The organism is Sinomonas sp. ASV486 (assembly GCF_030908215.1).
GTDB lineage: Bacteria > Actinomycetota > Actinomycetes > Actinomycetales > Micrococcaceae > Sinomonas > Sinomonas puerhi.
In genome coordinates this window covers 169276-280770 of record NZ_JAVFJK010000002.1, presented here as the reverse complement: position 1 = coordinate 280770, position 111495 = coordinate 169276, and the positions used below count along the sequence as shown (strand labels likewise).

At 68.8% G+C, this 111495-nt stretch carries 107 protein-coding genes, 1 tRNA gene and 1 pseudogene (2 of these 109 cut by a window edge); 49 read left to right on the top strand and 60 right to left on the bottom strand.

The features are described 5' to 3' along the window. Positions 1-630, bottom strand: partial view of a response regulator transcription factor gene (locus RBS60_RS04040; protein ID WP_307956237.1) — the 5' portion only. 75 nt of this gene lie to the left of the window's left edge; 630 of the gene's 705 nt are visible here — the first part of the coding sequence; the start codon lies at positions 628-630; its stop codon lies off the left edge, out of view. 279 nt (positions 631-909) lie between these two features. Further along, positions 910-1656 (bottom strand): sigma-70 family RNA polymerase sigma factor, encoded by a 747-nt coding sequence (locus RBS60_RS04035; protein ID WP_307956236.1) that lies wholly within the window; start codon positions 1654-1656, stop codon positions 910-912. A gap of 172 nt (positions 1657-1828) precedes the next feature. Between RBS60_RS04035 and RBS60_RS04030 the strand changes: the two genes are divergently transcribed. Beyond that, on the top strand, positions 1829-2467 hold the full coding sequence (locus tag RBS60_RS04030; protein ID WP_307956235.1) for a TetR/AcrR family transcriptional regulator: 639 nt from the start codon (positions 1829-1831) through the stop codon (positions 2465-2467). 139 nt (positions 2468-2606) lie between these two features. On the opposite strand, the gene RBS60_RS04025 is transcribed toward RBS60_RS04030, so the two are convergent. From RBS60_RS04025 to RBS60_RS03995, 7 genes and pseudogenes are all read right to left on the bottom strand, one after another. Continuing rightward, on the bottom strand, positions 2607-3047 hold the full coding sequence (locus RBS60_RS04025; RefSeq protein WP_307956234.1) for a VOC family protein: 441 nt from the start codon (positions 3045-3047) through the stop codon (positions 2607-2609). A 2-nt stretch (positions 3048-3049) separates the two neighbouring features. Further along, on the bottom strand, positions 3050-3460 hold the full coding sequence (locus RBS60_RS04020; protein WP_307956233.1) for a VOC family protein: 411 nt from the start codon (positions 3458-3460) through the stop codon (positions 3050-3052). A 136-nt stretch (positions 3461-3596) separates the two neighbouring features. Further along, positions 3597-4772, bottom strand: a complete 1176-nt coding sequence (locus RBS60_RS04015) for a Gfo/Idh/MocA family oxidoreductase (RefSeq protein WP_307956232.1) — start codon at positions 4770-4772, stop codon at positions 3597-3599. Between the two features lie 20 nt (positions 4773-4792). Further along, positions 4793-4969: pseudogene (locus RBS60_RS04010) on the bottom strand (sugar phosphate isomerase/epimerase); the annotation flags it as partial. Between the two features lie 42 nt (positions 4970-5011). Continuing rightward, complete coding sequence (locus tag RBS60_RS04005) at positions 5012-5947, bottom strand: carbohydrate ABC transporter permease (RefSeq protein ID WP_307956231.1); 936 nt, start codon at positions 5945-5947, stop codon at positions 5012-5014. Further along, positions 5944-6921, bottom strand: a complete 978-nt coding sequence (locus tag RBS60_RS04000; RefSeq protein WP_374049211.1) for a carbohydrate ABC transporter permease — start codon at positions 6919-6921, stop codon at positions 5944-5946. Before RBS60_RS04000 ends, RBS60_RS04005 begins: the two co-directional genes overlap by 4 nt. Before the next feature lie 216 nt (positions 6922-7137). Beyond that, positions 7138-8247 (bottom strand): extracellular solute-binding protein, encoded by a 1110-nt coding sequence (locus RBS60_RS03995; RefSeq protein WP_307956230.1) that lies wholly within the window; start codon positions 8245-8247, stop codon positions 7138-7140. A gap of 202 nt (positions 8248-8449) precedes the next feature. Between RBS60_RS03995 and RBS60_RS03990 the strand changes: the two genes are divergently transcribed. Continuing rightward, positions 8450-9478 carry a LacI family DNA-binding transcriptional regulator gene (locus tag RBS60_RS03990; protein WP_307956229.1) on the top strand — a complete coding sequence of 343 codons (1029 nt, stop codon included), beginning with the start codon at positions 8450-8452 and terminating at the stop codon, positions 9476-9478. A 69-nt stretch (positions 9479-9547) separates the two neighbouring features. Here RBS60_RS03990 and RBS60_RS03985 read toward each other — a convergent pair whose 3' ends face one another. The 9 genes from RBS60_RS03985 to RBS60_RS03945 form a co-directional block, all read right to left on the bottom strand. After that, entirely contained in the window at positions 9548-11179 is a 1632-nt protein-coding gene (locus tag RBS60_RS03985) for an aldehyde dehydrogenase family protein (RefSeq protein WP_307956228.1), read from the bottom strand. After that, on the bottom strand, positions 11176-12003 hold the full coding sequence (locus RBS60_RS03980) for an HD domain-containing protein (protein ID WP_307956227.1): 828 nt from the start codon (positions 12001-12003) through the stop codon (positions 11176-11178). Before RBS60_RS03980 ends, RBS60_RS03985 begins: the two co-directional genes overlap by 4 nt. 28 nt (positions 12004-12031) lie before the next feature. Next, positions 12032-13360: an FAD-dependent oxidoreductase gene (locus RBS60_RS03975; protein WP_307956226.1), complete on the bottom strand. Its 1329-nt coding sequence runs from the start codon at positions 13358-13360 to the stop codon at positions 12032-12034. 1 nt (position 13361) lies between these two features. Beyond that, positions 13362-13685 carry a 2Fe-2S iron-sulfur cluster-binding protein gene (locus tag RBS60_RS03970; protein ID WP_307956225.1) on the bottom strand — a complete coding sequence of 108 codons (324 nt, stop codon included), beginning with the start codon at positions 13683-13685 and terminating at the stop codon, positions 13362-13364. Positions 13686-13755: 70 nt separating this feature from the next. Beyond that, entirely contained in the window at positions 13756-14526 is a 771-nt protein-coding gene (locus RBS60_RS03965; protein WP_307956224.1) for an SDR family NAD(P)-dependent oxidoreductase, read from the bottom strand. Further along, the gene (locus RBS60_RS03960; RefSeq protein ID WP_307956223.1) at positions 14519-16402 is read right to left on the bottom strand and encodes a PEP-utilizing enzyme; all 1884 of its coding nucleotides are present in this window, start codon (positions 16400-16402) and stop codon (positions 14519-14521) included. The genes RBS60_RS03965 and RBS60_RS03960 overlap by 8 nt, the downstream gene beginning before the upstream one ends. 53 nt (positions 16403-16455) lie before the next feature. Continuing rightward, the gene (locus tag RBS60_RS03955) at positions 16456-17547 is read right to left on the bottom strand and encodes a PEP/pyruvate-binding domain-containing protein (RefSeq protein ID WP_307956222.1); all 1092 of its coding nucleotides are present in this window, start codon (positions 17545-17547) and stop codon (positions 16456-16458) included. Positions 17548-17552: 5 nt separating this feature from the next. After that, positions 17553-18884 carry a cytochrome P450 gene (locus RBS60_RS03950; RefSeq protein WP_307956221.1) on the bottom strand — a complete coding sequence of 444 codons (1332 nt, stop codon included), beginning with the start codon at positions 18882-18884 and terminating at the stop codon, positions 17553-17555. A 917-nt stretch (positions 18885-19801) separates the two neighbouring features. Next, positions 19802-20143, bottom strand: coding sequence for a hypothetical protein (locus RBS60_RS03945; protein WP_307956220.1), 342 nt, complete (start codon positions 20141-20143; stop codon positions 19802-19804). Positions 20144-20523: 380 nt separating this feature from the next. Here RBS60_RS03945 and RBS60_RS03940 point away from each other — a divergent pair, with 380 nt between their 5' ends. From RBS60_RS03940 to RBS60_RS03930, 3 genes are read left to right on the top strand one after another with little or no spacing between them, the layout of a single operon-like run. Beyond that, positions 20524-21381, top strand: a complete 858-nt coding sequence (locus RBS60_RS03940; protein WP_307956219.1) for a TIGR04255 family protein — start codon at positions 20524-20526, stop codon at positions 21379-21381. After that, positions 21378-22064 (top strand): hypothetical protein, encoded by a 687-nt coding sequence (locus RBS60_RS03935; protein WP_307956218.1) that lies wholly within the window; start codon positions 21378-21380, stop codon positions 22062-22064. Before RBS60_RS03940 ends, RBS60_RS03935 begins: the two co-directional genes overlap by 4 nt. Further along, positions 22057-23046: a hypothetical protein gene (locus RBS60_RS03930; protein ID WP_307956217.1), complete on the top strand. Its 990-nt coding sequence runs from the start codon at positions 22057-22059 to the stop codon at positions 23044-23046. Before RBS60_RS03935 ends, RBS60_RS03930 begins: the two co-directional genes overlap by 8 nt. Before the next feature lie 166 nt (positions 23047-23212). Here RBS60_RS03930 and RBS60_RS19610 read toward each other — a convergent pair whose 3' ends face one another. The 3 genes from RBS60_RS19610 to pip are packed head-to-tail and all read right to left on the bottom strand — an operon-like array spanning position 23213 to position 24660. Further along, positions 23213-23383, bottom strand: a complete 171-nt coding sequence (locus RBS60_RS19610; RefSeq protein ID WP_374049209.1) for a helix-turn-helix domain-containing protein — start codon at positions 23381-23383, stop codon at positions 23213-23215. Beyond that, positions 23344-23676, bottom strand: coding sequence for a PAS domain-containing protein (locus tag RBS60_RS03925; protein WP_307956216.1), 333 nt, complete (start codon positions 23674-23676; stop codon positions 23344-23346). Before RBS60_RS03925 ends, RBS60_RS19610 begins: the two co-directional genes overlap by 40 nt. A 33-nt stretch (positions 23677-23709) precedes the next feature. Then, positions 23710-24660, bottom strand: coding sequence for a prolyl aminopeptidase (pip, locus tag RBS60_RS03920; RefSeq protein WP_307956215.1), 951 nt, complete (start codon positions 24658-24660; stop codon positions 23710-23712). A 118-nt stretch (positions 24661-24778) separates the two neighbouring features. On the opposite strand from pip, the gene RBS60_RS03915 reads away from it, so the two are divergent. Both RBS60_RS03915 and RBS60_RS03910 read left to right on the top strand, forming a co-directional pair. Next, positions 24779-25219, top strand: a complete 441-nt coding sequence (locus tag RBS60_RS03915) for an SRPBCC domain-containing protein (protein ID WP_307956214.1) — start codon at positions 24779-24781, stop codon at positions 25217-25219. A gap of 170 nt (positions 25220-25389) precedes the next feature. Then, entirely contained in the window at positions 25390-26001 is a 612-nt protein-coding gene (locus RBS60_RS03910; RefSeq protein WP_307956213.1) for a heme-binding protein, read from the top strand. Between the two features lie 121 nt (positions 26002-26122). Here RBS60_RS03910 and RBS60_RS03905 read toward each other — a convergent pair whose 3' ends face one another. The 12 genes from RBS60_RS03905 to RBS60_RS03850 form a co-directional block, all read right to left on the bottom strand. After that, a complete protein-coding gene (locus RBS60_RS03905; protein WP_307956212.1) occupies positions 26123-29020 on the bottom strand; it encodes an alkaline phosphatase family protein in 2898 nt (965 codons plus the stop codon). A gap of 288 nt (positions 29021-29308) precedes the next feature. After that, positions 29309-29716, bottom strand: coding sequence for a DUF1801 domain-containing protein (locus RBS60_RS03900; RefSeq protein WP_307956211.1), 408 nt, complete (start codon positions 29714-29716; stop codon positions 29309-29311). A gap of 363 nt (positions 29717-30079) precedes the next feature. Beyond that, positions 30080-32578, bottom strand: a complete 2499-nt coding sequence (locus RBS60_RS03895) for a glycosyl hydrolase 2 galactose-binding domain-containing protein (RefSeq protein ID WP_307956210.1) — start codon at positions 32576-32578, stop codon at positions 30080-30082. Positions 32579-32668: 90 nt separating this feature from the next. Further along, positions 32669-33730 (bottom strand): glycosidase, encoded by a 1062-nt coding sequence (locus tag RBS60_RS03890; RefSeq protein WP_307956209.1) that lies wholly within the window; start codon positions 33728-33730, stop codon positions 32669-32671. 45 nt (positions 33731-33775) lie between these two features. After that, positions 33776-34822 (bottom strand): hypothetical protein, encoded by a 1047-nt coding sequence (locus tag RBS60_RS03885; RefSeq protein ID WP_307956208.1) that lies wholly within the window; start codon positions 34820-34822, stop codon positions 33776-33778. Between the two features lie 13 nt (positions 34823-34835). After that, on the bottom strand, positions 34836-35705 hold the full coding sequence (locus tag RBS60_RS03880) for a carbohydrate ABC transporter permease (RefSeq protein WP_374049208.1): 870 nt from the start codon (positions 35703-35705) through the stop codon (positions 34836-34838). 1 nt (position 35706) lies between these two features. After that, positions 35707-36672, bottom strand: coding sequence for a sugar ABC transporter permease (locus RBS60_RS03875; protein WP_307956207.1), 966 nt, complete (start codon positions 36670-36672; stop codon positions 35707-35709). A 4-nt stretch (positions 36673-36676) separates the two neighbouring features. After that, positions 36677-37978: an extracellular solute-binding protein gene (locus RBS60_RS03870; protein WP_307956206.1), complete on the bottom strand. Its 1302-nt coding sequence runs from the start codon at positions 37976-37978 to the stop codon at positions 36677-36679. Between the two features lie 79 nt (positions 37979-38057). Continuing rightward, positions 38058-39074 carry a LacI family DNA-binding transcriptional regulator gene (locus RBS60_RS03865; RefSeq protein ID WP_307956205.1) on the bottom strand — a complete coding sequence of 339 codons (1017 nt, stop codon included), beginning with the start codon at positions 39072-39074 and terminating at the stop codon, positions 38058-38060. 477 nt (positions 39075-39551) lie between these two features. Then, on the bottom strand, positions 39552-40121 hold the full coding sequence (locus RBS60_RS03860) for a dihydrofolate reductase family protein (RefSeq protein ID WP_307956204.1): 570 nt from the start codon (positions 40119-40121) through the stop codon (positions 39552-39554). A 48-nt stretch (positions 40122-40169) separates the two neighbouring features. Then, positions 40170-40949, bottom strand: a complete 780-nt coding sequence (locus RBS60_RS03855; RefSeq protein ID WP_307956203.1) for an SDR family NAD(P)-dependent oxidoreductase — start codon at positions 40947-40949, stop codon at positions 40170-40172. Between the two features lie 126 nt (positions 40950-41075). Beyond that, complete coding sequence (locus tag RBS60_RS03850; RefSeq protein WP_307956202.1) at positions 41076-41873, bottom strand: alpha/beta hydrolase; 798 nt, start codon at positions 41871-41873, stop codon at positions 41076-41078. A 51-nt stretch (positions 41874-41924) separates the two neighbouring features. On the opposite strand from RBS60_RS03850, the gene RBS60_RS03845 reads away from it, so the two are divergent. The 3 genes from RBS60_RS03845 to RBS60_RS03835 all read left to right on the top strand — a co-directional run bounded on the left by RBS60_RS03845 (position 41925) and on the right by RBS60_RS03835 (position 44656). Next, complete coding sequence (locus RBS60_RS03845) at positions 41925-43247, top strand: peptide synthetase (RefSeq protein WP_307956201.1); 1323 nt, start codon at positions 41925-41927, stop codon at positions 43245-43247. Between the two features lie 148 nt (positions 43248-43395). Beyond that, positions 43396-43998: a DUF1214 domain-containing protein gene (locus RBS60_RS03840; RefSeq protein WP_307956200.1), complete on the top strand. Its 603-nt coding sequence runs from the start codon at positions 43396-43398 to the stop codon at positions 43996-43998. Between the two features lies 1 nt (position 43999). Further along, complete coding sequence (locus tag RBS60_RS03835; RefSeq protein WP_307956199.1) at positions 44000-44656, top strand: DUF1254 domain-containing protein; 657 nt, start codon at positions 44000-44002, stop codon at positions 44654-44656. A 93-nt stretch (positions 44657-44749) separates the two neighbouring features. Here RBS60_RS03835 and RBS60_RS03830 read toward each other — a convergent pair whose 3' ends face one another. From RBS60_RS03830 to RBS60_RS03820, 3 genes are read right to left on the bottom strand one after another with little or no spacing between them, the layout of a single operon-like run. Continuing rightward, positions 44750-45721 (bottom strand): 2-dehydropantoate 2-reductase, encoded by a 972-nt coding sequence (locus tag RBS60_RS03830; protein WP_307956198.1) that lies wholly within the window; start codon positions 45719-45721, stop codon positions 44750-44752. Between the two features lie 42 nt (positions 45722-45763). Continuing rightward, a complete protein-coding gene (locus RBS60_RS03825; protein WP_307956197.1) occupies positions 45764-46051 on the bottom strand; it encodes a muconolactone Delta-isomerase family protein in 288 nt (95 codons plus the stop codon). A 14-nt stretch (positions 46052-46065) separates the two neighbouring features. Next, positions 46066-46788 carry an alpha/beta hydrolase family protein gene (locus tag RBS60_RS03820; protein WP_307956196.1) on the bottom strand — a complete coding sequence of 241 codons (723 nt, stop codon included), beginning with the start codon at positions 46786-46788 and terminating at the stop codon, positions 46066-46068. A 199-nt stretch (positions 46789-46987) separates the two neighbouring features. Here RBS60_RS03820 and RBS60_RS03815 point away from each other — a divergent pair, with 199 nt between their 5' ends. Then, the gene (locus RBS60_RS03815; protein WP_307956195.1) at positions 46988-47641 is read left to right on the top strand and encodes a hypothetical protein; all 654 of its coding nucleotides are present in this window, start codon (positions 46988-46990) and stop codon (positions 47639-47641) included. A gap of 40 nt (positions 47642-47681) precedes the next feature. Here RBS60_RS03815 and RBS60_RS03810 read toward each other — a convergent pair whose 3' ends face one another. After that, the gene (locus RBS60_RS03810; protein WP_307956194.1) at positions 47682-48572 is read right to left on the bottom strand and encodes a LysR family transcriptional regulator; all 891 of its coding nucleotides are present in this window, start codon (positions 48570-48572) and stop codon (positions 47682-47684) included. Between the two features lie 108 nt (positions 48573-48680). Between RBS60_RS03810 and RBS60_RS03805 the strand changes: the two genes are divergently transcribed. From RBS60_RS03805 to RBS60_RS03770, 8 genes are all read left to right on the top strand, one after another. Further along, positions 48681-49709, top strand: coding sequence for an amidohydrolase family protein (locus RBS60_RS03805; protein WP_307956193.1), 1029 nt, complete (start codon positions 48681-48683; stop codon positions 49707-49709). Between the two features lie 15 nt (positions 49710-49724). Next, positions 49725-50417, top strand: coding sequence for a 4-carboxy-4-hydroxy-2-oxoadipate aldolase/oxaloacetate decarboxylase (gene ligK / locus RBS60_RS03800; RefSeq protein ID WP_307956192.1), 693 nt, complete (start codon positions 49725-49727; stop codon positions 50415-50417). Between the two features lie 2 nt (positions 50418-50419). Further along, positions 50420-51355: an amidohydrolase family protein gene (locus RBS60_RS03795; protein ID WP_307956191.1), complete on the top strand. Its 936-nt coding sequence runs from the start codon at positions 50420-50422 to the stop codon at positions 51353-51355. Position 51356: 1 nt separating this feature from the next. Next, on the top strand, positions 51357-52754 hold the full coding sequence (locus RBS60_RS03790) for a protocatechuate 4,5-dioxygenase subunit alpha/beta (RefSeq protein WP_307956190.1): 1398 nt from the start codon (positions 51357-51359) through the stop codon (positions 52752-52754). Between the two features lie 35 nt (positions 52755-52789). After that, positions 52790-53743, top strand: coding sequence for a Gfo/Idh/MocA family oxidoreductase (locus tag RBS60_RS03785; protein ID WP_307956189.1), 954 nt, complete (start codon positions 52790-52792; stop codon positions 53741-53743). Beyond that, positions 53740-54714 (top strand): aldo/keto reductase, encoded by a 975-nt coding sequence (locus RBS60_RS03780; RefSeq protein WP_307956188.1) that lies wholly within the window; start codon positions 53740-53742, stop codon positions 54712-54714. The genes RBS60_RS03785 and RBS60_RS03780 overlap by 4 nt, the downstream gene beginning before the upstream one ends. Further along, positions 54711-55415, top strand: a complete 705-nt coding sequence (locus tag RBS60_RS03775) for a substrate-binding domain-containing protein (protein WP_307956187.1) — start codon at positions 54711-54713, stop codon at positions 55413-55415. The genes RBS60_RS03780 and RBS60_RS03775 overlap by 4 nt, the downstream gene beginning before the upstream one ends. A 120-nt stretch (positions 55416-55535) precedes the next feature. Continuing rightward, positions 55536-55913, top strand: a complete 378-nt coding sequence (locus tag RBS60_RS03770; protein ID WP_307956186.1) for a VOC family protein — start codon at positions 55536-55538, stop codon at positions 55911-55913. An 88-nt stretch (positions 55914-56001) separates the two neighbouring features. On the opposite strand, the gene RBS60_RS03765 is transcribed toward RBS60_RS03770, so the two are convergent. From RBS60_RS03765 to RBS60_RS03745, 5 genes are all read right to left on the bottom strand, one after another. Next, positions 56002-56199 (bottom strand): HAD hydrolase-like protein, encoded by a 198-nt coding sequence (locus tag RBS60_RS03765; RefSeq protein ID WP_307956185.1) that lies wholly within the window; start codon positions 56197-56199, stop codon positions 56002-56004. Between the two features lie 104 nt (positions 56200-56303). After that, positions 56304-57542 (bottom strand): MFS transporter, encoded by a 1239-nt coding sequence (locus tag RBS60_RS03760; protein WP_307956184.1) that lies wholly within the window; start codon positions 57540-57542, stop codon positions 56304-56306. A gap of 2 nt (positions 57543-57544) precedes the next feature. Further along, positions 57545-58354, bottom strand: a complete 810-nt coding sequence (locus tag RBS60_RS03755) for an IclR family transcriptional regulator (protein WP_307956183.1) — start codon at positions 58352-58354, stop codon at positions 57545-57547. A 46-nt stretch (positions 58355-58400) separates the two neighbouring features. Then, positions 58401-59216: an HD domain-containing protein gene (locus tag RBS60_RS03750; RefSeq protein ID WP_307956182.1), complete on the bottom strand. Its 816-nt coding sequence runs from the start codon at positions 59214-59216 to the stop codon at positions 58401-58403. Positions 59217-59443: 227 nt separating this feature from the next. After that, a complete protein-coding gene (locus RBS60_RS03745; protein ID WP_307956181.1) occupies positions 59444-60064 on the bottom strand; it encodes a HutD family protein in 621 nt (206 codons plus the stop codon). Between the two features lie 132 nt (positions 60065-60196). Here RBS60_RS03745 and RBS60_RS03740 point away from each other — a divergent pair, with 132 nt between their 5' ends. Together RBS60_RS03740 and RBS60_RS03735 are read left to right on the top strand one after the other, a co-directional pair. Further along, positions 60197-61213 carry a zinc-binding dehydrogenase gene (locus RBS60_RS03740; protein WP_307956180.1) on the top strand — a complete coding sequence of 339 codons (1017 nt, stop codon included), beginning with the start codon at positions 60197-60199 and terminating at the stop codon, positions 61211-61213. A 76-nt stretch (positions 61214-61289) separates the two neighbouring features. Next, positions 61290-62372 carry a tellurite resistance/C4-dicarboxylate transporter family protein gene (locus RBS60_RS03735; RefSeq protein ID WP_307956179.1) on the top strand — a complete coding sequence of 361 codons (1083 nt, stop codon included), beginning with the start codon at positions 61290-61292 and terminating at the stop codon, positions 62370-62372. A gap of 81 nt (positions 62373-62453) precedes the next feature. Here RBS60_RS03735 and RBS60_RS03730 read toward each other — a convergent pair whose 3' ends face one another. Then, positions 62454-63716 (bottom strand): aromatic acid/H+ symport family MFS transporter, encoded by a 1263-nt coding sequence (locus RBS60_RS03730; protein WP_307956394.1) that lies wholly within the window; start codon positions 63714-63716, stop codon positions 62454-62456. A 221-nt stretch (positions 63717-63937) separates the two neighbouring features. Here RBS60_RS03730 and RBS60_RS03725 point away from each other — a divergent pair, with 221 nt between their 5' ends. The 7 genes from RBS60_RS03725 (at position 63938) to RBS60_RS03695 (ending at position 72667) form a co-directional block, all read left to right on the top strand. Next, positions 63938-64687 (top strand): IclR family transcriptional regulator, encoded by a 750-nt coding sequence (locus tag RBS60_RS03725; RefSeq protein ID WP_307956178.1) that lies wholly within the window; start codon positions 63938-63940, stop codon positions 64685-64687. 166 nt (positions 64688-64853) lie between these two features. Continuing rightward, positions 64854-66044, top strand: a complete 1191-nt coding sequence (locus tag RBS60_RS03720; RefSeq protein WP_307956177.1) for a 4-hydroxybenzoate 3-monooxygenase — start codon at positions 64854-64856, stop codon at positions 66042-66044. 194 nt (positions 66045-66238) lie between these two features. Next, a complete protein-coding gene (locus RBS60_RS03715; protein ID WP_307956176.1) occupies positions 66239-66718 on the top strand; it encodes a carboxymuconolactone decarboxylase family protein in 480 nt (159 codons plus the stop codon). A gap of 563 nt (positions 66719-67281) precedes the next feature. Next, positions 67282-67941 (top strand): PadR family transcriptional regulator, encoded by a 660-nt coding sequence (locus RBS60_RS03710; protein ID WP_307956175.1) that lies wholly within the window; start codon positions 67282-67284, stop codon positions 67939-67941. A gap of 139 nt (positions 67942-68080) precedes the next feature. After that, positions 68081-69997 (top strand): ABC transporter ATP-binding protein, encoded by a 1917-nt coding sequence (locus tag RBS60_RS03705; RefSeq protein WP_307956174.1) that lies wholly within the window; start codon positions 68081-68083, stop codon positions 69995-69997. Positions 69998-70185: 188 nt separating this feature from the next. After that, positions 70186-71385 (top strand): 23S rRNA (adenine(2503)-C(2))-methyltransferase RlmN, encoded by a 1200-nt coding sequence (rlmN, locus tag RBS60_RS03700; protein ID WP_307956173.1) that lies wholly within the window; start codon positions 70186-70188, stop codon positions 71383-71385. A gap of 130 nt (positions 71386-71515) precedes the next feature. Continuing rightward, positions 71516-72667, top strand: a complete 1152-nt coding sequence (locus tag RBS60_RS03695; protein WP_307956393.1) for an FUSC family protein — start codon at positions 71516-71518, stop codon at positions 72665-72667. Here the strand turns inward: RBS60_RS03695 and RBS60_RS03690 are convergent. Next, positions 72630-73133 (bottom strand): GNAT family N-acetyltransferase, encoded by a 504-nt coding sequence (locus RBS60_RS03690; protein ID WP_307956172.1) that lies wholly within the window; start codon positions 73131-73133, stop codon positions 72630-72632. The genes RBS60_RS03695 and RBS60_RS03690 overlap by 38 nt on opposite strands. 129 nt (positions 73134-73262) lie before the next feature. Here RBS60_RS03690 and RBS60_RS03685 point away from each other — a divergent pair, with 129 nt between their 5' ends. Then, positions 73263-74279 carry an aldo/keto reductase family protein gene (locus RBS60_RS03685; RefSeq protein WP_307956171.1) on the top strand — a complete coding sequence of 339 codons (1017 nt, stop codon included), beginning with the start codon at positions 73263-73265 and terminating at the stop codon, positions 74277-74279. Between the two features lie 148 nt (positions 74280-74427). Here RBS60_RS03685 and RBS60_RS03680 read toward each other — a convergent pair whose 3' ends face one another. Then, positions 74428-75948, bottom strand: coding sequence for an FAD-dependent oxidoreductase (locus tag RBS60_RS03680; protein ID WP_307956170.1), 1521 nt, complete (start codon positions 75946-75948; stop codon positions 74428-74430). 79 nt (positions 75949-76027) lie between these two features. Between RBS60_RS03680 and ribA the strand changes: the two genes are divergently transcribed. Next, positions 76028-76675: a GTP cyclohydrolase II gene (ribA, locus tag RBS60_RS03675; RefSeq protein WP_307956169.1), complete on the top strand. Its 648-nt coding sequence runs from the start codon at positions 76028-76030 to the stop codon at positions 76673-76675. 85 nt (positions 76676-76760) lie between these two features. On the opposite strand, the gene RBS60_RS03670 is transcribed toward ribA, so the two are convergent. The 5 genes from RBS60_RS03670 to RBS60_RS03650 form a co-directional block, all read right to left on the bottom strand. Next, a complete protein-coding gene (locus RBS60_RS03670; protein WP_307956168.1) occupies positions 76761-77291 on the bottom strand; it encodes a GNAT family N-acetyltransferase in 531 nt (176 codons plus the stop codon). A 4-nt stretch (positions 77292-77295) separates the two neighbouring features. Further along, positions 77296-78396, bottom strand: a complete 1101-nt coding sequence (locus RBS60_RS03665) for an alanine--glyoxylate aminotransferase family protein (RefSeq protein ID WP_307956167.1) — start codon at positions 78394-78396, stop codon at positions 77296-77298. Between the two features lie 113 nt (positions 78397-78509). Next, positions 78510-79889 (bottom strand): APC family permease, encoded by a 1380-nt coding sequence (locus RBS60_RS03660; RefSeq protein WP_307956166.1) that lies wholly within the window; start codon positions 79887-79889, stop codon positions 78510-78512. Positions 79890-80006: 117 nt separating this feature from the next. Further along, a complete protein-coding gene (locus RBS60_RS03655) occupies positions 80007-81062 on the bottom strand; it encodes an agmatine deiminase family protein (protein ID WP_307956165.1) in 1056 nt (351 codons plus the stop codon). Continuing rightward, complete coding sequence (locus RBS60_RS03650; RefSeq protein ID WP_307956164.1) at positions 81059-82180, bottom strand: nitrilase-related carbon-nitrogen hydrolase; 1122 nt, start codon at positions 82178-82180, stop codon at positions 81059-81061. Before RBS60_RS03650 ends, RBS60_RS03655 begins: the two co-directional genes overlap by 4 nt. Before the next feature lie 219 nt (positions 82181-82399). Between RBS60_RS03650 and RBS60_RS03645 the strand changes: the two genes are divergently transcribed. Further along, positions 82400-83092 (top strand): TetR/AcrR family transcriptional regulator, encoded by a 693-nt coding sequence (locus tag RBS60_RS03645; protein WP_307956163.1) that lies wholly within the window; start codon positions 82400-82402, stop codon positions 83090-83092. Between the two features lie 132 nt (positions 83093-83224). Beyond that, complete coding sequence (locus tag RBS60_RS03640; protein ID WP_307956162.1) at positions 83225-84634, top strand: FAD-dependent oxidoreductase; 1410 nt, start codon at positions 83225-83227, stop codon at positions 84632-84634. Between the two features lie 214 nt (positions 84635-84848). Here RBS60_RS03640 and RBS60_RS03635 read toward each other — a convergent pair whose 3' ends face one another. Both RBS60_RS03635 and RBS60_RS03630 read right to left on the bottom strand, forming a co-directional pair. Then, complete coding sequence (locus tag RBS60_RS03635; RefSeq protein WP_307956161.1) at positions 84849-85181, bottom strand: DUF2853 family protein; 333 nt, start codon at positions 85179-85181, stop codon at positions 84849-84851. 132 nt (positions 85182-85313) lie between these two features. After that, a complete protein-coding gene (locus RBS60_RS03630; RefSeq protein ID WP_307956160.1) occupies positions 85314-86015 on the bottom strand; it encodes an SAM-dependent methyltransferase in 702 nt (233 codons plus the stop codon). Positions 86016-86172: 157 nt separating this feature from the next. Between RBS60_RS03630 and RBS60_RS03625 the strand changes: the two genes are divergently transcribed. Continuing rightward, the gene (locus RBS60_RS03625) at positions 86173-87819 is read left to right on the top strand and encodes an FAD-binding dehydrogenase (protein ID WP_307956392.1); all 1647 of its coding nucleotides are present in this window, start codon (positions 86173-86175) and stop codon (positions 87817-87819) included. A gap of 10 nt (positions 87820-87829) precedes the next feature. On the opposite strand, the gene RBS60_RS03620 is transcribed toward RBS60_RS03625, so the two are convergent. Beyond that, the gene (locus RBS60_RS03620) at positions 87830-88420 is read right to left on the bottom strand and encodes a hypothetical protein (RefSeq protein WP_307956159.1); all 591 of its coding nucleotides are present in this window, start codon (positions 88418-88420) and stop codon (positions 87830-87832) included. Positions 88421-88684: 264 nt separating this feature from the next. Continuing rightward, complete coding sequence (locus RBS60_RS03615) at positions 88685-89680, bottom strand: AraC family transcriptional regulator (RefSeq protein ID WP_307956158.1); 996 nt, start codon at positions 89678-89680, stop codon at positions 88685-88687. Positions 89681-89784: 104 nt separating this feature from the next. Between RBS60_RS03615 and RBS60_RS03610 the strand changes: the two genes are divergently transcribed. Further along, entirely contained in the window at positions 89785-90765 is a 981-nt protein-coding gene (locus RBS60_RS03610) for a nitronate monooxygenase family protein (protein WP_307956157.1), read from the top strand. Positions 90766-90847: 82 nt separating this feature from the next. On the opposite strand, the gene RBS60_RS03605 is transcribed toward RBS60_RS03610, so the two are convergent. Further along, positions 90848-90921, bottom strand: a tRNA-Met gene (locus RBS60_RS03605). Positions 90922-91037: 116 nt separating this feature from the next. On the opposite strand from RBS60_RS03605, the gene RBS60_RS03600 reads away from it, so the two are divergent. Then, complete coding sequence (locus tag RBS60_RS03600) at positions 91038-92105, top strand: YihY/virulence factor BrkB family protein (protein ID WP_374049219.1); 1068 nt, start codon at positions 91038-91040, stop codon at positions 92103-92105. 78 nt (positions 92106-92183) lie between these two features. On the opposite strand, the gene purB is transcribed toward RBS60_RS03600, so the two are convergent. Beyond that, on the bottom strand, positions 92184-93635 hold the full coding sequence (gene purB / locus RBS60_RS03595) for an adenylosuccinate lyase (protein WP_374049205.1): 1452 nt from the start codon (positions 93633-93635) through the stop codon (positions 92184-92186). Between the two features lie 186 nt (positions 93636-93821). Here purB and RBS60_RS03590 point away from each other — a divergent pair, with 186 nt between their 5' ends. Both RBS60_RS03590 and RBS60_RS03585 read left to right on the top strand, forming a co-directional pair. Further along, positions 93822-94286: a hypothetical protein gene (locus RBS60_RS03590; RefSeq protein WP_307956154.1), complete on the top strand. Its 465-nt coding sequence runs from the start codon at positions 93822-93824 to the stop codon at positions 94284-94286. Beyond that, positions 94283-95701 carry a hypothetical protein gene (locus tag RBS60_RS03585; RefSeq protein ID WP_307956153.1) on the top strand — a complete coding sequence of 473 codons (1419 nt, stop codon included), beginning with the start codon at positions 94283-94285 and terminating at the stop codon, positions 95699-95701. The genes RBS60_RS03590 and RBS60_RS03585 overlap by 4 nt, the downstream gene beginning before the upstream one ends. Here the strand turns inward: RBS60_RS03585 and RBS60_RS03580 are convergent. Then, on the bottom strand, positions 95646-96068 hold the full coding sequence (locus tag RBS60_RS03580) for a phage holin family protein (protein ID WP_307956152.1): 423 nt from the start codon (positions 96066-96068) through the stop codon (positions 95646-95648). The two genes, RBS60_RS03585 and RBS60_RS03580, sit on opposite strands and share 56 nt — an antisense overlap. Positions 96069-96248: 180 nt before the next feature. Between RBS60_RS03580 and RBS60_RS03575 the strand changes: the two genes are divergently transcribed. The 5 genes from RBS60_RS03575 (at position 96249) to RBS60_RS03555 (ending at position 102878) form a co-directional block, all read left to right on the top strand. Further along, complete coding sequence (locus RBS60_RS03575) at positions 96249-97319, top strand: histidinol-phosphate transaminase (protein ID WP_307956391.1); 1071 nt, start codon at positions 96249-96251, stop codon at positions 97317-97319. 161 nt (positions 97320-97480) lie between these two features. Next, complete coding sequence (locus tag RBS60_RS03570; protein WP_307956151.1) at positions 97481-98767, top strand: thiamine pyrophosphate-dependent dehydrogenase E1 component subunit alpha; 1287 nt, start codon at positions 97481-97483, stop codon at positions 98765-98767. Then, positions 98767-99747, top strand: coding sequence for an alpha-ketoacid dehydrogenase subunit beta (locus tag RBS60_RS03565; RefSeq protein ID WP_307956150.1), 981 nt, complete (start codon positions 98767-98769; stop codon positions 99745-99747). Before RBS60_RS03570 ends, RBS60_RS03565 begins: the two co-directional genes overlap by 1 nt. Positions 99748-99756: 9 nt before the next feature. Further along, a complete protein-coding gene (locus tag RBS60_RS03560) occupies positions 99757-101265 on the top strand; it encodes a dihydrolipoamide acetyltransferase family protein (protein WP_307956149.1) in 1509 nt (502 codons plus the stop codon). A gap of 158 nt (positions 101266-101423) precedes the next feature. Then, the gene (locus RBS60_RS03555; protein ID WP_307956148.1) at positions 101424-102878 is read left to right on the top strand and encodes an MFS transporter; all 1455 of its coding nucleotides are present in this window, start codon (positions 101424-101426) and stop codon (positions 102876-102878) included. Positions 102879-102960: 82 nt separating this feature from the next. Here the strand turns inward: RBS60_RS03555 and RBS60_RS03550 are convergent, their stop codons facing one another. Next, a complete protein-coding gene (locus RBS60_RS03550) occupies positions 102961-103566 on the bottom strand; it encodes an ester cyclase (protein WP_307956147.1) in 606 nt (201 codons plus the stop codon). A gap of 150 nt (positions 103567-103716) precedes the next feature. Between RBS60_RS03550 and RBS60_RS03545 the strand changes: the two genes are divergently transcribed. The 4 genes from RBS60_RS03545 to catC all read left to right on the top strand — a co-directional run bounded on the left by RBS60_RS03545 (position 103717) and on the right by catC (position 106874). Further along, positions 103717-104340, top strand: coding sequence for a phosphatase PAP2 family protein (locus RBS60_RS03545; protein ID WP_307956146.1), 624 nt, complete (start codon positions 103717-103719; stop codon positions 104338-104340). A 72-nt stretch (positions 104341-104412) separates the two neighbouring features. Beyond that, complete coding sequence (locus RBS60_RS03540; protein WP_307956145.1) at positions 104413-105456, top strand: LysR substrate-binding domain-containing protein; 1044 nt, start codon at positions 104413-104415, stop codon at positions 105454-105456. Next, complete coding sequence (locus RBS60_RS03535) at positions 105446-106549, top strand: enolase C-terminal domain-like protein (protein ID WP_307956144.1); 1104 nt, start codon at positions 105446-105448, stop codon at positions 106547-106549. Before RBS60_RS03540 ends, RBS60_RS03535 begins: the two co-directional genes overlap by 11 nt. A 46-nt stretch (positions 106550-106595) precedes the next feature. Then, a complete protein-coding gene (catC, locus tag RBS60_RS03530; RefSeq protein ID WP_307956143.1) occupies positions 106596-106874 on the top strand; it encodes a muconolactone Delta-isomerase in 279 nt (92 codons plus the stop codon). Here the strand turns inward: catC and lgt are convergent. Both lgt and RBS60_RS03520 read right to left on the bottom strand, forming a co-directional pair. Continuing rightward, positions 106837-107727, bottom strand: coding sequence for a prolipoprotein diacylglyceryl transferase (gene lgt, locus RBS60_RS03525; protein ID WP_307956142.1), 891 nt, complete (start codon positions 107725-107727; stop codon positions 106837-106839). The two genes, catC and lgt, sit on opposite strands and share 38 nt — an antisense overlap. Further along, complete coding sequence (locus RBS60_RS03520; RefSeq protein WP_307956141.1) at positions 107724-109079, bottom strand: NAD(P)/FAD-dependent oxidoreductase; 1356 nt, start codon at positions 109077-109079, stop codon at positions 107724-107726. Before RBS60_RS03520 ends, lgt begins: the two co-directional genes overlap by 4 nt. A 159-nt stretch (positions 109080-109238) precedes the next feature. Here RBS60_RS03520 and RBS60_RS03515 point away from each other — a divergent pair, with 159 nt between their 5' ends. The 3 genes from RBS60_RS03515 to RBS60_RS03505 all read left to right on the top strand — a co-directional run. Further along, positions 109239-109694, top strand: coding sequence for a hypothetical protein (locus RBS60_RS03515; RefSeq protein WP_307956140.1), 456 nt, complete (start codon positions 109239-109241; stop codon positions 109692-109694). Next, on the top strand, positions 109691-110482 hold the full coding sequence (locus tag RBS60_RS03510) for a Crp/Fnr family transcriptional regulator (RefSeq protein ID WP_307956139.1): 792 nt from the start codon (positions 109691-109693) through the stop codon (positions 110480-110482). The genes RBS60_RS03515 and RBS60_RS03510 overlap by 4 nt, the downstream gene beginning before the upstream one ends. Positions 110483-110690: 208 nt before the next feature. Beyond that, a protein-coding gene (locus RBS60_RS03505; RefSeq protein WP_307956138.1) for an ABC transporter substrate-binding protein crosses the window boundary here: on the top strand, positions 110691-111495 show its 5' portion. Its footprint extends 134 nt past the window's final position; only the first 805 of its 939 coding nucleotides appear in the window; it begins with the start codon at positions 110691-110693; the stop codon falls past the right edge of the window.

The following is a 111495-nucleotide window of genomic DNA, read 5'->3' as shown; positions in this document are numbered from 1 at the left end:
TGCCTGAGTACGGTGCTTCATGCCGAGCTTGGTCAGGATGGACGAGACATAGTTCTTCGCGGTCTTCTCGGCCAGACCGAGCTCAAGGGCGATCTGCCGGTTGGTCAGCCCCGTCCCCACCAGCTCCAGGACCCGGCGCTCCTGCGGCGTGAGGGTGTCCATGAGTGGATCGTCCGAGTGCTGTGAAGTGAAGCGCGATCTGGTCCGGGCTTCGGCGTCGGGGTCGAAGATGGCCTCGCCGGCAGCGGCGCGGCGCACCACGTCGATGAGCCGGTCAACGGAGATGTCCTTGGCGAAGTACCCCGCGGCTCCGGCCATCACGGCCTCGAAGAGCGCCTGCTCGTCGTGGGCGTGGTTGAGGATGATGCACTGGATCCGCGGGTCTGCCGACCGCACGGCCCGGCAGACCTCGATGCCGTTCCCGTCTGTGAGCTTCTCGCCGAGCACCGCGACGTCCGGGGCAAGGTGGGGGATGAGCACCTCGGCCTCGCGCGCCGAGCCCGACTCTCCGACCACGGTCATCCCGGCCCGCTCGAGCAGGCTCCTCATCCCGTAGCGGGCCACCTCATGGGGGTCCAGAACGAAGACGTGTATAGACCGATCCAGACCCACCGAGTCGTTGTGCGTCATGCTGAGCTCTTCCCCCGTTGCCCGGGGCCTAACCAGAAAACTCAGTTTCCGGTGCCATCCCCCCGATTGCTGGGGTCGACGCTACGCCCCCGCCGCGCTAGGGGAGAAGGTCCCGCGCACCCGGTTCAGGCGTCAAGCCGCGCACGACGGCGATTGGTCGCCTCGGGTGCGTGGCCGAGGAGTCGCCCGATGTCTGCGGGTCCGTCCTCCTCCGCCCCCGGTATCGGCTGCCCTGCTCACTAGGGACCAGCCTTTCGGGACGGAGCGCTAGGACTCGGACTAGGCGGCGAGGCGCCGCCGCATGCGGTCGAGAAGGCGCCGCAGGAGCCGTGAGACCTGCATCTGGCTCACGCCCAGCTCCGCGGCGATCTCGCTCTGGCTCAGCTCGTCGACGAACCGCAGCTTCACAAGCCGGCGCTCGTAGGCGCTCAGCCCCTCAAGGGCCGTGGACACGAGCTCGTGCTGCTCAACGCGCTCGAACCCCTCCTCGATGTTAGAGAGGACGAAGGTGCGGCCCTCGTCGTCGGGCGTGTCCAGCGGGTCGATGGCGACGGCGGACATGGCGGCTCCCACGCTGCGGGCCTCGGCCACCTTCTCGGCGGAGGCGCCCGTCGCCTCGCAGAGCTCCTCGACATTCGGCTCCCGCCCCAGGTCCTGCGCGAGGCGTCCGCCCGCGGCCCTCACCCCGAGGCGCAGTTCCTGTACCGAGCGGGGTGGGCGCACCACCCACGACTGGTCCCTCAGGTAGTGCTTGATCGTTCCCGCGATGGTGGGCGCGGCGTACTGCGCGAATCCATGGCCGCTGCCCTCCCGGTACTGGCGGGCCGCCTTGACGAGGCCGAGCCTCGCGACCTGACGGATGTCGTCGAAGTCGTGCCCCGGAACGCGATGGCGGTTGGCCAGGGCGTCCGCCAGCCCCAAGTACTCGAGCACAAGCTCGCCCGCCTCGTCTGCACGTCTCCTCTTCGTGTGGGCGGCTTCCCGTCCTCCGTCAAGAACCTTCAGATCTACCTTTGACTCACTCACAGCGACCTCCTTTGTGTGGCCGCTGACGCGGCGCCGGTGTCGTGGCCTTCGTTGGGGCGAAGCTGCCCCTCGTGATTGCTTTACTCTGCGGTAACGAGACAGACCTGTCTGTCCCGCCTTTAAGGTTATACAAGTAGACAGACCTGTCTGTCTAGAGTGCTATGCTTGACGGATGAACGGCCGAATGGACGACTGGGCGCCGGGGGGGACGCGCCCTTCAGCGCGGGAACGGATCCTGAAGACCTCGTATGAGCTCTTCGCGAGACGGGGCGTGCGCGACGTGGGGATCGATGAGATCATCGCGCGGTCAGGTGTCGCCAAGGCCACGTTCTACCGGCATTTCCCCTCGAAGGAAGCGCTCGTCCTCGCCTACATGGACCGCTGGTACATCACGCGCCATGAGGCGATCGAAGATGCGATCGAGCACAGCCACTCGCCGGACGACGCCCTCCTGGCCGCCTTCACCGTGCTCGACGAGTGGTTCCGGCGCGGCGCCGCAGAGGTGAATACCTTCCTCCACGTGATGATCGAGTTCGGCCCGGACCACCCGCTCGGGCGCGCAGCCATGGCGCACCTCGCCTCGATCCGCGAGAGGCTCGCGGCCCTCGCCGAGGCAGCGGGACTCGACGATCCCGAAGGCTTCGCCTGGTCATTCCACATCCTCACCAAGGGCGCGATGGTCGCCTCGATCGAAGGGGATCTGAGGGCCGCGGCGCGTGCGCGCAACCTCGCCCGCGTGCTCATCGACCTCCATCGGCCGGACCGCCCTGAATCCCCGCTCCCTCGGACCGGGCTGCCCGCGATGCAGTGAACCCGCCACATGAGCCGCGAGCCCGTACCGGCTCGTCGCCGTATATGAGGACGGTGTTGCAGCGGGAGCCAGAGTGGCCGAAGTGGGCGCCACCCGTCCTGCTGGGCTGAGACGGTCGGCGCGAGGCCAGCCTCGCCCCTCAGCCGATTCGCTCGGCGAGGGCCACAGTGATCCCGTCGGGCCCGCGAACGTAGGCCATGCGCCACACGCCCTCGTACTCGCCGATCCCGCCGATGAGCCCATACCCGTCCGCGGCGAGGCGCTCGACGACGGCGCGCACGGAGTCGACCTCGAACGCAACGCTGCGCAGGCCCAGCTCGTTGGCCATGGCCGCCGGGTTTCCCGGGTGATGGTCCGGGTGGGTGAAGCTCGAGAGCTCGAGGCGCGTGCCGTCGTCGGGCGGGCGGAGCATCACGATTTCGGTCCGGGAGCCGGGGATGCCTGTGACAGTGTCGATGAACTCGCCCTCGACGGGCGTACGACCCTCGACCTCGAGCCCGAGCCCCACGAAGAACGCGGTGGCCTCGTCGAGGTCGGAGACGGTGATGCCGATGTGGTCGAAGCGCTTGAGGGCGGCCACGGTCAGCTCGCCTCGTGCGGGAAGCCGCCCTCGGCCCACTGCTGGAGGAGCCAGGAGTTGCCGTCCGGGTCCTCGAAGCGGCAGTAGAGGACCCCGCCGAGGTCCTGCACCTCGCCGAGCTCGACGCCGCGGCTCGCCAGATCCTTGGTGGCCTCCTCCATGTTGGCGACGACGAGGTGCAGACCCTTCTGGACACCGACGGGCATGTCGCTGATCTCGGGGATGTTGCGGCCCATGAGGATCGCGCAGCCGGAGCCGGGCGGGCAGACCTGCACGATGCGCATGTCGCCCATCTGGACGTGGTCCGTGATCAGCTCCCAGCCGCACTTCTCGACGTAGAAGTCGCGGGCGCGGTCCACGTCGCTGACGGGGAGGTGGATGAGTTCGAGCCTCATCTGGACGGTGGTGGTCATGGGTGTCGGTGTCCTTCTTCTAGGCGACCGAAGAAAAGTACCCCGGGTGCGCGCCGGGCGGGAACCCCTCAGCGGGGACGTCCCTGGGAGGGCACCAGCCGATGCCCTCCCAGGTGTGCTGTCCCTCGGCGTTGCCTCAGGGGGTGTGGACTGCGGTTTCGTCGTAGCGTCCGTCGAGCACGCCAGCCAAGGACACAGCCTTCCCGAGGGCGGCGGAGACGTAGACCGCGCGGACGGCACCCAGGGCGGCGGTCGCCTCCTCGATGCCGACGAGCGGGGCGGTGCTGGTGCGGATCGCCCGGACGACGTCTGCGTACTGCTTCTGGTGTGCGGTCTGCAGGTCGTCGGCTCCCCGGGCATTGGCCGAGGACTCGAGCTCCCCCACCTCGAGGTGCGCCTGGTTCCCTGCCCCGGCCATCCCATAGGAGGACCCGCCGTCGCCCTCTGCGGAGTCGGCCGCGTGGAAGTAGACGAGCCGATCGTTGTCGATCACCGCCGAGCCTCGGTCACCGTGGATCTGGAGGCGGGCAGTCAGGCCGGGGTACGCGGCGGTCGTGAAGTGGACGGCCGCCAGGGCGCCTGACTCGAACCGGACGGTCGCGACGGCGGTGTCCTCGACTTCGACGCGCTCGTGGGCGAGTAGGCCGGTGTGGGCGTGGATCTCAGCGGGGCGGCCCAGGAACCACAGGAGCAGATCAACGGTGTGCACGCCCTGGTTCATCACGGCGCCCCCACCGTCCAGCTCCCAGGTGCCCCGCCAGGCTCCGGAGTCGTAGTAGGCCTGGGACCGCCACCATGCGACCGACGCCACGGCCGAAGTGATGCGCCCGAGGCGCCCTGCGCGGATCGCACGGGCGACCGCGGCGCTGGCGGCGTCGAAGCGGTGCTGGCTGATCACGGAGATGACCTGTCCGCGCGCTTGGGCAGCCTTGGCCGCCGCAGCGACTCGCCGGGCGCTGGGGAGGTCCACGTCGAGGGGCTTCTCGACGACCACGTGCTTGCCTGCATCGAGCGCCTCCACCGCGAGGTCGGCATGCGTGCCCGAGGGTGTGCACACCGAGACGAGGTCGAGCTTCGCCGCATGCTGGTCGAGTGCTTCGGTCAGTGAGGCAAAGACGGCAGGGCGCGTCTGCCCGGGTTCGGCCGCGACGGCGTCCGCGAGGGCGGCGGCCGCTACGGGGTCGACGTCGGCGAGGCAGACGAGTTCCACTCCCTCGGTGGCGGCGATGACCTGGGCATGCTGACGGCCGATGACCCCGCAGCCGACGACTGCGGCGCGCAGGGGGGCGTCTGTTGTCCCGGGGCCGCCCATCACAGCGCCACCCCGGCGTCCTCGGCGAGACGGGCAAGATCGTCTTCGGCCATCTCGACGATGTTGGTACCCCAAGCGCTGCGGACCTCGATGTGGCTGGCACCCAAGGCCTGGAGCACGGTTGACTGCACCAGTGGGTCGGGGCTGATCTCGTCGCCGAATCCGGACAGGGTCCATTCTGGTTGTGTGACGCTCACGTGTTTCCTTCCGTGTCACACCGACTGGTGCGGGTTTGGGTCTTACTTGACGCTGCCGGCAGTCAGGCCGCCGACGAGGAATCGCTGGAAGATGAGGTAGAGGATGACCACGGGCGCCGCGCAGATCAGGGAAGCCGCCATCATCTGCCCGTAGAGCGGCACCGCGCCGCCCTCGGAGGAGGCGCCGAAGATCTGCAGCACCACGGCCACGGTCTGGCTGCTGGGCCTGGTCAGGACCGAGGCGAACATGACGTCGTTCCAGCCCAGGAGGAAGGAGAAGACGCCGGAGACGACCAGCCCGGGCCAGCTGAGCGGGAAGATGATCCGGAACAGGACCCCTACGGGTGTGGCGCCGTCGATGCGCGCGGCCTCCTCGAGCTCCTTCGGAAGCCCGCGCAGGTACGTGACCATGACCCAGGTCGAGAAGGGCAGCGCGAAGGTCAGGTAGGCCAGGAACAGCCCCCACCAGGTGCCGATCACCGTGATGCCCAGATAGTTCCCTGCCGAGGCGAAGACGACGAAGACCGGGAGGAGCAGGAGCGTGCCCGGAACGCTCTGCAGGCCGATGAGGCCACGCAGGATGCTCAGGCGTCCGCGGAACTCGAAGCGCACGAGGACGTAGGCGGTGACGATCGCGATGACCGAGGAGACGACGGCGACGAGGCCGGCGATCATGACGCTGTTCGCGAGTCCCCGCCCCAACGGAAGGGTGCTCCAGATCTGTGTGTAGTTGCCCAGCGTGAACTGCGTCGGGAAAAAGGCCCCGCGGGCGACTTCGATGTCCGAGTTCATCGAGGCGAACACGATGTACAGCAGCGGGACGGCGATGACGGCGCAGAGGACCACGAGGCCCACTGCGAGCAGCGGCCCCGGGAGCAGCCGGTTGACCTCCGATGACACGTCCTTTCGCTGCCCCAGGCCCTTCTTGGGCCGCACGGCGTTCGGCACCGGGCCGGCGGTCTTCTCGATGGTGCTCATCGCTTCCCTCCTGAGTCGTTTCCTGTGTCGAGCCGGACGGCGCGGAGGTAGATGAACAGGGGCAGCGCGATCAAGGCCAGCGACAGCAGCGCCATCGCCGCCCCCATCCCGAACCGCAGGCTCGTGAAGCTCATGCTGTAGACGAGCGTGGGCAGGATCTGCACGTCGGTCGGGGCCGGGACGCCGAAGAGCAGGAACGCTAGCGAGAAGTTGTTCAGGTGGTGGAGCGTGGCGATCAGGCAGGCCAGCGCCACGGGCCCCTTCAGGTAGGGGAAGATGACGTAGCGCAGCTTCGTCCACCACGGGGCCCCGTCCAGGGCGGCGGCCTCGTGGACCTCGGCATCCACCGACTGCAGGCCTGCGAGGGCCATGAGGTAGATGAACGGCCACGCCGCCCACACCTCCACCGCGATGAGCACCCAGTAGCTGGCAGGGCCGTAGAGCCAGTGGACGGCCGGTATGCCGACCTCGCCCAGGATCTTGTTCACGATCCCGTCAGGCTGGAGCATCGTGTGCCAGAACGTCCCGACGACGAAGGACGGCAGCACGTAGGGGATCAAGAAGACGGAGCGGACGAGGCCCCGGCCTCTGAACCTGTTCTGCGTGGCAAGCGCCGCGTAGACCCCGATCGGGACGGTGATCACCGTCGAGATGACGGCGAAGCTCACGCTGTTCCAGAGTGCGTGGAGCAGGTCGGTGCCTGTAAAGGCCTCGACGAAGTTGTTCAGCCCGACAAACGGGGCGCTGATCCACTTCCGGATCGTGTACTGGTCGAGCTGGAGCATCGCGATGTACACGCCGATAACTAGCGGGACAACGATGATCAGGCCGATCAGAACGGCGCCGGGGGTGAGGAGCCACAGCGGCCTGTTCCGCTCGCTCACGGTGCGCCGGCGGGTGGCGGGGATGTTGCCACCTGTCGGCGGGCGGTCCGCCCGCCTGTTGGGGGCGTCTTTGCGTAGGGTGACGGTCACTTGTTCGCCGAGGCCCGGTCGAGCGAAGCCTGCGCGTCCTTCTGGGCCTTGGCAAGGGCCGTCTGAAGGATCCCCTCGTCCACGCTGCCGCTGGCGAGGGACTGGCGGGACTGGACGACGACGTTGGTCAGCGCCAGCTGTATGTCGCCCCACGCCCCGGTGAACGGGGTGGACTTGGACTTGCTCGCGGAGTCGAGCACGGGGGCGAGCGAGGGGTCAGCATCTTCGACCTTCTTCGCTGCGGCAGCGTTCGCCGGCAGGTCGCCGAAGACCTTGTTGTAGTTGATCTGCTCGTCGTCGCTCGTGACGAGCTTGATGTACGCCGCGGCCAGATCCTGGTTCTGGGAGTACTTGGCGATCACGAGGTTGTCCCCGGAGATGATCGAGCTGACTGGTGTTCCGCCGGCCGGCGCGGAGGTCTGGCCTGGCGGGACGGCTGGCATGACCGCATAGGCGTACTTGCCCCTTCGATGAGGCCGTCGTCATGAGCATCATCGCGGACGTGCCGGAGGCGAAGTCCGCCGCTGCCTGGGTGTCGTTCCAGCCCAGTGCGGCAGGGTTGACCACCTTGTCCTTGGTGAGCCAGCCGAGGTACGTCTCGTAAGCCTGCTTCACCGTTGGGTCGTCGATCCGGGCCTTGTTGCCGTCGACGAGTGGGTTGCCGGCCTGGTTGGCCATCGTCCAGGCGAACTTCCACGGGGTGTAGTTGTCGGCGTAGCCGGTGGAGAAGCCGTACACGCCGCTGACGGTGAGCTTCTTCGCCTGCTCGAGCAGCCCGTCCCAGGTCGCCGCAGGCTTGTCGAGGCCGGCCTTCTTGAACAGCTCGGTGTTGTAGGCCAGTACATAGGGGCGGTCGGTGAAGGGGACCCCAACCTCGTCCTGCGGGTCGGGCCCAGAGATGCCGAGCGTGGCCGGGACGAAGCGGTCGCGGCCGCCGACCTTGTCCCACATCGACTGGTCGAGCTTGACGAAGGCGCCCGTCGAATAGGCTGTGGGCGTGAAGGTGGTGCCGATGGCGTAGACGTCCGCCCCCTGGCCGGAGACGACAGAGGTCTGGATCTTCTGCAGCTCATCGTTCGCCGAGGCGAACGTCTCGAACTTCACATCGGCACCGGTCTGCTTCTTGAACGCGGCCGCAATGCGGTTCTGCCAGTCCTGGAACTGCTGGGCGTGGTTCGCGTTGGCGCCCACCAGGACATTGAGGGTCTTGCCCGCGCCGTCAGCGGAGCCGTCGTTGCCGCCGCCCTGGCCGCAGCCCGCAAGTCCCAGAGCGCCGATGGAGACAGCTGTGGCCATCCCGAGCAGGCGCAGAGTTGCACTCTTCATTTCCCGATTGCTCCTCGTTGAGTGGCGCCGAGAGTACGATCTCGGAACCCCGAATGTTGCGTACGCCACACTACGGATGCTGCAACGTGATGGCATGCCTTTGCCATAATTTGCCATGATGTGCGCAATAGAGCATTCCATGGGGCAAGATCGTCGTAGACGCCATGGCAGACAGGGTGCTGGGCGGAAGGGGAAGGGTCCGATGGGCGAGGAAGCACAAGGGCTGACGGCGCCTCCACGGCGGCCGACCATCAACGACGTCGCCGCGCGAAGCGGAGTTGCCGCCTCCACGGTCTCCCGCGCCTTCTCCCGTCCTGACCGGGTCAAGAGCACCACGCGGGAGCGCATAGCCGTTGCCGCAGAGCAACTCGGCTACGTGCCCTCAGACCACCCGACGGAGAAGGTCCCCGCCCGGCAGGGCTCGGTGGCCGTGCTCGTGCCCGACATCACCAACCCGTTCTTCTTCGACTTCATCCGCAGCACCCAGCACCAGCTCAGGACTGCCGGCTACACCCAGATGCTGGTCGATACGCAGGAGGACCTCGACCTCGAGGCCGGCTACCTCGAGGAGTTCCGGACTTCGGTCGTGGGCTTCATCCTCGCCGCCACTCGCCTTAAGGACGAGCAGCTGACAGCGGCCGCTGCGCGCACCCCGCTCGTCGTCTTAAACCGGGAGACCCCCGGCGTCCCTTCCGTCGTCATCGGGACGGCCGAGGCAGCGCAGCAGGCCCTCGAGCACCTCTACTCCCTCGGCCACCGCGACATTGCCTACATCGCTGGGCCGCCCACGTCGTGGTCCGACGGGCGCCGGTGGGCAGCGCTCGAGCAGATGGCGGACCAACTGGGCGCAACCGTCCGGCGGCTCGGACCCTACCATCCGAGCCAACGCTCGGGCGCCGCGGCCGCCGACACGCTGCTGAACAGCGGGGCCTCCGCATGCATCGCGTTCAACGACGTCCTGGCGATTGGCATCCTCGTCCGGCTCCACGAGCGAGGAGTCGATGTGCCCGGCGAGATCAGCGTCGTGGGCTGCGACGACGTCTTCGGTTCGGATTTCTGCAACCCACCGCTTACGACGCTCGCGTCCCCCATCGAGCAGGCCGGCCGGGTGGCGACCGATCTGCTCATCAGCAGGATGAGGCCGGACCTCGCACAGGGGCGCAGCCAAGTGGTGCTCCCAGCACACCTGAAGACGCGCTCCTCCACCGGCCCTCTCGCGCGGCGCGGCTGATCCTGAAGCTTCCAGCCAACTATTTTGCCTGGAATTGCTGCACGTGGGGCAAAATTGCCACAGCTTCGACTACCGCACCTTACGATGGATCGACTTGTAGGTCAGGTACGCGCCGAGGCCCTCGATCCCGTATTCCGTCCCGAGCCCCGAATCGTGCCGTCCTCCGAACGGCGCCGAGTGGTTCGAGGCGAAGAAGTTGATTCCGATCGACCCCGTGTCCACGCGGTCCGCGACGGCCAGGGCCGCCTCCGGATCGGCGGAGAACACGAGCCCGCCCAGGCCGAACTCCGTGTTGTTCGCGAGTGCCACGGCCTCGTCGACACCGCCGCCCGGTCCGGCGTCGTCGTACTTCAGGATCGTCAGGACCGGGCCGAAGATCTCCTCGCGGGCCACGGTCATGGACGGCGTGACGTCCGCGAACACGGTCGGCTCCACGAAGTAGCCGCCCTCGAGCCCGCCGCCCGCCGCGCCGCCGCCGAGGCTCGCTGCCCGGCCGCCCGTCGTCGCCCGCGCGCCCTCGGCGAGCCCGGACTCGACGTAGCCCATGACCGTCTCGAACTGGGACCGGGTCGCCGAGGGCCCGAACACGGTCGAGGGATCGAGCGGGTCGCCCTGGGGCGCCGCTGCGATCACGGAGGAGGCCATCTGGACGACCTCCTCGTACCGGGAGGCCGGCGCGATGATGCGCGTGGAGATGTAGCAGGTCTGGCCCGTGTTGCGCATCGAGGAGCGGATCAGCACCTTGGACATCGCGTCGAGGTCGGCATCCGGCAGCACGATCGCGCTGGATTTCCCGCCGAGCTCGAGCGTCACGGGCCGGAGCAGCTCGCCGCACGCTGCGGCAATCTTGCGCCCCACGGGCGTCGAGCCCGTGAACGCGACCTTGTCCACGTCCGGGTGCTTGACGAGCACGTCGCCCATGCGCCCGGACCCTGTCACGAGGTTCACGACGCCGGCCGGCACCCCCGCAGCCGCGATCGCGTCGACGATGAACCGGATCGACAGCGGCGTGGGTGAGGCCGGCTTGATCACCACCGTGCACCCCGCGAGCAGTGCGGGCGCGAGCTTGATGACCACGAGGTTGATCGGGAAGTTCCACGGCGCGATGAGGGCGCACACGCCTACCGGGTCGCGGCGCACGACGGACTCCTGGCCGGCGGCGAACGGGAAGGGGCGCACGTCCTCGCGCTCGAGGTAGTCGGCGAGCGACGCGAAGTACCGGAAGATCCCGGCAGCGTTGGCCGCAGCCCCGCGGGTCTCGGTGATGGGCGAGCCGTTCTCGCGCGTGTTCGTCAGCGCGAGCGTCTCCGCGCAGGCCTCGATCTCGTCGGCGATCCGCACGAGGTGCGCCGCGCGCTCCGACGGCGAGAGGCGGGGCCAGGGCCCGTCGTCGAACGCGCGGCGGGCCGCGGCCACCGCGTCGTCGACGTCCTGGGCCGACCCGTCCGGGACCTCGCCCCAGACCTCGCCCGTCGCGGGGTCGGTCACGGGGTTGCGGCCCTCGCCGTGCGCGGGGACGTAGGCACCGTCGATGAACATGGTGTCCACGCGGGTGTACGGGAGGCTGAGCGCGGCGCGGCGCTCGCTGGCGTTCGGCACCGGTTGCGTGGCCGCACCTGCGCGGCGCCCCGCAACGTCGGGGGTGGTGGGCACGGCGTCGGCCATGGTCGAGCCGGCAGGGTTGGTCGAGGCGGCGGTCATCGCAGCACTCCCGTCTTGAGCAGCGCGTTGGAGCGCGCGAGGTCCGCCGTGGCCATCTGCACAGCGGCGTCGGTGATGAGCTCGGGCACGATCTCGGTGGCGAGCCGGTCCGCGTACGTTGCCGGATCCATGGTGAACCACGACGACGCCAGCGCGATCCCTGCGCGGTCGAACCGCCAGGACCGGTCGGCGTCCCGCATGAGGGCGTCCTCGAGGGAGTACGCGACGTGCCGCGTATCGTGCCCTTCGATGATCTCGGTGACGCGCCCGATGAACTCCTCCGAGTACCCGAGCCCCGGCAGCACCCGGCGGGCCACGAGGCAGCCCTGGTGCTCGTGCTCGTACCGGATGGCGGCCTTGCGCCAGTCCCCGGTGAAGCCCTCGGAGAGGATCCGGGACTCGTCCACGTGGGCCCAGCCCGTATCGTGCAGGAGCGTCGCGACGAGCACGAGCTCGCGGTCCGCCTCCGGGTAGGCAGCGCACAGCCGTTCGGCGTACGCGACCGAGATGGGCAGGTGGATGTCGTTGCCGCGCGTCCGCGTCTCCGCGACGACGGCCCTCCACACGCGGTCGAGGAACTCGGCGGTGCTCGGCGTCTCGCAGATGGACCGCGTGTCCACGGGCCCGGCTGCCGGGATGGGCCGGATGGGATACTCGGCAGCGAAGGCGTCGGCGCGGGCCTGGTCGATGGTGGTCTGGCCGGCTGTGGTTTGGTCAGCTGCGGTCTGATCAGCAGCGGCTTGGTCGACGGCGGGCGACGGCGACGGCTCGGCGCCCGCGGTCGCGCTCGCCTCGGGTGAGGCGAGGGTGCGGTGGTCTGTCATGGGGTCCTCCGGTGCAGGTTCTTGGGGCTCAGACGGCCAGAGTCTTGAGCTGGACGGCCGGGTCGGCGACCGCGGCAGCGGCCTCGGCCGTGTCGGCCGGGATGTTCTGCCGCTTGCCGAGGGCGTTCTTGACGGCCATGAAGTCGAGGGGCGCGTTGACGCAGTCGGCGGCGATGATCCGGCCCTCGCGGTAGTACAGGACCGAGAACTTGCCGCGCTCGTCGTCGCGCCGGACCACGGTCTGGTCGAAGCCCATCGACAGGCCCGCGATCTGGAGCTTGAGGTCGGCCTGGTTTGACCAGAACCACGGGATGCCCGCGTAGTCCTCGCGCCGTCCCATGAGCGAGTACGCCGCGACCTTCGCGTGCTCGATCGCGTTGTTGACACTCTCGAGGCGGATGCGCTCACCGGCGGGGGAGCCGGGCACGGGGTTGGGCATGTTGGCGCAGTCACCCACGGCCACCGTGGTGCCGTCCGAGGCCAGCGCGTGGCTGTCCACGACGATCCCGTTGTCCACGGCGAGGCCCATCTGCTCGGCCAGCTCGGTGTTCGGGATGACCCCGATGCCCACGAGCACGATCTGTGCGGGAATCACCTCGGCGGCGGTCCCCTCAGCTCCTGTACCTCCACCTACGGTGACTTCCACGCCCGAGACGGCCTTCCCGCCGTCGTGCGTCGCCGCCGGCACGAATCGGGAGATGCGCGCGCCGAGGCGGATGTCGAGGCCGCGCGAACGGTGCGCGTCGAGGAAGTACTCCGCCGTCGCTTCGCCCACGGCCCGGCCCACGAGTCGGGGCCCGTGCTCGAGGAGCACCACGTTCTTGCCCATCTTCTTCAGGCTCGACGCCGCCTCGAGGCCGATGAACCCGCCGCCGATCACCACGATATCCGTGGCGTCCCCGACCATGGCCTTGAGGGCCAGGGCGTCGTCCGCGTTGCGGAGATAGACGACGCCGGCCAGGTCCGCGCCGTCGACCGCGAGCTTCCGCGCCCGGGCGCCCACCGTCAGGGCAAGTCGCTTGAACGGGAACTCCGCGCCGGACTCAGCGACCGCCACGCCAGACCCGCTGTGTTCTGCCGTTGGCGTCCTCCGGACCTCGACGATCCGCTGGTCCTTCACGAGCGTGACGTTGTGCTCGTCCCAGTACTCGGCCGAGCGGAAGATGAGCGACTCGTTGCCCACCTCGCCCTGCAGCCACTCCTTGGAGAGGGCCGGGCGCTGGTAGGGGCGGTGGTTCTCCTCGCCGAGAAGCGTGATGTGCTCCTCGAAGCCGAGCGCGCGGAGCGAGATGGCCAGCTGGACGCCGGACTGGCTCGCGCCGATGATCAGCAGGCCTGTCTGTTCAGTCCCGGTCATCTCACACCTGTGTTTCCGGGGTGGTCACGTACAGGTCCATCCCCTCGGTGAGCTTGAGCTGGCAGGAGAGCCGCGAGTTCTCCTCGCGGTCCACGGCGGTGCCGTAGAGCATCTCGTCCTCCATGGGCTCGATGGGCGGGAGCTCGGAGAGGCAGTCGTCGCGGACGAACACGTGGCACGTGGCGCAGGAGAGCGAGCCGCCGCACTCGGCGACGATCCCCGGCACGCCGTTGCGCACGGCGGTCTCCATGACGGAGTCGCCGGGGCGCCCCTCGATGTCCCGGACGGTGCCCTCCGCGTCGGTGTAGTGGACGGTGGTGGTCATGTCGCTTCTCCTGGTGAGTGCTGACGACGTTCAGGGGTCAGGTTCTGGGGGTCTAGGGCGGGTGGGCGGGTCAGATAAATTGCCGGCCGCCGTCGACCACGAGGGTCTGGCCGGTCATGTAGGAGGAGTCCGGGCTGGCGAGGAAGAGGGCGGCGCCCACGATGTCCTCGGGCTGGCTGGCCCGCTTGATTGAGCCGCGGTCCACGCCGTAGGTGGCGGCGTTCTCCATGAGCCCGTAGCTGGCTTCCGTGAGCGTGAAGCCGGGGGCGATCGCGTTGACCGTGACCCCGCGGCGCCCGAGCTCCTTTGCGAGGACCCGGGTCAGGGCCACGACGCCGCCCTTGCTCGCCACATAGTGCGCCCACTGCTCGGAGCCCGAGTAGATCGTGGCGCTCGAGAGGTTGATGACGCGCCCGCCCTCGCCCAGGTACGGGCTGGCCGCCCGGGTCACGAGCCACGGGCCCTTGAGGTTCACGCCCATCACGAGGTCCCACTCGGCCGGGTCGATCTCCTCGAACGGGCTACGTGTCACCGTCGCGTAGATCGCGGCGTTATTGACGACGACGTCGATGCGGCCTCCGCCGAATTCGGCGGCTTCGGCGGCCATCGCCTCGGTGGACGCGACATCCGTGACGTCGACCTTGAGCCCGAGGGCCAGGGTGCCTTGGTCCCGCAGGATCTGGGCGGTCTCCTCGGCGCCGGCGGCGTTCACGTCCGCGACGGCAACCTTATAGCCGCGGGCCGCGAAGCCGAGGGCGAAGGCCCGGCCCAGGCCCCCGGCCGCCCCCGTGATGAGGGCGAGCCGGGGGTCCGTGGGCTGAGGGCTGTTCTGCTCAGACATGCGCCGGCTCGTCGTGATCGTGCGAGTGGCTGTGGGCGCCGGGGCCCTCAACGGTGGGAGCGTCGAGGATCTGGACAATGCCCTTGGTCCCGTCGACCCGGAGCATCTGGCCTGTGCGGATCGTGGTGGACGCGGAGCCCGTGCCGGTCACGGCGGGGAGGCCGTACTCGCGGCACACGATGGCCGCGTGGCTCATCATGCCGCCGATGTCCGTGACGGTCGCGGCGATCTTGCCGAAGATCGGGCCCCAGGACGGCGCGGTGACGGTCGCGACGAGGATCTCGCCCTGCTGCACCTGGGAGAGCTGGTCCGCGTCGGTGACCACGCGGGCCGGGCCTTCGACCACACCGGGCGAGGCAGCCATGCCGCGCAGGCCGCCGCCCTCGACCGCTTCGCCCTCGCCGAGCCACTGCTGCACCTGCTCGGTGGTGATGCCCCAGAGCATGCGGGTGAAGGGCTCGGTGATGGACGCCGGCGGGGTGTTGAGTGCCGGGGCCGGGCGGGCGGTCTTGAGCGCGTCCACGATGGCCCGGCGGCGCTCGATCTCCTCTGGCCAGTAGCTCGGGCCGATCGGCTCGGCCGCGCCCACGCCCCACCAGGTCACGAGGTCGAAGATCGCGTCGCGGACCTCGTTGCGGCCCAGGTAGAGGAGGTCGTCCGGCTCGGTCCAGAAGCCCTCGGCGTGGAAGAGGCGGGAGAGCTCGCGGACCTTGCGCCAGAACACGCCCATGGTCCAGTGCTCGATGTAGAAGTTGTGGTTCTCCACGTACGGGTAGCACTGGGCGGCGAGGCCGCGCTTGCCGTCGAACGCGGCGAGGTTGTCCCCGTCGAGCAGCTCGCGGTATTCCTCGACGATCCGCTCCTTCTCGGCGATGAGGCCCTCGACCGGGCGCAGGATCTCCTGCCCGGCGTCCAGCCGAGCGATGTAGTCCTTGATATAGTTGAGCGGGATCTCGGGGTACTCGTTCCAGTACTTGTCGTGCCCGTAGAAGCCGTTGCCCACCGTGAAGTTGAACCACGGCTCGTGGGCCTCCTCCCACCGGGTCATCCAGTGCTCGCCACCGGCGGAGGCGCGGATCGCGCCCAAGGTGGCGTCGGCGTCGTCCGCGTTCTCGAAGGCGGACTGGATCCCGAGCTCGACGGCGAGTGCGGCGAGGCCCTTGAGCTCGTCGTCGGGGCGGAACAGCTCCATGTCCACGCCCTGGACCATCGTGGCGATCGACTGGTCTGGGATGTTCGGGAAGACCTGCTTGCAGAAGTTGAAGAAGTCCAGGTAGGCGATGTATCCGAGGTTGAGGAACTCGAAGTGGTACTGCCAGTTCTGGTACGCGAGCTGGATGAGACGGTCGTAGTTGTCGAGGAGGACCTCGGAGCCGTCCATGGCCTTGCCGGAGTGGATGTCCTCGATCGGGACCACGGCCGGGGGCTTGGCGAAGGTGATCTGCTCCATCTCGTCGATGGTGCCCTTGACCTTGGTGTGCCACTGCTCGAGCAGGCGCGGCCAGTTCTGGAAGTAGTAGCCCACGCGCTCCTCGAAGAGCGGCACGCGCGCGGCGATCTGGTCCTCGGGGACCGGGATGGGGCTCATGTAGAGGTAGCCGAGGTGGATGCGGAACTCGATCCCGTTCGCGTTGGGGATCATGAGGTGGCGGGCGTTGTACTGGCCCAGACACTTGACGGCGAACTCGCCGCCGATCGTCTCGAACGGCTTGAAGACGGTGGGCCAGTGCTGGCTGTCGCAGAACCAGAACTTGGCGTCCTCCTGCTCCTTGAGCTTGTCCTGGAACACGAGGTAGTAGGGGTACAGCTTCTCCCAGCCTTCGGCGCCGGCGGGGACCGGGAGCTCGGAGGGCTTCGGGAAGGACTTCATCGACATTGGTGTGTCCTGTCTTCTGTGCTTCTGGTGGGGGAGTGGCGTTCTGATGCGGGTTAGGCGAAGAGCTTGACGGAGTTCCAGCTGAAGCCGGACGACGCCGCTTGGCCGGGGGCCGTCGTCGTGCTCACCACGGGCTGGGGTGCCGTGGCCGGCTTGTTCGAGTGCACCGTTTCGGGGCGGGCCTGGAGCAGGAGGAGGTTCTCGCCGTCGGGGAGGTCGGCGTCGAGGGCCCACTCGATGTCCTGCGGGGTCTTGTAGTGCTTCTCGGCGCGCTTGGCGAGCGTGGCAACCGCGGTGAGCTGCGCATCGGTGAGGCAGCGGCGGGAGCGGCGCTCGGCGTCGACCTCGCGTTCCACGAGGCAGCGGGCGGCGAGGTCCGGGACGAGCTCGGCGTGCTTGTCGCCGAGGTGCTCGTTCACGAGGGTGAGGGTGACCTTGTCCAGAACGATGTTGTCCGGGGTGACCTGGCCGGAGACGACCATCTCGCCGACGCCGTAGGAGGCGTCGATGGTGATCTTGGAGCGGTCGCCGTTGGTGGGGTCGAGGGTCATGGCGACGCCGGAGGCCTTCGCGTTGACCATCTTCTGCACCACGACGGCCATGGAGAGGCCCTCGTTGGGGATGTTGTTCTTGAGGCGGTAGATGATGGCGCGGGACGTGTAGAGGGAGGCCCAGCACTTGCGGATGTGCTCGCCCACGGCGCTGAAGCCTTCGAGCCAGAGGTACGTGTCCTGCTGGCCGGCGAAGCTCGCGTCGGGGAGGTCCTCCGCCGTGGCGCTCGAGCGGACCGCGACCGGGACGGGGGAGTCGAAGCGGGACTGGAGCGCCTCGAACGCCGCGACCGTCTGGGCGCGGGCCTCGGCCGGGACCGGGCGGGACTCGATGTCCGCGCGGATCGTCGCCGAGACGGCGTCGACCTCGGTGATGTCGTCCGGGTTGAGGCCGGCCAGGAGCGCGTGGATGTGGTCCGTGATGCCGGCCTCGTGCATGAACGCGTCGAACTGGGCGGTGGTGACGACGAAGCCGGGCGGGACTGGCATGCCCGCCGACGTCATCGTGACGAGAGACGCGCCCTTGCCGCCGAGGTTGGCGAGCGTCGGCTCGGTGCCGCCGTCGAAGAACTGGATGTACTGGGTTTCTTGCATGGGTCTCAGGCCTCCCACGAGACGGGAACGGAGATGGGGACGCGGAAGGAGAGGTTCTCGCGGAATTCGATGCTCTCGGGATCGTCGACGTGGAGGTGCGGGAGCTTGGCTGTGGCCTCTTCGAGGGCGATCTTGGCCTGGAGTTTGGCGAGCATGTTGCCCAGGCAGTAGTGGATGCCGAAGCCGAATGAGAGGTGTTCGCGGGCGTTCGGGCGGGTGATGTCGAAGACCTCGGGGTCCTCGAACTTGGATTCGTCCCGGTTGGCGGAGCCCATCACGAGGAGGATCTCGCTGCCCTTGGGGATGGCGACGCCGCCGATCTCGGCGTCCTTGAGGGCCTTGCGGCGCCACGCGACGATGGAGCCCGAGTAGCGCAGCACCTCGTCGATCGCTCCGGGGATCTTCTTGGGGTCCTCTGTCAGTGCGGCCCACGTGGCGGGGTCCGCGGCGAGGAGTCGGAGGGCGTTGGAGATGAGCGTCGTCGTGGTCTCGTGGCCGGCGAAGAGGAGGCTGTAGCAGACCGAGGCGATCTCGTGGTCGGAGATCTCGGCGCCGTCCTTCTGGGCGGTGACGAGGTCCGCGACGAGGTTGTCGCCGCCCTCGGCGTGGGCCTTGGCGACGAGGGCGAGGCAGGCCTGCCAGTACTCGACGAGGTTGTGGGCGTGGGGGATCTGCTCCTCGTCGGTGAGGTCGCCCCAGGTCATCGCGGCGCGGGAGTCGGACCAGCGCTTGTAATCATCGATCCTGGCGATGTCCTCGCCGATGAGGGTGAGGATCGTGATGGTCGGGACCTCGTAGGCGAGGTCCTTGACGATCTCGCCGTGGCCCGTGCCCTTCGCGATCATCGCGTCGAGGCGGTCGGCCACGTTCTGCCGGATGAACGGCTCGAGGACCTTGAACCGGCGCGGGGTGAACGCCTTCTGCACGATGCCGCGGATGCGGGTGTGCTCCGGGGGGATGCGGGCGGAGAGGCCCGAGTAGGCGGTGAAGCCGCCCTCGTTCATGATCTGGGTGGCCTGCGGGCCGCGCTTGCGGACCGGCGCCTGGGCGTTCTCGGAGGAGAACGTCTCCCAGTCGTCGAAGACGGCCTTGATGTCGTCATAGCGGCTGACCACGAAGTAGCCGATCCGCTCGTCGAACATGACCGGCTCCTCCGCGCGGAGGGCCGCGTAGGCGGGGAAGGGGTCCTTCATCTGGAACGGTTCGTAGCCGTGGTGGGTGGCGTTGTGGGTTGCGGCCGGCGCGGGGTTGGCGCTTGCCGCGGCGGTGCCCGTGTCGGCGCCGGCCTGTGCGCCGAACCCGAAGGGACAGCCCGTTCCCTGAGTCTCCAGTGACATCAGCACTCCTTGATCTGGTGGCCTTCGGCCCGGCTGGGGGCCGGGCCTGTGCGTCTGGATCAAGTGTGGTCCCGATCACCGACAAGTGCGCTGGCTCACCTTCCGCTCAGTGGAAGTAGCTTGGCCACGTCGACGACCCTGAACCGCTCGACGCCCTGAGCATCATCTTCCGTTCCTGTGCTTGCCCCGCGTGCATTTAGGTGCCGGCAACGATCGGATGCAAGGCCGATCAGCTTGAGAGCTGGCCCTGTCTGGCCTATCCCATCAAAGGCCTAGCACCGCCTTATGCCGAGACGGACGAATTGAGACCCATTGGCGAGACATCTTCGGCCCAAGGACTTAGTTGACTTTCCGTGGCGGTGCCGGACGCGGGGAGGACTCGGGCCCGTCGACCGGCAGTCCCGTCAAAGGAACGATTGATTGGAGCAGGTTCGTCAGCATTCGAAACCCTCATCAGGCAGATTCACCGTTAGGCCATGTGGAGGGCCAGCATCATAGGCATCTTCAGTGCGACAGCGTCAGAGTTCGCGCGTCGCGGGGGTCCTTAGCTAGCCACCGAGGGCGCTGCCGCCTTTCCAGACACTCTCCCCGCTTGACGTAGGAATCCGACGGGTAGCGGGTCTGCTGACGGTAGCCCCGCCTGGCGCCCACACTCCACGGGAGGCTGTGCACGGCCGCCGGCCGGATGAGGCGACCGTCTCGCGGGCCAGGCCCTGGCGGCTGTGTGCGGGCGGTCAGCTGGTCCTTGTCGTCCACATGTGTGCAGGGAAAGCCGCGGAGCGATGGAGCTTTCGCTGTGCACATGAGGGCGCGAGGCTAGCTGGCGAGCGGTCTCGGTTCTCTGTCTCGCTCGGCCAAATCGAGTGGCTTCATGCCCTCGACAAGCCGGCGGTAGCGGGCCTCAGATCATCCTTGGTCTAAGTCCCCTGGTTGACGCCAGCCGATGTGGGGGCAGTCGAGCGGCGCGTTGCGCGCTTGCGGACGCGTGCCTTCTTCTCCGGTTCGGTGAGGCCGGCGGTGCGGAGCTCTTCTGGGGTCCAGCCGGCCGTGAGGGCATTCCAGCGGCGGACGTCCTCGTCTTCGGCGGCCTTGAGCATTGCTTTTGCGTCGTCGAGTTCTTGGCAGGAGCGGACGAGGGCGCGGACGGAGTCCATGCGGGCGTTGAGGCGCTGGCGGAGGGCGTCTTCGATCTTGTGGCCGGTTGCTCTTGCCAGACTTGCGTCTGGGTCCCCGATCGTTGGGGTCGCTGCGCTGGGCATGGAGAGGCGGTGGGAGAGCTGAGGAGGAACCGGGCGCCGGGCATCGGCTCTCGCGTCGTCGTCGGGCGAACATCGAGGGTTAGTACGTCCTCGGTCTTTCTTAGGGGTTCGCTTCGCGGGCGTGGGCGCGGGCGTGACTGACCTCGCCAGCGCCGTCGGAAAGGCCTGGCGACGACCCGCTGTAAAGGACAGGTAAGGACGCCGCCGGTAACCCCGCTGGCCTAGACAGACGACATCGAGATCACCAGCTCGGCTCGGGCACCCTGTTCTGTCGGACCCAAGATGCATCATGACGACGAGGTCTAGCCATGGAGCGAGATCGTGAGAGATCATGGACATCCGACTGCTACTTTTCTGCTACTTTGGACGGGAGGGAGCGTATGCGTATCGAGACCAACGGCATCCGTGTCGACAGCGATGAGTGGGATGAGCCTCTGGGCGGAATCCGAGGTATGGGGCCGGTCACGCTGGAACGGACCCATCTTGAAGCAGCCATCGGCGAGGTGCGGTTCTCCTCCGATCGCTCGGAACTTCCCGAACGCGAAGCCGAGGCTATATGGGTGGGGCTCGGCCGGGATTCATTGCCGGTGTTTGAGAAGCACACCCAGAGCGTCGTTAGCGTGACGGTTGGACCCCAGGGTGCCTCCCAGACGGTTGAAGAGCAGCGCGGCTGGGTCTTGGCAACGGCTGACAAGAGTCTCCTGTTCACACTATTGCCGTCGACTGTGGTCGTCCAGACTTCGAAATATGAACGGTACAGCGCGAGTTTGGGCGACCGGCTGAAGGAAATACTCCCGCTCTTTACGGCTGCTACGAGAGTATCGAGAATTCAGCGTGTCGGACTGAGATTCATCAATCGCCTGTCCGATCCGGGGGCATTGCAACCACAATTTTGGAAAGAGCATATTCGCGAAGACTTTGCAGGCCCGCTTGCTGGCGGCCTCAGCGAGCTCGTCGTCGGCCAGCATCAGCAGACCCAGCTCCGGCTTGATTCAACTGCCACAGCGAGAATCCAGAGTGGCTTTTTCCAGGAGCCCGGAGCGCGCAGTCTCTACAGCTTCCTGATCGATCTAGACGTCTTTCGAGAAGCAACTTTTGTTTACGACGAAGTACTATGCGCAAACATGATGCGTCAGCTAAATCGGACTGCCCTAGCCTTGTTTGCGCATGTGCTTTCAGATAACTATTTGGCAGACTTAGGTCCGCTTGACCTAGCAAGGACGGAGAATCTGCAATGAGCATGGTAATTGCTCACTCTGGGGTAGAGACGACGGACGTTTTCGGTATCTCTGATTACTTCGACCCCTTCTTCAAGCGTTCCTCGCAAACAAGCCTCAATTCCGATCCAGTCTCGACAATGGTTGGAAGAATTATCGCATGGTGGGACGATCTGCCTGTCCACCCTTTTGCCGAAAGCGAATACGTTTTCCCACGACAGCCAGCCCAGGCAGTCGAGCATGTGGCATTCCTCTTGGGCATCTCAAATGAGAGAGTATTGGCGGCCGTCGGTATAAAACCTCGGACCTATTATGGATGGAAGACCGCAAACCACAGGGCCCGCTCGCAGAGCCTAGGAAAACTGTGGCCTATGACCGAGGCCATTCATTATATGGCGCACGCCCACCCGAATCTTGCAGCTTGGTTCAACTCGGAGTCACAAGCACAGGCACTCTTTGACGCTGGCAACATTGACCAATTGGTTCTCCTCGAACTTGATTGGGCCACGCGGAATTATCCTAGGCCGAGGCCTATTGCGCCAGATTTCGGGGATGGTAGTGGACTCGCCACACCTTTCAATGGGCCCGAGTCCGAGCCCGAGCCCGAGCAGGAACCTGGGCGCCAGAAGCAGAAGCGGCGCGTTGGACCTACCACTAGGGGTGTTGTCGAGGTGACGCGGCGTAACATCTCGAGTCATGAGTGAAGCAACGTCGGCCACCGGGGAGGGAGCGGCCTCTACCGTCATTCCGGAGCTGCAGGACGCACCCCTCGGCCAGCGCCCGTGGTCCGTCAATGACGCTATTGATTGCATCTGGGGCGAGCATGCTGACGCGCTCGGGCGGTGGAATCAGGGGGACCTGGTACTCGCTGTGCCTGTTACCTGGATTATTCCGCCGGGAATCGATCCTGTGACTGGCGCCGAAAACCCAGAAGAATTCGAGCTGCCCGCCTTCGACCAAAATGCCAACGGCAGTGCGATTATCTGCTCTCAGACCTGTGATTTGGGAGGGACCCCTCCAGGAAATCACCATCCTTTTGTCCTGTTCGCACCTCTAATTCAAAAATCTCGTATCGAAGGTCGAGCCAACCAGAAGCTAGCCGAGCAAAATAAAATTGGATATCTTGTGAGGACGCTTCCACCCTATCCTGCAACGCCTTCGGGCGAGCGGCCGACGAGCGGTGATGACATGTGGTTTGCCGATCTTAGGCTTATGTTCCCCGCATCAAAGGCGCTCCTTCTAAACAGGGAGCCGCTTCCTGGATTTGACAAAGAGGCGGATAGATTTAGGTTTGCCGAGACGATCGCTCAGAAATTTCGGCGCATTGCTTTGAATCCCATTCTATCTGAACGAGTGCCCGAGGAATTGCGGAAGTTCGTAATGGAAAACGGCCACACCAAGCAGGTTTTCGCAAAGGTGGAGCAGGTGCGACTCTTGATCCATGGAGACCACCTTCGGCCGGCCCGAGCCTCGTTCTTCGTTCTGACAGATGGCGTCGACCTCACCGACGAAGAACGGAGCGTGTGGACCCGTTTCCAGCAAAAGGTGGCCAAGATTATGTCTTCGCAGGGGATTATGTTGGCGCCGATGATCCATGCCGACGTCAATAGCGTTTCCGCAGCCAAGTATCGAGAGACAGTTCCCGTCCGGTGCGACCTTCTAGGCGGAACTGTTGCTTGGCCCTAGGGTCCTCGGCGCGTCGGAGCCGTATCAGCCTAATAGAAACCGGATTGCTGTGGTGGTGAAGCGCCGCCTGCCACAGTTTTCGGAGCTTTTACTTGACATAAGTAAGTTCTCGGCGCGCTGGTCGCGGACGCTTCCCGTTCAGGCGCTAGCTGTGGCCGAGCGACCGTCACTCGCACTCAGCGTGGTTCCGCGCCTCGTCGAGGTACGAATACGGCGTCACCCGCGAAATCCCCAGTCGCGCAGCAACGCGATCAATGCCCTTCCGCACCTGCAGGACTCCCTTCCGGTCGAGCTTGGTCAGGATGGCGATGCGGTCGTCGCGGCTAATCTGGTCCACGGGCTTGCCGCGCGGATGGCCTCGGTGACCATCGCGTCCATCATGGCTACGAGGTCGCGGCTGAAGAACTCGTTCTGATGCTCAGGGGAGTCCGACGCGGCCGCCGGCAGCAGCCCCTGGAAGAGGGACTGCAGGCTCTGGATGGTGCTGACGTCGAAGTTGATGCAGAGGGCGGCGATGATGCGCCCGGTCGAGTTGCGGAAGTAGACGGAGGAGCACCGCAGCTCGCGGCAGTCGGCCGTGAAGCCTCGGTAGCCGGACGCGTTGTGGTCCGCGCCCTGGTTGTGGAGCACGCGGTGGATTCCTGCGGATTCGGCGGGTGCAGGTCAGGTCTGGGCTAGCAAGTCCAGGGCGGCGTCGAGGAGTTCCATCTCGCGGGTGCCTCCGTGCCCTTCGTCCTCGATGATGCTCAGGGTGCTCGCTGGCCACTCCCGGTGGAGCCGCCAAGGGGTGATCGCGGGGCCGCTGATGTCGCGCCTGCCGTGGATCAGATGAGCAGGGATGTGGCCGAGTTCGCCGACCCTTTCGAGGATCGCGTCGTCGCCGGTCAGGAACGCGTCGTTGGACCAGTAGTGCGTCACGAGTGTCGCGAAGCCCAGTCGCTCGGCGTCGTCCTCATGTTGGACGCCCTGCTGGTCGGGGCTGTCGAAGGAGATGTGGGCGCTCTCCCAGGTGTCCCAGGACAGGGCCGCGGCGGCGCGGTCGGCAGGGTCGTCGGAAGCGAGCCGCCGGGCGTAGGCCTCCACCACGCGTTCGCCGTCGTGCCGTTGCGAGGCGGCCTCGAAGTCCTGCCACGCCTCGGGGAAGATGCGCCCGACGCCCTCGGTGATCCAGTCGACCTCCTCGCGCCCGGTGGTTGTCACGGCCACCAGCGCCATCCCGAGGACCCGCGTGGGGTGGGCTAGCGCGTAGGCGAGGGCGAGCGTCGTGCCCCATGAGGCGCCCGCGAGTACCCACCGCTCTATGCCCATAGTCTGGCGCAGGCGCTCGATGTCGGCGACTAGCCGGCCGGTGGTGTTCGACTCGAGCGACTCGGGTGCCTCGCTCGCGAGGGGCCGACTGCGCCCGCATCCGCGCTGGTCGATCCCGACGATCAGGTACCGCTCGGCGTCGAAATGGCGGCGGTATCCGTCGCTTCCCAGACCCGAGCCGGGGCCGCCGTGCAGCCAGAGCGCGGGGAGTCCGTCCGGGTTCCCCGACGCCTCCCAGTACAGCTGCGCGCCGTCCTCAAGCTCGAGGAGGCCCGACTTGAAGGGCTCGATGGGAGGGTACTTCATGCCCCCAGCGTTCCACTGGACGGCGGTCGCGTACAGGCCTAACAGCGCGACGCAGAGCGCGTCAACGATCAGCACGCCAGCCCTCGTCCCCTCCCGTGTACGGCATTACGATCGGGCCATGGCGGACACCTATTCAGCCCAGACATCGATCACGATCAACGCCGCGATCGAGCGCGTGTGGGACGCGCTCGTCGACCCCGAGACCGTCTCGCTGTACCTCCACGGGACGACACTCGAAGCCGACTGGCGCCTAGGCGGTTCTGTGACTTGGAGCGGCGAGTGGAAGGGCCAGTCCTATACGGACAAGGGCACGGTCCTGCGGTATGAGCCGCCGAGGGTGGTGAGTACGACCCATTGGAGCCCGTTGGCCGGCACCGCGGACTCTCCCGAGAACTACCACCACGTCACCTACGAGCTGACGGAGCAGGACGGTGCCACGACTCTGACTCTGACCCACGGCAACAGCCCCACCCAGGACGACGCCGAGAACATGGTCGCCAACGCGTGGGCGCCCGTACTTGCAGACATCAAGCGGGTGGTCGAGGAGGGCCAGCCGTAGCGCTGGTGAGGCCGCGAACCCGAGCCGGGGACGCGCCGTCGTGCGCCACAGGCGCCGCCCGAGGCCGCCCCACAGGGATTCGACCACCGACGACGGCCTGCCCGCAGCGCTGAGCCGAGCCCGCCCGACCCTGTTCTTGGCCCGATCGCGGGCGTAGCGTCTGGGGGAGGATGACTGAACAGCAGCCCTACGAGCTTGTGCGGCGGTACGCGGACTTCGAGCTGCGGCGGTACCCGGTGCATACGGTGGCGGAAGTGGGGGTCGATGCGACGTTCGACCGCGCAGGCAACGCCGCCTTCCGCCACCTGTTCAACTACATCAGCGGCAACAACACGGCCCGGCAGTCCCTGGCGATGACTGCCCCCGTGCTCCAGGGCGACGCGTCGGCCCGGAAGCCGCCGTCCCAGAAGGTGCAGATGACGGCGCCGGTGCTCCAGCACCGACCCGAGGATGCCGGCCCGGCCGTCGCCGGGGAGTCCGGCGAGCGCGCGTACGTGATCGCATTCGTGCTCCCTGCCGGAATGACCGAGGATACGGCCCCGGTGCCCGCTGACCCGCGGGTGAAGATCCGGACCGTGCCGGGCTCCACTGCGGCGGTGGCCCGCTTCTCCGGCCGCGGAACCGAATCTGATTTCGCGAAGCGCAACCGCGAACTCCAGGCCGCCCTGGCCGCAGCCGGGCTGAGACCTTCAGGCGCGCCTCGCTTCGCCCGATTCGACCCGCCGTTCAAGCCCTGGTTCCTCCGCCACAACGAGGTCATCCAGGACGTGGCGCTGGAGTAGGGCGTCGCCGCCGGCAACCTCGTGCCACGAACGACTGAAGGCCGCCTCGGTTTCGAGGCGGCCTTCAGCTTCGTCAGAAAATGCTTCGGTGACCGGCGGTCACCGACCGGTCAGGGGTCCGTCAGCCGTCCGCGTGGTCGGTCGAGTCGGCGGCGATGCCCGGCACGTCGTTCGGGCCGTAGACCTTGGCGTCACCCGGGTACGGGGTCTGCCAGCCATGGGTCTGGTACCAGGTCCACCGGTTGAACAGGTACGGGTTCGCGAAGTCTTCCTTCGCCCCGTTGCCCGTCAGGTGCTGCTGCTCAGACCAGGTGTCCCATTCCTCGGCGATGTCCTGCATCGAGGCCGGGACGGCGGCCGCCTGGGCCGCCGCGGTGTTGACCGCGGCCGCGGCGGCACCCGTCTGCCCCAGCGTGTCGAGGCCGCAGGCCGGGGCGGTCTTGACGCCTTCGGTCAGGGGGACCTGGTTCGGGACGGCCGTGTACGGCGTCATGTCCGGCTTGTTGGTGAACGCATCGAACATCGGGGTGGCCGCGGCGACCTTCTGGTTCAGCGGCTGGGCGCCGAGGATCTGCTGGATGGTCCGAACCATGCTGATCTGGGAGTAGAAGGTGCTGACGGTCTGGCCGTGCACGGCGTACGGGCTGATGACCTGGACCGGGGCGCGGTGGCCGTCGACGTGGTCGGCGCCGTCCTGGCTGTCGTCCTCAGCGATGAAGATCGCCGAGTCCTTCCAGTACGGCGAATGCGAGATCTCGTCGACGATCTTGCCCACGGCGAGGTCGTTGTCCGCGACCTGCGCCTCGGGGTCCGCGGTGCCGCCCGTGTGGTCACTCGAGAGCCAGGTCATCTGGAAGTTCTTCGGACCGTTCTTCTCGAAGTCCTGCTTCCACGTCTCGTAGCGGTAGATGTCCGGCACAGCGGTGTCGAAGGGTGCCGCGTTCGTGTCCCCGATCGCGTTCAGCGACGGGATGGCCGAGCTGGAGTGCATCTGGAGGGCGGGGGTGAAAAGCTGCGACGGGTCGCCGCCGGCCATCGTGCTCGTGGCAGCGCAGTAGTACTGCTGCCAGGTTGCGCCGGCCGGCTTGCCCTCGCCGTACTCGAACTCGCCGTAGTTCCTCGCCGTGTTGCCCGCGGACTGGATCGAGGTCCACAGGAACCCGGAGCGCTGGTGGCCCAGGACGTCCTCTTCGGTGTCGTAGGAGCGCTTGTACTCGCCGGCGCTGGTCTCCGTGTACGCGGGGTTGTCGCCCTGCATCATCCAGTTGTGGCCCTCGGCCGAGTTCGTGCCGATGTCGTAGGTGTTGTCGTACAGCCCGAACTGGGTGGCCAGCGCGTGCTGGTTCGGGGTGGCCTTCGCGCCGAACTGCGCGAGCGAGGCGTCACCGTTGCCCTGCTTCATGTCGCCGTACACCTGATCGTAGGTGCGGTTCTCCTTGACGATCAGGAAAACGTGCTTGATCGTCGACGGATCGCCGATCCGCTTCGGCACCGCCACGGCCGGGATCTTGGCGGCCTCTGCGGCCGTCGCCTCCTTGACGGAGCTTCCGTCCCAGCCGTTCTGCTCGAAGACGGTTTCTGTGTACTGCTGGATCTGCTCGTCGCTCGGCAGCGTGAACTTGGTGAGCGAGGCAGTGGTGGAGTGCGTTCCGTGGCCGGTAGCAACCGTGGTGCCCGGACCCTTGTTGAAGCTCAGCACCGGGCCGCGCGCGTCGATGCCGCGGGTGTTCGTGACCACGATCTGGCCGTTCACCGCCGCGACGTTCTCCGGATAGTAGTCCGTGGGCAGCAGGCCTATGTAGCTGGCCGGATCCTTCGGGTTCTGCTGGTTGACCTTGTAGACGGCGATGGCGTTCGCGCGGCCCAGCGAAACCAGCAGGTGATCACCCTGCATGGTGATCGCGGTCGGCGCGTAGCCAACCTGCGACGAGGCCCACGGCTGGGTCGCGATGGTCTGCACCACCTTGTTGGTCGCCGTGTCGATAACCGAGACGGTGTCGCTGTTCGTGTTGGCCACGTACAGGGTCGAGCCGTCGAGGTGCATCGCGGTCGGGTGCAGCTGGACGTCGATCGACGAGACCGGCGCGGCGGCGCTGGCCGTGTCGATGACGCTGACCGTGCCGCTCGTCGAGGTGCCGAGGTAGGTGTCTGCGGGAACCTGGGTGCCGTAGGAGCCCATCGTCGTGTCGCCGGCGGCGGCCCGGTGGCCGCCCTCGTTGGAGACGTACAGCTTGGTCCCGACGAACTTGAGCTGGCGGGGGGCGATGCCCGTGCTGAAGGTCTGGGTGACAGTGCCGGCAACTGAGTCGATCGCGACGACGGTGTTCTGGCCGTTGACCGCCGCGTACAGCGTTGATCCGTCCGGAGAGAACGCCATGCCAGCGGTCAGCGCCTGCTTGCCGCCCGCAGCTGGGATGCTGATCGTGGTGCCGGCGCCGAGCGAGCCGTCCGGGTTGAACGGGTAGCGCACGATGCCCGAGGCGACCGGGGCGTAGAGGAATTTGCCGTCGGGCGAGAATACCGGGCCCTCCTGTCCGACCGAGCCGTCGGAGATGTGCTGGTAGGCCATGCCCAGGTAGCCTGCGTTGGTGGAGGCCGCCGTGAACGACGTGGCCGAGAGGGTACCCGCTGCGGCCACCGGCTTGTAGGTCTTGAGGTCGAAGACCTGCAGGTCGACTGACCGGTCGGCGCTGGTCCCGACAAGGTAACGGCCGTCTGGGCTTACCACCGAGCCCATGATCTTGCCGAACGGCGTCATCAGGCGGTCGCCGATCGGCTTGATGACCTGGTTCGAGGAGATCTGCTCCCCGTCCTCGTACTGCGAACCGACCTGATTCTGGCCGAACTGGATCGTCGACGCCGCTGCGATACCGCCGCCCAGCAGGGCGAGCGAGCAGCTGGCGGCCACGATCGCGAACGGCCTGCGCCCGAGCCTGGGCGGCGACAGCCGACGCAGGCCGTGGGACAGGCTTGGAGGGAGGATGAGGGTTCTTCGGTTACCTGTTGACCGTCCGGCCATTGCGGTGCTCCTCTTCTCAGCCCAGAGCGCTGACGGCGCAGAGGGAGGGCGAGATTCTCTGATGGTTGCGGGTGAGCCCTCGTCCGCTGGGGGGACGCTGCACGAGGGCTCGATCCCGGCCTTTCGATCTTTCGCGCCCAGCATTACGACGCTGTGAATTGCCTGTGTCGCGCCGCCTAACTCACACAGAACAGCGGCGGCCGCTCCGCCGCCGTCGTCCGCTCTCCCGTCAGCGCCTCGTCTCGTACCGGGTCAGGATGCGGCATCCCCTACTTGCGACCATTGAGCCTAATCCGGGGATGGAGTGCCGCTCTTGATCCGTCGCCAGCCTCCGGCGCGGTTGTTGACGATGATGGCGCGGAACATTGCCAGCAGGGCCGTCCAGTTGATCTCGTCATCCCGGTAGATCTGGACGGCCCGAGCTGTGGAGTTCCCCTGGCCCTGATTGATGATGCCGTGTGGATCGGCCGCCGTGGGGTCGTAGAGGAAGATGTTGACGTGGTCTTTGGCAGCGAGCAGGGCGCAGATATTGCCCTTGAGCACGAAGTACGGTTGCACCGATCGCTTGATGGTCTCCTCGACCTCTGGATCGGCCTCGCGGGCCAACGCGCGGACCTCGCGGCAAATAGCTTGCTGCCACTCGGGCAGCCGGTCGATGTACTCGTCGACGCGGGGGTCGGAAGGAGAGGCGTTCACCGGGCAGCACTCACGGGGTCGACTCTGACGGTGACAACGTCGGCAGCCGATAGCTTGCCGTCGCGCCATCGTGGGGACTCGCCAAGGAGGACCCTGTCCATGGCCACAGCGAAGGTCATCACCCCACCAGCCTTGCGCCACCAACCCACTGCACACAAGCGCCGGGAGCACGCCAAGTGGCCGGGACACGACGTACATTGCGACGTGGACAGCGGGGCGGGTGCCTAACCGCTCAGCGCCTCGTCTCGTACCTGGTGAGGAGCGCTCCGCCGGAGAACTTGCGCGTCCCCAGAAGCGATCGCGGGCGAGGGCATGTGAGTGAGTGGACGTCGTTAGTCAGCGTTGGACCTTCGTCGTTGACGCTTAGCCCCGACGAGGGTGCACGAGCTGGTTCGCCGTCCGCAGCACCTCGCGGCTAGTGAGCTCGTCGAGGGTGAGCGGCGCGTCGGTGATGACGAAAAACTCGGCCGTCTCCCCGGGCAGGAGCGTCGCCAGGGCGCGGTCGACCGTGGCGTCGGGATCGAGCTTGTCGGCAAGGACGGTCACATCGCGGAGCAGGGTCCGCGCGGTGATCCTGAGGCGGAGCGCGTCGCCCTGGCGTTCGAGGTCCGCGGTGAAGCGGTCCTCCTCGAGCGACTGGTCGCGGTACTCCGCGAAGAACCAGAGGGCCCGGGCGCCGTCGAGCTCCGCGACGACCATCTCCGCCGCGGCGTAATCCGGTGCCTGGACCGACTCGGGGAGGACGGCGTCGAAGCTGCCACGCGCCGGCACGGTCACCAGGGCGGTTTCCGCGGCGAGCACTTCCCCGGAGAGCATCCGGCGCTCGAGGCTCAGCGCACCGGTCCACGGAACATCGGTGTCATTGACCGCGGCGGCCCGAAGGCCTTGGCCGGACCGCAGGGGCTGGACCGTCAGGAGCCGATCAGCGTTGGCAGCGCGAACGGCGGCGTACAGCGGCTTCTTCCGGCCGTCCCCGTCCACGGCGGCCCACGAGGTGACCGGCCAGCAGTCGTTCAGCTGCCAGACGATCGATCCGGTGCAGTGCGGCGCGAGGGACCTGAACCACTCGATCGCGGTCCGCACGGCGTTGGCCTGGTTGAGCTGCATGGCCCAGTGCCAGTCGTGCATCTCCTGGGGAACGGGCAGGTGCGGGACGAGCCCGCGGGTGAGCTTCGTGTACCCGTCACTGGCCTTCTGGTGGGCGATCATCCCCGGCGATTCGGGCGTGAGCGGGCTGTCGCTCACGGCCGCGGTGAGCGTGGACCAGGCAGGAGGGCCCTGCCACCCGAACTCGGCGACGAAGCGGGGCTGGTAGTCGCGGTAGTGGACGTAGTCCTTGTCATTCCACAGGTCCCAGATGTGCATGGTGCCCCGGGACGGATCGTTGGGCTGAGGCCCGGGAGGGGCCTCGCCGTCGGGGACGGGCGTGAAGGGCGAGCCCGGAGTATAGGGGACGTGCGCGGCGAGTTCGGCCACGAGGCCGGGGAAGAGCTGGTAGTAGTAGTCGGCGCCCCAAGTGCGCCCGTCGAGGAGGTGCTCCCAGTTCCAGTCGCGGAATCCCCAGAGGTTCTCGTTGTTGCCGTTGAGGAGCACGAGGGAAGGGTGCGCGGCGAGGCGCGCCACGGCTTCGCGGGCCTCCGCCTCGATCTCGGACCGGAGAGGCTCGTCCTCGGAGTACGCCGCGCAGGCCAGGAGGAAGTCCTGCCACGTCAGGAGGCCGGCCTCGTCGCACAGCGAGTAGAAGTCCTCGCTCTCGTAGATCCCGCCGCCCCAGACGCGCAGCAGGTTGAACCCGGCGTCCGTGGCCTGCCGGATGCGCTGTACGTACCGCGCCCGGTCGACGCGGTGGGGGAAGGCATCGTCGGGGATCCAGTTCGCCCCCTTGACGAACACGGGACGCCCGTTGACCTCGAAGCCGAAGCCGACCCCGGCGGCGTCGGCCGGCATGGTCAGGGTCACCGTGCGGAACCCGATACGGCCGCTCCAGGAATCCAGCGGAACCCGGCCCTCGTCGCCGGCCGTGCTGAGTTCGATCGTCAGATCGTGCAGCGCCGGCTCGCCATAGCCGCGCGGCCACCAGAGCTCCGGCTCGGGGACCGAGAGGACGACGGCCGACGACGTGCCCCCGGCTCCGAGGGCCACGCTGGCGCTGGTGACGGCACCGCCACCGGGAGCCCCCACCCGCGCGACGACGACAAGGGGCTCGTTGCCCGTGCGGTCGACGTCGACGTGGACGGTGACGAGGCCGTCCGCGCCCTCCACGGTGGCGACGGGCCGCACGGAGACCAGGCGCGCAGTCGACCATTCCTCCAGCAGGGCCGGGCGCCAGATCCCCGCCGTGGCGGTGTCCGGCCCCCAGTCCCAGCCGAAGCCACAGGCCATCTTCCGCAGCGCGTTGTAGGGGTGGTGGTTGGCGTGCGGGCGGGCACCGAGCTCGAGGGAGCGCCGATCGGCCTCGCGCACGGCCGAGGAGAAGCCGACGGTGAGGCTGTTGCTGCCCTCCTCAAGGAGGTCCGTGACGTCGGCCCGGTACGTGCGGTGCATGTTCTCCGCGGCGAGGACCACGCGGCCGTTGAGGCTGACGGTCGCCACGGTGTCGAGGCCCTCGAAGACGAGCTCGGAGCGCTCGCTGGTCCGTCGCCACTCGAACGCAGTGGCGTAGCGCCAGTCGGACTGTCCGATCCACGCCTGCTGCGCCTCGTTCGAGTCCAGATACGGGTCCGTGATGAGGCCCGCGGCGAGCAGGTCGGTGTGAACGCTTCCGGGAACCGAGGCGGGCACGCCGTCCAGGTCGAGGCCGGCCGGACGGGGGCCTGCCGTGTGGGACATGGTCCAGTCGTGGACCATCGGGATTCGCTTCAAGGGGGCTCCAGGGCGCGGGACGGCGTGAGGGCGGTCAAGGGCGGGCGGGGGACGGCGACGAGGCTCCTGTGGGCCGTCCCTCCGCTGCGGTCAGCGGACGTCGAGCCGTGCGACGCCGATCTTGGAGTCGGCCATGCCATAGAACACGAAGCGGTCGTCGCCGATCCGCTCGAGGGCCGTGGGGAAGACGACGTTCGGGACGATGCCATCGCGCTCGTCGTCGGTGTCCGCGGTGAGGAGCGGCGCCGTCGCGCGCGAAACGACTTTCCACGGTTCCTCGGCGTCGAGGATCATCGCCCCGGCGCTGTAGCTGACGTTCTGCTGCTGGGCCACACCGGGCACGAGCTCGCCGACCACGCCGTGGTAGAGCAGGAGCCAGCCTTCGTCGACGCGGATCGGCGCGGGGCCGGAGCCGATCTTGGTCTGCTCGAAGGGCGTCTCGGGCCACGCCACCACCCGGTGCCCGCGCCAGCGTGCGAGCGCAGCGAGGTCCTTCTGCACGGCGTCCACGGGTACGAAGCTGATCCAGATGCTTGGACGGGGGTCGGGCAGGCCTAATGGGGGCCGGGCGGTCTCGCCGGGCCGGATGTCTTGGAGGTCCCACGACGGCCGGTGCAGGATCGCGAAGCTCAGGACCCCGTCGGGGTCGCGGACAGGCTCGGGGAAGAAGACCGCGTCCTTGTTGGGGTAGAGGCCGAGGTCGACGCCGGCCTCGTCGTCGTACTCGAACGTCACGGGCCCGAGACGGCGCCACGACCGCTCGTCGGAGGAGACCGCAACGGCCGTGCGGGGGCCGAGGGGCCCGTACGCGACGTACGTCATGACGTTCAGGCCGAGGTCGGGGATGAACGTGACGCGCGGGTCTTCGACGCCAGCGTTCTGGGCGCCCTGCTCCCAGACCCGTTCGGGGGAGAGGACAACGCCTTCGCGGGCGACGTCGACGGGGACGCCGTCGGCGACCTTGATCTCGGCGAGGCCGATGCGGGAGACGTTGCCCGCGGCGACGAGGCGCGGCAGGAGGTAGAGGCGCCCGTCCGCCGAGCGGACCGTCGCGGGGTTGAGCACCCCTTCGGCTTCGAGGTCGTTGTCCGGCTCAGGGCACATCAGGACGCCGACGCGGGTCAGGGCATAGGGAAATTCGGTGCTGGTCATGGGCTCGTCCTCAGGTGTAAGTCGTGTCAGTGAGCAGGCGGAAGGTCAGTTCTCGGACCGGTAGAGGTAGAGCTCGCGCCGGTCGGAGGGCGCGTCCCAGCCCTGGGCGAAGGTCCACCGCCCCTCGTAGCTGATCAGACCGCCCCATGCGAGGGAGCCGCCGCGGTGGAGGGCCAGCTGGGTGAACGGGTCCTTGAGGTCGTAGAGGGCTTGGGCGGCGGCGAACTGACCGTCATGGTCGCCGTAGAAGAAGTCCAGGACGAGATGGTCCCTGGTGACGACGGCGCAGGCGACCTCGTGCAGGTGCCCGAGGGAGGAGACGTCCAGATAGGGCTGCTCGTTGAAGGTCCAGTCCTCGAAGTCGGTGGAGCGGCCCACGATGGGCCGTCCGTTGCAGCCCTCGGAGAGGAACATCAGGTATTCGCCCCCGATCCTGACCGCCGCGCCCGTTCCGTCGGTGGGGACGACTGCTCCCTTGGCCCACAGGTGGGTGATTTCGTGGGGGACCGCCCGGCCGCGCTTCTCCCAGTGGACGAGGTCGTCCGAGACGGCCAGGTTGATGTCGCATCCGACCTCTTCGAGCGGCCATCCGGGGGAGGGGTAGGCACGCTGCTCGTCAGTGCCCTCCAGAGGCCAGATGCCGTTGTAGAAGAGGTAGTAGCGGCCGTTGACGCGGTAGACCTTGGGGTCTTCGACTCCGAGGAGCTCGTTGTCAAAGGTGGGGTAGACCACCGGGTTCTCACCGTCCGTCCAGCCGTGCCCGGGAGTGTAGACGGCGGTGCCGATCCGGCTATCGAGGCTCTCCTTCCGGGGGGAGGCCCGGTAGAACAGGTGGAGCCGGCCGTCCCGTTCGATGAGGCTCGGGTTGAAGATCGACGCCGAGGTCCAGCCGATCCCGGTTGGATCGGGCCACTGGCCCTCCAACCGGAAGGTGAGCGAGTCATCGCGGCGGAAGGGGCCGACGGCCCACTCGGGCCTCTCGTCCCAGTCCGCGGAGAACTTGTCGGTGGAAAGCGCGTCTGTCGTGGCGTTGGAGTGCTGGAGAGCGCGGTCGAGGCCGTCGCGCAGGAGGTCTGCTGTGAGGTTCTGCATGGGTTCCTTGGGGTCAGCCCTTGACGCTGGATCCGAGGTCGGTGGAGGTGAACTGCCGCTGGAAGGCGATGAACAGCGCCACCGCCGGGGCAGCGAGCACGCACGCGCCAGCGAGGATCGCGCCGAAGGGGTTGGCTGTGGACGAGGCGATGTTGGAGATGTAGTTGGCCAGGGAGACGGCCAGGGGCTGCATGGCGGCATCCTTGGTGACTAGGAACGGCCAGAGGAACTCGTTCCAGGGTCCGATGAACGTCAGGAGCACGGCGGTGACGAGCGCCGGGCGCACCAACGGCAGGGCGATCCCCCAGAGGATCCGCAGCTCGCCCGCGCCGTCGATCCGCGCGGCCTCGAATAGGGAGGACGGCAGCTGGAGGAAGTACTGCCGGAAGACGAAGACCGCGGTCGAGTTGATCACGAACGGCAGAATCATCCCGAGGTAGTTGTCGGCGAGGCCGTAGTCCCGCACGATCATGATGTACAGCGGGATGAGCAGCAGCTGGAACGGGATCATCTGCACCAAGAGCATGAGAGCGAACACGAACCCTCGCCCCCGGAAGCGCATCTGCGCCATGGCGTATCCGGCGAGGACCCCGAACACCACGGTGCCGAGGATGACGCCGCCCGTGAAGATCCCCGAGTTCACGAGGCCGCGGGCCAGGCTGATGGAGTCGTTGATGTTCGTGTAGTTCTGGCCGGTGAGGTTGCCCGGCTGGGGGAAGGCCCCCGCGACGCTCGTGTCGGGGCTCGTCTGCAGCGATCCCATGATCATGTAGTAGAAGGGGAACAGGAAGGCGACGGCCCCCAAGCACAGCAGCACGAGGCTTCCCGGCCTGAGGTTCCGATCGGTGCTGCTGCGGCGGGCGGTTCGATGGGTGCTGGCCATCTCAGCTCTCCTTTCCGCCGACAAGGCGCTTCTGGATGAGGGTGACGACGAGGATCCCCGCGACGAGGATGACGCCGAGGGCAGCCGCCACGTCTGGGTTCCCCTGCAGGATGCCCTTCTGGTACATGAGGAACACCGGCGACGAGGAGGCCCCGTCGGGTCCGCCGCCGCCCGTGAGGAGATAGGGCTCGGTGAAGAGGTTCGCGCCAGTGATCGTGGCGAGCACGACGACGAGGACGCTCGCCGAGCGCACGCCCGGCACGGTCACGTTCCAGAACTGGGCCCAGCGGCCGGCGCCGTCGACCGACGCCGACTCGTAGAGCTCGGATGGGATGTTCTGCAGCGCTGCGAGGTACAGCAGGATGAAGAACCCAAGTTGCTTCCACGTCACGTAGAGCGCGACCGTCGGCATCGCCAGCCAGGAGTTCACCAGCCAGGACGGCTGGGGCGCGACCGGACCGAGGATGCTGTTGACGAGGCCCTCCTGCTGAAACAGGAAGAGCCAGACACCCACGACGGCGACGCTCGCCGTCACGTACGGTACGTAGAAGGCGACCCGGAAGAACGTTCTGAACCGTCGCACGCTGTTCAGGGCGGTTGCCAGCACCAGGGACAGTCCCACGGTGAGCGGGACGTTGATCACGAGGAAGACAAGGATGTTGCCGAAGGACTGCTGCACCGCGGGGTCCGAGAGCACCGCGACGTAGTTGTCCAGGCCGACGAAGGGGCGGTCGACCGTGACCCCCGGAGCCGTGAAGTAGTACTGGTGCAGGGAGATGTAGACCGCGAACCCGAACGGGACCGCCAGCACGCCCAGCACGTAGACGACGTAGGGCAGGCTGAACAGGATCCCCAGCGGGTGGGCCCCGAGCAGACCCGGACCCCGTGTCCGGCCCCGCCCGCGCCGGACCTCGCCCGCTGTGGGCTTCAGGGCCGGCGCGGGCGCTGCTGTTGGCTGGTGGTTCATGGCGCTACTTCTGCCCCACGAGCTGGTTGATCTTGTCCGCAGCGCCCTTGAGGGCGTCGTCGACACCCTGGCTGCCGAAGATCACGGACTTCGACCATGCGTCACGGAAGGTCTGCCACACCTGGACCGAGTTGGAGACGTTCGGGACCTCGACCGTGCGGGAGGCCTGGTCGGCGAACTGCTGGTAGGCGGGGTTCTTGGCGAAGTAGTCGCTGTAGGTGCTCGTGAGCCCCTGCCGCATCGGCATCTGGCCGGTGCCCTGCAGCAGCTTCCCGTCTTCGTCCTGGCTGGTGGCGAACTTCATGACGTCCCAGGCCGTGCCCTGGTTCTTGCACGCGGAGTACATGGCAACGTTCTTGGCGTCGGAGAACGTCGAGACCTTGTCCTGCTGCTGCGGTGCCGGGATCGGCACAGCGCCCCAGTTCACCTTGCCCTTGTAGGCGTCGATGGCCCACGGGCCAGCCAGCGCCATCGCGGACTTGCCCTCGCCGAAGGAGTCGCCCTGGTAGGTCTCCTTCGAGGCTAGGTTCTCCTGGTAGAGGGTCCGGAAGAGGGTGGCAACCTGCTTGCCCTGGTCATTGTCGAACGTGGCCTTGCCGTCCTTGACCAGCTGCTGGCCGCCGGTCGCTGCGGCGTAGAACGGGTAGAAGTCGAACCACGGCTGGTAGAAGTCGCTCGACGGGGACGGCCACACCGCGGTCTTGACGGCCCCGGACTTCACGAGGGTGCGTGCCGTGTCCAGGAACTGCTGCTGGGTGCCCAGCTGGGGGTGGTCGGGGTCGAGTCCCGCCTTCTTGAAGAGGTCCTTGTTGTAGAAGAGGACCACGGGGTTGGACTTCCACGGCATCTGGTAGAACTTGCCGTCCGAGGACTTGTACTGGTCCGCGAGGGCTCCCGTCCTGTCCTTGATGTACTGGGCCGCGTCGGGGAACGAGTCGAGGGGCACGAGGCCGCCCTGCTTCTGGAATTGAGGAACGGCCGCCGGGGCTGTGTTGAACACGAGGCATGGGGCGTTGCCAGCAGAGATGGCCGCTCCGATGACCTCCTCCGAGCTCTTTCCCGCGGGGATCTCCTGGCCTTCGACCTGCTGATCCGGGTGCGCCGCGTTCCAAGCGGACACCATCTCCTTGCCCCACTTCACCTCGGCGGCGTTGTTGGAGTACCAGATCTTGATGGGTCCCTTCGCAGCCGCAGCGCTTGTCTGGGCGGAAGAACTGGACCCTCCGCCGCATGCGGCGAGGCTGGCTCCCAGCAGCGTGACGGCGGCGGCCGTGAGGATGCGGGCAGGGGTGATTGCGCGCTTCATTGCGTCTCCTTCAATCGGATAGTTCATTTGCACGTGTCCTCCGGACGCTTGAGGTCAGAGGACGAAGGTGTTCAGGGGGTCAGTCGACGGCGGGAGCTGGGCCACTGGAGCCGCGGACGATAAGCCGTGGGGCCGGTAGCACGATGTCGGGTGCGCTCTGAGCACCGCCAACGAGGGACAGGAGGAGCCCTGCCGCCTCCCGGCCCCACGAGATCGGGTCAGCCTCGATGGTCGTCAGAGGCGGGTTGAGGTATTGGGCGAACTCGGCGTTGTCGTATCCGACCACGGACAGGTCCTTGGGGACCGAGTAGCCAAGGGTCTGTGCTTTGGATTGTCCTGCGGTGGCCATGATGTCGTTCGCGTAGACGATCGCCGTCGGCGGCCAGTTCCGTTGCAGGAGCGCCGATGTCGCCGACGCCCCCTGCTCAGCGGTGAAGTCGGCTTCCACGAACAATTCTGGTTCGAGGCCCGCCTCCACCATGGCCTCCGCCCACGCAAGCCTGCGCGCCCTGCCGTGGACGTACCCTTGGGGGCCGCCGACATGGGCGATGCGTCGGTGTCCGAGCGCCACGAGATGCCGCACGGCATCCTTGACGCTTTCGCTCCCCTCGAGGGACACCGCCGGAAAGGGGGAGTCGATCGCGGGCCGATTGAGCGTCACTGCCGGAAGTCCGAACCCGCTCAGGAGATCGATCCTTGAATCGTCCATACGCAGATCGGTAAGGATGAAGCCGTCAACCCGGCCGGCGGCGAGCTTGCGGTAGGCCGCCTCAGCCGCGTCGCCGTGCGCCACAGCCAGGACCAGGGTGAACTCATGGGTCGCCAAGACGGATTCGATGCCGGCGATGAATCCGGCGAAGAATGGGTCGGTTCCCAGCAACTTCGGGTCCCGCTCGAGCACGAGGCCAATTGCGAACGTCCTCGACGAGGCCAGCCCCCTCGCCATGAGGCTGGGTGACCAGCCCAAGCTCTCGGCGACGGATAGGATCCGTCGCCGGGTGTCCTCCCCCACGCCCTTGTGCCCGTTCAGAGCCAGCGAGACGGTGCCCTTGCTGACCCCAGCGGCCGCAGCGACGTCGCTAATTGTCACCGCCATGTTCCACCTCCTTCGTGATCCAGCTCACTAAACCGGTTCGGTACCCAAGCTAAACCGGTTTTGTTCTGCTCGTCAAGAGCTGAGGTCGAACGGGTGGGGCGGACGTCCAGTTGACAGGTCGGTGCGGCGACATGCGGGTTCTGGACCCGGCCACTTCATAGTCTTCAGGCGCCGCGTCTTTGATGGCACTGTCTGCGCCACTGGGTCCTGGGTGCGGATCGGGTCACCGCGCGCTTGGCAATGGCGAGTTCGATGCTCTGCGCTCCGAAGGCGGCGAGTCGCATTGAGAACCGCGTCGAGGAGGCAGGCGTCCTCGACGCAAGCGGCGCAGACGATTTCGCTCGGTTCCAGGCCGAGTAGGCTTGAGGCGAAATCCTCATGGCCGCCCCAGGGAATGACAGCCTCGTCGCGAGGCAGATGGAACGGTGAGGTGCCGCCCACGACGGCGGGTGCGCACCCGCCGTCGCTCGCTCTACGTCAGCGCCGCGTCGCGTACCGGGTCAGGACGACGCCGCCGGGGAACGTTCGCGTTTCCACGAGATCCAGGTTCACCCAGGCATCCAACCCGGTGAAGAACGGTGTGCCGCCGCCGACCAGGACCGGGTAGGTGGCCAGCATGTACTCGTCGATGAGCCCGGCCCGCATGGCCGCCGCGGCGAGGGTTGGGCCGCCGATGGTCATCGGGGCGCCGTCCTCGACCTTGAGCCGGCTGATCTCGGCGACCGCGTCGCCGGTGACCAGGCGGGTGTTCCAGTCGAGGGGCCCTTGGAGGGTCGAGGAGAACACCACCTTCGGCGTGTCCCGCCAGTTCCGTGCGAAAGCAATCTCCGCCGGGGTGGCGCCTGGCTGCTGGTCGGCGGTGGACCAGTAGGGGCTCATGGTCTCCCACAGCTTGCGCCCGTACAGGGTCAGGCCGCTCGCGAGCTCCTGGTCGAGCCACCACTGGAACAGCTCGTCGCTGGGCGGCCCGCTCCAGCCGATGTCGTCGCCGGCCGCGGCGGTGTAGCCGTCCAGGGTCACGTTCATGCCGTAGATCAGTTTCCGCATGGCGCTAGCCTTCCACCGGACGGCCGCCGGCGTAAGACCAGCGTCGGTTCAGGAACTCCGGTAGCGGCTGGCGAGCTCGACGCTCTGGGCCCCGAAGGCGGCGAGGTCCGCCGTGAAGACCGCGTCGAGCAGGCTCGCGTCCTCGACGCCCGGGGCGCACACGGTCTCGCCCAGCTCGAGGCCCCGCAGGCTCGCGGTGACAACGTCGTCGGCGCTCATGCGCGGCACCGCACTCAGGTCGAAGCCCTGCCGCTCGTGGAACTCGGTGGCAACCACGCCCGGGCATACGACCTGCACGGTCACCCCGGTGCCCTCGAGCTCCGCGCTGAGGGTCTGGGACATCGCGACGAGGTACGCGAGGCTCCCGCCGTAGACAGCGCGGCGTGGCATCAGGGAATGCGGGGCTGGCCCGCTGAAGGCGATCATGCCGGCCACGTTGATGATGGTTCCCTGGCCGCGCTCCTGCATACCCGCGACGGCGGCGCGGGTGAGCATCGTAGGCGCGAGGACCTTGACGTTGACGAGTTCGGCTGCTTTCTCGGCCGGAAGCTCAGCGAGGGGCATGTAGTGGGCGACACCGGCATTGTTGACCAGCATGGCCAGCGGCTCACTCGCGCAGATTTCAGCGACGGTGTCGATCCCGGCGGTGGTGGACAGGTCCGCCGCCACGGTCCGGACCTTGACCTCGGGGTGGGAGCCGGCGAACTCCTCCAGACGGTCCTGTCGTCGGCCCGCGATCACCAGATCGTAGCCCTCTGCGGCGAGCCGTTCGGCGTAGGCTCGGCCGATCCCGGACGTGGCGCCTGTAACGAGTGCGAGCTTGCTCATAGTGACTCCTATGCGTCCTCGGCCACGGGCCCGCGCGCCGTCAGGCGGGGCCATGTCGGTTTCTTCTACGGTGCTGGGATTCACACGCTAGTCGGTTGCCTGCGTCCTCTCCAGCGCGCGCCGCGCTCAGAAGGGAACGTCGCCGCTGCCAACGGTCGTGACGAACTCCGCGAAGAGCCCCGGCCACGCCATGATCCCGTACGGCGTCCGCGCCACGACGATGCGGCTGTGCGGCATCCGGGCGTGCAGCTGCTGCGCCGTCGACAACGGGTGCGAGCGGTCCCCGCTCCAGGCGAGAATCAGCGCAGGCACCCCGATGGCTGCGACGTCCTTCCCCTTCGGCAGGTCGGTGGCCGCCGCGCCCCGCATCACGGCCGGCAGGAGGCGTTCGGGCACGGCCACACTCGTCTCGGGCGCATGGGCGAGCGCAGGCGGCGTGGGCGCCGTCGAGCCTCGCTGCACGAACGCGGCAATGCCCTCCTGCTCGACCATGGCGGCGTTGGCCAGATAGGTCTCGCTCTGGGAGGCCCGGCGCTTCCACGCCGTCGGAGGCGTGACGAGGGTCAGCGACGCGAACCTCGCGGGATCCTTCAGCGCCGCGTGCAGGAGGGTCCCGGTCCCCATGGACGGCCCCACCCCATGCACCTCCTCGCCCGGCGCGACGTGGTCGAGGAGGGCAAGGAGGTCGTCGGCGAGGCTGGGCCAGCTGTAGTCGGCCTCGGCGAGCGTCCCGGTGGAGCGCCCATGCGCGCGGGCGTCGTAGCGCAGGATGCGGTGGTCGCGCAGTGCCCGCGCGAGGTTGAGGCCGAGCTGTCCGTCGCGTTCGCGGCTGGACGTCAGCCCGTGCAGCTGCACGACGAGGGGACCGGTGGAACCGGCGACGTCGTAGTCAAGACTCGCTCCGCGCGTCTGGAATGAGGCCACGAGCCCTCCCGTGTGCCTTCTCGAAACATCTGGGCCCTAGACTACGGCACCATGCGGCTCACCACGGTTGCCCACATGGCCCTGCCCGAGGGCTCGCTCGACAGCTTCGCCGTGCGCGCCGAGCCCGACCCGGCGCGCGAACTGCCCGTGTCCTACGACCAGGGCCGCCACGTGGGCCGCGGCGACCGCGAGGGGTCCTGGATGGCGGTGTCCTTCCGCCTCCCGCGTGCTGCGGCGGGTGCCGCGACCCGTGCCGCGCTCAGCGAGGCGTGGCAGGCGGTGATCGCGCGCCACGGGACCCTGCGCACCGTCTTCTCGCCCGACGGCCCGCGGGTGCGGCTGCACGAGGCAACGGTGGACGACGGCGCGTGGCGATCGCACGAGATGGGCGCCCACGGGACAACGCGCGACGCGCTCCGGGCGCTGCTCGACGCCGAGTGCCGCCCGTACGCGGCGCCGTCATACCTCCTCGCCCTGGTCACACCGGCCCCCGGCGAGCCTGACGCGCGCCCCGTCGTCGTCGTCGCCAGCGACCACGCCCACGTCGACATGTGGTCGCTGCTGATCCTGGCCCACGAGGTGCTGGCGGGGACGGATCCCGCGGCTCGTGATTCAGCGGCTCCGGATCTTGCGGCGCCGCCCGCGGTGTTCGCCGACCACACACGCGCCCTCGCGGCGATGCCGGAGGCGCCGGCTGGGGTGATCGCGCACTGGCGGGAGATCCTGCGGGCGGGCGGCGGCGGGATGCCCGTGTTCCCGCTGCCGCTGGGCGATGTTTCGCAGCCCTCCCCCGCCGTCGTGGAGGTACGCGACGTGCTCAGAGAGGACGAGCTCTCCCGTCTGGAAGAACGCGGGCGTGCGCGGGGGGTGCGACTCCTTCCGGCCGTGCTGTCCGAGCTCGCGCGGCTGTTCCAGGACCTGGCTGGCGCGCCGCTGCGAGCGGTGTTCCCGGTGCACTCGCGCAACGAGCAGCGGTGGCGAGAGTCAGTCGGGTGGTTCATCACGAACGCCGTGCTCGACATCGCCGAACCGGACCCAGCTTCCTGCGCCGCGGCCGTCGATGAGGCTGTGCGCCTTGGCGCCTACCCCTTGGCTCCGATCTTCGAGCGCATTGGCAGCGCGGAGGAGCCCCCAGGGATGTTCGCGATCTCGTGGCTCGACATGCGCCGCATGCCGCTGGGCATCGACTCCGCACTCGAACCGCAGTTCGTCTCGGCGATGCTGCCCACGGACAACATCATGGTCTGGTTCATCGTCGCGGGGGACGGGCTGCACCTGCGCTGCCGCTACCCGGACAACCCTGTTGCCCGCACCACCGTCGGCGCGTGGCTCGACGAGTTCACGCACCGGATCGCGGAGGCTGCGCGCGCGTGACCGCGGGCCGGCTGGCCGGGTTCCGGCGGGGATGAGCACGACGTCGAGCATCGCCTCGCGATGGACGCTCACTCCCGAAGGCGGTGGCACGCGCCCGAATTCCGACGCGTCGTTGTGCTGCTCGGGTCTGCGCGGCTAGTGTGCGGACATGGCAGGCATCCTCGCGTGGGTCGCGCAGTCCGGGGTGGTGCAAGGGGTCATCATCGGCGCCACACTGGCGTTCCTGTCGGCAATCCTCATCATGAATGCTGTGATCCGGGCCGTCACGACGACCGCCAATGGCTGGAGCGTCATCCGCGCGTGCGGCCGTCCCGAGAACGGCGTCCTGGTGCGGGCAGCCTGCGCGAAGGCCCTGCCCGCGGTCAATGTATTTGAAGAGGCCGCATACTTCACTGCAACCACAGACGGCTCAGGGCAGATCCTCAGCGGCGCACATGCATACAACCTGCGTTTCCCGGCAGGCGAACTGCCGCCGCATGACGCCTTCTGGTCCCTCACCGTGACCGACGTGGTCGGGTACATGGTGAGCAGTCCGATGGAGCGCTCGAGCTTCGACGATCGTTCAGACCTCGCGAAGAACGCCGACGGTTCCGTTGATATCTACCTGCAGCACGATGCCCCGGCAGGGCGTGAGCAGAACTGGTTGCCCATTCCTTCGGGCAAATTCAAACTGATGCTCCGCGTGTATCTGCCGGGTGCGGAGATTCTCAACGGCACGTACCGAATTCCGCCTGTCGCGAGGGCGCGGTGACATGAACCGTCTCATTCTGAAGTATTCGTACCCCTTGACCGTCGTCATCCTCGTGGTCTTCGCGTGGGTCGTCTACCAGCGGATCTCGCGCGGCTGGAGCGAGATCATTCCACTCGCAGTGGCCGCCGGGATCGTGTGGGTGCTCGGCACGGCGGCGTTCATCTACCTGTGGCCGCGGCTCACGGTCAACGGCTTCAAACGGGCCTTCCTCAAGCACGGGCTCGGCGGCGGCCCGGTCCCCGTCAACACCCTGTACGCCGCGCCCAGCACCTCATCCGCGTCGGCGGCGCCTGGGAGCCTCCTGGCAACCGGGACCGACGATGTGCTCTACATCGGCGGCTGGCTCGACCTGACGAAGGGGCCGCACGTACTGCATGTGCCCGACATGGGCGAGCGCTATTACAGCGTGCAGTTCACCGACCCGTCGAATAGCGCCAATTTTGCCTACGTCGGCAAACGCACCACGGGTACCCGTGCCGGTGACTTTGTCATCAGCGGGCCGGGCTGGCAGGGGACGGTGCCCGGCGGCATGAAGCGGATCGCCTCGCCAAGCCGTTCGGTTCTCGTGGTGGGTCGCGTCTTCGTCGCCAGCGAAAGCGATCTTCCTGCCGCCTACGGGCTTGCGCAGCAAGTACAGCTCGCCCCGCTCGACCGCTAGTCCTAGCCCGCAATCGGTGCGAGGCGGACCGTCGTCGGCTTCATCCAGGCGGAGGTCGCCGACCGCGTGAATGACATGTACCCCAGGATCTGCTCACGCCAAGTCTGGAGGAAGGGCCTCGGTAGCCGTGGAGCCTGAGGCACGGTCCGCTGCCTTGGCCCGGTCGTGAACACGGAGCTGCAGCAGGGCTAGGTCTGTCAGAGGCGTCTCGACCCCGAGTTCGCGTGCGGTGGCGGCGAAGTCCCCGACAAGGTGCTCGCCCTCGTGTTCTCGGCCCTCTGTGAAGTCGCGGTACAGGGAGGGGACGAAGGGCGAGCCCGGCTGGGTCAGCATCTCGAGCGATGATCGATGCGAGGAATCGGATGCCGGGTATCCCGCAGCGTTCAGGACCCCTTCGGTTTCGGCGAGCACTTCACGGATGAAGTCCCGCCCCTCCGGCATCGCCGCGATCTCGCCGAAGCTGGCGCGCATGAGGATCGATCCGACTCCTGAAGCCACGATGAACGCCCACTTGTGCCACATCGTCGTCAGAATCTGCTGCGTGACCCGCAGCTTGTAGCCCGGCACGGAGAGCTCGCGCCCGACGTCGTCGGCGCGGGCGGCGGGACCCCCGGGCTGGGCGCCGAGGACGATCTCAGCCAACGGGAGCACCTGGCGGATCGCGCCGTCCGGCGTCACATGGGTGACGACGCGCACGGATCCGCCGAGCACACGATCCGTGCCGAACCGGTCGTTGAGGAGCCGAAGGTGCCGCATGCCGTTGAGGATCGGAAGGACCAGCGTCTCCGGGCCGATCGCAGGTCCGAGCTGGCCGAGCACGGTCTCGAGGGCGCTCGCCTTGACGGCCAGCATCACGAGATCGTACGGCCCGTCGTCGAGCTGCTCGGCGGTCAGAGCGCGCACCTGCACGGTCTCATCGCTATCCGTGCCGATCAGCCGCAGACCCCCGCTCAGCTGTTCAGCGCGCCCTGAACGAACCAGGAAGGTGACGTCCCGACCGGCCTGGGCGAGCCTCGCCCCGAAATAGCCGCCTGTCGCCCCAGCACCCGCGATCAGTATCCTCATTGCCTCGCCTCCTCCGTCAGGGTACCCGTGCGCCGGGGCGTCTCACTCGGGCCGCAGCATCTGCTCCTGCGGGTGCGTCGCCAGGGCCTCGACGGTGATCGTCTGCCACTGGAACGTCGGCAGCCCCGAGAGCACCTCGTGGAGCACCGTCGCATCGTCGGCCTCGTACCAGCCGATCGCCGTGCGGGTGCCCGGCACGCGCCACAGGCGGCGCAGGATCCCGCGGTCCCGCAGCTGCTGGGCATACTCCCTTTCGGCGGCCTTGATCCGGGATGCCTCTTCTGCCGGCAGAGGAGGCATGCGGTTCTCCTGTCTCACCAGGAATTCCATGGTCGTCTCGCTGTCTAGTCTGCCGATGCCAAGGCAACGGACCGGAGGAGGTGCCGCGCGAGCAGCTCGGGGTCGGTGACGAGGACCTCGTGGTCGGCGTCGAGCTCACTGACGTTCCAGCCGGCCGCGGCGGCGCGGCCCGCGAATGGGGTGAATGGCGTGCGCCAGCCAGAACACAGCAGGTAGTCGCCGGTGAACGGGAGGTCCGCCAGCCCGTGTCCGATCGAGTCCATGTACGTCTTCGCAGGCTGGGGCGTGAGCCGCGGAGTGAGTTCGTCGATGACCCGCTGGTCGGTGACGCCGAGGTTCGCGACGGGCCGCGGGTCGATCACGAGTCCATCGTTCTCCCGCGCGGATTCGAGGTAGTGGGCGGCCGCGTGCTCGGGGAGGAGCGCGATGGCGGCTTCACCGCGCTCGGGCAGGAAGCCGTCGACGATGACGAGCCGCTTGATCCGGTCGGGGATCTCGGCAGCGACCCCCGTCACGACCATCCCCGCGTAGCTGTGGCCGACCAGGATGACGTCGTCCAGGTCCTCCGTCTCGATCACGGCCCGCACATCGGCGATGTGGGTGTCGAGTCCGACGGCGGGAGTCAGCAGATGTGCACGGTCGCCGAGGCCCGTCAGCGTCGGCGTGAAGACCCGAGCGCCTGCTGCTACCAAGAGGCGTTCCAGCGGTCTCCAGCACCAGGCCCCGTGCCACGCCCCGTGGACGAGCACATACGTCTCCTGATCCAAGTGCTGCTCCTGTTTCACCGTTGCCGTCACCTTACTTTCGTCCGCCGCTGTTCTGAATAGCGCCACTGAATAGCGCCACTGTTCTGAATAGTACGGGCGGCCCCGAGCTCAGGAATCGGAACCGTTTCGGAAAGATGCTCGGTGTTGACGGTCCAGCTGGTTCGACATTCCCCACTCATCGCGTGGGTAACCTTGAGGCATGGCTTCTTCCGCACCGACTCCCGAGACGAGGTGGGAGCCCCTCGCAGCGCAGGCCGTCGCGGATCTGCTCGCGTCGTCGCCCGTCCGCTGGTGGCTCTCGGGCGGCGCAGCCCTCGACCGCTGGCTGGGCGCGCCGATTCGCGAGCGCTCCAACACGGATGTGAGCGTGGTGTTCGGAGACCTGCCGCAGCTCGTGGCGAGCCTGCCCGCGGGATACGACGCGTGGGCGGTGCGCGACGACGACGATCTCGTGCCGTTCGCGGAGATCCAGGAGGGCGATGAGGTGCAGCCCGTGCTCGTCCGCGATATCGAGCAGGATGCATGGGTGTTGAAGGTCAACGTGGAGGACGGCGCGCCGCGCGCCTGGGTGTACAAGCGCGACCCGCGGCTGCAGCTGCCCTGGGACCGCGCGGTGCTCGACATCGACGGCATCCCCACCGGTGCGCCTGAGGTGCAGCTGGTCTGGAAGGCACTGCGGCCGCGCCCGGAAGACGACGTCGACAAGGACGCCGTGCTGCTGCGGCTCTCCGACGAGGCGCGCGCCTGGTACGAGCGCTGCATCCTCTCGATCCACCCGCACTCGTCGTGGTCGATCCACGTGCGCAGCCCCTTCGCGCCGGCGAAGGCCAGCTGGAACCGCAAGCGCAGCTGACCCGGCTAGCCTCGCCGCTGGCGCGGCAGTTTCACCCCCGTCATTCCCGGACGGCATTCAGCACGAGCGAGCGGAACCACCGCTGGGCCGGCGTCAGGCTCGCCTCGCGCCGCGTGTACAGCGACACCGGGGTGCTCTGCGGCGGCCAGGGAAGGTCGGCGATCAGCAGGCCGGGGAACCACCCGCAGAAGACCTCGGCAACGTGCCGCGGCAGAAGGACAGCAAGGTCCGTTGCCTCGAGCACCGCAGGTACCGTCGCATACTCCTCCACTGTCAGCACGACCTGCTGCATGAGCCCGTTGTCCGTGAGCACCTGCAGCGGAAAGACGTGCCCGCCGCGCGCCGAGACCCGCAGGAAGTGTCGACCCGCGAACATGTCGGGGCCGGTCGGCGGCAGGGGGTGCGCCCCCGAGACGAGCGCAACGTACTCGACGGCGCGCACGTGCGAGCGCCACAGCCCCGGGCTGCCGATCATCGACACGGTCATCGCCAGGTCGATGGTTCCCCGGGTGAGCCCATCCTCGACCTGATCCGAATCGAGTCTCTCCACCTGCAGGTGCGGCCGGGCGGCCTCGCGTGCGAGCGCCGTCATGATGGGCGGAAGGAAGGTCTGCTCGCCGATCGAGGTGAGTCCGAGCATCAGTTCGCCGGTGAATCCCGCGGGCTCGAAGGTGTCCGGCTCGTCCACCGTCGCGTCGATCTGCGCGAGCGCCTCGTGGATGGGGCCGAACAACTGGGTCGCCTTCGCGGTCGGCACCATGTCATGCCCCTCGCGCCGGAACAGCTCGTCGCCGAATCGCCCTCGAAGCCGCCGCAGCGTGTAGCTGACGGTCGGCTGCGTCACGTGCAGCCGCTCGGCGACCGCGGTGACGCTGCGCAGTTCGTAGAGCACCACGAAGGTGCGCAGCTGGTTGAGGTCGGTGAACACCATCTATTGATTGTATCTATGCGGGATGCACTCGATATCTATTCGACGCCATGGATGTGATCTGCCTAGCATTGAGGCATACCCGCCTCAACGTGACAAGGACGACACTCGGTGATCATCGATATCCACGGCCATTACACGACGGCGCCGGCCCAGCTGGGCGCTTGGCGCGACCTGCAGATCGCCTTCACGGAAGGGCGGGGTGAGGCTCCCGACCCGGCGGCCCTGACGATCTCCGACGATGACATCCGTGAGACCATCGAGGCCAACCAGCTCAAGCTCATGAACGAGCGCGGCAGCGACATCACGGTCTTCAGCCCTCGCGCCTCCTTCATGGCCCACCACATCGGCGACCTCGAGGTCAGCCAGACCTGGGCGCGGATCTGCAACGACCTGTGCGCCCGGGTGAGCGAGCTCTTCCCCGACCGCTTCCTCATGGGGGCCATGCTGCCGCAGTCCCCGGGCGAGGATCCTGCCACCACGGTCGCCGAGCTGACCCGCGCCGTCGAAGAGCTCGGCGCGGTCACGGTCAACCTCAACCCGGATCCCTCCGGCGGCAAGTGGACGGCCCCGGCGCTGACCGACCGATCCTGGTACCCGGTCTACGAGAAGCTCGTGGAGTACGGCATCCCTGCGATGGTGCACGTGAGCACCTCCTGCAAGCCGGTGTTCCACACCACCGGGGACCACTACCTGAACGCCGACACGACCGCCTTCATGCAGCTGCTCAAGGGCGATCTGTTCCGCGACTTCCCGGACCTCAAGCTCGTCATCCCGCACGGCGGAGGCGCTGTGCCCTATCACTGGGGCCGATTCCGCGGCCTCGCCATGGCGCTCGGCAAGCCGGAGCTCGAAGAGCACCTGCTCAACAACGTCTTCTTCGACACCTGCGTCTACCACCAGCCCGGCATCGACCTGCTCACGAAGGTCATTCCCACCGATAACATCCTGTTCGCCAGTGAGATGATCGGCGCCGTCCGCGACATCGACCCCCGCACCGGCCACTACTTCGACGACACGAAGCGCTACGTCGATGGAACCGAGAACCTGACCGACGCGCAGCGCGCGCAGGTCTTCGAAGGCAATGCCCGCCGCGTGTACCCGCGCCTCGACCGTGCCCTGACGGCGCGCGGTCTGTAAAGAGAAGGAACCCCCATGCGACTGAACAACCTCGGAATCGTCCACACGAACATCGAGCGTCCCGATCCGAAGGACGTCGCCCGCCTCTCCCAGTTCGGCGTGGCGACGATCCACGAGGCGATGGGCCGTGTAGGCCTCCTGCGCCCCTACATCCGCCCCGCCTACACCGGCGCCAAGCTCTGCGGCCCGGCCGTCACCGTGCTGCTGCAGCCCGGCGACAACTGGATGTTCCACGTCGCGGCCGAGCAGGTGCAGGAGGGCGACGTGATCATCGCCGGCTGCACCACGGAGAGTGAGGACGGCTTCTTCGGCGACCTGCTCGCCACCTCGCTGACCGCCCGCGGCTGCAAGGGCCTGGTCATCGACGGAGGAGTCCGGGACGTGGCGGACCTCGAGAAGATGGGCTTCCCGGTCTTTTCGCGGGCCATCAACGCCAAGGGCACGGTCAAGGCCACGCTCGGCTCGGTGAACATCCCGGTCGTCGTGGCGAACGCGCTCGTCAATCCCGGTGATGTTGTCGTCGCGGACGTCGACGGCGTCGTCGTGGTTCCCCGCGAACTCGTCGGCGCGGTCGCCGATGCCAGCCAGAAGCGCGAGGACAACGAAGAGGCGAAGCGAGTGAAGTTCCGCGAGGGCGTGCTCGGCCTCGACATCTACGGCATGCGCGAGCCGCTTGCCGCCGCCGGCCTCGAGTACGTGGAGAACTGACCATGGCGCACGGAGACACCACGGGCGGCTTCGAGAAGTCCGCCGGCTGGCTTGACTGGTACGACGGCCCTGCGACGCCCGCCTTCCGCCTGCCCGACGGCGCGGTCGACGCACACTGCCACGTGTTCGGACCCGGCGCGGAGTTCCCCTACGCTCCGGAACGCAAGTACACGCCCTGCGACGCCTCGGCGGAGCAGCTGTTCGCCCTGCGCGACCACCTCGGCTTCGACCGTAACGTCATCGTGCAGGCGACCTGCCACGGCGCCGACAACCGCGCGCTGGTCGATGCACTGCGCCGCAGCGGAGGGCGGGCGCGCGGCGTCGCCACCGTCCGCCGCGATGTGACGGACGAGCAGCTCGCCGAGCTGCACGAGGCCGGTGTCCGCGGCGTGCGCTTCAACTTCGTCAAGCGCCTCGTCGACAGGGTCCCCACGGACTCGCTCGAGGAGATCGTTGCGAAGATCGCGCCGCTCGGCTGGCACGTGGTGATCTACTTCGAGGCCGAGGACCTGCCCGAGCTGTTCGACTTCTTCTCGAGCATCCCGACCGACCTCGTGGTCGACCACATGGGCCGGCCCGACGTGACCAAGGACCCGAACGGCCCCGAGTTCGAGCTGTTCCTCCGCTTCATGCGGGAGAATCCGAACGTGTGGACCAAGGTCTCGTGCCCGGAGCGTCTGAGCGTCACCGGGCCCCGCGCCCTGGACGGTGAGCAGCACGCCTACACCGACGTGGTGCCGTTCGCCCGCCGCGTGGTCGAGGAGTTCCCCGACCGCGTGCTGTGGGGAACCGACTGGCCCCACCCCAACCTCAAGGACCACATGCCCGACGACGGGCTGCTCGTCGACTACATCCCCCAGATCGCCACGACGCCGGAGCTCCAGCAGCGACTGCTCGTCGACAACCCCCACCGCCTCTACTGGCCCGAAGGAGCATGACATGTCACTCGACAAGCCGTACAAGGACGTTCCCGGCACGATCATCTTCGACGCGGAGATGGCCCGCAAGGGATATCACCTGAACCAGTTCTCGATGTCGCTGATGAAGCCCGAGAACCGCGAGCGCTACCTGGCGGACCGCGAGGCGTACCTCAACGAGTGGCCGCTTTCGCCGAAGCAGCACCAGGCCGTCCTGGACATGGACCTCAACGCCATGATGGCCGAGGGCGGCAACATCTACTTCCTGAGCAAGATCGGCGCCACCCATGGCCTGAGCTTCCAGCAGATGGCCGGCTCCATGACGGGCATGTCCGAGGCCGCCTACCGCGACATGATGATCGGCGGCGGGCGCCGCCCCGAGGGCAACCGCCTCAAGGACCTCGACGGCTGGACGCCGCCGCTGCCGCGCGAGAAGTCCGAGACCATGCGCGAGAACGCCCCGGCGAAGTACACCTCCGCGCTGTTCACCTCGCACGTCCCGGCGATCGGTGCCGCGATGGACCTCGGCAAGACCGAGGAGCCGTACTGGAAGAAGGTCTTCGACGGCTACGAGTGGACCCGCAAGTGGGCCAAGCAGAACACGCCCGACGTCGTCATCCTCGTCTACAACGACCACGCCACGGCGTTCGACTCCTCCATCATCCCCACCTTCGTGCTCGGCACCGGGGAAGAGTACCCCGTGGCCGACGAGGGCTACGGCCCCCGCCCGGTCCCGGACGTGAAGGGCTACCCGGAGTTCGCCGCACACATCGCGCAGTCGGTCATCCAGGACGACTTCGACCTCACCCTCGTCAACGAGATGGTCGTGGACCACGGGCTCACCGTGCCGCTCTCCCTCGTCTTCGGCGACGTCAAGGAGTGGCCGTGCAAGGTCATCCCGCTGGCCGTCAACGTGGTGCAGTACCCGGTGCCCTCCGGACGCCGCTGCTACGAGCTCGGCAAGGCCCTGCGCCGCGCCCTGGACAAGTGGGACGGCCCGGAGCTCAACGTGCAGATCTGGGGCACCGGCGGCATGAGCCACCAGCTCCAGGGCCCGCGCGCCGGTCTCATCAACGAGGAGTGGGACAACGCGTTCCTCGACCACCTCATCGCCGACCCGCTGGGCCTGACCGAGTGGGATCACATGGAGTACGTCGACGAGGCGGGCTCCGAGGGCATCGAGCTCGTGGACTGGCTGATCGCCCGCGGCGCCATGGACGACCAGTTCCACGGCGAGGCTCCCTCCGTCGACCACCGGTTCTACCACGTCCCCGCCTCCAACACCGCGGTCGGGCACCTGGTGATCTCGAACCCGGCCGCACCGCGCGCCGACTTCGCCGACGACGCGGTCATAGCTGAGCCCGCGGATCAGGTGCCGGCCCCCGAGCCCGCGGAGACCGCGGCCGTTCCGAACGCCTGACACTCTCATCCGCCCCCGCTTCTGAGGAGAAACGAATGACCGACAAGATCCGCGTCGCAGTCGTCGGCGCCAATGGTGCCTTCGGCATGAAGCACCTCGACGGCCTGAAGAACATCGAGGACGCCGAGGTGACCGTCGTCTCCGCCACCTCGCAGGAGAAGGCGGACGGCGTCGCCGCCAAGTACGGCGTGGCCAACGCCGTCGTCGGGCTCGACGCCGTGCTCGAGCGCGACGACGTCGACGCCGTCATCCTCGCCACCCCGACCGGCCTGCACGCCTCGCAGACGCAGGAGGTGCTCAAGGCCGGCAAGCACGTGCAGGTCGAGATCCCGCTCGCCGACTCCCTCGCCGACGCCGAGGCGACCCTCGCCGTCGCAGAGGCGTCGGGCCGCGTCGCGATGGTCGGCCACACGCGGCGCTTCAACCCCTCGCACCAGCTGGTGCACAACCGGATCGCGGCGGGCGAGTTCAACGTGCAGCAGATGGACGTGCAGACGTACTTCTTCCGTCGCACGAACACGAACGCCAAGGGCGAGGCGCGCTCATGGACCGACCACCTGCTGTGGCACCACGCCGCTCACACGGTGGACCTGTTCGCGTACCAGGCAGGCAAGATCGTCCAGGCGAACGCCATCCAGGGCCCGATCCATCCCGAGCTCGGCATCGCCATGGACATGTCGATCCAGCTCAAGAGCGAGACCGGGGCGATCTGCACGCTGTCGCTGTCGTTCAACAACGATGGGCCGTTCGGCACCTTCTTCCGCTACATCGGTGATACCGCCACCTACGTTGCGCGCTACGACGACCTGTTCAATGGCAAGGAGGAGCAGATCGACGTGTCGAACGTTGCGGTCAGCATGAACGGCATCGAGCTGCAGGACCGCGAGTTCGTCAGCGCGATCCGCGAGGGGCGCGAGCCGAACTCCTCGATCCGCCAGGTCATCGACTGCTACCGCGTGCTCGGTGCGCTCGAGGAGCAGCTCGCGTGATCCTGCCGAAGATCGGCCTCGGCTGCATGTCGCTGAGCCACGCCTACGGGGTTCCTCCGTCGGTCGAGGACGGTCTGGCGTTCCTGCGCTCGGCGCTCGACGAGGGCGTGCGCATGCTCGACACCGCGACGCTCTACGGCGGTGGCCGCAACGAGGAGCTGGTCGGGCAGGCGATCGCCGGGCGCCGCGACGAGCTGCTGCTGGCCAGCAAGGGCGGCATGGCGATGGTCGACGGCGTCAAGGTGATCGACGGGCGACCGGAGACGCTGCGCGCACAGGTCGACGCGTCGCTCGGGCGCCTCGGCGTCGACCACATCGACCTGTACTACCTGCACCGCTGGGACAAGCAGGTGCCGATCGGGGAGAGCGTTGGTGCGCTTGCTCAGATGGTGACCGCCGGAAAGATCGGTGCCATCGGGCTCTCCGAGGTGTCCGTGCAGCGTTTGCGCGAGGCGCAGGCCGTCGCTCCCATCGCCGCGGTGCAGAACGAGTACTCGCTGTGGAGCCGCAACCCCGAGCTCGGCATGCTCGAGGCGACTCGCGAGGGCGGGGTCGCCCTGGTGGCGTTCTCGCCCCTCGCGAGGGGCTTCCTCAGCGATGGCTTCGACGACCCGGCGGAGTTCGCGCCGAAGGACATCCGGCGCGGGATGCCGCGATTCCAGCCGGAGCACTGGCCCGCCAACGCCTCCCTGCTGCCTCAATGGCGGGCTCTGGCCGCCGAGGCCGGCTGCACTCCGGGGCAGCTCGCACTCGCGTGGGTGCTCTCGCGGGGTGAGCACGTGGTGGCGATCCCTGGCACGACGCGCGCGGATCACCTCCGCGAGAACCAGGCGGCCGCCGACCTCTCGATCGATGCTGACCTGCTCGACCGCGCAGGTCACCTCATCGGAACGTCCACCGTGTCGGGTCCGCGCTATGGGGCCGCTGCATCCCGCGAGGTCGACGCCGAGGCCTTCGAGGACGCCGCATGAGGGCGATCTCGTCGATGGCCACCCGCCACGTGCTCGCGGATCTGAAGGCGGCGGCCGTAGCGGCCGGCTTGCCCGCGGTGGAGGTCGAGTCGGTCGGCGGCGTGGATGCGGCCAAGCGCGTGGCGGAGGGTGAGCGGCTGGACCTGGTGTTCCTCGCCGTCGACGCGCTGCAGCGGCTCGCCGATGACGGGCATGTCGTGGTCGGTTCGGTGACTCCGCTCATGCTGTCGCAGGTCGCGGTGGCCGTTCGGTCCGAGTCCGATGAGCCCGCAACCCATGATGGCGCCTACGCGTTCCCGGACGCCGCGGGGCTGCGCGAGGCTCTGCAGCAGGCCGCCCGCATTGGCTACTCGACCGGTCCCAGCGGCGTCGCGCTCGTAAAGATGATCGACGGCTGGGGCCTTGGCGAAGAGCTCGGGGAGCGGATGGTTCGGGCGCGTCCGGGCATTCCGGTCGCCCGCTCGCTCGCCGAGGGCGAGGTGGACCTCGGGTTCCAGCAGCTCAGCGAGCTCGTGGGGCAGCCCGGCGTTCGCATCCTCGGGGTACTGCCGCCTGACTGCGCGATCGACACCGTCTTCGGCGGCGCGGTTGCGGCGACGTCGGGCGATCCTGCTGGGGCGTTCGAGGTGCTGCGGTTCTTCGCGTCGGAGGCCGCGGCTCCGATCGTGGCCGCGCACAGCTTCGCGCCGGCCGGCTCGTAGCGCAGACGAACAGCAGCCTGACGCAGTCTGAGCTGCTGCTCGCAGCTCGCGTGAGCGGACGACGACGGGTGCGCACTCGCCGTCGTCCGCCCCGCCGCCCGGCTCCGTACACTGGCCGTCATGGTATCCCGCATCAGCGAACTCGTCCTCAAATGCGCCGACCCCGAGCTCCTCGCGCGCTTCTGGAGCGAGGTGCTCGGGTACGTGGAGATCGACCGGGACGGCGGCCTGATCGAGATCGGCCCGCCCGGAGCCGGCTTCGGCGGGCTCCAGCCGACCATCCTCCTCATGCCCAGCACCGACCCACGTGCCACGAGGCTCCAGCTGCACATCGACGTCAACCCTGTGGACCGCGACCAGGACGCCGAACTGGAGCGGCTGCTCGCCCTCGGCGCCAGCCAACTCGACATCGGGCAGGGCGCGGAGGCGCAGTGGCAGGTGCTTGCGGATCCCGAGGGCAATGAGTTCTGCCTCCTGCGCAGGCGGCTCGAAACCTGAGGATGGTGTGCCCGCGGGCTGCGGCGCGCCGGGGACATCTCGCGTCGGTCCGCCCCGCCGGACCTGCGCGCGGCCGTCCGCCGACCATCTAGGCCAGGAGTGCCGGGAGGTCGCGGACGCCGTCCACGATGTAGGTGTGCGGGTGCACCTCGAGGTCGGCGCGGCCCAGCTTGCCCGTGAGGACGCCTACGGCGGTGACACCGACGCGGGTCGCCGCGAGGAGGTCGTTCACGGTGTCGCCCGCGGCGAGGACCTCCCTCACGTCCTGGACGCCCGTGCGCTCCATCGCCCTATGGATCATGTACGGTGCAGGCCGCCCGGCGGCGACCTCGTCGGAGCACACGTCCTCGCGATCGAGGCCATCGCGGCCTTCCTGCGGAGGCTCCTCGCTCAGTAGCCAGGCCGCTCGCCGCGGCGACTGAACCCGCTGCCTGCCACCACGAGGCCGACGGCGAGCAGCAGCCCCGCGACCCCGCTCACCAGCAGCGGCACCTGGCCGGCATCGCCCCACGCGAGCCCGGCCCAGATGCCGGCGACGAGGATGCCCCCGCCCGTGAGGCCCTGGAACAGGCCCTGCGCCCGGCCCTGGAGCCCGGCGGGAGCGAGGCTCGACACCCAGGCCTTGCCCACGCCGTCGGTGGCTGCCGCGAACCCGCCGTACACGATCAGGACGGGGAACACCCACACCGGGTCGCCGATGAGCCCGAGCCCGAGGTACCCCACAGCGAAGCACACGAGCCCCAACGCGTACACGCGGTACCGCGGGATCCGGTCGGACAGGGCGCCGGCCGGGTAGGAGAGCGCCGCGTACGCGACGTTGTAGAGGATGTACGCCCCGATCACGCCCTCGGTCGAGAGCCCGAGATCATGCGCACGCAGCAGCAGGAGCGCATCCGGGAAGTTCACGAGCGAGAACACCGTGAGCCCCGCGATCAGCAGCCGCAGCCTGGGCGGGAGCCCCGGCGGTGCGTCCCGCCCGGGGGAGGCGGACGACGCCGCGAGCCCACCCGCCGTCGTCCGTTCCGGTACCGTGCGGACGACGGCGGCGGGCACCTTGCGCTTCTCCCGCACCGCCGCGACGAGCAGCACCGAGAGCACCGCCGGGATCACCGCCACCCACAGGAGCGGCGGAATCTGGCGGCTGAAGGCCTCATACAGCACAAGGCCGACCGCGGGACCCACCACGGCGCCGAGCGTGTCCGCCATCCGGTGGAATCCGAAGATCCGCCCGCGGTACGCGGGGTCTGCGTCCTCCATCAGGAGGACGTCCCGCGGGGCGCCGCGGATGCCCTTCCCCAGGCGGTCCACGCCCCGCGCCGCGAGCACGAGCGGCCACGAGGAGGCTAAAGCGATCATGAGCTTGCCCACCGCGGCCAGCCCGTAGCCGAGGCCGATGAGGGGACGCTTGCGGTACCGGTCGGAGAGCCGCCCCGCCGCGAGCTTGGTCAGCGAGGCGATGCCTTCGGCCACGCCCTCGACGGCGCCGACCACAGCCGGGGGCGCACCCAGCACCACCGTGAGGAAGATCGGCATGATCGGGTAGAGCAGCTCGCTCGCGGCGTCCTGGAAGAAGCTCACCCCGGAGAGGGTCCCGACGTTGCGCGTGAGCCAGCGGGGGCGGCGCGCCACGCCTAGCTCCCGATCCCCGCGCTCGCGCGGAGCGTCTCGAGCGGGATATGCGCTGTGGCCCGTTCGATCTGAGCCGAGATCCCGCGGAGCGTGGGGAGATGGCGGCGCATCGTGCCCGCGTTCGAGGAGAGGACCACGAGGCCCAGTCCAGCACCGATCCGGCCCGTGTGGAAGACCGGCACGGCGATCGACGCCGAACCCAGCCGGACCTCCTCGGCCGTGGTCGCATACCCCTGCTCGCGGATCTGCGCGAGTTCCTCCGCGAGCCGGGCGGGGTTGACGTGCGTGTATGCGGTTGGCTGCTCGAGGTGCCGGTTGAAGTAGGCGTCGCGGACCCAGTCCTCCTCGAACGCGAGGATCACCTTGCCCACGGCCGTGGCATGCATCGGCAGCCGCCCGCCCACGCGCGAGGCCCGCGGGACCCGCTTCGTGCCGTAGACGCGGTCGATGTACAGGACTTCGTGGCCCTCCCGGATCGCGAGGTGCGCGGTCTCGCCGGTGAGGGAGAAGAGGTCCTGGACGTACGGGTGTGCAGTGTCCCGCAGTGCGCGGCCGGCGTTCTGGCCGAGCTCCCACAGGCGGATGCCGAGCTGGATGCGGCCCTGCGAGTCCCGGGCGAGGGCGCCGGATTCGACGAGTTCGCCGACGAGACGGTGCGTGGTGCTCAGCGGAAGGCCGGCCGTCTCGGCGAGTTCGGAGAGGCTCAGCGACCGACGGCCGGATTCGAACGCGAACAGGAGCGCGAGGACCTTGGACGTGACGCTGCGGCCCGGCTCGTTGCTGCCGCCCGCCATCGTCGCCTCCTCGGCCATGCCTGGTTCCGCGTGATTCTGCGGCCCATATTCTGCGAGGCCGCGGCTAGGGCAACTCTAGCGCCACCCTCTCGGGCCACAGATTCGCCGACTCGATGGCCGCGAGGCCGCGCGCGAGGGCCTTGGCGGCGTCGGTGAACAGGTGCGCGTGGACCCGCGAGCTGCACAGCAGCAGCGCCTGGCCGCGGTCGAGCCCGAACCAGTCCATGACGGTGTCGAGGCCGTGCGGTGTGAGCCGCCACGTCTTGTCGGCGTCCTTGACGATTGCGTCCTCGATCGAGAGGGCCTCGCGGCGCGAATCGTGGCCATCGATGATCTCGACGATCCGGGCCGTCCGTTCCTCCGGCACCCCGGCCTCTGCGAGGATCGCCCGGGCGAGCCTCGCGCCCTCCTTCTCGTGCAGGAGCACGAGGTCTTCCCGTCCGCCGCCGGGCGCGATCGCCTCGAGCACCTCGTCCGGCGGAACCTTCGACCAGCCGATGTCATGCAGCATGATCGCGGGCAGGACCACCCCCGCGTCGGCCTCCGGATGCGCCGCGAGCAGCGACTGCGCGATCGCCACGGCATACAGGGTGTGCGCATCGTTGCTGCGCACGTCCAGATGCACGACGGCGCGTGGCCAGATCCGCGCGAGCTCGCCGTCGAGTTCGGGGTCACCGCCAAGCTCGGGGTCACCGCCCGGCTCGTTGTCGCCGTCGAGCTCGCCGTCATCGGCTGTGCGCGAGGGCCGATCGATGCCAGAGGATCTCGATGCACCGGAGAACCCGCCGGCGAGGCCGAAGACGCCCTCCGCGGAGGCAGGGATGGACGACGTGACGTCCCTGCCGACCTGGTTGGAGGTCGGCGTGCGCTTGAGGCTCATGGGCCTAGTGGACCGCACCCCCGCCGCCCGCGCCACACGCGACTTCCACTGGACGGAAGCCCGCGCCGACTGCGTCCGGACTAGGGCCTCCGCGGGGTATCTCTCTCCGGTGAGGTAACGCCATGCCCCCGGCCCATGGCGTTACTCCGCGGCAGAGGTACCTTCGCCCGCAAGGAGGTGACCCCGCATCGTTGGGAGGTGACTCCGCATCGTTGGGAGGTGAGCCCTCAAGCCTCGCCGGCGTCGGTGTCAGCGGCATCCACGGACACTACGGCCAGGAACCCTCGCCCGCTCACAGCCGGTGCAGGTTCCCCACCGACCACGGCGTCGTACCGCGCGAGGGGAGTGGCGCCGTCGTCCGCTGCATTCCCGACGCCCGAGGCGACGGCCTCGCCCTGGAGCAGAACCCCGAGCTGGCCCGCCGAGAGGGGCAGCGGGCGCTTCTTCGAGAGCTCGAGGATCGTCACGTGCCCCGTGAACGAGCCGCGTCGCGTGATGAGGTTGAGGTCGCGGATCGATCCGGTGGGCAGGACCGCGCTCGCGGGCGCGCCGCCGTCGAACCGGAAGGGCCGGTGGCGTTCGAGCCCGTGCTCGTGCCCGTCCACGGTCAGGACCATGAGCTCGCCCTCGATCACGGTCAGGATGCGTTCCATGCCGTCGAATGAAGAGAAGTCGCCGGCCCGATCCACGTCGGCGATGCTCAGGCGCCACCCCCAGTCCCCGGAGGTGCTCTCCCCATCTTCGCCGGCGACTTCCGGCCCGCGGGCGAGCTCGACCGTTGTCCCTCCGCCGTTCTTCCAGCGGACGGGGCGCAGGTCGGCGAAGCGGATGATGCGGGGCTCGGACATGGGGCGCCTTCCTCGACGGGTCACTCCAAGGCTACGCGGCACGCGCCGCCGGATGTTTCCCTCGCCCGGCTATGATCCACTCGGCGGTGGGGCCTGACGGCTCGCGCCCGGGACCGGAGCACGGAGGGTGGCATGAAGCAGGCAGTGATCATCGGTGTTGGTGGGCCCGAGCGGCTGACCCTCCGCGAGGCACCCGACCCGATGCCGCGCGGCAGCGAGGTCCGGATCCGCACGCTTGCCTGCGGAGTCAACTTTGCGGACGTTCTCGCCCGCAAGGGGTTCTACCCGGATGTGTCCCGCTTCCCGGCGGTCGTCGGATACGAGGTCGCCGGAGTCGTGGACGCCGTCGGGCCGGACGCGGATCCGCGCTGGGATGGGCGAGACGTGGTTGCCCTCACGCACTTCGGCGGGTACTCAGACACGGTGTGCGTCCCGCAGCAGCAGGTGTTCGACAAGCCGGCCGGACTCTCCCACGAACAGGCGGCCTCCGTCCCGGTGAACTACCTCGCGGCGTGGCAGCTCCTGGTGGTCATGGGCTCGCTCTCCGCGGACGAGACCGTGCTGATCCACAACGCGGGCGGGGGAGTCGGGCTCGCGGCCGTGGACATCGGCCGGCACGTCGGGGCGCGGATGATTGGCACCGCCAGCGCGCGCAAGCATGAGTTCCTCCAGGGCCGGGGCGTCCACGAGACTATCGACTACACCACGCAGGACTGGGTCGCGGAGACCAAGGCCCTGACCGGGGGCCGGGGCGTCGAGCTCGTTGTTGACCCGTTCGGAGGGCGGCACTGGAAGCAGAGCTACGGCGTGCTGCGCTCCACCGGGCGGCTCGGGATGTTCAGTGTCTCCGGCGCGGTCTCCTCGAGGCTGCCCGGGAAGCTCGGCCTCCTCGCGCTCGTGGCGCGGCAGCCGCTGTTCAACCCGATCCCGCTCATGAACCGGAACCTCGGTGTGTTCGGCGTGAACGTGGGCCACCTGTTCAGCGAGACCGACAAGGTTCGTGGATGGATGGACGCGCTCCTGCAGGGCGTCGAGGACGGCTGGGTGCGCCCGCACGTGGACCGCACGTTCCCCCTCGCCTCCGCTGGCGAGGCCCACGCCTACCTCGAGGCCCGGCGCAACACCGGCAAAGTGGTCCTGGTTCCCTGATCTTGTCCGGGGAGGCCGGGCACCACAGGACCTGCGGCCCCAACACGCATGGCGGATGCCACTTAGGCTGGGAGCCATGACCGCCGCCGTCCATGCCCCGGGTTCCCCGGTCTCCTTCGCCTCCCGCGTCGCCGAGGCGGTGCAGACCCTCACACCCGGGTATTTCGCCCTCACGATGGCGAGCGGGATCATCTCGGTGGGCCTCGAGCTCGAGGGGATCCACTGGCTCTCTGCGGCGCTGCTCGTGGTCTGCGCGGTCTCCTACGCGGTGATCCTCGTACTGAGCCTCGTTCGCCTGGTGCGCTTCCGCGAGGCGATGCGCCACGACTTCATGGACCCCGGCCGCGCGTTCGGTTTCTTCACGTTCATCGCGGGTACCGACGTTCTCGGCGTGCGGCTGGGGATGGCTGGCTGGCCGAGTGCGACAGCGGTGCTGCTCGCCGTTGCCGTGCTCGCGTGGGTGGTGCTCGGTTACGTGGTGCCCTGGACGGCCGTGCTGGGCCGCGACGAGCGGCCCGTGGTCAAGGATGCCAACGGGACGTGGTTCATCTGGGTCGTTGCGAGCCAGTCGGTGGCCGTCGCCTCAGCCTCCCTCGAGCCCCTCGCCGGTTCGGAGTGGCGCGCGGCCCTCGCCCTGGTGGCCGTAGTGGCGTGGTCGGTCGGACTCATCCTGTACGCCGCCGTGGGCATCTTCGTCTCGCTGCGCCTCATGACCTATCCCATACGGCCGGAAGACCTTCGCCCGCAGTACTTCGTGGCCATGGGCGCGATGGCCATCAGCGTCCTTGCGGGGGCGCGGATCGTGGAGATGGCCGGCGCGCCCATGGTCGACGCGACCCGGGGCCTCGTGGCAGGTTCCTCGGTGGTGTTCTGGTCCTTCGCCTCCTGGCTGTTCCCCGTGCTGCTGGCGGCCGGCTGGTGGCGGCACATCATCCACCGCGTGCCTCTCGCCTACGAGCCCGGGCTGTGGAGCGTCATCTTCCCCCTCGGCATGTATGCCGTAGCGGGCATCTACCTGGGACGGGCGGACAGCCTGCCCATTGTCGCGTTCATCGGCCGGGCGGAGCTCTGGGTGGCCGTGGCGGCGTTCCTGGCCACGTTCGGCGGGATGCTCTGGCACCTGTGGGCCACGCTCGTTCGGCCTCGCGTGAGGGATTGACGTTCCGTCAGGCACAACCCACGCGCGCTGGGGCCAGGAAACGGCCCACCAGCGGCGTGAGTTGTGCCTGACGGAACGCGCCTACGCGTCCTTGCGCCCCTGCACCACGTGCGGCACGGCAACGAGCGCGAGCACAGCCAGCACCGCCGCGGCCGCGAAGACGTAGAAGCCCCACGGGTAGGCGATGCCGAGTGCCACGAGCGTGCCGGTGACGGCCGGGCCGAGGATCGCGCCGAGCCGCCCGACGCCGGCCGAGAATCCGAGCGCAGTGCCCCGCAGGTGCGCGGGGAAGATCTGCGACACCCACGCGTACACGAGCACCTGCGCGCTGAACACGAACACGCCCGTGACGAACACGGCCGCGTTGAGCAGGATCTCGTTCTGCATCTTCACGCTCAGCACCGCGAGGAGCACCGCCGAGACGCCGAACCACAGCAGCACCACGCGCTTCGCGCCGTGCCTGTCGGCGAGCCACCCGGCGAGGACGAGCCCCGCCACCGCGCCCAGGTTGAGCACGAGCAGCAGCGTGAGCGACGAGCTCAGCGAGTACCCGGCCTCGGCCATGAGGGTCGGCAGCCAGGTGTTGAGCCCGTACACGAGCAGCAGCCCCATGAACGAGGCCACGGCGATCCCCAGCGCCACGAGCGGGTACGGCTTCTGCAGGAGGCTACGGTAGCCGAGCTTCTCGGCCTTGGCTGCCTGCGCGTTCGCCGCGGCCGCCTGCGCGTTCGCCGCGGCCGCCGGTGAGACCGGCGCCGCCGCCGTGTCGCCGGCGTCGAGCGCGGAACCCGTCGCGGGCGCCGGCTCGGCGGCCGGGCTGGCAGCGGAGGGCAGGGACTCGGGGAGTTTGGCCCACAGGAACGGGACGAGGACGAGGCCTGCCACGCCGCCGACGATGAACATGACGCGCCAGTTCGGGATGACGAGGAGCGCGAGGAACGCGGTCGCGACGGCCCCGACATGGTAACCGGTCATGGTGCGCGTGGTGTTGGACGCGCCGGAGCCGGCCTTGGCGTAGTCGGCCATGTAGGCGAGGGCCGCGGGCAGGCACGCGCCGAGGCCGAGCCCGGCGAGCAGGCGGAATCCGCTGAACAGCGCCACATTGGGCGCGATGACCACGGCGAGGGTGAAGACGGAGAACCAGGCGACGCACGCGATCAGCAGGCGGCGCCGGCCGAATCGGTCCGAGAGCGGTGCGATGAACAGCGCGCCCAGGCCCACGCCGACGAGGGAGATCGTTGCGGCGAGCGTTGCGCCGACGGGGTCGAAGCCGAGCTCATGGGACTTGAGGAGGGTGGGGATCACTGCTCCGAGAACCACGAGGTCGAAGCCGTCGAGGACCATCGCGGACCAGCAGAGCCAGACAGGCCACTGGGAACGCGTGATCGCCGTGGTGCGGGCGAGGGATGTGGACATTGCTACCTCGGGGGTCAAGGAGGGCACGGCGGTGCCTGGACGTGAGAGTTCTATCACCGATCGGTATGATCTCAGGCACGTGAGACCATTGAATGGAATCTGGAGGGTCCGCGCCGGGCTGAAAGCCGAGGCGGAGGAAGGGGAGCGGCATGGCCAACTCGGAGTCGGGCGACTCGGTCGTGGACCGCGTGGTGCGCGTCCTCGAGGCGTTCCCCGAGGGGGTCAGCTCGCTCCCGCTCGGGGAGCTCGCGGCCCGCGCGGGGCTGCCGCTCACGAGCGCCCACCGGCTCGTGCGGCAGCTCGCCGAGCACCGCCTCCTCGAGCAGGCGCCCGGCGGGAAGGTGCAGCTGGGCCTGCGCCTGTGGGAGCTCGTGAACCGCAACTCGCCCACGCTCGTGCTGCGGCAGGCGGCCTTGCCGTTCATGGACGACATCCATCAGGTGCTCAACCAGAACGTAAATCTCGCGGTGCTCCAGGGCGACGACGTGCTGTTCGTCGAACGCCTCTCGCGCCGCGGATCCGTGGCGAACAGGGCCAAGGTGGCCGGCCGCATGCCGGTGCACATCTCCTCGGCGGGCGTGGCCCTCATGTCCGCCCAACCGCCCCACGTCCAGGCTGCCTACCTCGCCCGGTTCCGCGATCCGGCCGGCAAGACGACCACCGACCACGTGCGTCAGGTCCTCGCCGCCGCCTCGAGCCACGGGTACGCCGAACTCGCCGGAGTGGTGGACCCCGACACCTGGGGAATTGCGGTTCCCATCCACGACCGCCAGCGGCAAGCGGTGGCGGCGATCGGCGTCGTCGTGCCTCTCGCCGAGGCGCGGATGCAGCAGCTGGTGCCGGCGTTGAGGACGGCCGCGCGGGGTATCGGGCGTCAGCTCGGCGCGCCGGGCACGTAGGGCGCACGACGGCGGAGCGCGGCTCTCGGTTTGAACTTGCTATTCCGATCAACGGAATTGGCTTCGCGCGGGGGAGCGAGCGGCGTCACACTCGAATGAGACGCACGCCGCAGCGGATCCCGCCGGCTGGCTCCGTTTTTCCCGAATTTTCCTGAAAGGACCGATCATGGGCGATCGCACCGTCATCACCACCCAAGTCGCCATCATGGGCGCCGGGCCCGCGGGCCTCATGCTCTCGCACCTCCTGCACCAGGCGGGCATCGACAACACGGTCGTGGAGATCCGCTCCCGCGCGGAGATCTCGGCGACGATCCGCGCCGGCATCCTCGAGGCGGGGAGCGTGGACCTGCTCGTGCAGTCCGGGGTGGACAACGTGCTCCGGAACGGCCACGAGCACGAGGGCACCGAGTTCCGCGTCAACGGCGAGGGTCACCGCATCGACTTCAAGGGGCTCACGGGCAGCTCGGTGTGGCTCTACCCGCAGAATGACGTGTTCGACGACCTCGCAGCGCGCCGTGAGGCCGACGGCGGCGACGTGCGCTACTCGTGCTCGAACACCGATGTCTACGACCTGCTCGGCAGGCCCTCGGTGTTCTTCACGGACTCCGAGGGTACGGACTTCGAGCTGCGCGCAGAGATCCTTGTCGGCGCTGACGGCTCGCGCTCGTACTGCCGCCGCCAGGTCCCCGAAGCCAGCCGCAAGACGTACTTCAACGAGTACCCGTTCGCCTGGTTCGGCATCCTCACCGAGGCCCCGCGCAGCTCGCCCGAGCTCATCTACGCGAACTCCGAGCACGGCTTCGCGCTCATCAGCCAGCGTACCGACACGGTGCAGCGCATGTACTTCCAGTGCGACCCGTCCGCCAACCCCGCGGACTGGACCGACGAGCAGATCTGGGAGCAGCTGCGCCTGCGCGTCAACGGCAACGGCTTCGAGCTCAAGGAGGGGCCCGTCACGGACAAGGTCGTGCTGCCGTTCCGCTCGTTCGTCCAGGCGCCGATGCGCCACGGCAACCTGTTCCTCGCGGGCGACGCCGCCCACACCGTCCCGCCGACCGGTGCCAAGGGCCTCAATCTGGCCCTGCATGACATGCGCCTGCTGTTCGAGAGCCTCGACTCGTACTTCAAGTCCGGCTCGACGGCGCTGATCGACACCTACTCGGACCGCGCGCTGGACCGCGTGTGGAAGGCGCAGTACTTCTCCTACTGGATGACGACGCTCCTGCACACCGTCCCGACCGAGACGAACCACGAGTTCTTCCGTGCCCGCCAGCTCGGTGAGCTCCGCTCGCTGCTCGAGTCCGAGCGCGGCCGCGCCTACATCGCCGAGTGCTACACGGGGTGGCCGACCAAGTAGCCTGCGCCCGCGACGCCCGTGGCGCCCCGCCACCTTCGTTGTTGAGGGGTCTCTGGCGCCCCATTGAGGGGTCTCCGGTCTGACCGGAGACCCCTCAAGCGCGTGCCAGAGACCCCGCAACAGCGAGGGAGGCCCGTGAGGCATCTGTGTCGTGAGTTGCAGTTCCGGTCCGGGTTGCGCGCCATGATGGGTCCATGACGAACTCCGCCCTCGATCTCGACGACGAGCCCGCGTTCTATCTCGACAAGGCCAACCCGACGGTCTGGAAGGCGCTCGTCGCCTTCCGGACCACGGTCCACGAGGCGACCGACGCCGCGGGGCTGCCTCGCGACGTCGTCGAACTCCTGAGCCTGCGCATCTCGCAGATCAACCGCTGCACCTATTGCCTGGATCTCCACGGGCGCCAGGCCGCCGAGGCGGGCGTGCCGGTCCGCAAGCTCAACGTCCTGCCCGCCTGGCGCGAAGCCGGCATCTTCACGGTGCTCGAACGTGCTGCCCTCGACATCGCCGAGGCCGTCACCCTGCTCCCGGACGACGACGAGCGTGTTGCGGTCCTCGCCGGTGCCCGCGCTGAACTGGGGGACGAGCGGTTCTCTGCCCTCTGTTGGGCGGCCATCTCGATGAACACGTTCAACCGCCTCTCGATCGTGAGCCGCCACAAGATCAAGCCCTAACCCCTTCGCCGAGGTCACCCCGTGTGCGCCCGAGATCACCCCGTGTGGGGCCGAGGTCACGCCGTGTGGGGCCGAGGTCACCCCGTGTGGCGCTGAGGTCACCCGTTGGCGTGTCAAGACCGGTGGCACGCCCGTCCGAGTATTCATGTGCTGCCCCGAGCCGCATTTCCTTGGTAGTCGCCCAGGAGACGCGGGTCGGGGCAGTAGTTGTGTCTGGAGTCGTGAAGGCGGTCCGGGGTTCACCGGGCGATGTCGGCGCTGCAAGGGGTGACCTCGGGTACACACGGGGTGACCTCGGCCCTGCAAGGGGTGACCTCGGCCCTGCACGGGGTGACGTCGGGTACACACGGGGTGACCTCGGGTACACACGGGGTGACCTCGGCCCTGCAAGGGGTGACCTCGGCCCTGCACGGGGTGACGTCGGGTACACACGGGGTGACCTCGGGTACACACGGGGTGACCTCGGCGACAAAGGGCTTGTTCTCCGACATTCAACGATATATCGTTAAGCATCGGCTCCGATCGGAGCCGTCCCACGCATCCATCGATTCAAGGAGAACATCATGCGCGGACATCCAGAGCACTGTCATCACGAGGCAATGCACCATCACGACGGTCCCCAGGGCCCCGGCCGCCGAGGCTTCGGCCCGGGCGGCCCCGGCGGCTTCACCCCAGGCGGCCCAGGCGGATTCCCGGGCTTCGGCCCCGGATTCGGCGGCCACGGCTTCGGGCCGGGTCACGGCGGCCACGGCTTCCCGCCCGGCTTCGGCCCGCGCGGCGGCCGGAGGGCGAGCCGCGGAGACGTGAGGGCCATGATCCTCTCGCTCCTGTCCGAGGAGCCGCTCACCGGCTACGGCATCATCCAGGCCGCGAACGCGAAGACCAACGGCGTCTGGCGCCCGAGCCCCGGCTCGGTCTACCCGACGTTGTCCCAGCTTGTGGATGAGGAACTCGTCGAGCAGTCGGGCGAGGGCAAGCGGACCGAGTTCACGCTCACGGACGCGGGCCGCACGTACGTCGCGGACCACGCCGACGAGCTGACCAAGGCCTGGGACGCCGCGCCCGGAAGAAGCGAGGCCACCGATGCGTTCATGGAAAGCGTCGGCAAATTCATGGGCGTGGTCCACCAGTTCCGCGCCGCAGCCACCGACGAGCAGCGCGCCCAAGCCGCCGCGAAGATCGACGAGGTCCGCAAGGCCCTCTACCTGATCCTTGCCGAGTAGTCCCGCCGCCGCGAGGACGACGGCGCGAGGCCGCGGCCGCGCCGTCGTACGCGGAAGGCGTCGGTGAAGACGGCGACGGCAGGGGCCGTGTGCGGCCACGCCCGGCCCGTGGCCGCACACTAGGAGGAGAAGGAGGCCCATGACCCACAACCCAGGCGGGCGACCCGGCGCCGTGGTGCGCGGAGGCCGCATCTCAAGCGGCGATGTGGCCCTGCAGAAGAAGCTCAACGCGGAGGCGCCGCGCATCCCGCACTTGTTCGGCCGGATCGCGGAGCTGTTCGTGCCCCACCGCCTCGCGCTCGCGCTCACGGTGGTGCTCGTGCTGGCCGGGGCTGCGCTGTCCGTGGCCCCGCCGCTCCTGACCCAGCGCATCTTCGACGAGGGGCTCTTCCCGAAGGCCGGTGGACCCGACCTGCAGCGGCTCGTGGAGCTCGTGGGCTTCATGGTCGCGGCGTACGTCGTTTCCGCCCTTCTTGGCGTGTGGCAGACATACCTCACCTCGACCGTGGGCAACTCGGTCATGGGCACCCTGCGGGTCAAGCTCTTCAGCCACCTGCAGTCCATGGAGCTGAGCTTCTTCACGCGCACCAAGACCGGCGTGATCCAGTCGCGCCTGCAGAACGATGTGGGCGGCGTCGCGAGCGTGCTGTCCAACACCGTCTCGGGGGTGGTCGGCAACATTGTCACGGTCATCGCGGCGTTCGTGGCGATGATCGCGCTCAACTGGCAGCTCACACTCATCGCCGTGGTGCTCATGCCGTTCCTCGTTGTGGCCCAGCGCCGCGTGGGGCAGGCGCGGGCCCGGATCGCCACGAAGACCCAGGAATCCCTCTCGGACATGACGGCGATCACCCAGGAGTCGCTGAGTGTCTCGGGGATCCTGCTGTCCAAGAGCTTCAACCGCCAGCCGGACGAGATCGGCCGCTATTCCGCCGAGAACAAGAACCTCGTGAAGCTGCAGATCCGGCAGGCCATGAGCGGGCAGTACTTCTTCGCGCTCGTGACGATCTTCATGTCCTCGATCCCCGCGATCGTCTACCTCGTGGCCGGGTGGCTGCTGACCGGTGCAGGGCCGCTCGGGACCGGCGCGATCACCGCCGGCACCATCGTGGCCTTCACGAACGTGCAGGCGCGCCTCCTGTTCCCGCTCATTGCGCTCATGCGCGTGGCCCTGGACCTCCAGACCTCCGGCGCCCTGTTCGCGCGGATCTTCGAGTACCTCGACCTGCGGCCCGCCATCGTGGACGCTCCCGACGCCGCTCCCCTCCCCGCGGGGGCGCCTCGCCTCGGCGAGGTGGCGTTCGACGGCGTGACGTTCCGTTACCCGGACGCGCGCGGCGGGGAGCGGGCCACCCTCAACGACGTCTCGTTCGCGATCGAGCCGGGCCAGTACGCCGCGTTCGTGGGGCCCAGCGGGGCCGGGAAGACAACCGTCTCCTACCTCATCCCGCGCTTCTACGAGGCCACGTCTGGCTCGGTCCGGTTCGCCGGCCGCGATGTGCGGGACATAGACCGCGAGTCCCTCGTAAGCCACATCGGCGTGGTGAGCCAGGAGACATACCTGTTCCACGCCACCATCGCCGAGAACCTCCGCTACGCGAAGGTGGACGCCACGCAGTCTGAGCTCGAGACCGCAGCGCGGGCGGCCAACATCCACGAGACGATCACGTCCTTCCCTGACGGCTACGAGACCGTGGTGGGGGAGCGCGGGTACCGGCTCTCGGGCGGCGAGAAGCAGCGCATCGCGATTGCGCGCGTGCTGCTCAAGGACCCCGAGGTGCTCGTGCTCGACGAGGCTACGAGCGCGCTCGACACCATCTCCGAGCGCGTGGTCCAGCAGGCCCTCGACGCCGCCTCGCACGGGCGCACCACCATTGCGATCGCGCACCGGCTCTCAACCGTGGTCGGCGCCGACGTCATCTATGTGGTGGACCACGGGCGGATCGTCGAGCATGGCACGCACTCCGAGCTGCTCGCCGTGGGTGGCGCGTACGCGCGGCTCTACGCGGAGCAGGCGGCGGCGCCGTCCCCGGCGCGCCTGAGCCGCCCCGCCTGAGCCCGCGCGCCCTGAGCCAGCGCGCCTTGAGCGGCCTGAGGTCCCCGCGATTGTCGGGTTGACGTGGGTTGCGTCCCTGAGTCGGCGGGTCTTGGCCTTCCCCGCCAAGGCGCGCGGGTTCGGTGAGAGAGCGGAATCATAGTGCCCCGATTGGCTCTGGACCAAACGGGCATGGGATGATGGAAAGGATGACTTCTAGCCCTGCCTCCCCCGATGCCCCCCGTCCTCAGGTCCTCCCCACGGCCGAGGGCTGGGAGCAGCAGCGCACCCCCGAGGGGCGCCCGCTGCTCCAGTTCGCGTCCCCCCGGGTCAAGCAGCCGCCTCAGCACCTCGCGGATCTGAGCCTGCCCGAGCGTCAGGCGAAGCTCAAGGAGCTCGGCCTGCCGGCGTTCCGCGCCAAGCAGTTGAGCACCCACTACTTCCAGCACTGGACCGCGGATCCCGAGGCCATGAGCGATCTGCCCAAGGCCGGCCGCGAGGAACTCGTCGGCGAGCTGTTCCCGCCCTTGCTGACCGAGGTCCGTCGTCTCAAGACGGACGACGGCAACACGATCAAGTTCCTCTGGCGCCTTTTCGACGGCGCGCTCGTCGAGTCCGTGCTCATGCGCTATCCGGGCCGCATTACGCTGTGCGTGTCCAGCCAGGCCGGCTGCGGCATGAACTGCCCGTTCTGCGCCACGGGCCAGGCCGGACTGACCCGCAACATGTCCACCGCGGAGATCGTGGACCAGGTCGTCGCCGCGAACCGGCTCATCGCTGCCGGGGAGCTGGGCACTGCCGAACACGAGCAGGAGCGCGTCACCAACATCGTCTTCATGGGCATGGGCGAGCCGCTCGCGAACTACAAGCGCGTCATGAACGCTGTCCACCGCTTCGTGGACCCCGTCCCGATGGGCCTGGGTATGAGCGCGCGCAACATCACGGTCTCGACCGTGGGCCTCGTGCCTGCGATCCGCAAGCTCGCGGACGAGGACATCCCGGTCACGTTCGCGCTGTCCCTCCACGCGCCGGACGATGAGCTCCGCGACGAGCTCATCCCCGTCAACAACCGCTGGAAGGTCGACGAAGCCCTCGACGCCGCCTACGAGTACTACCGGAAGACCGGCCGCCGCGTGAGCATCGAGTACGCGCTCATCAAGGACATGAACGACCATGCCTGGCGCGCCGCCCTCCTCGCGAAGAAGCTCAACCAGCGCGGACGCGGGTGGGTCCACGTGAACCCGATCCCGCTCAACCCGACCCCGGGCTCCATCTGGACCTCGTCCGAGCGGCCCGTGCAGGAGGAGTTCATCGAGACCCTCCGCGCGCACGGCATCCCCACGACCCTGCGCGACACGCGTGGCAAGGAGATCGACGGCGCCTGCGGCCAGCTCGCCGCGGCAGAGTGAGGGCCGAATGACCGCTCCCACCCCGAGCAGCCCGACGCACGACGGCGCCGCGCACGCGAGCGGGCCAGTCGCCGCTGCCGTGTCCCGCGGCCGGGGATTCCTGCACACCCTCCTCTTCAGCATCGGCCCGATGAAGAACGACCACCACGTGGGGATCCGGGCCGCCGCGGGCGTGTTCATCCCGCTCATCACGCTCGTGGTGCTCGGGCGGCTGGACCTTGCGATCTTCGCGAGCTTCGGCGCGTTCACGGGCATCTACGCCCGCAACGAGCCACACCGTGTCCGTCTCGTCGCGCAGTCCCGTGCGGGCGTGCTCATGCTCGCCGTCATCCTCGCTGCCACTATCTCGGCGCGACTGAGTCCCGGTGGGGCGATGAACCCGTGGGGGATCGTCATCGGGACCACGCTCGTCGCGTGGGGCTGCACGATCATCGTGGGGTACTGGCGGCTGCGGCCGGCCGGCTCGCTGTTCCACATCTTCGCGTTCGCCGCCATCGCCTCGATCCCGCACCAGCCGCCGCTCGGGGAGGCCATGCTCGCTGCCACCGGGACGGTGGCCCTGAGCCTGCTCATCGGGATCGCGTCCCGCATCGTGCCGAGGTACCGTAGCACGCTGACGTGGGCTGGTCTCCGGGCTGCATGGCTGGTGCGCCTCGGCGCCGCGGAGAGGCGGGCCCTGTGGCTCGAGTCGCTCGGTTACCTCGTCGCCGCCGCGCTCGCCGGGACGATTGCGACCATCGTGGGACAGGCCCTCGGCTTCGGGCACAACTACTGGGCTATGGTCGCGGCGGTCGTGCCGCTCGTGGGCCACACGACCCGCCACCGTGTGAACCGCGGCCTGCAGCGTGTGCTGGGCACCGTCGTCGGCCTCGTGGTCCTCGCCGCTATCGTGGCGATCCGGCCTGAGGCGTGGCTCATGGTCGTATTCATCGCCGCGTGCCAGTTCGGGGCCGAGATGCTCATCGCGCGGCAGTACTTCCTCGCGCAGGTCTGCGTGACGCCTCTCGCGCTCATGTCCACGCTCCTCGTGGCACACGTCAACCCCTTGGACCTCCTGCACGACCGGTTCATCGACACCGCGATCGGAGCCGTCGTGGGCGTCGGCGTGGTCCTCGCCCCGGACGCGTGGCGGCGCTGGATCCGCTGGCGCTCGCGGGAGGAGCAGCTCGAGTGGGGCCGGGCGCGGCGGCGGGCGCCCCCCGGGGGGGGCCGCCCCGCCGACGGGCGGCCGCCGTTGCGTGGCCTCAGCCGGCGACCGCGTGCACGCGGACGGGGTTCATGACCGGCTTTCCGTAGCAGAGGGACTCGTCGAGTTCCTGGTAGGGCCCGAAGTTGGGGATGCGCCGGTAGCCGGCGGACTCGTAGAACATCTTCCCGTCGGGCTGCGCGGAGCCGGCCTCGGCCAGGACGAGGGTGATCCCGGAGGTGTGGGCCTCCGCCTCGAGGGCCGTGAGGATGGAGCTCGCGATCCCCGCTCCCCGTGCGTAGGGGAGAACGTAGACACGCTTGACCTCCGCCGTCGTGGGCGCCACCCAGCGCAGGCCGCCGCAGCCCAGGGGCTGGCCGGTGGATCGCTCGTACGCGATGAGGAAGATTGCGAGGTCCGCGGCCGACGGCGCACTGCCGGGCTCGTGGGTGGTGTCGCCGTAGCGGGCGTCCAGCTCGGCCTGCTGGGCTGCGCGGAGGTCGCGCCCCACGGGGTTGGACCACGGGGCCCGACGGATCATCAGCTTGGGATGTGTCTGCATGCCGCCTCCTTGCTCTGAGGTTATGGAAAAACGGTAGTGAGCGCGTGTTTCCTTTCCGTGACCGGCACGTGATTTCTGCGCGACATCTGGCTACGCTCACTGCGCGAGCCCATCTGCGGAAGGAACACCATGGAATACCGTCGCCTCGGCACCAGCGGCATGTACGTGTCCGAGATCGCCTACGGCAACTGGGTCACGCACGGTGACCAGATCGACCAGGAGACGGCCACCGAGTGCGTCCGCACGGCCCTGGATCTGGGCATCACGACGTTCGACACCGCCGACGCCTACGCCGGCACCCGCGCCGAGACCGCCCTCGGCGAGGCCCTGACCGGCGTCCGCCGCGAGGGGCTCGAGATCTTCACGAAGGTCTACTTCCCCACGGGCGAGGGCAGGAACGACCGCGGACTGTCCCGCAAGCACATCATGGAGTCCATCAACGGCTCTCTCCGCCGCCTCCGCACGGAGTACGTGGACCTCTACCAGGCCCACCGCTACGACTACGAGACGCCGCTCGAGGAGACCATGGGCGCGTTCGCGGACATCGTGCACGCCGGCAAGGCCCACTACATTGGCGTGTCAGAGTGGACCGCCGACGAGATCCGCGCGGCCGCCGCCCTTGCCAAGGAGCTCGGGATCCAGCTCGTGTCGAACCAGCCGCAGTACAACATGCTCTGGCGGGTCATCGAGCCCGAGATCGTCCCGCTGTCCGAGGAGCTGGGGCTCGGCCAGATCGTGTGGTCGCCCATCGCGCAGGGAGTCCTGACGGGCAAGTACCTGCCGGGGGCCGAGGCGGCGCCGGCCGAGTCCCGGTTCTCGACTGCCGAGGGAACGGTCAAGGCTGACCATCGCTACCTGCAGCCGGCAGTGCTCGAGCGGGTCCAGGCGCTGCGCCCGCTCGCGCAGGAGGCGGGCCTGTCCATGGCGGCGTTCGCGGTCGCGTGGGTCCTGCAGAACAGGAACGTCTCGGCCGCGATCGTGGGCGCGTCGAAGCCGGACCAGCTGCGCGACAACGCGACGGCCTCCGGCGTGGTCCTCGACCCGGCGCTCCTCGCGCGGGTCGACGAGGCACTGGTCCACCCCGAGTCGGGCGACGTCGTCGAGCGGGACCCCTCCAAGGTCGAGTCGTTCCTCAAGCGGGTCTGAGCCGGCCCCGGGGGCCCCGGGGGGGGGGGGGGGGGGGGGGCCCCCCCCCCCCCCCCCGGGCCCCCGCCCCCCCGGGGCCCGCGGGGGGGGGGGCGCGCCCCGCCCGGCCCGCGGCGGGCCGCGTCCCCGGCCCGATCAGGGACCCGGGTCAGTCCGGCATGTCGCGATGGGCCAGGTCCTTCTCGGCCGGCCCCTGGATGACCGTACCGTCGAGGGCGAACCGCGAGCCGTGGCACGGGCAGTCCCACGTCGGCTCGGCGCCGTCGGCGCCATGGGCGAACTCGACGACGCAGCGCAGGTGGGTGCAGCGGGCCGAGAGGGCATGCACGACCCCGGCGGCGTCCGCGTAGACCGCTGTTGCCTTTCCTCCGACGTCGAACACGGCGCCCTCCCCGGGGGCGAGCCGCGGGAGGCCCCGCCACGGCGGGAGGGGAGCCTCGGCCTCCGCTCGTTCGCGTCCCTGCGCGGACGCCGGGCCGAGTTTCCGCGTGCTGTCGAAGAGGCCGGCCCAGGCGCTCGCGGCGCCGGTGACCGCGTCGGCGACGACGAGGGCGGACGCTGTGCCGTTGGTGAGACCCCATTTGCGCAGGCCTGTGATGACGTACAGGTGGCGCGAGTCGGGAGTCAGCGGGCCCGCGAACGGGAGGCCGTCCACCGGGAGGGTGTCCTGGGTGGACCAGCGGTAGGCTGGCTCGCCGCCGCCGAGGCGCTCGCGGGAGAACTCGGCGAGCCGCTCGAGGCGCGCAGCAGAGCCTCCGCCGGTGTCTCCTTCCGCCGCGGGGTGGCCCTCGCCGCCCACGAGGACATAGTCCGTCCCGTCCTCGCGGGTGGTGAGGATCGAGCGCATGGGCTCGTCGGCGCTGATGAACGTCGCGTCGGCCGGCAGTCCGTCGGCAGGGCTCGCGACGATGTACGAGCGGTGGATCGTGAGGCGGCCGCTGTACCGGCCGCCGTCGCCCATCGGGACGTTCGTCGCAACGACGATCTCCCGCGCCCGGACGGTGCCGTGGTCGGTCACGGCCACGGCCGGGGTGCCGTCGTGGACCGCGCGCACAGGCGTGCGTTCGACGACGACGCTGTCGCCGCCGTCGACTGCCCGGGCGAGCCCCTGGAGGTACTTCATCGCATGGAACTGGGCCTGGTCCTCGAAGCGGACGGCGCCCTGGGTGGCGAAGGGGAGCGGGACGTCCGTGGTGAACGAAGCCGGGAGGCCGAGCCGCGCGGCGAGCTCGGCCTCTGCGCGGACGGCCGCAAGATGCTCGCCGCCGGCCTCGGCGTAGGTGTAGTTCGAGACTCGCCGGAAGCCGCACTCGAGGCCTTCGGCCTCGACGGTCGCCGCGATGTAGGCGAGGGCGGCCTCGTTGGCCTGTCCATAGGCGCGCGCGGCCTCCATGCCGTGATCCGCGGCCAGCTGGGTGTAGGCGAGGCGGTGGAGCGAGGTGACCTTGCCCGTGGTGCTCCCTGTGACGCCGGTGCCGATCCGGGACCCCTCGAGAACCGCGACGGTGAGGCCGCGGCGCTTGAGCTCGTAGGCTGCCGTGAGCCCGGCGATGCCGCCGCCGATCACTGCGACATCGACCTCGAGGTCTTCCTCGAGGCGGGAATACTGGGTGCCCTCCGCGGTTGCAACCCACAGGGACATGGCCTTGGATTGCGCAGATTCGGTCACGACTGCCTCCTGATGGCCGTTCTGTGTAAAATCGAATTAGTCTATTTTAGAACGTCGGATCGTCGGAGAGAAGGGCGCCATGCCAGCAAGACCAGAGGTGCGCACGCGCGTGCGGGTTCCCCTTCGCTTCGGCGACGGGTTCGCCACCACGGCGGACGTCTTCACGTTCCGACACCTCGCCGACCACCGGGAGCACCTCCTGCTCGGGCTCGGCGACTGGGAGGGCGCGCTGGCCCGGGCGGCCGACGGCGGTGAGCCGCCCCTTGTGCGTCCGCATAGCGAGTGCCTCACGGGGGACGTGCTGGGTTCCCAGCGCTGCGACTGCGGGCCCCAGCTGCGCGAGGCCGCCGAGCGCATCTCCGGGGCGGGCGGGTTCTTGCTCTACCTGCGCCAGGAGGGCCGGGGGATCGGGCTGTACGCCAAACTCGACGCCTATGCGCTCCAGGACCAGGGTCTCGACACCTACGCCGCGAACCGCGCTCTAGGTCGCGGCGAGGACGAGCGGGACTACCGTGCCGCCGCACAGATGCTCCGGGTCGTGGGCGCCACGCGGATCCGGCTCCTGAGCAACAACCCGGACAAGGCCGCCCAGCTCGAGTCGCTCGGGATCGAGGTTGCCGAGCGCGTCCCCACGGGCGTGCACCTCTCGGCGGCGAACGCCTTCTACCTCGCGACCAAGCGCGATCACACCCTCCACACCCTGGACCTGGACCAGGCCTCGGCCTGAGGGCGGCCGCCACAGCCTCCCGCCCCCAGCAGGGTTGCGTGGTCACGTCTCAGGGTTGCGGAGTCACGTCTGACGGGTTGCGGGGTCACGTCTCGAGTGCGCGGCCCCTCTGCCGCGCCGAATCCGGTCGGCGGGCGGCGAGCACGAGCCCGCGACCGCCGTCGAACGTCACGCCATGGAACTGTGGCCCCGCGGCGATCGGGAAGAACCCGAACCCCGCGTGCAGTGCGATCGACGCCGCATTGCGCGCGTTGGCGATGTAGTAGGCCACGTCCGCGAGCTCCCAGATCCACGCAAGGCGCGCGGCCGTGAGGGCCCGCCCCGCGCCGCGGCGTCGGGCGTCCGGATGCACCACGACGCCGCCGAGGTAGTGCCCGGCGGGCGCGTCGCCGTCGGCGAGCGGATAGCGGTGGGTCTTGGCGGCGCCTACCAGGACGCCGGCAGCGAGGGCGACGACGGCGCAGCGGTCCGACGCCGGCGCGACGGCCGTGGGATCCCACTCGGGCCGCCCGGCCGCGCGCGAGACGGCGTTGATCGCCGCGAGGTCCCGGGGTGCGGCCGGCCGAACGAGCCAGCCCACGGCGTCCCTCGTGCTCGTGAGGCGAGTGCCCGGCACCGGGCTACCGCGTCGCTGCGAGCGCCTCGCCCAGCGCCCCGAGCACAAGCGTCACCGACGCCGGCGATGCGTTGGGGCCCATGAGCCCGATCCGCCATACGGTCTCCGCGTACTTCCCGACGCCCGCGCCGATCTCCAGCGTGTACCGATCGAGCAGATGGGCGCGGACGCGGGCGGAGGAGACGCCCTCGGGCACGCGAACCGTGGTGAGGGACGGCAGGCGGTGGCCCTCGGCGGCGAAGAGCTCGAGGCCCATCGCCTCGAGCCCGGCCCGCAGCGCAGCCCCGGCGGCTTCGTGCCGCGCCCATACCTTCTCGAGCCCCTCGGCGAGGATCCGGTCGAGCCCGGCTTCGAGGCCGGCGACCATCGTCACGGGCGCGGTGTGGTGGTACGTGCGGGTGTGCCCCTCGGCGGCGCCGACGTACCCGCCGAGCAGCCCGATATCGAAGTACCAGGACCGCGGGTCCTGAACACGCCGCTCGAACGCCCGCTCCGAGACGGTGAAGGGCGAGAGCCCGGGCGGTACGCCGAGGCACTTCTGTGTGCCCGCGTAGCCGATGTCGATGCCCCAGTCGTCGGCACGCAGCTCGAGCCCGCCGATCGAGGTCACGGCGTCGACGAGCAGCAGCGCGTCGCCCTTGCCCGCACCGAGCGCCGCGATGTCGGAGCGAACCCCGGTTGACGTCTCGGCGTGCACGGCCGCGATGACCTTGGGACTCGGGTGGGCTGCGAGGACTCGCTCGACGTCGACCGGCTGCCCGTACTCGTGGTCCACGCGCACCACGTTGGCCCCGCACCTGCGCGCGACCTCCGCCATCCGCTCGCCGAACAGCCCGTTGACCGCGACGACGACCGGATCGCCGGGCTCCACGAAGTTCACGAAGGCGGCCTCCATGCCGCCTGACCCTGTCGCCGAGAGGGGCCATGTGCGCGCGTTCGCCGTCCCCCACACGTGCCGGAGGCCCGCCGAGACGCGGTCCAACCGGTCGATGAACGCGCGGTCGAGGTGCCCGATCACGGGGTACGAGAGAGCGGACATCACCTCGGGGTACGCATTGCCCGGCCCGGGCCCGAAGAGGTAGCGGAACGGCAGCGTTTCAGTCATGGGGCCCACCCTACCGAGCACCGGTGACGGACGACGGCGCCGGGCCGGGTCACCCGACCCGGCCCGCCGCCGTCGTGCATCACTTCGTTTCGACGTCGCCCAGCAGGCGTGAATCAGACGCGGGGGCCCACTGCTTCCTCGATCCCGGCCACGTCCTCCTCGGTTATCTCCACCGACACCCTGCGGCGGAATCCGCGGGTGATCACCACGAGGGACGCGATGCCCACCGCGAGCCAGACGACTCCGTACATGAGCGCATCCATCTGGAGGTTGGCCCAGAGCACACCGGTGAGCACGGTCCCGATGAGCGGGAGCACGATGTTCAGGAAGACCTCGCGCGGCGTCCGGATCTGCTTCCGGCGCAGCGCGAACAGGATGATCACCGTGAGGTTCACGAACGTGAACGCGATGAGGGCCCCGAAGTTGATCATCGACGAGACGAACTCGAGCGTGAACGGGATCGCGAGGAGCGAGACGGCGCCGACGAACAGCACGGCGTAGGCCGGCGTGCGGTACTTCGGGTGCACGAACGAAAAGAAGCGCGAGACCGGCCCACGGCCGTTGCGGCCCATGACGTAGAGCATGCGGGACACCGACGCGTGGGACGCGAGGCTCGACGCGACCGTGGCGGCAAACGCCGCGGACGTGAACAGGATCTTGAACAGGTCACCGCCCACCTTGAGCGCCATCTCGGGAAGGGTGTCGTCGGTGTTGTCGAAGCCGTCCAGGGTCGGGAAGACGGACTGGCCGAACCATGCCGCGACGAAGAAGATCGCTCCGCCGATGAGGAGCGCGAGCACGATCGCCTTCGGCACCGTGTTCGCGTCCTTGGCCTCCTCGGTGTACATCGTGATGGCGTCGAAGCCGATGAAGGAGAAGCAGACCACGGTGGCGCCGGAGATGACCGCGCCCGCATCCACGCCGTCGTGGAAGAGCGGCACCGAGCTGAACGGGGTGCCCGTGCCTTGGCCGTTGGCCAGGGCGTTCCACGCGAGGGCGATGAACACGCCGATCAGGACCACCTCGAACACGACGAGGATTCCGTTGATCTTCGACGTCGAGTTCATGCTCCACAGGTTCATGATCGTGATGACGACGACGTAGCCCACCACCCAGATCCATGACGGCACGTCCGGGAAGAACGACTCCATGTAGATCCGGACGATCACGGCGTTGACGAGCGGCAGCAGGAGGTAGTCGAGCAGCGACGCCCAGCCGACGAGGAAGCCCACGTTCGGGTGGATCGTCTCGGACGTGTACGTGTAGGCGGAGCCGGCCGAGGGGAAGACCCTCGTCATGCGGCCGTAGCTGACGGCGGTGAAGACCATGGCCACGAGGGCTACGAGGTAGGCGAGCGGGACCGCTCCGTTGGTCTCGCCGGAGACGATGCCGAACGTGTCGAAGACCGTGGTCGGGGTCATGTACCCCATGCCGAGCGCAACGATCGCCCAGAGGCCGAGCGACCGCTTCAGTGCGGTGGTGTTCTGAGACATCTTGAGGCCATTTTCCTTTGTGCAATCCGCCGCGGGCAACGGGGCGGATGGGCGATGGGTCCGGCATTCCGGATCCCTGGGGAGGGTCCCCTCGGGTGCGAGTGGGTGAGGGATGGGTCAGGCCCGCGGTCGGGCGGTGGGCTGCTGCTGGGTGACGCAGTGGATCCCGCCCCCGCGGGAGAAGAGGACGCGGGCGTCGACGGCGGTCACGTGCCTCCCGCGGTAGGCGTCGGCGAGGATGCGCAGCGCCTTCTCGTCGTGCGGGTCGTTGAACGAGCAGGCCACGAGGCCGCCGTTGAGCGCGACGTGGTTGAGGTAGCTCCAGTCGACCCAGTCCTCGCCGTCGTGCAGCTGGGCCGGTGCGGGGACCTCGATGATGTCCCACGGCGTGCCGTCCGCCGTCCGGGAGGCGCGTAGGGTCTCGAGGATCTGGCCCGAGACCTCGTGATCCGGGTGCTCGGGGTTGTACTGGACGTGGACGAGCAGCGTCCCGGGGCTCGGGATGGCCGCGACGAGGTCCACATGGCCGCGTGTCCCGAACCGCTCCGAGTCCCGCGTGAGGCCGCGGGGGAGCCAGACGGCGTGGCGCGCGCCGATGGTGCGCTCGAGCTCGGCCTCGACCTCGGCCTTGGTGGTCCCGGGGTTGCGGCCCGGGTCCAGCTGGACCGTCTCGGTCAGCAGTACGGTGCCGAGGCCATCGACCTGGAAGCCGCCGCCCTCGTTGACGAGGCTGCTGGGCACGTGGGCGGCGCCGGCCTCGTTCGTGACGGTGCCGGCGATCTGGGCATCGTGCTCCCAGCTGGCCCATTCCTGGGCGCCCCAGCCGTTGAAGATCCAGTCGACGGCGCCGAGCCGGGCGGTTCCGTCGGCCCCCGCGCCCGCTGACTCGTCGAGGACGAAGCTCGGGCCTATGTCGCGCATCCATGCGTCGTCGAGGGGCGCCTCGAGCAGGTCGACGCGCGGATCGAGGTACGCCTGCGCGATGCCGCGGTCCTCCGGGCGGACCACCATCGTGACCGGCTCGAACCTGCGCGCCGCGCGGGCCACAGCGGCCCATGCGGCGCGGGCCTCATGTGCGTCCTGATCCGTCCCGCCGAGCGTGTAGCCGCCGGACGGCCACGCCATCCACAGCCGCTCGTGCGGATCCGTCTCCGCGGGCATGCGCCAGCTCATGCGCTCGCCCCTTCCAACTCCTGCGCGGCGTGTGCCGCCCGTGCCACCCCGACGATGGGCGGGACGTGCGACGACGGTGCGTTGCCGGCGTCGTGCGTCTCACCGCGAGTCCAGTCCGAGGGCGAGGCGGGCTCGGGCGAGCCCAACGGATGGGCCGGGTCAACACGGGCGTTGAGCGCGGCGTAGGTGTCCGGGCGGCGCGTGGCGAGGAACGGGAAGAGCGTGAGCCAGTCGCGGCGCTGCTCAAGGTCGAGGTCGGCGACGAGGACGGCCGAGCCCTCGCGGGGTGCGCGGGCGAGGATGCGGCCGTACGGGTCGGAGATGAAGGACGATCCGTAGAACGTCACGAGGCCCTCGGAGCCCCAGCGGTTCGGGACGACCATGAACGTGCCGTTGGCGATCCCGTTTCCGACGATCACCTGGCGCCACAGCGGTTCGGTGTCGAAGTCGGGGTGGCCCGGTTCGGAGCCGATGGCCGTGGGGTAGGCGAGGATTTCGGCGCCGGCAAGGGAGTACACGCGGGCGAGCTCCGGGAACCATTCGTCCCAGCACGTCGGCAGGCCGAGGCGGGCACCCCCGAGTTCTGCGGGCGCGTGGACGGGGTAGGGGTTCCCGGTTTCGGGTCCGGGGCGGAAGAACTTGTCCTCGTAGTAGCCCTCGGTCACGGGGATGTGGAGCTTGTCCGTCGCCGCGAGGAGCTCGCCCGTCGGGGCCACGAGGATCGCGGTGTTGTAGCCGAGCGGGTCTCCCGGGGTCCCGCGGCGGTAGAGGCTTGCGTGGACGCAGACGCCGTGGGCGGCCGCGGCGCGGCGGGCGAAGGCGAGCGTGGGGCCCGACTCGAGGTCCTCGGCGATCGCGCTCGGGGTGTCCTCGGGAAGGGTGTCCGCGGGGTAGCGGGAGAGGGTGAGCTCCGGGAGGAAGACGACGCGTGCGCCGTGGGCGGCCGCACGGCGGATGCCGTCCTCGAGCCCGGCCTCGGTGGCCTTCGGTTCCTCGTGCCAGCGGTGCTGGACGAGCGCGACCCGCAGCGGGTCTCGGCGGGGGTTCGCGGGGTCCGTGGAGCCTGCGTCTGTGCGTGCCCACGACACCGGGGGCTGCAGGGCAAGGATCTCGTGCATGGGGAAGTCCTTCGCGGGAAGTGGTGGGGGACGGGCTAGGGCTGTCTGGTGACGGGCTGGGGGTGCCTGTAAATGAACGACGTTCGTTTATGAGAGCACGTGATCTGCGCCACGGTCAACCCCCACCCCGCGATGAGGGGTCACTTCCCCGGTGGGGGGTCACCTCCCAACGACGCGAAGTCGCGTCCCTGTATCGGGGGGGTCACTAGACTCCGAACCATGGATGCCCCCGATCCCGACGCGCAGCAGCCGGCTGCCCCACGGCGCCGCGGCCGCCCCCCGCGGCCCGTGCTCTCGCGCGGCAAGATCACCGAGGCGGCGCTCGCCGTCGTCGCCCGGGCTGGCTATGAGGGCTTCACCATGGCGGCACTCGCGCGCGAACTCAAGACCGCGCCGTCCGCGCTCTACAACCACGTGGAGTCGAAGGACGAGGTCCTCAACTGGGTGCAGGATGACGTGTGCGAGACGATCGACACCTCCGGATTCGGCGTGGACCCCTGGGACCTCGCGATCACCAGATGGGCCCACTCCTATCGCGAGGCCTTCGCGCCGCACCTGCCCCTCATCCCCATCATCGCGGTGTTCCCCGTGGCCGGCGCGCCGCACACCCTGGCCATGTACGAGCGGGTGGCCGAGGGGCTCAGGGGCGGCGGATGGCCGCTGGACATGGTGGTGGACGTGGTGGTGGCCGTCGAGTCGTTCGTGCTCGGGTCTGCAATGGATGTCTCCGCGCCAGAGGGGATCTTCGACGTCGGTGAGCGACGCGAGCTGGCTCCCACGTTTGCCGACGCCGTCGCAGCCCGCCCCGGGCGGGGCGCGGCCGCGGCCGATGCGGCCTTCGGCGTGGGGCTCAACGCCCTGGTTGCCGGTCTGCGGGGAACGCTCGCGTCCGTGCGCGCCATCCGCGCCTGACCCCTCATCGGGGAAGTGACCCCTCAACGGGGAAGTGACCCCTCAACTCGAGGCGGGAGGGTTGTCCTAAGGCTATTAATGAACTAGATTCATTTTGAGACCTCCCCCACATCCCTCCCGAAGGAAGAGATCATGTCCCAACCCCAGATCCCCGCCGAGCAGACCCGCGATGCCGATGTCGTCGTCGTCGGAGCCGGTCCCGCTGGCCTCATGGCCGCCCGCACACTCGCGAAGGAGGGCCAGCGCGTCGTGGTTCTCGAGGCCCGCGACCGCGTAGGCGGCCGTACGTGGAGCGACACGATCGACGGCGCATTCCTCGAGATCGGCGGCCAGTGGATCAGCCCGGACCAGACCGAGCTCCTCGGCCTCGTCGCCGAGCTCGGCAAGGCCACCTTCAAGCGCTACCGCGAGGGCGACAGCGTCTACGTGGCCCCCGACGGCACTCGCACGGTCTACTCGGGCGCCGACTTCCCGGTCTCCCCGGGGACGCTCGCCGAGGTGGAACGGATCACCGGGATCCTCGACGACCTCGCAGCCGAGATCGGCGCAGAGGAGCCATGGGCGCACCCGAAGGCCCGCGAGCTCGACACTGTTAGCTTCCAGCACTGGCTCCGCGCCCAGTCCGCGGACGAGGAAGCCTGCAACCTGATCGGCCTCTTCATCGCCGGGGGCATGCTCACCAAGCCCGCGCACGCGTTCTCGGCACTGCAGGCCGTGCTCATGGCAGCCTCGGCCGGCTCGTTCAGCAACCTCCAGGACGAGGACTTCATCCTCGACCAGCGTGTAGTGGGCGGGATGCAGTCCGTGAGCGAGGCCATGGCCGCTGAGCTCGGTGACTCCGTGGTCCTCGGCGCGCCCGTGCGCACTCTGGAATGGGGCGAGCACGGCGTTGTCGCGACGGCCGACGGCGGCACCTCCGGGCGCGTCACCGTCACCGCGCGCCGGGCTATCCTCGCCGTCCCGCCCACGCTTTACAGCCGCATCTCGTACGTCCCGGCGCTCCCGCGTCGCCAGCACCAGCTGCACCAGCACCTCTCGATGGGCCTCGTCATCAAGGTCCATGCGGTGTACGAGCGCCCGTTCTGGCGCGAGTCAGGGCTCTCGGGCACGTGCTTCGGCGCCGGTGAGCTCGTCCAGGAGGTCTACGACAACACGAATCACGGCGACTCCCGCGGCACCCTCGTGGCCTTCGTCTCGGACGAGAAGGCCGACGCGATGTTCCGCCTCACCGCCGAGGAGCGCAAGGCAGCGATCTTGACGTCCATCGCACGCTACCTCGGCGATGACGCGCTCGTCCCCGAGGTCTACTACGAGTCCGACTGGGGCTCCGAGGAATGGACCCGCGGCGCGTACGCGGCGAGCTTCGACCTCGGCGGACTGTCCCGCTACGGTGCCGACCAGCGCACGCCCGTTGGTTCGATCCACTGGGCCTGCTCCGACCTCGCGGCCGAGGGCTTCCAGCACGTCGACGGCGCGCTGCGCATGGGCCGCCGCGCAGCCGAGGAGGTCCTTGGGGCCCTCGCGCCGGCGGCCACGAAGTAGTCGCCTACGCGAAGTAGCCCTCTACCGGGCGCGGCCCTCTACGTCTGGGAGTCACACCCTGAAGGTCACCTCCTGAAGGTCAATGTGCTGACAAAGACCAACAGGAGGTGACCCTCAGACGGACGGCGGGGCGCCCCTAAACGGAGGGCGGAGCGGCGCGCCCAGACGGCGGCAAGGGCCCCAGACGGGCGGGGCCGCCGCGGAAGGGAACGCGCTACTTGGCCTTCTTGCGGAAGAGGTCCAGCTGGTCGAAGTGCTCGGCGAGCAGGTAGTACACGGTGGGGCGCTGGCGGCGGTTGATGCCCTTGAACTTCTCGCCGACAGCCTTGATCGCGGCGTCCAGTGTCGCGTCGTCCTCGGTGCGGCCGAGCTTCTTCTTGAGGAAACTGTCGCGGACCCGGTCTGTCTCGGTCTTGTCGCCGAATGAGACGAGGGACGCGTCGGCGCTCTGCAGCGCGATGCCGCAATGGCGGATGATGCCGGCAACGACCTCGTCGTCCGCGTTCGGTGCCAGCTTCTTGACCTGCTCTGCCCAATCGACAGCCATGAATAGCTCCTCTTGTGACGGATCCGAGCCCAGCCGGGCCCTTGTCGGACACCCTACTCAGGCGTAGGCGCGGATCCTAGGCGTGACGCAGAGCACAATTGATATATCCCTCCCAGCGCCAGCCTTAAGGCCTCACGCGGCCCGCACCGCTCCCGAGATGCGCCACGCCCATCCGTTCCACTCGTAGGCGGGCTCGAGGCCTCGGCTGCGCACCACATCGATCATTGCGGCCGGATCGTGCATGTAGCCCCGGAAACTGCGGCCGCCCACCCGCATCATCAGGTTGCCTGCGCCCACGAACGCACGTGAGGCGAGGTTTCGGGGCGGGTAGCTGAACACGATCGCACGCCGAGCATGACCCGCCGCGGCGCCGAGCAGCGCGGCGTAGTCCGGATAGCAGCAGACCACGCGGTGGAGGACGACGACGTCAGCCGGCTCAACGGCGTCGGGCGTCCCTGCGAGGTCCACGCCCAGACGGCGCGAGACACGGCCAGCCATCCCGGCGCGCCGGATGAGGCGTGCGGCGTCGGCCTCGTAGGAGTCCGACAGCTCGAGATTCTCAGACCGGGCGGCTCCGCGTGCGAGGAGCTCGAGCTGGATCTCGCCTGCGCCGCCGCCGATCTCGAGCACGCTCGCCCCCTCGAGCCCGGCACCCTCGAGGAAGTCCACGATCCTCTGCTCGACGGGGCGCAGGCCCTTCTTCTCGTACCGTCGCGTGATGCTCCGGGAGAAGCTCGCGTTGAAGATGGAGCGGTACCGCTCTGGATCGATGACGTCCCGAGCCGGGTTGTGCCGATCGGGGTTTTCGGGCGCGGGCCCGCAGCAGCCGGACATGCTGCCAGTATGCGGCACCGTTGACGCGCGCGGCATCGCCCGGGAGGGTGGGCCCATGGATGAGTCCCAGCTGGATCAGCCCCAGACGGATCGGACGGCGCCGGATCCAACGGCGCTGGATCGGACGGCGCCGGACCAGGCCGCGCCCGATCAAACGGTGCACGCGGACGTCTGCGTGGTGGGCGCGGGGCTCGCCGGGCTCGTCGCCGCGGTCGAGGCGGCGGACGCCGGGCGTGACGTCGTGGTCCTCGACCAGGAGCCACCGCAGTCCCTCGGCGGGCAGGCACACTGGTCCCTCGGGGGCCTCTTCCTCGTCGACACCCCCGAGCAGCGGCGCCTCGGTGTGCACGACTCGCTCGCCCTCGCGCGGCAGGACTGGTTCGGCTCCGCCCAGTTCGACCGCCCCGAGGACTTCTGGCCGCGCCAATGGGCAGAGGCCTACCTCGATTTCGCGGCGGGCGAGAAGCGGGCGTGGCTGCACGGGATGGGTGTGCGGTTCTTCCCCGTGGTCGGCTGGGCCGAGCGCGGCGACGGACGCGCCGACGGCCACGGCAATTCCGTGCCCCGCTTCCACGTCACGTGGGGCACCGGGCCCGGCGTCCTCGCGCCGTTCCTCCGCCGCGCCCGCGCGCATGCCGACGCCGCCCGGATCCGCTTCCTGTTCCGGCACCGGGTCGACGAGGTGGTGACGCACGACGGCGCGGTGACAGGCGTGCGCGGAGCCCGCCTCGCGCCGTCGGACGTCGTGCGGGGGAAGGCCAGCAGTCGCGAAACGGTGGGGGAGTTCGCGGTAGAAGCGGGCGCCGTCGTGATCGCGTCCGGAGGCGTGGGCGGCAATCTGGATCTGGTCCGCTCGCTGTGGCCCGAACGGCTCGGGACCCCACCGAGGACCATGGTGGCGGGCGTTCCCGCCCACGTGGACGGCCGGATGCTCGGGATCGCGGAGGCCGCCGGCGCGCGCGTGATCAACGGCGACCGCATGTGGCACTACACCGAGGGGATCCGCAACTGGGATCCAGTGTGGGAGAACCACGGGATTCGAATCCTGCCGGGGCCGTCCTCGGTGTGGCTCGACGCGGCCGGGCGCCGGCTGCCAGCGCCGCTGTTCCCGGGGTTCGACACGCTCGGGACCCTCAGGCACCTCCGTGGAACCGGGTACGACTACTCGTGGTTCGTGCTCACGCAGTCGATCATCGAGAAGGAGTTCATGCTCTCTGGGTCGGAGCAGAACCCGGACCTGACAGGGAAGGACGTGCGACTCCTGGCTTCGCGGGTGCTGCCTGGTGCGCCGGGGAGCGTCGAGGCGTTCAAGCGGCACGGGGCCGACTTCGTCGTGGCATCCACGCTGGGGGAGCTCGTGACGGGGATGAACCGGGTGGGCGAGCCAGGGCTCCTGTCCGAGGCCGCCGTGCGCAGGGTGCTCGAGGCGCGTGATGCGGAGATCGAGAATGCGTTCGGCAAGGACGCCCAGGTCACGTTCCTTCGTTCGCACCGGAAGTATGTTGGCGACAGGCTCATCCGGGTGGCGGCGCCGCACCGAATCCTCGACCCGAAGCACGCCCCGCTCATTGCCGTCCGACTCAACATCCTCACGCGCAAGACGCTCGGAGGCCTCGAGACGGACCTGTCCGGCCGGTGCCTCTCGTCGTCCGGCGTCGCGGTCCCGGGATTGTACGCAGCCGGCGAGGTCGCGGGGTTCGGGGGCGGCGGCATGATGGGCTACAACGCGCTGGAGGGCACGTTCCTGGGCGGGTGCCTGTTCTCGGGGCGGGTGGCCGGGCGCGCCGCGGCTGCACTTGCCTAGGCTCGTTGGGTCACGAGCGCGGGGCGAGCACCACCGTCACGTTCCGGTCGCCTTCGGGGAACCTGATGGTGAGGGCGAAGCTCCGCGCCCCATCCGGAAGGACGAACCGGACCATACCCGTCTTGCTGGAATCGCCGGGGACGACGTCGTCGAGGAACGAGGTCGGCGCATAGGTCTCCGATCCGAGCTGCGCGCGGAACGTCTGATCCCAGAAGTTCAGGTCATAGCGCCCGTAATTGAAGCACCGCACCGTGAACTCGATGGCCACCATGCCATCCGTGTCGGCCCGAGTGAGGGCATTCTGGACCGTGTATTCGGCGTCCCCCACCCGCACAGGGTCGTGCGACACGGCCACGTCCAGCGGCGCTGGTCCGGCTGACCGCTCCCCGACCGGTGGAGTGCTCGCCGCCGTCCGTCCGGGTGCCAGCGACGCCGAGCTCGATGGCCTCGCTGGGGCCGTCGCCGGTGCAGAACCCGTGTTGAGCTGCATGATGCCGAAGAACACCCCCGCCACAGCGGTGATGAGCGCGGCAACGCCTGTGAGGATCCCCGGAAGGGTGGTCCACCACGAGGCGGGCCGATGGTCAGTCGAGTCGGACATCGTGATCACCCGGCGCCTGCTTCAGTGGAGCAGTTGAATGATAGATCCGGCGAGACTGCGCGTACAGGGCCATATCGTCAGAGAGCGCGTGCCGGTGTTGCCGCGGTTGAACGCGAGAGCGCGCCGCCAGTCATTGGGGGGATCGGCTGGCGACGCGCTCTCTCCGGGCTTGGGGGGTACCCGGCAGTAATAAGCCTAAGGGGCCAACAGGCCCTGAACGCGGCATTTTTACGTTTTCATAACGGTGTCGCGCCAAGAGAAGAGTCAGGTCCGCCGGGCGCGGACCTGACTCGGCGGCGCGTCCCACCAGCGCCGAGCCGCCCTCGTGAAGGAGGGCTGGTCGGTGAAGCCGACCATGGCGGCGATCTGCCCGAGGCTCACGGACGTGCTCATGAGGAGGCGGAGCGCGGTCTCCCGCCGGGCGTCGTCGACGACGCCGCCGAAGGTGACGCCGGCCGCGGCAAGTTGGCGCTGCAGGGTCCGGGGATGCATGAACATCAGCCGAGCGACCCCTGCCAGCTCGACCTTGCCGGTCCCCAGGCTCTCGCGGACGGCGGTCTGGACTCGTGGCACCACGTCGTGGCCCTGCCCTGAGCTCTGCTCGTCGAGGAAGGCCACCGCGAGCTGGCGAAGCGTCTCGTTGACCCCGACCAGAGCCCGCCCGGGGAGGTCGGCAGGAAGCCTCAGGACTGCGGCGCTCTCGACGCCGCCCACGCGCACGGGTGCCCCGAAGAACGCCTCCACCGTCTCGAGCGGCGCCGCGGGCACGTACGGGAGCTCCACGCCCAGGAGGCCGTACCGGCCCCGGTTGAGGAAGGTGATGGTGCGGTGGATGAAGCCCAGGCCGAGGTCGATCGCCTGCACGGGGCCGCCGGCACCGGCCGGGCCGTAGAAGATGGCCGTCCCGTCGGGGTTCTCCCGCAGGCTCAGCGTCAGGACGCGGCTGTGGACCGAGAGGTACCGCGCAAGGGAATCCAGCGCCCCACCGATGCTCGGCGAGTTGGTCATGGCAATCGCAAGGGGCCCCAGCACCGAGACCGACTGCAGCTTCGCCATCCGCAGCCCCAGGTCGGGGCACTCGAGTTCGTCGGCGGCGAGTTCGAGCATCGCGGCCGTCCTCGTCGCGGGAATGAGCATGTCGTCCAGGTCCAGGCAGCGCGGGGGAAGGCCCGATCGTGCTGCGAGGGAATCCGCGTCTCCGCCGAACGCCGTGGCGATGGTCCGGAACCCACGCAGGCTGGCAGACCGAAGGTAGCTCACGTGATCCATTGTCACCCAGGGTTAACGCGATGTCGTCCAAAGCTAAGAACCTGCTTCCCGTGAGGGTGAGAATGGAAGCAGACCTCTGACCTCAAGGAGTTGTGATGCCCCTGCCACCGATCCTCAGTGGCCCGCTGACGCTGCCAGTCCTGGCGTCGCCGATGTTCATCGTGTCGAACCCGGCGCTCGTGATCGCCCAGTCGAAGGCCGGCGTCGTCGGCTCCTTCCCGGCCCTCAACGCCCGCCCGGAGTCGGCATTGCGCGACTGGCTCGCGGAGATCACCGAGACCCTCGCCGCGCACACGGAGGCCAACCCCGACCGGCCAGCTGCGCCATTCGCGGTCAACCAGATCGTCCACCGGTCCAACGACAGGCTCGAGAGGGACCTCCAGGCGTGCGTCGACTTCAAGGTGCCGATCGTCATCACCTCGCTGGGCGCGCGCCCGGAGCTCAATGAGGCCGTCCACTCCTACGGCGGCATCGTGCTGCACGATGTGATCAACAACCGGTTTGCCCACAAGGCAGTGGAGAAGGGCGCAGACGGGCTGATTGCCGTCGCGGCCGGCGCCGGCGGCCACGCAGGCACCATCTCGCCGTTCGCGCTGCTGAACGAGATCCGCGAATGGTTCGGCGGCCCGCTGCTGCTCTCGGGGGCACTCGCCCACGGCCGTTCGATCCTCGCGGCACAAGTGGCGGGCGCCGACATGGCGTATGTGGGGACCGCATTCCTCGCCACGCACGAGGCCAACGCCGTGCCCGGGTACAAGCAGATGCTCGTCGACAGCACCGCCGATGACATCGTGTACTCGAACCTCTTCACGGGCGTGCACGGCAACTACCTGCGCGGGAGCATCGCCGCCGCGGGGTACGACCCGGACAACCTCCCCGTCTCCAACCCGTCCGCGATGGACTTCGGCTCCGCCAGTGCCAAGGCCTGGCGTGACATCTGGGGTTCGGGCCAGGGCATCGGCGCCATCAAGTCCGTCGAGTCGGCGGCCGACGTCGTCGCCCGCCTGCGCTCGGAGTACGACGCCGCACTCGCCACGCCGATCTGGACGGGTACCCGCGCCGCGACGCTCGTCTAGCCGGTGTGTGGGGCCGCGCGTTCGACTCCACACGCAGAAAGGCCCCTGATCCGGTCTTCCCGGATCAGGGGCCTTCTTTTCGTTGCGGGGACAGGATTTGAACCTGCGACCTCTGGGTTATGAGCCCAGCGAGCTACCGAACTGCTCCACCCCGCGGCGCTTGATCTACTTTACACGAGCAGTGCCGCGGCGCGAAATCCGGAGGGAGTACGCCCGATTGCTCTGTGCGCGCACTGGGTAAATAAGCGCGCATGACCGACGCGAACGCAGCCATGACCGACCAGAATGCGGTACAGACTGAGCGCAAGTCGTCGACGGCCCCGGCGCCAGACGACGCACGCAAGCCTGACCGCATGCGCGAGGTGACGAAACCGTCGTGGAAGTACATCGCGCTGAAGACCTTCCGCGAGTTCACCAAGGATGCCTGCCCCGACCTGGCAGCCTCGTTGACCTACTACGCGGTGCTCTCGCTGTTCCCGGCGCTCCTGGCCCTGGTCTCGGTTCTGGGAGTCTTCGGCCAGGCGGAGAGGACAGTGTCGGGGATGCTGGACATCGTCAATTCGATCGCTCCGGGCTCGGCTGCCGAGACCGTCCGCGGTCCGGTCGAGGAGCTGGTGCGGAGCCCAGCCGCGGGCCTCACGCTGATAGTCGGCATCCTCGGCGCTGTATGGTCGGCCTCAGGCTATGTGCGGGCCTTCGGGCGTGCCATGAACCGCGTCTATGAGGTCAGCGAGGGGAGGGGATTCCTTCGACTCCGCGGGACGATGCTCGCCGTAACGATCGCGTCGGTGATCCTGATCGCGGCGGTGTCCGCGATGCTCGTCCTCAGCGGCCCCGTGGCGGAGGCCGTGGGGAACGTGATCGGGCTAGGGGGGTTCGCGGTCGCGATCTGGAGCATCGCGAAGTGGCCGGTGCTGCTCATCCTCGTGATGATCCTCATCGCCTCGCTGTACTACTTCACCCCCAACGTCAAGCAGCCGAAGTTCCGGTGGGTCACAGTGGGCTCGGTCATCGCGCTGCTCGTCCTGGCCCTAACCACGGCGGCCTTCGGGTTCTACGTGGCCAACTTCGGGCACTACAACAAGACGTACGGTGCGCTGGGCGGCGTGATCATCCTGCTCCTGTGGCTCTGGCTCGTGAACATGTCCCTGCTCTTTGGGGCGGAGTTCGACGCCGAGACCGAGCGCGGACGCGAGCTCCAGGCCGGTATCGGGGCCGAGCAGTCGATCCAGCTCCCGCCCAAGGACACGGTCCTGACAGAGAAGAGGAAGAAGGTCGCCGAGGATGACATCCGCCGCGCCCGGGAGCTTCGTCAGGGTCGCGGGCGTCCGCAGGAGTAGGCGGACCGGTCCGGACACGGCGGCGCCGTCACCGTCGGGGTGCCAGCGCGCCGTCGTGCGCGGTACGGGATGCGGTCGTCAGCCGAGGTGGTCCACGAGCTTGCCCGCGATGCCGTTGTACGTGCCCGGGGTGAGGGCCAGAAGGCGTGCCTCGGCGTCAGCGGAGAGGCCGAGGCCCGAGACGAACTCCTTCATGCGCGCGGCGTCGACGCGGTGGCCACGGGTGAGGTCCTTGAGCCTCTCGTACGGGTTGTCCATGCCCGGGACGCCCGCGATGGCCTCGGCGCGCATGACCATCTGGATCGCCTCGGCGAGCACTTCCCAGTTCGAGTCGAGGTCCGCGGCGAGGACACCCTCGGCGACGTCGAGCCGGTCGAGCCCCTTGGCCACGTTGGAGATCGCGAGGAGGGAGTGGCCGAACGCGACGCCGATGTTGCGCTGCGAGGACGAGTCGGTGAGGTCGCGCTGCCAGCGTGACGTCACGAGGGTTGCGCCGAGCGTATCGAGGAGCGACGACGAGATCTCGAGGTTGGCCTCGGCGTTCTCGAAGCGGATCGGGTTGACCTTGTGCGGCATCGTCGAGGACCCCGTCGCGCCAGCCACCGGGATCTGCGCGAAGTAGCCGATGGAGATGTAGCTCCAGATGTCGGTGCACACGTTGTGCAGGATCCGGTTGAAGCGCGACACGTCCGCGTACAGCTCGGCCTGCCAGTCGTGGCTCTCGATCTGCGTGGTCAGGGGGTTCCACGTGAGTCCGAGACCCTCGACGAAGGACTCCGAGACCTGCTGCCAGTCCGCCCGGGGCACGGACGCGACGTGCGCCGCGAAGTCGCCTGTCGCGCCGTTGATCTTCCCGAGGTACTCGGTGCGCCCGATCCGCGTGAGCTGCCGGCCGAGGCGGTGCGCCATGACCGCGAGCTCTTTGCCCAGGCTCGTGGGGGTCGCGGGCTGGCCGTGCGTGCGCGAGAGCATCGGCACGTCGCGATTGGTGCGGGCCATCTCGGCGATCTGGTCCACGAGCGCGCGGGCGGCGGGGAGCCACACGTCCTCGACGGCGCCCTTGATACCCAGCGCGTACGAGAGGTTGTTGATGTCCTCGGAGGTGCAGCCGAAGTGCACCATGGGGGTCAGGTCCTTGATGCCGAGGCCCTCGAGGCGCCGTCCGATGTAGTACTCGACGGCCTTGACGTCGTGCACTGTGACGGCCTCGATCTCCGCGAGCTCGCCGACCGAGGCGGCGTCGAACTCCGTGACGATCTTCCGCAGGCCCTCCTCCTGCTCGGCGGTGAGCGGACCCGCGCCGGGGAGGACCGAGTTGCGGGTCAGATGGATGAGCCACTCGACTTCCACCGCCACGCGGTCGCGGTTGAGCGCGGCCTCGGACAGGTAGTCGACAAGCGGCGCGACGGCCGGCCGATAGCGCCCGTCGAGCGGACCGAGGGCGATGTTCTGCGCGGCTGCCGGCCCGGCAGCCTCACCGGCGGCAAGGGAAAGACGTCCGGACGGGATGCGCGAGGATGAATCAGCCATGACCTCCATTCTTCCATGGCACTCCCGTGCCCTGCGGCTCAGCGGGGCTCGCCTGTCTTGTCCTCCACAGGTCTCGGGAACGGCATGTCGTCCACATACGACGCCGGGCCGCACCGCGCGCTGCCGGGGGCGCCTAGCGTCGGGGATACCGCGGCGAACGGACGCGGAGGAGTGGGGGAGGGGACCATGACCGGAACGACATGCGGCCACGACGAGGCCGAACTCCGGGCTGCGGCGACGCAGCTCGCGAAGGCCCAGGACGAGGTCGACGAGGCGCGGGCGTCCCTGGGTCGGGCCGAGGCCGTCGAATGGGGCGGCCCCGCCGCTGCCGCCTTCGGCACCTCGACCGCCGCGATTGCTGCGCGGCTGGCCGCACTCGCGGCGGGCCTGGCCGGGCTCGCCATGGTGGCGGCGGCCCTACAGGCCGACTCTGCGGCATGCTCTGGACTCCCGGGCGCGCGCGGTCCGGTCGGAGCGCCCGCGTCCGGCCCCGCCTGGCTAGTGGCAGGACGACCTGTCGGCCCCATCGCGCCCCTGCCCGCGCCCACACCCGCCCTGCGTCTTGAGACGCCGAGCGGCCCGGCCTTCACACGGGGTTCTGCCGGTCCGTCCGCTGGCCCGGGCCCCGCGGACGGGGCGGCCTGCAGATGACCGGATTCGCGGTGAGTGGTGAGGAGCTCCGGGACCCCTCGACGTTCGTCGTCACCGGTGGGGCGTCGTTCCGCGTCAATCTGGAGGCCCTCGACACGGCCATCGGCGCGCTCGCGTCGGCCGCCTCGGTGATCGCGGGCCTGCCCGTGTGCCTCGAGGCGGCCCGAGCGGCCGTATGGCGGGGTGCGTGCGCCGGAAGCGCCTCGGCAGCGGTGTTCGACGACGAGGCCGCGGCCCTCATCGGGCAGGCGGCGCGGGCGGCCCTCGACACTCGGGCCACCGCACGGGGCGTCGCCGCCGCCGCGTCCGGCTACCGCGCCGCCGAGGCGCAGATCGCCGGCGCCGCGGGCGGCCATCAGCTGATCATGCGCGGGCTCGTCTGGGGACTGGTCCCTCCGGGACTCTGGCGCGTCCCGGGGGAGGCCCCTGTGCGCGGGGGTGCCCAGAGCCTGCGGCTCCTCCTCGGTGGGGCCTCCGCGGTGCCCCCGCTCGTTCCGTGGGTCGTGGCCGGCGGGCCGCGCGACAGGATCAGCGTCGTCCGGTCCGAGGTCGCCGCGGGCTCGGAGGACGCCTCAACGTTCGCCTACGCGGGGAGGAGCCTGCAGCAGGCCCAGGGCGCGGCGACGCTCGACGACGGAACCAGCGTGCCGCCGTCGTCCGTCCTCGTGGAGCGCATCCCCAAGCCGGACGGCAGCGTGGCCGTCATCGTCACGGTGCCCGGGACGCAGACATGGTCCCCGGACGATCCCGGAGGCGGCATCTTCGACGGCGAGGGCAACCTCGACGCCATGGCCGGAAGGGACAGCCACGCGCGGCAGCTCATCGAGCGCGCGCTCGGCGACCAGCAGCTGCGCGCCGGGGACGTCGTGGTCTTCAACGCCCACAGCCAGGGCTCCCTGCACGTCTTCGGCCTGCTCGAGGATGAGGACTTCCGGAGGCGGCATCCCGTGGTCGCCGTGACAGTGCTCGGAGGTGTCCCGACGGCGTTCCGCGTTCCCGATGACGTCGCGGTGCTGAGCGTCGCGAACCGAGACGACGTGGTGCCCGGACTCTCGGGCCTCCCGCCCGTTCCGCGGCCGAACGTCGTCGATGTCCGGACCCCTTCCTACCCCGACGTCGGCAGCGGAGGGCTGCTTGACGCGGTGGTCACCGCCCACGGTCTCGATCGCTACGCCTCGGACGCCCGGGCGCTGGATGCCTCGACCGACCCCTCGGTCCGCGGCTACGCCTCGCTCCTCGGCGTCGCGGTGGGGACCGGGATCATCGGGACGGCCTCTGCCGGTGCCGGTGCGGGCCCCCGCCGCGAGCGGTTCGTCTACACGGGCACAGACACGACGACGCCGGCGACGCCGGGCGCGCCTAGTTCTTCCGCAGCCCTACGGCCCAGCCCGTCACTGCCGAGACAACCGAAATGATGATGGCGCCCAGGAAGGCGGTGAGGAAGGAATCGATCGTGAGGTGGACCGGCGTGTAGCCCGAGACCCACGCCGTCAGCCAGAGCATCGCGGCGTTGATCACGAGTGCGAACAGCCCGAGGGTCAGACAGGTGACTGGGAGGGACACGAAGCTCACAACGGGCCTGACAATCGCGTTGACCAGCCCGAAGATGAGACCGATGAACAGATAGGCGATGACAATCCCCGCGGCCGAGCTCGCGTCGCCGGCGCCGGCGTTCGCGGCGACGCCCGCGGTCGAGGACGTAGTGATATCCATGCCGGGGAGGATCCACGCGGCCACCCACAGGGCGAGCGCGCTGACGATGACGTGCAGCAGGAAGCGCATGCGCCTATGCTCGCACAGCCCACTGTGCGGCCGCAGCCGAACCTTTCCGAGGCCCGCCTGTGGGGGGCCGCTACGCTGTATGGCATGACTTCACCGCTGAACGAGCACGAAGGCGGCAGCGAGGGCACCGGTGCCTCCGCCGCCGCAGCCGGCCCCACGGGCGTCACCCCTCGCCCCGTGATGAGCCGGCTCCCCAAGTACGCCGCTGGACGACCTCCGGCCCCGGTGGAGGGGCTCACCAGCTACAAGCTCTCCTCGAACGAGAACCCGCTCGCGCCGCTGCCGGCCGTGACCGAGGCGATCGTGCACGAATCCGCCATCAACCGCTACCCCGACGCCGTCGCGACGCGGCTCCGGGACGCGCTCGGGGCCTTCCTCGATGTCCCGGCGGACGACATCGTCACCGGCGGCGGCAGCCTGGGTGCCCTGAACCAGATCCTCGCTGCCTTCGCGGGGCAGCGCGAGGACGGCACCGAGGACGAGGTCGTCTACGCGTGGCGGTCCTTCGAGGCCTACCCGATCTCGGTCGGGCTCGCGGGCGCGAAGAGCGTGCAGGTCCCCGTGCTGCCCGATGGCCGCCACGACCTCGACGCGATGCTCGCAGCGGTCACGGACCGGACCCGGGTCATCCTGCTCTGCACGCCGAACAACCCCACGGGTCCTGCCCTGCGCCGCGACGAGACGGAGCGCTTCATCCGGGCCGTCCGGAGCGACGTGCTGATCGTCATCGATGAGGCCTACCAAGAATTCGTGCGTGATCCCGAGGCCGTGGACGGTATCGCGATGTACCGCAAGTACCCGAACGTCGCCGTGCTGCGCACCTTCTCCAAGGCGCACGGCCTCGCGAACCTCCGCGTCGGATACTCCGTGTCCCACCCGGAGGTAACCCAGTACCTGCGGATCGCCGCCGTGCCGTTCGCAGTGTCCACGATTGCCGAGAGCGCCGCGATCGCGTCCCTCGAGAGCTTCGCGGATGTTGTAGGAAGGGTACAAACCCTGGTCGATGAGCGCGACCGCGTGACGGCAGGACTTCGGGAGCTCGGCTGGGACGTCCCGGACGCCCAGGGCAACTTCGTGTGGCTTTCGCTCGGCGAGGCGACACCCGATTTCGCCCAGCGCGCCGCCGCGCAGGCGCTGTCGGTGCGCGCTTTCGGCACCGAGGGAGTCCGCGTCAGCATCGGGGAGCCCGAGGCGAATACGCGTTTCCTCGACCTCTGTAGGGTTTTCACAAGGGTTCCCCAGTCTTCCTAGAAGTAATCCACTTCGCGGCGGCCCAGTTCGACTCGGTAGAGTGACTGCTGGGCCGCCGCTCATATTCCGGCATCGGAATACATTCCCTCAGGGGAATATGATGCGACGAACTCCACCCGGAGCCCCCGGGCTGGTCATTCGAAGGCAAGCGAGGAGGCGGTATGGGAGTCGAACTTCCCACTACCGAGTTCAGCGATATCCCCGATGAACTCTGGCTCGAGCTCGAGTCCCACGCCCACGACGGCGCTCAGGGCCATGCGGGCCAGGTGCAGCTCCTCGACGAGGAGGGGCGCTTCAGGTCCGAATCGAAGCTGGCCCAGTCCATCAGCACCCTGAGTGAAGATTCCCTCCGTGGTATGTACCGCGATATGGCGATGATCCGCCGGTTCGACACCGAGGCCACCGCCCTCCAGCGGCAGGGCCAGCTCGCCCTCTGGGTGCCCTTGCGCGGACAGGAAGCCGCCCAGATCGGCTCGGGCACGGCAACTCTGGCGCAGGACTATGTTTTCCCGACCTACCGCGAGCACGGTGTCGCCCTCACACGGGGAATCGACCTCGCGGACCTGCTCCGCCTCTTCCGGGGCATCTCCAACGGCGGGTGGGATCCCAGAATCACGGGCTTCCACCTCTACACGCTCGTCCTCGCCGCGCAGGTGCCGCACGCCGTCGGGTATGCGATGGGCATGCAGCGGGATGCGGCGCGCGCGGCGGCACAGACCGCGACAGCACAGACCGCTGCGGCGCCGGGGGCGGGACCCTCGGCCACGGCGGATGCTGGCGCGCCATCAGCCGAACCCGGTGCCGTCGTCGCGTACTTCGGTGACGGTGCGAGCTCCGAGGGCGATGTCCACGAGTCGATGGTGTTCGCGGCGAGCTTCAAGGCGCCCGTGGTCTTCTTCTGCCAGAACAACCAGTGGGCCATCTCGGTGCCCTCTGAGGTGCAGTCGCGCATCCCGTTGTTCAACCGGGCGAAGGGCTACGGCTTCCCGGGCGTCCGCGTGGACGGCAACGACGTGCTCGCCGTGCGTGCCGTCACCGAGTGGGCGCTCGAGCGGGCGCGCAGTGGCAAGGGACCCGTGCTCATCGAGGCGTACACCTACCGCCAGGGCGCGCACACCACGGCGGACGATCCGACCAAGTACCGGCTCAGCGACGAGGAGCAGTCCTGGGTGGCCAAGGACCCGCTCTCCCGCTTCGAGAAGTACCTCCGTGCCGAGGGCATCGCCGACGACGCGTTCTTCGCCCAGGTGGCCGCCGAGGGAGACGCGGTCGCGGCCAAGGCGCGCGCCGACGTCCTGGACTTCGTCGCTCCGTCCCTCGAGGACTCGTTCCGCAACGTCTACGCCGAGCCGCACCCGCTCATCGCCGAGGAACTCGCGTGGCACCGCGAGTACGAGGCCGGATTCGCGGACGAGAACTCCGGCAGCGCCCAGGAAGGCGGCCACTGATGCCCACCATGACCATCGCGAAGGCGATCAACGCGGGCCTCCGCGCGGCCCTGGGGCAGGACGAGACCGTCATGCTCATGGGCGAGGACATCGGAACCCTCGGCGGCGTGTACCGCGTGACGGAGGGCCTCAAGGCCGATTTCGGCGGAGAGCGCGTCATCGACAGCCCGCTGGCCGAGTCCGGGATCATCGGCACGAGCATCGGCCTCGCGCTGCGCGGTTACCGGCCCGTGGCGGAGATCCAGTTCGACGGCTTCGTGTTCCCGGGCTTCAACCAGATCACCACGCAGCTGGCCAAGATGCACTCCCGCAGCAAGGGCCAGCTCACGGTCCCCGTGACCATCCGCATCCCCTACGGCGGTGGTATCGGCTCGATCGAGCACCACTCGGAATCGCCCGAGGCGCTCTTTGCGCACACCGCTGGCCTGCGGATCGTCACGCCGTCCAACCCCCACGACGCCTACTGGATGACCCAGCAGGCCATTGCGTGCGAGGACCCGGTCATCATCTTCGAGCCGAAACGCCGGTACTGGCTCAAGGGCGAGGTGGACACCGAGGACCCCGGCGCGAGCGCCGACCCGTTCCGCGCCCACGTGGTCCGCGAGGGCACTGACGCGACGGTCGTGGTCTATGGTCCGCTTGTCCCCGTGGCGCTCGCTGCCGCCGAGGCCTCCGCGGAGGACGGCCGCAGCATCGAGGTCATCGACCTGCGATCCATCTCCCCGATCGACTTCGATGCCGTCGTGGCGTCGGTGGAGAAGACCGGCCGCCTGATCGTGGCCCACGAGGCCCCGACGTTCGGCGGTATCGGCGGCGAGATTGCGTCCCGCGTCTCGGAGCGCGCCTTCCTCGCCCTCGAGGCACCCGTGATCCGCGTGGGCGGCTTCCACATGCCCTACCCGGTGGCGAAGGTCGAGGAGCACTACCTCCCGGACATCGACCGCATCCTCGAAGCCCTCGACCGCGCGTTCGCGTACTAGGAGCATCACGTGACCCAGCAGATCTTCACCCTCCCGGACGTCGGCGAGGGCCTCACCGAGGCAGAGATCGTCTCCTGGAAGGTCAGGCCGGGTGACGTCGTCGCGATCAACGACATCATCTGCGAGATCGAGACGGCCAAGAGCCTTGTGGAGCTTCCGAGCCCTTACGCGGGCACCGTCGTCGAGCTTCTCGCCCCCGAGAACGAGACCATCGAGGTGGGCACCCCGATCATTGCGATCGGTGACGCGGCTAAGGCGCACGACGGCGGTGGCGCGCCGTCCGGCGCCCCCAGCGCCTCCGCTTCTGCCTCACCTACGGCTCCGGCGGCCGCCACCTCGGCCGAATCGCCGGTTCCAACCGTGCAGGAGCCGGGGATCGAGAGCGCTCCGCTCGTGGGCTCGGGCCCCAAGGCCGATGCGGCCAAGCGCCGCCCGCGGAAGTCGGGCGCCTCGACTCCGCTCAACCAGCGTGCGGCCGAGCCGCTCGGCCAGCGGGTTTCGGCCCCGGTCAACCAGCGGACTGCGGAGCCCCGGCCGGCTTCGACCCCGCTCAGCCAGGGTGGTGCAGAGCCGCTCGGCCAGAGGGGCGCGGAGAGCCAGCCGAACCCCGTCGTCGGCCTGCTCGCCCGCGTCCTCGCGAAGCCGCCCGTGCGGCGCATCGCGAAGGAGCTGGGCATCAACCTCGCGGACGTCCCGGGCACGGGTGCGCGCGGCGAGGTGACGCGTGCGGACCTCGAGTCCTACCAGGCGCAGCGCGAGCGCGAGCAGGACGCCGCGCCGCAGTTCTGGGACCACACGACGTCCTCGGCGCATCGGCGGATCGAGGTCATCCCTGTTCGCGGTGTGCGCAAGGCGACGGCCAAGGCGATGGTGGACTCGGCATTCAGCGCACCGCACGTGAGCATCTTCGTGGATGTCGACGCTTCACGGACCATGGAATTCGTGCAGCGGCTCAAGAAGTCCCGCGACTTCGAGGGTGTGAAGGTCTCGCCGCTGCTCATCCTCGCGAAGGCCGTCATCTGGGCAGCCGCGCGGAACCCGAGCGTGAACTCGGAGTGGGTCACCACGCCGTCGGGCGCCGACGAGGTCCACATCAAGCACTACATGAACCTCGGCATCGCCGCAGCGACGCCGCGGGGATTGCTCGTGCCGAACATCAAGGACGCGCAGGACCTCTCCCTCAAGGAGCTTGCGATCGCGCTCAACGATCTCGCGACCACGGCCCGCGCGGGCAGGACGAAGCCCGCGGATATGCAGGACGGAACGCTGACGATCACGAACATCGGTGCCCTCGGCATCGACATCGGCACCCCGATCATCAACCCGGGCGAGGTCGCGATCGTTGCGTTCGGCACGATCAAGCAGAAGCCATGGGTCGTCTCCGGCGAGGTCATCCCGCGCTGGATCACGACGCTCGGCGGCTCGTTCGACCACCGTGTGGTCGACGGCGACCTGTCCGCGCGCTTCATGGCGGACGTCGCGGCGATCATGGAGGAGCCGGCGCTCCTGCTCGACTGACTGGGCGGACGGGTGCGGCGGCCGGTCGTGTCTGACGCCGCGCCTGCCTGTGCGCGAGGCAGTGACAGCACGTCTGCCAAGGCGCACGATGGATGCGTCAGCCAGGGCACCTTCTGGCGCGTGGCGCACCACCCCTAGGCTGCGGGAGGTTGGTCCTTGTGGCTGCATCCATGGACGCTGGGGCGGTGAGCGCCGCCCCGACAGGTCCGCACATCATCGCCCGTCTCGAGCGACTCGAGGTATGGAGTCTCTCCTACCTCTTCATCGGGATCATCGGGCTGGGGTTCCTGTTCACGTTCTACGACATCTTCGACATCAACGTCTCGTTCATCCAGACGTGCATCGAGCTGAACAAGGGCTGCACGCCGGAGACGGCGCTCGAGGCGCTCCCGCTGCCAGTGCTGCTCAATCTGGCCGGCTATGTGGTCGGCACGCTGGTCCTGAGTCCGATTGCAGACCGCATCGGCCGCAGGAACATGCTCATGATCACGATGCTGATCACGGGCCTCGGCTCGCTGTACAACGCGTTCGTGGGCGACTACGCGAACTTCAACATCGCGCGCATCATCACCGGTATCGGCATCGGCGCGGACCTCGCGATCGTCAACACGTACATCAACGAGATGGCGCCGCGCCACGCCCGCGCGCGGTTCACGACGATCATCTTCATCATGTCCGCGCTCGGCGCGTTCGTGGGCATCTGGCTGGGCCTCATCCTCACGACGCCGGCCACTCCCTGGCCGCTCGGGCTGCCGTTCGCGCTCGCCGGGCCCAATTTCGAGGCTGGCTGGCGGTGGATGTACGGGGTCGGCGCGATCCTCGCCGCCGTCGCCGTCCTGTTGAGGCTCGAGCTCCCCGAGTCGCCGCGCTGGCTCATCGGCCAGGGCCGCCTCGCGGAGGCCGATGTGGTGGTGCGGGACATGGAGGTGCGGGCTTCCAAGCATGGGCCGCTCTCCGAGCCCGTGGTGACGGACGTGCACGGGGCGACCAAGCCGCCGTCGCCCGTCCCCTACCGCGACCTGTTTGGCAACCCGCTCTACGTGCGCCGCATGATCCTGCTGTTCTTCGTGTGGTTCATCGGGTACATCACGGTGTACTCGTTCGCCGCGGGGTTCACCGTGGTGCTTGCGGCCCTGCACTACCCGCCGCCCGAGGCCGGCGTGATCGCCGCGGTCGGCACGCTCGGGTTCGTGGCGGAGGCGGCGATTATGAGCGCGATCGTCGAGAAGCTCGAGCGCCGCTACTGGCTGCCGATCGGCGCCGCCGTGACGCTCATCGGCTCGCTCGTGGTCGCCGTCGCCGGGAACAACGTGGGGATCGCGTTCATCGGCGCCATCCTCATCTTCGCGGGCTTCAACCTGTGGGTGTCCCCGACGTACGCGCTCACCGCTGAGTCCTTCCCGACCCGTGCCCGGACCACAGGCTTCGCGATCGTCGACGGCGCGGGCCACATCGGCGGCGGCATCGGCGTCATGGTGATCACGCCGATCCTGCCGATGCTCTCGGTGATCGGCGCCCTGGGCCTCATCTCGGTGTTCCTCGTGATCGCCGCGATCCTCGTCCAGTTCACGCCGCACACGCGGAACAAGCATCTGGACCACATCTCGCCGTAGGGGGTGGTGACGCACGACGTCGGGGGCGCACCTGCGCGAGGTGCGCCCCGGACGTCGTACTCGCCTCAAGGCAGGAGGGGCCTCACATGAGCCCGATCTGCTGGTAGAACGTGAGGTTGTCCCAGAAGAGGAACTCCTCGTTCATGGTGCCCTGGCGGTTCCAGATGCCCACCGTGGCCATGTTGATTGCATAGGACTTGCCGGTGGGCTGGATGAAGCCGCCCTTCCCGTTCGGCATTGGCCGGGTGAATGTGCCGCGCATGACTCCGGTGACGGCGGTCAGGGAGTCGTGGGCGATCCGGATCGGGTGGACCTCGATGCGTGTGTCCGGTCCCCAGACGAAGAGGCCTGCGAGATCCTCGATGTGACGCTGGATCCCGTCGGTGTAGTGGCCGTCCGGCCAGTGCACGCGGATGTTCTCGGCGTGGCTCTCATGGAGGCGCGCCCAGTCGGCGTGGGAGAAGACTTCGAAGTCGAGAGTGTCGAACGTCTCGAGATGGTCCCTTTCTGCGTCGTTGAGGTGCATGGGGAAGGGCGGCGTGGCGACACCGCCGGCCGCGGGATCGCCCATAAGCGGCCCCGGGCCGGGCTGGTCGGCATAGGCGGCGCCCGAGGACACAGCGGTGAGGGCGAGCGCACCGAAAGCTGCAGCGCTGCCTGTCGTCAGGAGCTGGCGGCGGTTGAACATAACGAACCTCCTGTCATCCGGAGCCTCCGACTGGAGGCTCCTTGAGGGACAGTAGACCTATTTAGTTGAAGATACAAGTAAATCGAAAAGCTCACCCTCCGCCTCGGTACGCGAATGGCCGTCGGGCTCGCGCGATGGAAGACTTGGCCTGTGCCGCCTCACTCCCGTCCAGCAGCCGCCCCGCGGACCGTCCGCACCGCCGTCGCGCGTGTGCTCAGCGAGGTGTTCCAGCCGCCGTTCACGATCGCCGCCGCACTGCTGCTGAGTCCCGCGGCGAGCCCAGGATGGCCGGGAACGTGGTGGTTCGGCGGCGTGGCGGCCCTGTTCACGTGTGTGCTCCCGTTCGTGATCCTGATCGGGCTCGTGCGCGCCGGGAAGGTCGTGGACCACCATGTGAGCGAGAGGTCGCAGCGTGCGCCCGTGCTCGCGATGGCGATCGTGTGCGTGCTGGCAGGGCTCGGGCTGCTCATCGCGCTCGGGGCCCCGGCGTCCGTGCTGGCGATGGTGGCCGCCCTCATCGCAGGGATCGCGGTGCATGCCGTGGTCAGCCTGTGGTGGAAGGTCAGCGGACATGCCGCCGCCGTCTCGACGGCCGCGGTGTCGATGCTCTTGCTGTTCGGCCCCGAGTGGTGGCCCCTCGTGCTCGTGGTTCCGGCCGTAGGCTGGGCCCGCGTGATGCTGCGCGCCCACACGCCCGCGCAGGTGGTGGCGGGGGCCGTCTTCGGGCCGCTGGTGATCGTGGGGCTGTGGCAGGTCTTCCTCAACGTCCTATAAATACCGAGATCATCTGAATGACTGCATAATGGATATTTCCTCAACCTAATCCGTGGACCTACGCTGGTCACCATGGAGACGCGACACTTGAGGTACTTCGTTGCCGTCGCCGAGGAACGCCACTTCGGCCGCGCGGCCCAGCGCCTCCACATGGCCCAGCCGCCCCTGTCCCAGCAGATCAAGCAGCTAGAGGAGCAGCTCGGCGCCGCGCTGTTCGAGCGCACCACCCGCAAGGTCGAGCTCACACCCGCCGGCGAGCTTCTGCTCGAGCGGGGCCGCCGCATCCTCCAGGACCTCGAGGAGCTCGAGTCGGATGTGGTCCAGGTGGGCCGTGGCGCCGCCGGCGTGCTCCGCGTGGGCCTCTCCGGCTCGGCGACCTACCGGCTCCTCCCGCCGCTCGTGCAGCGGGTCCGCAGCGAGATGCCGGGCCTCAGGCTCACGGTGCGCGGGGAGATGCTCACGCCCCAGATGGTCGACGACCTCGAGGAGGGCAGGCTCGATGTCGCCGTCCTCCGCCCACCCGTCGACTCACCGGACGTGGAGCTCGACTACCTCGAGCAGGACCGGCTCGTCGCCGCGCTCCCTGCGGACTCGCCGTGGGGCGAACAGGCCGAACTGGACCTAGCGGAGCTCGCGGGGGAGTCCTTTGTGGGCTACCCCGCGCAGTCGGTCGTGACGAGGATCTTCCGAGACGCGTGCCGGCGCGAGGGGTTCATCCCGCGCGTAGTCCAGGAGGCTGCTGAGACCTCGACACTCTTGGCGCTCGTCGCGGCCGGGATGGGGATCGCCCTCGTCCCGATGAGCACGCGCGGCTTCGCCTTCCAGGGCATCGAGTTCCGTCCCGTCCGCAATGCACCCTCCGTCGACCTCGCGGTCGCGTGGCGCCGCGGCGAAAGGACGCCGCTCGTCCGCCGCTTCCTGACGCTCTTCGACACTGTGTCCGCACCGGGGGTTTCCCCCGCCGCCGGTGCGGACGACGGCGCGCCCTCACCGGTCGCCGTCGTCCGCACCGCACGCCTTGCCTCGCCCCCGGCGGCATCCGTTGCTGCAAGCCCGAGTGCCGCCCCCAACGCCGCCCCCAGCGCCACCCCCAAGGAGACAGCGCATGAAGATTGAGCGCATCGAGGCGATCCCGTACTCGATCCCGTACACCCATCCGCTGCGCTTCGCGAGCGGCGAGGTGCATGCGGCCGAGCACGTGCTGATCCGGATCCACACGGACGAGGGGCTCGTGGGCGTCGCCGACACACCGCCGCGCCCGTACACGTACGGCGAGACGCAGGCCTCGATCATCGCGGTGGTGCGGGACATCTTCGGCCCCCAGCTGACCGGCCTCGATCCGCTCGACCGTGGGAAGGCCCAGGCGATCATGGCGCGGACCATCCACAACGACACCGCCAAGGGTGCCGTGGACATCGCCCTGTGGGACCTCATCGGCACGTCCCTCGGAACGCCCGTGCACAAGCTGCTGGGCGGCTACGCCGATGGGATGCGGGTCTCCCACATGCTCGGCTTCAAGCCGGCCCAGGAGCTGCTCGAGGAGGCCCAGCGCTTCGGCGAGCAGTACGGCATCACCACGTTCAAGCTCAAGACCGGCCGCCGCCCTCTCGGCCTCGACGTCGAGGCCGTGCACGTGCTGCGCGAGGGGCTCGGGGATGACGTGGAGATCTACCTCGATGCCAACCGAGGCTGGACCGCGAACGAGGCCATGGAGGTGCTGCGCCGCACCGACGGCCTGGGCCTGACCGCCCTCGAGGAGCCGTGCGACGCCTCCGAGGCGATGGGCCGGCGCCGCCTCGTGGAGCAGTCGCAGATCCCGATCACGGGCGACGAGTCGGTCCCGACCCCCGGCGACGTCTCGCGCGAGCTCCTCTCGGGCGGCTGCAACGCGATCTGCATCAAGACGGCGCGCAGCGGCTTCACGCAGGCCACCGAGATCCTGGGCCTGTGCACAGGGCTCGGCGTGGACGTGACGATGGGCAACCAGATCGATACGCAGATCGGCTCACTCGCCACCGTGACGTTCGGCGCAGCGCACGAGGCGAGCCAACGCCGCGCTGGCGAGCTCTCCAACTTCCTCGACATGGCCGACGACCTCCTCGCCGAGCCGCTCACGATCCGCGACGGCGTGATCCGCGTCCGCGAAGCGCCCGGCGTCGGCGCCGAGATCGACGAGGACAAGCTCGCCCGCTACCGCCAGGACGCGTAGGGCACGCCCGCCCGACCGCTCACCCGACCCCCAAGGAGGCACCCGCATGCTGTTCATGGCCCGCATGGACGTGACGTTCCCGCCGCACTTGACCCCCGAGCAGATCGCGGACCTCCAGGCCCGCGAGAAGGAGTACTCCGGCTCGCTCCAGCACTCGGGCAAGATGGCCGGGATCTGGCGGATCGTGGGCGAGTACGCCAACCACTCGCTGTTCGATGTGGACTCCAACGACGAACTCCACGAGATCCTGAGCGGCTTCCCCATGTACCCCTACATGAAGATCAGGGTCACGCCTCTTGCGAAGCACCCGAATTCGATTCGGTGACCTCGTCGCGCCTGCCTCGGCGCATGACGACGATGAACGACACGAGGCCGCCGACGAACACGAGCCCCGCCACCCAGGTGTTGACGCGCAGGCCGAGGATGAGGTTCGCGAAGTCGGAGCGCATGAGCTCGACGATGAAGCGCCCCGACGTGTAAGCCATGACGTACAGCGCGAACTCCGCACCGCGGGGGAGCCTGAAGCGGCGGCCCAGCCAGAGGATGAGGAGACCGCCGGCCACGCTCCACAGCGCCTCGTAGAGGAACGTGGGCTGGAAGTAGCCGAGGACCACCGCGGTGCCGTCCGCGTTGTGTGCCGCGGCACCCGTGGACGGGTCCATCTGGTGGATCTCGAGGCCCCAGGGGAGGGTGGTCGGATCTCCGTAGAGCTCATTGTTGAACCAGTTGCCGAGCCTGCCGATCGCCTGCGCGAACAGCAGCCCGGGCGCGAGCGCGTCGGCGAAGGCAGGCAGCGGCACCTTGGCGCGGCGGCACCCGATCCATGCGCCCAGGCCGCCGAGGGCTATTGCCCCCCAGATCCCGAGGCCGCCGTCCCAGATCGCAAACGCGTTCCACGGGTTCCTCCCCGGCAGGAAGTACAGCTCGGGGTCCGTGATGACGTGGTAGATGCGTCCGCCCACGATCCCGAACGGCACGGCCCACAGGGCGATGTCGAGGGGCTGGCCCGACTCGCGGCCGCGCTTCACCCAACGCCGCTCCGTGAGCCACCACGCGAGGATGATGCCCGCGATGATGCACAGCGCGTAGAAGTGGATTGACAGCGGGCCGATCTGGATTGCGTTGACGGTCGGCGAGGGCAGGTAGGCCGGGACCGCCGCGGCCGCCAGCGCCGTCATGCGAGCTTCCGCACGGCGTCTTCGACGGCACGGTGGAACGTGGGGTACGCGTAGATCATCTGCCTCAATCTGGTCAGCGGCGTCCGTTCGTGGACGGCGAGGGTGAGCATCGAGAGCACCTCGCCTCCCGTCGGGCCCGCCGAGGTGGCGCCGACGAGGATGCCGCGGTCGATGTCCGCGACGAGTTTGATGATCCCACGGTTCCCTGACTTGTGGATCCAGCCGCGGGTGGAATCAGGGATCTGCGAGATCGCGGTGGCGACGGAGAGCCCCTGCTCCCGCGCCTGCTGCTCGGTGAGGCCGACGGCGCCCACTTCAGGGTCCGTGAACGTCACCCGGGGTACGGCGTGGTACTCGGCGGCAGCCGTGGCGTCCCCGAGGATGTGGGCGGCGGCGATTCCGGCCTGGTACATCGACATGTGCGTGAACGCTCCGTGGCCGGTGATGTCGCCGATCGCGTAGACGCCGTCGGCGATGCGCAGATGCGGGTCGGTCTCGACCGTGCGGCGCGTCGTGTCGAGGCCGAGGGAGGCCAGCCCGAGCCGCTCGAGGTCCACCCTGCGGCCCGTCGCAACCAAGAGGCGCTCCGCGGTCAGCCCGCGGCCTCCCGCCTGGACCGTGAAAGACGTCCCATCGTGGCCCACGGACTCGGCCGCGGTCCCCGTGCGGACGTCAAGGCCCTCGGCCTTGAGCACGTCTTCCACGAGCGCACTCGACTCGGGCTCCTCGAGCGGGAGGATCCGGTCCAGCGCCTCGAGCACGGTGACCCGCGTGCCGAAGCGTGAGAACGACTGCGCGAGTTCAAGCCCCACCGCGCCGCCGCCCAGCACGATGAGCGATTCGGGGGCTGCCGTCGCGGCGACCGCTTCTCGGTTCGTCCAGAACGGCGTGCCGGCCAGACCTGGGATTGGCGGGACGGCGGGGTCGGTTCCCGTGTTGAGGAGGATCGCTCTGCCGGCCTCGAACTCCCGTTCGCCGACGCGCACGGTCCTCGGGCCCGTCACCTTTGCGGTTCCGCGGACAAGGCGCCCGCCCGCCTTCTCGAAGCGTTCGACGGCGACCGTGTCGTCCCACGTGTCCGTCGCCTCCTCGCGGATGCGCTTGGCGACGGGCGCGAAGTCGGGCACGGCATCGGCAGCTCCTGCCAGGTCGGCGACGCGCCGGGCCTCGGCGAGCGAGTCCGCGGCCCGGATCATCATCTTCGTGGGAATGCAGCCGTAGTACGGGCATTCGCCGCCCACGAGGTTCTTTTCGATCCCGACCACCGTGAGCCCGGCCCGCGCGAGCTGCGCGGCGGCTGATTCCCCGCCGGGACCCATGCCGATCACAATGACGTCTGCCGATTCGGCCATGGCCGACTCCTTCTCTGTGGGGTGGTGCTTCCCTAACCATCCTCCGCTTATGTGCATGATCCGTTCTGTGCACTCGTTCACAGAACCGCGCCGCCGGCGTGCGTAGCGTCAGCTTCATCGGCGGATCCGCCGACCAGAATCCAGGGAAGGCAGGAAGTCATGTCAGCTTCAATGTCAGCGCAGCATGCGGGAAGCGTCACATCGACCTGGGGTCGCCGCGCGGCGGCCGGGGTGCTCGGGGGCTTGGCGGGAGGCGTGGTATTCGGCATGCTCATGGCCATGATGGGAATGCTCACGACGATCGCCTCGATGGTGGGATCGCACTCGGCGTGGGTCGGGTTCGGTGTCCACCTCATGATCTCGGTGGTCTACGGGCTGGTCCTGACGTTGCTCTTCACCCGGTTCCTGCGCTCGTACGGAAGGGCGGCGGCGTCTGGGGCCGTGTTCGGCGTGGTCCTGTGGGTGATCGGCCCGCTCATGGTAATGCCGATCATGCTCGGCATGCAGGTGTTCTCCATGGACGCCACCGCGATGATGTCCCTGATGGGCCACCTCGTCTATGGCATCCTCGCCGCGCTGGTCGCCGTGCGGGTGCTCAAGGCCCGCAGGGCATGAACGAGGAGTGCGGCGCTGAGCTCGCCTCCGGGGCAGGGAAGGCACGTCCCTGGTCCCCGGAGGCGCGCGAGGCCGATCCGTTCGACCCGCTGCTCGCATCAGGCGCCTTCGCGTGCCTGACCGAGGTGGACCTGTTTGCGGACCTCTCGGCAGCCGAGGTGGCCGAGATGGACCTCATGGCGCCGTCCAAGCTCCTCCGCCGCGGCGAACTGCTCTACAGCCAGGCCCAGCCGGTCAGCGCCCTGTTCATCCTCAAGACCGGCCGCATCCGGGTGTTCCGGGTCGCCGAGGACGGCAAGGCCCTGACCCTGGCGATCCTCGAACCCGGCGCCGTGTTCGGCGAGATGGTGCTCGTGGGCCAGCGCATGTACGACTCCTACGCCGAGGCGATCGAGGACTCCCGCGTGTGCCAGCTCGGGGTGGAAGACGTCGAGCGCTTCCTCCTCTCGGATCCCCGCATCGCCGTGCGGGTCTCGCGACTCCTCGGCGAGCGGGTAGCGGAGCTCGAGGGGCGCCTCGCCGACCTCGCCCTCCGGCCGCTCCCTGCCCGGGTCGCCTCCACGCTCCTGAGCATGGCCGGATCTCCGGCGCCCTCCCGGTTCGGGCGCACGACGCCGACCGTGCGGCTCACGCACGAGCAGGTCGCGGGGCTTCTGGGCGCCACCCGCGAGGCCACGAGCAAGGTCCTCTCCGAGTTCGCCTCCCGTGGGCTCATCCGGCAGGGCCGTGGCCGGATCGGCCTCCAGGACCCTGCAGGGCTGCGCGCGATCGCCCGCGGTCCCCAGTGACTCTGACCGGAAGAATCATCGCCTTCGATCAGGGAAGCGGCACTACCATCCGAGAAGAAGCGCTATGAGTCTGGAAACGAGCTTGCCGCGTCTGTTCGGTCGTACGCCGCGGCAGTCCGGGCCGAGATCCATGCCCGGATGATCGGATTCGCCTCATCGCGGCTCGTAAGCCCAACCCGCAATCCACGACACCCGGAGGACCCCGACCATGACACTGCCACACCGCCTTCCGCGGCTAGCGTCCCTCGCCGCCCTGCCGATCCTCGCCCTGACGTTGTCCGCCTGCGGAGGCGGCGGCAGTCCCCTCTCGACGTCCTCGGGCTCCGCCTCCGCGGGCGCACCGCTCGTCGTCGGCTCGGCGAACTTCACCGAGAGCGAGATCCTCGCTGACGTCTATGCCGGTGCGCTCAACGCCGCAGGCGTCCAGGCAACGACCAAGACCGGGATCGGCTCCCGCGAGGTCTACATCAAGGCACTCCAGGACGGCTCGATCGACCTCATTCCGGACTATTCGGGCAACCTCCTGCGGTACTTCGACAAGAACGCCACAGTGAGCAGCCCCGCAGACGTTATGGCGGCGCTGCCAGGCAAGACACCGCAGGGGCTCGCGGTCCTGAACCCCGCCAACGCCGAGGACAAGGACTCGATCGTTGTCACCCAGGCGACTGCTGACAAGTACGGGCTCAAGAGCCTTGCGGACCTCGGCAAGGTCTGCAGCGAGATCGCCCTCGGCATGCCGCCCGAGGCCAAGGATCGTCCGCAGGGCCTGCCCGGGCTCAAGTCCAAGTACGGCTGCGAGCCGAAGCAGTTCGTTCCGATGAGCGACGGCGGCGGCCCCGTCACGCTCAAGGCGCTCCTGGACAACCAGATCCAGGCGGCGGACATCTTCACGACCTCGCCACTCATCGCCCAGAACCATCTCGTGACCCTCGAGGACCCGCAGAACCTCTATGCGTCCCAGCAGGTGATCCCGCTGGTCCGGGCCGACCGGGTCGGGGACAAGGCGAAGCAGA

What these genes read in the sequence shown, in the direction of transcription:
- RBS60_RS04030 (WP_307956235.1), top strand. Translation starts at nt 1,829, where the DNA reads ATGAACGGCCGAATGGACGACTGGGCGCCGGGGGGGACGCGCCCTTCA.
- RBS60_RS04020 (WP_307956233.1), bottom strand. Translation starts at nt 3,460, where the DNA reads ATGACCACCACCGTCCAGATGAGGCTCGAACTCATCCACCTCCCCGTC.
- RBS60_RS04015 (WP_307956232.1), bottom strand. Translation starts at nt 4,772, where the DNA reads ATGGGCGGCCCCGGGACAACAGACGCCCCCCTGCGCGCCGCAGTCGTC.
- RBS60_RS04005 (WP_307956231.1), bottom strand. Translation starts at nt 5,947, where the DNA reads ATGAGCACCATCGAGAAGACCGCCGGCCCGGTGCCGAACGCCGTGCGG.
- RBS60_RS03995 (WP_307956230.1), bottom strand. Translation starts at nt 8,247, where the DNA reads ATGAAGAGTGCAACTCTGCGCCTGCTCGGGATGGCCACAGCTGTCTCC.
- RBS60_RS03990 (WP_307956229.1), top strand. Translation starts at nt 8,450, where the DNA reads ATGGGCGAGGAAGCACAAGGGCTGACGGCGCCTCCACGGCGGCCGACC.
- RBS60_RS03985 (WP_307956228.1), bottom strand. Translation starts at nt 11,179, where the DNA reads ATGACCGCCGCCTCGACCAACCCTGCCGGCTCGACCATGGCCGACGCC.
- RBS60_RS03980 (WP_307956227.1), bottom strand. Translation starts at nt 12,003, where the DNA reads ATGACAGACCACCGCACCCTCGCCTCACCCGAGGCGAGCGCGACCGCG.
- RBS60_RS03975 (WP_307956226.1), bottom strand. Translation starts at nt 13,360, where the DNA reads ATGACCGGGACTGAACAGACAGGCCTGCTGATCATCGGCGCGAGCCAG.
- RBS60_RS03970 (WP_307956225.1), bottom strand. Translation starts at nt 13,685, where the DNA reads ATGACCACCACCGTCCACTACACCGACGCGGAGGGCACCGTCCGGGAC.
- RBS60_RS03965 (WP_307956224.1), bottom strand. Translation starts at nt 14,526, where the DNA reads ATGTCTGAGCAGAACAGCCCTCAGCCCACGGACCCCCGGCTCGCCCTC.
- RBS60_RS03960 (WP_307956223.1), bottom strand. Translation starts at nt 16,402, where the DNA reads ATGTCGATGAAGTCCTTCCCGAAGCCCTCCGAGCTCCCGGTCCCCGCC.
- RBS60_RS03955 (WP_307956222.1), bottom strand. Translation starts at nt 17,547, where the DNA reads ATGCAAGAAACCCAGTACATCCAGTTCTTCGACGGCGGCACCGAGCCG.
- RBS60_RS03950 (WP_307956221.1), bottom strand. Translation starts at nt 18,884, where the DNA reads ATGTCACTGGAGACTCAGGGAACGGGCTGTCCCTTCGGGTTCGGCGCA.
- RBS60_RS03945 (WP_307956220.1), bottom strand. Translation starts at nt 20,143, where the DNA reads ATGCCCAGCGCAGCGACCCCAACGATCGGGGACCCAGACGCAAGTCTG.
- RBS60_RS03940 (WP_307956219.1), top strand. Translation starts at nt 20,524, where the DNA reads ATGCGTATCGAGACCAACGGCATCCGTGTCGACAGCGATGAGTGGGAT.
- RBS60_RS03935 (WP_307956218.1), top strand. Translation starts at nt 21,378, where the DNA reads ATGAGCATGGTAATTGCTCACTCTGGGGTAGAGACGACGGACGTTTTC.
- RBS60_RS03930 (WP_307956217.1), top strand. Translation starts at nt 22,057, where the DNA reads ATGAGTGAAGCAACGTCGGCCACCGGGGAGGGAGCGGCCTCTACCGTC.
- pip (WP_307956215.1), bottom strand. Translation starts at nt 24,660, where the DNA reads ATGAAGTACCCTCCCATCGAGCCCTTCAAGTCGGGCCTCCTCGAGCTT.
- RBS60_RS03915 (WP_307956214.1), top strand. Translation starts at nt 24,779, where the DNA reads ATGGCGGACACCTATTCAGCCCAGACATCGATCACGATCAACGCCGCG.
- RBS60_RS03910 (WP_307956213.1), top strand. Translation starts at nt 25,390, where the DNA reads ATGACTGAACAGCAGCCCTACGAGCTTGTGCGGCGGTACGCGGACTTC.
- RBS60_RS03905 (WP_307956212.1), bottom strand. Translation starts at nt 29,020, where the DNA reads ATGGCCGGACGGTCAACAGGTAACCGAAGAACCCTCATCCTCCCTCCA.
- RBS60_RS03890 (WP_307956209.1), bottom strand. Translation starts at nt 33,730, where the DNA reads ATGACCAGCACCGAATTTCCCTATGCCCTGACCCGCGTCGGCGTCCTG.
- RBS60_RS03885 (WP_307956208.1), bottom strand. Translation starts at nt 34,822, where the DNA reads ATGCAGAACCTCACAGCAGACCTCCTGCGCGACGGCCTCGACCGCGCT.
- RBS60_RS03880 (WP_374049208.1), bottom strand. Translation starts at nt 35,705, where the DNA reads ATGGCCAGCACCCATCGAACCGCCCGCCGCAGCAGCACCGATCGGAAC.
- RBS60_RS03875 (WP_307956207.1), bottom strand. Translation starts at nt 36,672, where the DNA reads ATGAACCACCAGCCAACAGCAGCGCCCGCGCCGGCCCTGAAGCCCACA.
- RBS60_RS03870 (WP_307956206.1), bottom strand. Translation starts at nt 37,978, where the DNA reads ATGAAGCGCGCAATCACCCCTGCCCGCATCCTCACGGCCGCCGCCGTC.
- RBS60_RS03865 (WP_307956205.1), bottom strand. Translation starts at nt 39,074, where the DNA reads ATGGCGGTGACAATTAGCGACGTCGCTGCGGCCGCTGGGGTCAGCAAG.
- RBS60_RS03860 (WP_307956204.1), bottom strand. Translation starts at nt 40,121, where the DNA reads ATGCGGAAACTGATCTACGGCATGAACGTGACCCTGGACGGCTACACC.
- RBS60_RS03855 (WP_307956203.1), bottom strand. Translation starts at nt 40,949, where the DNA reads ATGAGCAAGCTCGCACTCGTTACAGGCGCCACGTCCGGGATCGGCCGA.
- RBS60_RS03845 (WP_307956201.1), top strand. Translation starts at nt 41,925, where the DNA reads ATGCGGCTCACCACGGTTGCCCACATGGCCCTGCCCGAGGGCTCGCTC.
- RBS60_RS03840 (WP_307956200.1), top strand. Translation starts at nt 43,396, where the DNA reads ATGGCAGGCATCCTCGCGTGGGTCGCGCAGTCCGGGGTGGTGCAAGGG.
- RBS60_RS03835 (WP_307956199.1), top strand. Translation starts at nt 44,000, where the DNA reads ATGAACCGTCTCATTCTGAAGTATTCGTACCCCTTGACCGTCGTCATC.
- RBS60_RS03830 (WP_307956198.1), bottom strand. Translation starts at nt 45,721, where the DNA reads ATGAGGATACTGATCGCGGGTGCTGGGGCGACAGGCGGCTATTTCGGG.
- RBS60_RS03825 (WP_307956197.1), bottom strand. Translation starts at nt 46,051, where the DNA reads ATGGAATTCCTGGTGAGACAGGAGAACCGCATGCCTCCTCTGCCGGCA.
- RBS60_RS03815 (WP_307956195.1), top strand. Translation starts at nt 46,988, where the DNA reads ATGGCTTCTTCCGCACCGACTCCCGAGACGAGGTGGGAGCCCCTCGCA.
- RBS60_RS03810 (WP_307956194.1), bottom strand. Translation starts at nt 48,572, where the DNA reads ATGGTGTTCACCGACCTCAACCAGCTGCGCACCTTCGTGGTGCTCTAC.
- ligK (WP_307956192.1), top strand. Translation starts at nt 49,725, where the DNA reads ATGCGACTGAACAACCTCGGAATCGTCCACACGAACATCGAGCGTCCC.
- RBS60_RS03795 (WP_307956191.1), top strand. Translation starts at nt 50,420, where the DNA reads ATGGCGCACGGAGACACCACGGGCGGCTTCGAGAAGTCCGCCGGCTGG.
- RBS60_RS03790 (WP_307956190.1), top strand. Translation starts at nt 51,357, where the DNA reads ATGTCACTCGACAAGCCGTACAAGGACGTTCCCGGCACGATCATCTTC.
- RBS60_RS03785 (WP_307956189.1), top strand. Translation starts at nt 52,790, where the DNA reads ATGACCGACAAGATCCGCGTCGCAGTCGTCGGCGCCAATGGTGCCTTC.
- RBS60_RS03775 (WP_307956187.1), top strand. Translation starts at nt 54,711, where the DNA reads ATGAGGGCGATCTCGTCGATGGCCACCCGCCACGTGCTCGCGGATCTG.
- RBS60_RS03770 (WP_307956186.1), top strand. Translation starts at nt 55,536, where the DNA reads ATGGTATCCCGCATCAGCGAACTCGTCCTCAAATGCGCCGACCCCGAG.
- RBS60_RS03765 (WP_307956185.1), bottom strand. Translation starts at nt 56,199, where the DNA reads ATGGAGCGCACGGGCGTCCAGGACGTGAGGGAGGTCCTCGCCGCGGGC.
- RBS60_RS03755 (WP_307956183.1), bottom strand. Translation starts at nt 58,354, where the DNA reads ATGGCCGAGGAGGCGACGATGGCGGGCGGCAGCAACGAGCCGGGCCGC.
- RBS60_RS03750 (WP_307956182.1), bottom strand. Translation starts at nt 59,216, where the DNA reads ATGAGCCTCAAGCGCACGCCGACCTCCAACCAGGTCGGCAGGGACGTC.
- RBS60_RS03745 (WP_307956181.1), bottom strand. Translation starts at nt 60,064, where the DNA reads ATGTCCGAGCCCCGCATCATCCGCTTCGCCGACCTGCGCCCCGTCCGC.
- RBS60_RS03740 (WP_307956180.1), top strand. Translation starts at nt 60,197, where the DNA reads ATGAAGCAGGCAGTGATCATCGGTGTTGGTGGGCCCGAGCGGCTGACC.
- RBS60_RS03735 (WP_307956179.1), top strand. Translation starts at nt 61,290, where the DNA reads ATGACCGCCGCCGTCCATGCCCCGGGTTCCCCGGTCTCCTTCGCCTCC.
- RBS60_RS03730 (WP_307956394.1), bottom strand. Translation starts at nt 63,716, where the DNA reads ATGGTCCTCGACGGCTTCGACCTCGTGGTTCTCGGAGCAGTGATCCCC.
- RBS60_RS03725 (WP_307956178.1), top strand. Translation starts at nt 63,938, where the DNA reads ATGGCCAACTCGGAGTCGGGCGACTCGGTCGTGGACCGCGTGGTGCGC.
- RBS60_RS03720 (WP_307956177.1), top strand. Translation starts at nt 64,854, where the DNA reads ATGGGCGATCGCACCGTCATCACCACCCAAGTCGCCATCATGGGCGCC.
- RBS60_RS03715 (WP_307956176.1), top strand. Translation starts at nt 66,239, where the DNA reads ATGACGAACTCCGCCCTCGATCTCGACGACGAGCCCGCGTTCTATCTC.
- RBS60_RS03710 (WP_307956175.1), top strand. Translation starts at nt 67,282, where the DNA reads ATGCGCGGACATCCAGAGCACTGTCATCACGAGGCAATGCACCATCAC.
- RBS60_RS03705 (WP_307956174.1), top strand. Translation starts at nt 68,081, where the DNA reads ATGACCCACAACCCAGGCGGGCGACCCGGCGCCGTGGTGCGCGGAGGC.
- rlmN (WP_307956173.1), top strand. Translation starts at nt 70,186, where the DNA reads ATGACTTCTAGCCCTGCCTCCCCCGATGCCCCCCGTCCTCAGGTCCTC.
- RBS60_RS03695 (WP_307956393.1), top strand. Translation starts at nt 71,516, where the DNA reads ATGAAGAACGACCACCACGTGGGGATCCGGGCCGCCGCGGGCGTGTTC.
- RBS60_RS03690 (WP_307956172.1), bottom strand. Translation starts at nt 73,133, where the DNA reads ATGCAGACACATCCCAAGCTGATGATCCGTCGGGCCCCGTGGTCCAAC.
- RBS60_RS03685 (WP_307956171.1), top strand. Translation starts at nt 73,263, where the DNA reads ATGGAATACCGTCGCCTCGGCACCAGCGGCATGTACGTGTCCGAGATC.
- ribA (WP_307956169.1), top strand. Translation starts at nt 76,028, where the DNA reads ATGCCAGCAAGACCAGAGGTGCGCACGCGCGTGCGGGTTCCCCTTCGC.
- RBS60_RS03665 (WP_307956167.1), bottom strand. Translation starts at nt 78,396, where the DNA reads ATGACTGAAACGCTGCCGTTCCGCTACCTCTTCGGGCCCGGGCCGGGC.
- RBS60_RS03660 (WP_307956166.1), bottom strand. Translation starts at nt 79,889, where the DNA reads ATGTCTCAGAACACCACCGCACTGAAGCGGTCGCTCGGCCTCTGGGCG.
- RBS60_RS03655 (WP_307956165.1), bottom strand. Translation starts at nt 81,062, where the DNA reads ATGAGCTGGCGCATGCCCGCGGAGACGGATCCGCACGAGCGGCTGTGG.
- RBS60_RS03650 (WP_307956164.1), bottom strand. Translation starts at nt 82,180, where the DNA reads ATGCACGAGATCCTTGCCCTGCAGCCCCCGGTGTCGTGGGCACGCACA.
- RBS60_RS03645 (WP_307956163.1), top strand. Translation starts at nt 82,400, where the DNA reads ATGGATGCCCCCGATCCCGACGCGCAGCAGCCGGCTGCCCCACGGCGC.
- RBS60_RS03640 (WP_307956162.1), top strand. Translation starts at nt 83,225, where the DNA reads ATGTCCCAACCCCAGATCCCCGCCGAGCAGACCCGCGATGCCGATGTC.
- RBS60_RS03635 (WP_307956161.1), bottom strand. Translation starts at nt 85,181, where the DNA reads ATGGCTGTCGATTGGGCAGAGCAGGTCAAGAAGCTGGCACCGAACGCG.
- RBS60_RS03630 (WP_307956160.1), bottom strand. Translation starts at nt 86,015, where the DNA reads ATGTCCGGCTGCTGCGGGCCCGCGCCCGAAAACCCCGATCGGCACAAC.
- RBS60_RS03620 (WP_307956159.1), bottom strand. Translation starts at nt 88,420, where the DNA reads ATGTCCGACTCGACTGACCATCGGCCCGCCTCGTGGTGGACCACCCTT.
- RBS60_RS03610 (WP_307956157.1), top strand. Translation starts at nt 89,785, where the DNA reads ATGCCCCTGCCACCGATCCTCAGTGGCCCGCTGACGCTGCCAGTCCTG.
- RBS60_RS03600 (WP_374049219.1), top strand. Translation starts at nt 91,038, where the DNA reads ATGACCGACCAGAATGCGGTACAGACTGAGCGCAAGTCGTCGACGGCC.
- purB (WP_374049205.1), bottom strand. Translation starts at nt 93,635, where the DNA reads ATGGCTGATTCATCCTCGCGCATCCCGTCCGGACGTCTTTCCCTTGCC.
- RBS60_RS03590 (WP_307956154.1), top strand. Translation starts at nt 93,822, where the DNA reads ATGACCGGAACGACATGCGGCCACGACGAGGCCGAACTCCGGGCTGCG.
- RBS60_RS03585 (WP_307956153.1), top strand. Translation starts at nt 94,283, where the DNA reads ATGACCGGATTCGCGGTGAGTGGTGAGGAGCTCCGGGACCCCTCGACG.
- RBS60_RS03580 (WP_307956152.1), bottom strand. Translation starts at nt 96,068, where the DNA reads ATGCGCTTCCTGCTGCACGTCATCGTCAGCGCGCTCGCCCTGTGGGTG.
- RBS60_RS03575 (WP_307956391.1), top strand. Translation starts at nt 96,249, where the DNA reads ATGAGCCGGCTCCCCAAGTACGCCGCTGGACGACCTCCGGCCCCGGTG.
- RBS60_RS03570 (WP_307956151.1), top strand. Translation starts at nt 97,481, where the DNA reads ATGGGAGTCGAACTTCCCACTACCGAGTTCAGCGATATCCCCGATGAA.
- RBS60_RS03565 (WP_307956150.1), top strand. Translation starts at nt 98,767, where the DNA reads ATGCCCACCATGACCATCGCGAAGGCGATCAACGCGGGCCTCCGCGCG.
- RBS60_RS03550 (WP_307956147.1), bottom strand. Translation starts at nt 103,566, where the DNA reads ATGTTCAACCGCCGCCAGCTCCTGACGACAGGCAGCGCTGCAGCTTTC.
- RBS60_RS03540 (WP_307956145.1), top strand. Translation starts at nt 104,413, where the DNA reads ATGGAGACGCGACACTTGAGGTACTTCGTTGCCGTCGCCGAGGAACGC.
- RBS60_RS03535 (WP_307956144.1), top strand. Translation starts at nt 105,446, where the DNA reads ATGAAGATTGAGCGCATCGAGGCGATCCCGTACTCGATCCCGTACACC.
- catC (WP_307956143.1), top strand. Translation starts at nt 106,596, where the DNA reads ATGCTGTTCATGGCCCGCATGGACGTGACGTTCCCGCCGCACTTGACC.
- lgt (WP_307956142.1), bottom strand. Translation starts at nt 107,727, where the DNA reads ATGACGGCGCTGGCGGCCGCGGCGGTCCCGGCCTACCTGCCCTCGCCG.
- RBS60_RS03520 (WP_307956141.1), bottom strand. Translation starts at nt 109,079, where the DNA reads ATGGCCGAATCGGCAGACGTCATTGTGATCGGCATGGGTCCCGGCGGG.
- RBS60_RS03515 (WP_307956140.1), top strand. Translation starts at nt 109,239, where the DNA reads ATGTCAGCTTCAATGTCAGCGCAGCATGCGGGAAGCGTCACATCGACC.
- RBS60_RS03510 (WP_307956139.1), top strand. Translation starts at nt 109,691, where the DNA reads ATGAACGAGGAGTGCGGCGCTGAGCTCGCCTCCGGGGCAGGGAAGGCA.